Consider the following 115,343-nt stretch of genomic DNA (forward strand, 5'->3'; position numbering starts at 1 on the left):
CAAACATTTCATTTAGAGCTTTTAACTTATCTATAGTAAAGCTTGATCTTGCAACAATTTTTTGCAAACTTACTATGGAAGTGATTTTTTCTTCATTGATACTTTGCAAAAATTCATTGTTTTGATTACTTGGAGTCCAAGAAGTTTCTAATAAATATTCTAGTCCTTTTTGAACATTTTGTTTAATATGATTTATATATGAAAATTCTTCACCATTTAAAAGACCAAAATTATATCCATATTCTCCAAGTCTTAAAATAGCATTTTCTTCTCTTAGCAAAAGCCTATATTCAGCTCTTGAAGTAAACATTCTATATGGTTCTTTTGTGCCCTTAATAACTAAATCATCAATCAATACTCCTATATAAGCTTCATCACGTCTTAATATAAAAGGATCTTTTTCTTCAATAGCTAAAACTGCATTAATCCCTGCCATAAATCCTTGCGCCGCTGCTTCTTCATAACCTGTTGTGCCATTAATTTGGCCAGCACAATATAAATTTTTAATCTTTTTAGTTTCTAAAGTATGTTTTAACTCAGTTGGATCAATATAATCATATTCTATAGCATAGCCAAAGCGCGTAATTTTAGCATTTTCAAAACCTTTAATACTTCTTAGCATAGCAATTTGCACTTCATAAGGCAAAGAAGTAGAAAATCCATTAATATAATATTCTGTCGCATCTTTAGTTTGAGGCTCTATAAACAAATGATGACTTTCTTTATCTTCGAAACGATTAATTTTATCTTCAATAGAAGGACAATATCTTGGTCCTATGCCTTCGATTTGACCTGTAAAAAGTGGAGCTCGATAAAAATTATTTTTAATAATCTCATGCGTTTTTAGATTAGTTCTTGCTATATAACATGGAAGTTGATTAGGGGTGAAATTTTTTGTTTTAAAACTAAAAGCCTTAGGATTTGCATCACCATGTTGAATTTCTAACACATTAAAATCAATACTTTTAGCATCAACTCTTGGACAAGTTCCTGTTTTTAATCTTCCTATTTTTAAGCCACTTTGTTTTAAATATTCTCCTAAATTTATTGAAGCTAATTCCCCTACTCTACCTGCTTGAAGCTTTTTTTCTCCTATGTGGATGAGTCCATTTAAAAAAGTTCCTGTTGTAAGGATAATTTTTTTTGCAAAATATGTATTATCTAAATTAGTTTTTACACCTTTAACAGCATCATTTTCTATAATCAAAGATACAACTTGTTCTTGTGAAATTTCTAAATTTTGCAATTTTAAAAGTTTATTTCTAGCACAAATTCTATAAGCATCCATATCAATTTGTGCTCTACTTCCACGAACTGCCACTCCTTTACTTTCATTTAAAATTCTAAATTGAATTCCAGCTTCATCGGTGATTTGTCCCATTAAACCACCCATAGCATCTAGTTCTTTTACCAAGTGCCCTTTAGCTAAACCTCCTATGGCAGGATTACAACTTGCTGCACCAATTTGCTCTATTAAAGTCGTTAAAAGTAAGGTTTTTTTACCCATTCTAGCAGCAGCTGAACTAGCTTCTATACCAGCATGGCCACCGCCTATTACAATCACATCAAACATATTTTGCCTTTATTTTCTAAAAAGGCAAGGATTATATAATATTTTACTTAAAACTAAATTTATAACTTTTGGATAAAATTAATCAAAAAATCAAGGTTTATCAATGTTTAATGGGCTTATTAGAGAATTAGCTTTTGTCAAATCTTATCAAAATAATACACTTACACTAAATGCTAAATACAAACCAAATTTAGGCGATAGCATCGCTGTAAATGGTGCATGTTTAAGCGTAACTCAAATTTATCATGATGGATTTAGCGTAGAGCTTTCTTATGAAAGCAGGACTCATATAGCTATAGAAAATTTTAAAGATTATGTTCATATAGAACCTGCTTTAAAATTTGGAGACAGACTTGATGGACACTTAATGCAAGGACATATTGATGCAATTGGAGAAATTATAAAAATACAAAATAACCAAAATGGGGTTGATTTTTATATTAAAGCTCCTAAAGATATAATGATGTTAATTGCAAATAAAGGCAGTATAGGTATAGATGGGGTTAGCTTAACAGTGAATGAAGTTTTTGATGATTCTTTTCGTTTAACCATCATCCCTATAACTTTTAAAGAAACTTTATTTAAAAACTATACCATAAAAAGAAGAGTAAATATAGAAACAGACCTTTTAGCTCGTTATATTTATAGACAAATTCATCATAAAGAAACACTCACATGGCAACAAATCGATCAAATTTCATCACTTTATTAGAAAATGATTATGTAAAAGCATTTGTTGCTTTTGATAAAGACTATAATATTTTTAGAGAAAATGTTATCCACCATAGTGTATTTGAATTTGATACTAATATACAAACTTGCGTTTTTTTAAATCAAATTCATTCTAATATAGTTAGTGTTTATAATGATGATTTTAATATAAATTGCGATGGCGTGGTTAGTGCTTTAAAAAAGACAGCTTTGTGTATTTTAAGCGCTGATTGCTTGCCTTTGCTTTTATATGATGAAAATAAAAAAATCATTAGTGCTTTACACTCAGGAAGAAAAGGTTGCTTTGAAAATATTTTAAAACAAGCGGTATTAAAAATGCAAACAAAATTTCAAAGCAATCCTAAGGATATCACTTTAATCATTTCTGCAGGAATTTGTGGATTAAACTATGAGATAAATGGAGAAATTTTAGACTTTGCTCAAAAGAATTTTTCTAATTTTTTAGATAAAAACAAACTTGATTTAAAAAAAATGGTTAAATTTCAAGCAAATGATTTGGGTATAGAAAAAATTATAGATATTGATATTTGCACTTTTGATGATGAGAGATTTTTTTCTTATAGAAAAAACCAAACCTCAAAACGCATAGCAAGTGTGATTTATTTAAAGGGATAATATGTATGAAATAAAAAATTTACAAGCTTTAAAAATTTTACAAAAAGCGAGAGAATTTTCAGATAATGATCTTAGCAATGAGCTCTTAACCACACAAATGTTAAATTATAATATCAACCCGCTCAATAAACAAGATAGCCAAGAAATTACAAATTTTATCAACACTCTCATAATGGCAAAAGAAAAAGCTAAAATGAGCAATAAATAATCAATTTTTCCAAGTTAATATAAAGCAAGTTCCTTCTTTAAGTTTGCTTTGAACTTCTATATTTATACGGTGTTCATCACATATTTTTTTAACCAAAGAAAGTCCTATGCCAAAACCACCTTGATCATTATTAAACCTCATATAACGATCAAAGATTTTACTCAAATTTGCTTCAGAAATTCCACAACCACTATCTTTAATCATTAGTTTTTCTTTGTATAAATTAATCTCTATGTGTCCATTTTTTATATTATATTTTATAGCATTACCTAAAAGATTATCAAACATTTTAAAAAACTGCTCTTTGTTGATTAAAATTTTACCCTCATCTTGCAAATCAAGCTTTAAGGTAATATTTTTTTGCTCTAAAAATATTTTAAAATATTCTATCCTTTCAATAATTAAAGGTTTTAAAAAAATCCATTCTTTATTAGAAGAATAAGCCTGATAGAAATTTAAAAAAGTAAGATCTGAATAAATATGGCTTAAAGTCAAAGCTGCGATTTTGATACGCTTTAGCGGTTTTAAATGAGTAAAATCTTGTTTTTTTTCTAAACTTTCTATACTCATTAAAATAGCACTAATTGGAGTATTAATCTCATGAGTAGTATCTTTGATAAAATTATTTAAAAAATTTATCTTCATTTCCAAAGGTTTTAGAGCAAATTTTAAAATAAAATATCCCACAATACCCACACAAATTAAAGAAAAAATCATCACAAAAGCAACTTTAAATCTGATAAAAGCAAGCTCTTGTGAAACATCATCTCCTTGTACTAAAACCCTCAAGCGATTGACATCGCCTAAAACATCTAAAGTATCTATTTTTTGAAAATTTCCTAATAAAGCATTATTTAATCTTGCATCAGCAATGTAAATTAATTTATTATCATAAATATTGACATTATCCAGTTTAAAAAGCAAAGTTTGTGCAGGAAAATCTAAATTTGAAAAATACACTTTTGTTCTATCAAAAATAGCAAATTTGATATTAGAAAGTTGAGCAATAGTTGGAGCACTAACGCTTATAGGATCAAAACGAAATTTTTCCATTTGTATTGTGATAAAACGATAATCTTGTCTTAGTTTAAATTCATATTCTCTTGTTAAATCATCTTTTAATTTTGCATACCAAATTCCAAATAAAACAGCTAAAACACTACCTATACTAATAAGATATAAAGAAAGTATCTGCCATGCAACTTTTTTAGGTTCTTGCATAGCAATATCCTCTACCTCTTTGATTGATAATGCTATCTTTACCTAAAATTTTTCTTAAATTTTTAACATAAGCTCTTAAGCTAAGTTCGCTTGGCTCTTGATCATAATCCCAAATTTCTTCAAAAATATAAGCAGTATCAATAAATTTTCCTTTATTTTTTACCAACAAAGATAAAAGTTTTAATTCTTTTAAGGGTAAAGATAATGGCTTATCATTTTGATATAAGGTTTGAGAAACTAGAGCAAATTTTAAACCATTCCCTAAATCTTCATAATCTTCATTTTTATGAGAAAAAGATCTTTTTAAAATAGCATTAATTCTTATTTTTAATTCTTCAAGTTCAAAAGGCTTTTTTATATAATCATCACAACCACTTTCAAAACCCTTTTGTAAATCAATAGTAGTATTTAAAGAAGTCATAAAAATTGCAGGAGTGTATTTCTTTGCTTCTCTTAAATTTTTAAGCACACTAAAACCATCTCCCAAAGGAACTTTCACATCTAAAACCCAAAGATCGTAATTTTTCTCATAAGCTTTATTTAGGGCATCTTCTGCATTATCAACCAAATCAACAATAAACCCCTCTTCTTCCAAAAATTCACTAACAATTTCACCTAAATTAATATCATCTTCTAATAATAAAATTTTCGTTGCCATTTTTAACCTTTTTTAATATTGGCATTTTTAAAAATTATATTTTTTTTATATGAATTTAAAATGAATTTATAAAAATTAAAGCCTATTATTTATAGAATAATTTAAGTTGTATTTAATGATTTAGGATGATTATGCTACCAGAATGGGATCAAAAATATAGCGTAAATAATGAAAATTTAGACGCTCAACATCAAAAACTTTTTAAACTAGCAGCAAAAGTTGAAGAGATGTCAGATAGAGCTATTTATCAAATCGAACTTAAAAAAATCATTGCTGATTTTTTTCATTATATAAAATTTCATTTTGATGAAGAAGAAAATTATATGCAACAAATTAATTATCCATATATCGAACAACACAAACTAATGCATAAAAAAATCACAAATACCATGGTAAAACTCATCAAAGAAGTAAAAACCACCAATGACTTAAAAGAAAAATTAAATACCATAGTAAGTTCGTGGTTAATTGAACATATTATTCAGCATGATATTATGATAGAACATTGGTATAAAAGTACTCAAAATAACAATGAAAATTCCAACAATCTTAAAGAAGAAAACAAAACCAATTTTTTCTTATATCGCTGTGCTTGCGAAGGAAAAAAACATAAAGTTTCTTATGATATTCATTTAAAAATTCAATACACTAAAGCAAATTTTAAATGCAAAGAATGTGCAAACAATCTTACATTTTACAAAGATGAGGAGATACTTGCATGAAGATTTATGATATAATCATATTTAAATTAAGATATAATTTATAACAAACAAGGAGTTAATGATGCTACCTAAATGGTGTGATAAATACAGCATACATAACAAAGCAATAGATGAACAGCACAAAAAACTCTTTGAACTTGCTGCAAATGCTGAAATGATTTCAGATAAACCTATACACAAAGGTCAAGTCAAATTTCTACTAGCAGATTTTTTCAACTATATGAAAGAACACTTTTCCGATGAAGAAAAATACATGGCAAAGATAGGATATCCTGATCTTGCAAATCATCAAAAAATTCACAAAAGCATTATACAATCAATGATTGAACTCATTCAAAATATAAAAAGCACAAATGATTTAAAAGAAAAATTAAATATTATTGCATCAAAATGGCTACTTGAACATATTCTAAAAGAAGATATGAAAATAGAACAATGGCATCAAGAGCACTTAAAAAAATCACACTCTAAACACGACACAAACACTCAAAAAACCTATGAATATATTTGCCTATGTAAAGATAAAATTCATAAAGTATCTTATGAAATTCATCAAAAAATTCAAACTACAAATGCAAATTATAAATGCAAAACTTGTCAAGAATACATAAAATTAAAATAAAGGTTGTAACATGAATAAACGCTATACTTTTTCATTATCTCAAGATTTATTTGATCGCTTAGACAAAACAGCTAAAATCTCAAAAAAGAAAAAAGCTCAAATTTTAAGAGATGCTTTGGAAAATTACTTAGATGAAATGGAAGATTTTGCTCCTGCTATAGAAGCTTTAGAAGATTTAAAAGATGGTGATAGTAAAAAACTTGATAGTATTATCAAAAAATTAAAATGTTAAAAATTAACTTTTAAGCATAATATTATTTTAAAATATTTTTTATCCATAAAGTTAGTGTTTATTTTTTTTAGATATAATCAAAGCTTATTTTATAAAAAGTAAGGTATATTTCATGTTGCGATTAGCTTTATTTATCTTTGCACTAACTAGTTCCTTGATGGCTTTTAATGTAAAATCTTTATTAACATATACGTTTAATGATAATGTTAGTTATGATATACAAAAGGCTAAAAAAATATACTTTGAAAACAAATGCAATACTTGCCATGGTGACAATGGAGAAAAAAACGAATTTGGCAAAAGAGCTATAAAAGATTTAACTCCTGCGCAAATTAAAGGCTTGTTAAAAGATTATGCAAATGGTTATTATCAAAATTCAAATGCAGATAGCATTCAAATGGGAATTTATGCAAGAAAATTAAGCGATGATGACATAAATCATATTATTGCTTATTTAAAAGGTCAAAACTTTTCTATAGAATTAAATCAAGAAGATTTATTAGAAGAAGAACCAAAACCCAAAACCAAACACGGAACATTTTTAAAATAATTTAAGGAGTATTCATGAAAAAGAAACTTATACTAGCTAGTCTATTTTGTGCAAGTGCAATTTATGCAGCAGAAGTAAAAATAGGTGTTATTTTACCACTAACTGGTCCTTTAGCTGCTTATGGACATGATGTGTATGAGGGTGTTAAACTTGCAAATACTCTTAGTCCAAATTTAAAAAATGGTGATAGTGTAAAAATCATAGCTATTGACACAAAAGGCGATAAAATCGAAAGTGCTAATGCCGCAACTAGACTTATATCGCAAGATAAAGTTTTAGGCTTAATTGGAGAAGCAGTTACTCCAAATACTATGCAAGTATTATCCATAGCTGAAGAAAGAAAAATTCCAGTTATCGCGCCTGTAGCTTCAGGTGATAAACTTTTAGACAAAAAAACTTATGCAAGCAGGGTTTGTTTTATGGATAGTTTTCAAGGTGATAAATTTGCAAATTATGCTTATCAAACTCTAAATTTAAAAAGCGTTGTCGTTATTGTTGACCAAAGCAATGTTTATTCTTTAGGTCTTGCAAGAGCCTTTGAAAAAGAATTTAAACAAAATGGTGGCAAAGTACTTAAAAAACTTACTATTTCTTCAGGAGATAAAGACTTTAAAGCTATAGTTTCTCAATTAAAAAATATAAATCCTGATTTTGTTTATATGCCAATTTATCATCCAGAAGCAGCATTGATTGCTAGACAAGCAAAAGCAGTAGGCTTTGATAAACTTTTAAGCGCAGGAGATGGGGTAAATAATAAAACATTTATAGAACTTGGCGGGGATGCTGTAAATGGAGTAATTTTTACTGATAGCTTTGATTATAATAATCCTCCAACAAAACTATCTAAAGATTTTATACAAGCTTATGAGAAAAATCGTGGGACAAAAGAACTTCCAGCATTTTCAGCTATGGGAGCTGATGCATACTATGTAATGATAAATGCAATGAATGAATGTCAAAATAATCTCACTCCAGAATGCATTAATGATAAAATTCATTCTACACTAAATTTTGAAGGTGTTGGTGGAGTTATAAGCATTGATAAAAATGGCAATGCTAGTCGTTCTGTAGTTATTAAAGAAATACAAGAACAAAAACAAGTATATAAAACTATTATTAATCCTTGAAAGGAAAAATTATGAAAAAAATTAATATCGCTATATTGTCTATTATAGCTGCAAGTATTGTACAAGCAAAAGAAATTAATATTGGCGTAGTTCTTCCTTTAACAGGAGCAACCGCTGCATATGGACAAAGTGCTTTAGATGGCATAAAAATTGCAAATTCTATGAAAAATACTCTTAGTAATGGCGATAAAATTAATCTTGTAGTAGTTGATACAAAAGGTGATAAAATCGAAAGTGCTAATGCTAGCACGAGATTAGTTTCACAAAATAAAGTTCAAGCTTTAATTGGAGAAATGATCACGGCTAATACTTTACAAGTTATAAGAATTGGTGAAGAAAAGAAAATTCCTGTTGTAGCTCCTGCTGCAACTGCGGATAAAATTTTAAACAAAAAACTTTATGCAAGCAGGGTTTGTTTTATGGATAGTTTTCAAGGCTCATCTTTAGCAAATTATATTAAAAATAAACTCCAATACAACAAAGCAGTTATAGTTACTGATCAAACAACAGATTATTCTTTGGGTTTAACTAGAGCTTTTGAAAAAGAATTTAACAAACAAGGTGGAAAAATTTTAGATAAATTTAGAATTACAGCTGGAGATAAAGATTTTAAAGCAATCATCTCTCAAATTAAAAATTTAAATCCTGATTTTATATATCTTCCAGTTTATTACACTGAAGCATCTTTGTTTGCAAGACAAGCAAAAGCTATGGGCGTAAATATCCCTATGGGTTCAGCAGATGGAGTTGCAGATGAAACTTTTATCAATTTAGCTCAAGATGCTGCTGAAGGATATATTTTCACTGATAGTTTTGATTATAACAACCCTCCAACTGATTTATCTAAAGAATTTATACAAGCATATGAAAAAGAAAAGAAAAATAAAGAAGTTCCAAATTTTAGCGCAATGGGAGCTGATGCTTATTTTGTCATATACGAAGCGATGCAAAAATGTGTAAATAATCTTAACACAGAATGTATTAATGATAATATACATTCTACTTTGAATTTTCAAGGTGTAAGTGGGGTTATAAGTATAGATAAAAGTGGTAATGCAACAAGATCTATTGTAATTAAATCAATAGAAAATCAAAAACAAGTTTACAAAGATTCAATTCTTCCTTAAGAGGTTCAATGGATAGTTCTTTAATTTTACAGCAAATTATAAATGGTTTTAGTTTAGGTAGTATGTATGCACTCATAGCCATAGGTTATACTATGGTTTATGGTGTTTTAAGACTAATTAATTTTGCGCATGGTGATATCATGATGGTTGGAGCTTACTCAGCTCTTTTTTGCGTAACTAGCATGAATGTTCCTTTTTTAGGAGCTTTGTCTTTAGCTATGTTATTTGCAGCTGCTGTAGGTATAGCTATAGATAAAGTTGCTTATAAGCCACTTAGAAAAGCACCTAGAATTTCTTTATTAATTACTGCCATTGGTATTAGTTTTTTAATACAAAATGTTTTTAATGTCGTATTTGGCTCTACCCCAAGATATTTTCCAGTTCCAAGTTATTTAGAAACAGTAATTAATATTAACGATATAAGCATTAGTGCAAATAGTATTTTAGTACCTATTTTAACTTTTTTTATTTTGCTTATTGTTTTATATATTCTTTATAAAAGTAAATATGGTATAGCTATTAGAGCATTAGCATTTGATATTCACACGGTAAATTTAATGGGAATTGATGCAAATCGTATTATAGCTATAGTGTTTGCATTAGGATCAGCCTTAGCTGCTATAGGTGGAATTTTTTGGGCAGTAAGCTATCCTTCAGTAGAACCTAGCATGGGAACTTTAATAGGCTTAAAAGCCTTTGGAGCTGCTGTTTTAGGTGGTATTGGATCTGTTGCTGGAGCTGTTTTAGGCGGATTGATTATAGGATTTACTGAAGTTGTTGTTGTTGCTCTTTTTCCTGATCTTTCGGGTTTTAAAGATGCCTTTGCATTTATATTTTTAGTATTAATTTTATTATTTAAACCTACTGGAATTTTAGGTATAAATTTTGAAAAAAGCAGGTTTTAACTATGGTTTGTAGAAAAATTACTCATTTGACATTTTTCTTTATTGCTATTGCTATTATTTTTATATCTCCTTATTTTTTAAATGATTACAAACTAGGAATTTTAAGCAATATTGCAATTTTCATTATTTTAGCAGTGAGTTACAATCTCATCAATGGGGTTACAGGTCAATTTTCATTAGAACCAAATGGTTTTGTCGCAATAGGGGCTTATGTGGCTGCTTTAGTTTTACTAACTAGCGAAAGCAAATTAGATCAATTTTCATTAGAAGATCCAAGCAGTTTTATTTTAATGATTCATTCTCCAAGTTTTATCATAGCTTTATTAGCAGCTGGTTTTTGCGCGATGCTTTTATCTTTGATTTTGGCTTTTGCTGTATTTAGAGTTAGAGGAGATTACTTAGCTATTGTCACTTTAGGATTTGGGATTATCATCAAGCTTATGGCTATAAATTTTGCATCCATTACCAATGGATCTTTAGGTTTAAATGATATACCAAAACATACTACTTTGTATTGGAGTGGCGGGATAGCCATCTTTGCTGTTGTTATCATTTTAAATATAGTAAGTTCTAAATTTGGTAGGGCGATGAAAGCTGTTAGAGATGATGAAGATGCAGCTTTAGCTATGGGCATTAACACCTTTAAAATCAAAACTTTAGCATTTAGCACTTCAGCCTTTTTAGAAGGTGTTGGCGGGGCTTTATTAGCTTGTGCTTTAGCTTCCGTTTCTCCAGAACAATTTGACTTTTTATTTACTTTCCAACTTTTAATCATTATAGTCTTAGGAGGCTTAGGTTCTACAACAGGAGCTATTATAGGAACTATTTTGGTTATTGGTGGTAGTGAATATTTAAGATTTTTAGATGAAAGTATGAATATTTTTGGTTATGAAACACCTGCTATGCCAGGTCTTAGAATGGTCATTTTTTCTATAATATTAATTTTAGTCATGCTTTTTGCAAGAAAAGGCATTATGGGCGATAAAGAACTTACTCATTTTCTATTTAAGTTTTCTAAAAGGAATAAAAAATGATTTTAGAACTTAAAAATATTCATAAAAATTTTGGTGGAGTTACAGCTATAGTAGATACTTCATTTTCCATTAAAGAAGGTGAAATTTTTGGTCTTATAGGTCCAAATGGTGCTGGAAAAACTACACTTTTTAACATCATCACTGGCAATTATAAACCAAGTAGTGGTGAAGTTTTTTTTCTAGATAAAAAAATCGATCATTTAAAACCTCATAAAATCGTACATTTGGGTATAGCAAGAACCTTTCAAAATATAAGACTTTTTTCAAGTATGAGTGTTTTAGAAAATGTTTTAATTGGATTTGATCAAAGTATCAAATATGGAATTTTTGAAGCATTTTTACATTTAGGAAGATTTAAAAATCAAGAAAAAATAGCGAAAGAATCCGCTTATGAAATACTAGAACAACTAAATATAGCTGATTTGGCAGATGAAAATGCTACTAGTTTAAGCTATGGACAACAAAGAAAAGTTGAAATCGCAAGAGCTTTAGCAACCAATCCAAAATTATTACTACTTGATGAGCCTGCTGCGGGTATGAATTCAACAGAAAGTGATGATCTTGCGCAGTTAATTTTTGACATTAGAGATCATAAAAAAATAAGTGTTTTATTGATAGAACATGATATGAAATTTGTAAATAAACTTTGTGATAAAGTTATGGTGCTTGATTATGGCAAGACCATATTTGAAGGAAAACCAACAGATGCTGTGTTAAATCCTGAAGTTATTAATGCTTATTTAGGAGATTTTAATGCTAGTTGTTAAAGATCTGCATGTTTATTATGGCTTAATTGAAGCTGTTAAGGGTATTGATTTTACTATTAATACTGGAAGCATCGTAAGTTTAATAGGCTCTAATGGTGCTGGAAAAACTTCAACTTTAAATGCAATGTTAAATTGTGTTAAAAAAACAGGTGAAGTAAATTTTTTAGGTTATGATACTCAAAGACATTTACCTCATACTTTGGTTCAAAAAGGTATAGCTTTGGTTCCCGAAGGTAGAAGAGTGTTTATAAATTTAACCATTGAAGAAAATTTAAAAATAGGCGCATTTAATAATGCTGAAAATTATGAACATTTAAAAAATCAAATGTATAAACTTTTTCCAAGATTAAAAGATAAAAAAAATGCTCTTGCAGGAACCTTAAGTGGTGGCGAAGCCCAAATGCTTGCTATCTCAAGGGCTCTTATGAGCGAACCAAAACTTTTAATGCTTGATGAACCTTCTTTGGGACTTGCTCCAAAAATAGTTGGAGAGGTATTTGACATCATAGTCAAGCTTAAAGAAGAAGGTATTACAATTTTACTTGTAGAACAAAATGCATTTTCTGCACTTAAAATTAGCGATTATGCTTATGTTTTAGAAAACGGCAAAATCGCTATGCATGCACCTGCTAAAGATCTTATTGGAAATGATGAAATACGAAAAAAATATCTAGGAGCTTAAATTTGAAAAATCAACTTCTAACTTTTGGCAATATTAAAATCTCAATATTTTTATTTTTACTTTTTGCCTTATTTTGCGCTTTAGCTACTTTTATAGAAAGCGCATATGGCACACCAACAGCTTGGGCTATGATTTATGGGACATCTTGGTTTGGTTTTATACAACTTCTATTAGGGCTTAATCTTTTAGCAGCCATTTTTAAATACAAGATGTTAAATAAGAAAAAAATACCTCTTTTTATTTTTCACATCTCTTTTTTATTGATATTATTTGGTTCTGCACTTACTAGATATGCAGGTTTTGAAGGAAATTTACACATTAGAGAAAATGAAAAAAACAATATCATAGAAACATCAAAAAGTTATGTTTATATCGCCACTTTAATGGATGATAAAGTTTATAGTGCTTCAAAATCTGAATACATTTCTATTTTACCATTTGTGAATAATTTTTCTTTTGATCTAATCTTGCCTCAAGATAAAGCTACCGTTACTTATAAAAATTTAATCTTAGATGCTAAAGAAGTTTATAAGGAAGACGCTAATGCTTCTGCTCTTTTATCTTTAATGATTTCTCAAAACAATCAAGCAAAAGAATTTACATTTCAAGTAGGAGAAATTCAAACCATTGATGGAGTAAATATAGCCTTTTTAAATGATGAAGTTAGCAAACCTTATATAAAAATAGATAAAAATTTAAATCTTAGTTCTAGCATGGATTTAAAATTTATGTCTATGAGTGATGGCAAAGAAAGCATTTTAAAAGCTTTTAAAACCGCAGATGCTAAAGATAAAAGATTGTATTCTTTTAATAATGCAAATTTGGTTGTTAAATTTGCTTCTTTAAATGGCATCAAAACTTTAGAAGGAATTAATGCTGCACAAGATGAGAGTTTTTTAACTTGGTTTAAAACAAGCTGGATTGAATTAGGAAGAAATGCTTTAATATCTTTATTTGGTGAAGCAAAAAATTGGAATAATCCTATTTTAAATAATTTTAAAGATTTTGCTCAAAGCACAAAATATATGCCAACCCAACTTTCTGATAATGCTATAAATGCCTTAAATTTAAGCATCACTTATAAAGGTGAAACCAAGGAAGTATTTTTAATCGAATACAATTCTCCTTTGCGTATAGATATAGCAAATCAGGCATTCTTTTTAAGATGGGGACCTAAAGGATATGAAATGCCATTTGAAATGTATTTAAAAGATTTTGAATTAGCACGCTATCCTGGTTCAATGTCTCCGATGTCTTATGCAAGCTATGTTGAAGTAAATAATAAAGATGAAAAATTTGATTATAAAATTTTTATGAATAATGTACTTGATTATGAAGGTTTTAGATTTTATCAAAGCTCTTATGATCAAGATGAACAAGGCACAATATTATCGGTTAATAAAGATCCTGGTAAGATTCCTACTTATATAGGATATTTTTTATTGACTTTAGGTATGTTTTTAAATATTTTAAATCCTCACTCAAGATTTAGAACTCTTGCTAAAATGATCAATCAAGATTCATTGAAAAAAACAGCTATGGTTTTATTTTTTACCTGTTTTTTACTAAATACGCAAAATATCTATGCAATAGAACCAATTAAAGTAGATGAGCAACATGCTAAAGAATTATCTACCTTAGTTGTTCAAAAACCCGATGGGAGGATGGTTCCATTTAACACTTTAGCGACAGAAGTATTAGAAAAAATTTACAAAAGTACTAATTATCAAAACCAAAGCCCTGAAGCAACTATCATTTCTATGATATTTGATGGATCTGCTTGGTATGATAAAAAAATAATTTTTATGCCAAGAAATAAAATCATTAACGAACAAATTTGTGAAATTTTAGGGATAGAACCTACTGATTATGCTAGTTTTAAAGATTTTTTCACAACTGAAAACTATAAACTACAAAAATATGTAGAAAATGCAAATAGAAAAAATCCAAATAGAAGAAGTATATTAGATAAAGAAATTATCAAGCTTGATGAAAGAGTAAATATCGTTAATCTAATTTTTTCTGGTGAAATTTTCAAATTTATACCTTTGCAAAATAGTACCAATAACCAATGGATTTCTTTTTACCAAGCTTATGTGGGATTAAAAGATGAAGAAGGTTTAGTGGTAAAAAAATTATTAGAAGATTATTTTAACGCAGTAGAATTTTCTATAAAAAATAATAATTGGCAAAATGCAAATGTTGCATTAAATGAAATTAAAAATTACCAAGATAAATATGGGCACGAAGTTATGCCGAGTTTGAAAAAACTTAATACAGAAATTTTCTTTAATAAAAGTGAAATTTTTGTAAATTTAGCTCCATTGTATTTATTCGCAGGATTTTTACTTTTAGTCATTGTTTTTGTAAAAATGCTTATGCCAAAAGTTCGTATAGATTTTGCTTTTAAATTTGTATATGTTGTTAATATTATTGCATTTTTTATACATACACTAGGACTAGCATTACGCTGGTATATAGCAGGTAGAGCTCCTTGGAGTAATGCTTATGAAAGTATGGTTTATATTGCTTGGGCTTTATCACTATCTGGAATTTTCTTTTCAAGAAAAAGCCCTATTGCACTTTCTTTAACTTCTATTTTAGCAGGTGTAACCTTAGGTGTGGCTCATCTTAGTCAAATGGATCCACAAATTACCAATTTAGTTCCAGTTTTACAATCATATTGGCTAACTATACATGTTTCTGTAATTACTGCTAGTTATGGATTTTTAGGCTTATGTGCATTGCTTGGAATTTTTGTTTTAATTTTATTTTGCATGCTCAAAGCAAATGGAAAACATAATGAAAACATATTAAGAAATATAACAGAAGCTACAAGAATCAACGAAATGGCTATGATTTTAGGACTATGCTTATTAACTGTTGGAAATTTCTTAGGAGCAATATGGGCTAATGAAAGCTGGGGAAGATATTGGAGCTGGGATTCTAAAGAAACTTGGGCTTTAATTAGTATATTAACTTATGCAGCAATTTTACACATTCGTTTAGTTCCAAAATGGTCTAATCAATATACTTTTGCAATCTGCTCTATGTTTGCTTATTGGGTTATTATTATGACTTATTTTGGTGTTAATTATTTCTTAACAGGAATGCATTCTTATGCAGCAGGAGATGCAGTTAAAATTCCAAATTATGTATATTGGGGCTTTATTTTTATGATTATTTTAAGCATAGTAAGCTATTTTAAAAAATCTTATGCTAAAAAACTATAAGGGTAAATATGAGTATTTTTGTAATAGTTTTGATTTTAATTTTGCTAATTATTGTGATATTTGGCGTAGTAGCACTAATATATTTTAACCATAAAGATAAAAATTCAAAACAGCAAGATACAAAATCTAGTATTAAAGTTAGCGGTATAGAAGATTTTATTACAAAAGCAAATTCAGCTAAAAATTCTCAAACCATACAAGAACTGATTTTGCAATTTTTAAATTCACAAAAACTCACGAGCAATCCTAAGGACTCTAGTACAAAAAGAAAACTTGATTTTGTAAGTGCGATCTCAGCTAATGCCAATGCAACTCCAAAAAATATCTCTTTTTTAAACAATGAATTGAAAAAGAGATATAGCTCTTTAAAAAAAGAAATAGATGCTTATGAGCAAATTGGTCTTGCTAAAAGAAAAATGAGAGAATCTTAATGAAAAACATTAGAAATTTCTCAATCATAGCTCATATTGATCATGGAAAAAGCACACTAGCTGATAGAATTATTAGCGAATGCGGTGCAATTAGCGATAGATTAATGAGTAATCAAGTTATGGATACTATGGATATAGAAAAAGAACGCGGTATTACCATTAAAGCTCAATCGGTGCGTCTAAACTATACTTATAATAATGAAGAGTATATACTAAATTTAATTGATACTCCTGGCCATGTAGATTTTTCCTATGAAGTTAGTAGGTCTTTAGCAAGCTGCGAAGGAGCCTTACTTGTAGTAGATGCCTCACAAGGAGTTGAAGCACAAACCATAGCAAATGTTTATATAGCATTAGAAAATAATCTTGAAATAATCCCTGTTATAAATAAAATCGATTTACCATCAGCTGATGTTGAAAAAGTAAAGCACGAAATTGAACATATCATCGGGATAGATTGCAAAGATGCAATTTGCGTAAGTGCTAAAACCGGGGTTGGTATTAAAGAACTTATAGAAACTGTCATTACAAAAATACCAGCACCAAAAACCGATGATGAAGCTCCTGCTAAAGCTTTGATTTATGATTCTTGGTTTGATAATTATTTAGGAGCTTTAGCTTTGGTTAGAGTTTATGAAGGCAATATTTCCAAAAACGACGAAGTGTTAATAATGAGCACAGATAAAAGACATATTGTGCAAGATTTATTTTACCCACATCCTTTAAATCCAATAAAAACCAAATCACTGCAATCAGGTGAAGTTGGTGTAATCGTTCTTGGACTTAAAAATGTCGCAGATGTTCAAGTTGGAGATACTATAACCTTAACTAAAAATAAAGCAAAAGAGGCTATAGGAGGTTTCGAAAAAGCTAAAGCTTTTGTTTTTGCAGGATTATATCCTATAGAAACTGATAAATTTGAAGATCTAAGAGATGCGCTTGATAAATTAAAACTAAATGATAGCTCTATAACTTACGAACCTGAAACTTCTTTAGCTTTAGGGTTTGGTTTTAGGGTTGGTTTTTTAGGACTTTTACATATGGAGGTTATCAAAGAAAGATTAGAGCGTGAATTTAATCTTGATTTGATTGCAACAGCTCCTACTGTTACTTATGAAATTTATCAAACCGATGGAGAAATCTTAAAAATTCAAAATCCAAGCGAATTACCTCCTGTAAATAAAATCGATCATATTAAAGAACCTTATGTCAAAGCTACCATTATAACCCCTAGTGAATTTTTAGGAAATTTAATTACTCTTTTAAATCGCAAACGGGGTATGCAAGTAAAAATGGATTATATCACTCCTGAGCGTGTTTTGCTTGAATATGATATACCTTTAAATGAAATAGTTATGGATTTTTATGACAAATTAAAATCTTTGACCAAAGGCTATGCAAGTTTTGATTATGAGCCTATAGAATTTAGAATAGGTGATTTGGTAAAACTTGATATCAAAGTAGCTGGGGAAAATGTAGATGCGCTAAGTATAATAGTGCCAAATGAAAAAGCTTTAAGCAAAGGAAGAGAATTGGTAAAAGCTATGAAAGAAATAGTCCCTAGACAACTTTTTGAAGTAGCTATACAAGCAAGTATAGGTAATAAAATCATAGCTAGAGAAAATGTAAAATCCATGGGGAAAAATGTAACAGCAAAATGCTATGGTGGTGATATCACAAGGAAAAGAAAACTTCTTGAAAAACAAAAAGAAGGTAAAAAGAGAATGAAAGCCATTGGCAAGGTTCATCTACCTCAAGAAGCATTTTTAAGTGTTTTAAAAATTGACTAATCCCTAGAATACTAGGGATTATGCATTGATATCTAAAGAATTTCCACCCAATTGGTTAATCTTTTGAGTTACTTTTTCAATAGCTTTATCAATAGTTTGATAGCTGATATCAGGAAGCTTGCCACCCCACATTTTTTCTGCTTGCTCAAATCCTGTTTTTAATCCTTCTAAGCCTTTTTGGAGTTTTTCTACATCATCTCCGGCTCCATTGATAACAAAATCAGCCAATCTTTGAGAAGTTTTTGCTACACCAAAAAATCCATCCTCACTAACAAGTTCTTTAGCCTCATCACTAGTTAAGCTAAAAATATCCTTGCCTTCATACCCTATTGCTTTAAAATCTATACCAGAAAGAACAGAAGATAAAGGATTATTTGAATTTGCTAAACCTGCTATGTTAGCTTGTGAAAAACTATTTGCTGAACTCATACTTAAAGTTTGTTGCATAAAACTCATGGTATAAAGCTCAGTAATGCCTTTTCCACCTAAACTTGCAAGCTTATCAAGTTTTTCTTTGTCAATATCCTTTGTACTATTTGCACTTTTGGTATTAGTATCTTCAAGTTTTGTATTCGAATCAGCCTTCCTATTGCTAACTTGTGACTCTGCAGCCACTCTAGAATACGAATTTATTTGCATCCTTGCTCCTTTTGTTTGTTGTGGGTTTATGAAAATCGGTAAAAATCATTTAAAATTTATATTAAGTTGTATATAAATAATTTTACAATATAATACTTACATTATTTTAACAAATAGGATTTTTAAAATTTAGGTGATATATGTTTTTTGCAACTTTTTTTGTAACAACTTTGATGCTATATTTTAAAGATACTATAGAGGATATTGAAAGTCTTTATTAGCTTTATTTGTTTTTAAAAAATTAAATAAACATTAATAAGGATTTTCATGTCGATACATAATTTTTACACTTCATCAAACCCCACTAAGTTATTTTTTAAATGTGCATTGCCTAATATGGCTAGTGCAGCTTTTATATACCTTTATATAATTATTGATGGAATTTTTGTTGGTAGATATCTTGGAGTAGATGCTTTAGCAGCTATGAATTTAGTGATGCCTTTTATTATGATTAGTTTTGCATTAGCAGATATGATAGCCATAGGATCTTCTGTGCAAATTTCTATCAATCTAGGAAAAGGAAAAATAGAACAAGCAAGAAGAATTTTTTCTTTTTGTCTTTTATTGATTTTTATCATTTCATGTTTTATGGGAATTTTAGGCTTTTTTCTTGCAAATTCTTTAAGCAAACTCATGGGAGCAAGCGAACATATACAAATTTTATCCACTCAATATATGCAAATTTTTGCACTTTTTGCACCAGCTACTATGCTTTCTTTTGCACTTGATAATTACTTAAGAATTTGCGGAAAAACTTTTTATAGTATGATGGTAAATATCATCATAGCTTTAAGTAATATTATTTTAGATTGGCTTTTTATTGTAGTTTTTGGATGGGGACTTTTTTCAGCTGCATTAGCAACATGCATAGGTATGTTTTTGGGCACTATACTAGGTTTTATCCCATTTGTATTTAAAAATCTTATTTTAAAATTTAAAAAACCTCTGATAAATTTTAATATACTAAAAAGCATTCTTTATAATGGTTCTTCTGAATTTTTCTCAAATATTTCAAGTTCTATTTATACCATACTTGCTAATGCTATCTTGTTAAAAATAGCAGGTAACAATGCTTTAGCAGCATTTTCTATTATACTTTATTTAAGCACCTTTGTTTTTATACTTGTTATAGCAATGTGTGATGCGATGCAACCAGCTATAAGCTATAATTATGGGCACAAAAACCTAAAAAGAATTCAAGATATTTTCAAAAGAATGTTTTTTGCTTCTTTTTTCATCGGAATTTTTACATTTTTATGCGTTTATTTTTACAATGATTTTATCGTTGAAATTTTTAACAAAGACAATAATCAAGAATTTTTTCTCATAGCACAAAATGCACTTTTGATTTTTTCTTTTTCTTTTTTATTGAGTTGGTTTGGTAAATTTTGTGCTTCGTTTTTTACAGCACTAGATAAACCTTTACTTTCTTTGAGTATTTCAATCATACAAAGTCTAATTTTACCTTTTATATTTATTTATGCATTGTCTTATTTTTTTGGTTTAAATGGTATATGGGCAGCTTCTATAGTGAGTGAAATTTGTGTGGTTTTTATAGCTTATTTTATATTACGCAAAAGCTTTAAAAATCTAAACTTTTAGCCAAATTAATGCAAGAATTTAAATCTTGCTCTTGGCAAATATATAAATTTTTAAAATGTTTTAACTTTTTAGCTGTTTTCTCACCTATAACTACAATCTTATCTTCTGTTTTTAACTCATAAAAATTTAAGAAATTATCCACACTAGAAGGAGCACTGAAAACAAAAACAGCAGGATGATTTAAAGATATATTTTGAGAGTTTAGAGAAATATTTTCATACACTATTTTTTGAGTAAGATTTATATTAGAATTTAACAAAATTTCATCTAAACTAGAGCTAATTTTTTTTGCTCTTAGATATAGACATTTTTTATTTTTAAACTCATTTAAAAATTCATAAGCTAAATTTTCTCCATAAGCTTTACTTGGATATTTTACATTTTTAAAACCAAGTTCTTTGGCTAATTTTGCACTTTTAAATCCCACAGCATATAAATTAATATCCCAATTTATATTAGAATCGCTTTGCATTAAAGCTTTAAGAGCATTTTTGGAACTAATAATCAAACAATCAAATTCATACAAATTAACACAAAAATCACAAAATTTAATCTCGCTTAAAACAATATTTTCCACACCTATAAATTCTTGCGTTCCTATAAAATAAACCATATTTATAAACTCTCAAAAGCTTGTTTTAAATTAAATACACTTTTACTTGGATCTTTAGCATCCATAATAGCTCTAATTACAGCCACTCCATCTATAGCAATACCTTTAAGTAAAGAAATATTTGCATGATCAATACCACCAATTGCCACTACTGACAAAGGACTTAAATTTACAATCTCTTTTAAACCATCAATTCCAAGCACCATACATTCTTTCTTACTAGGAGTTGGAAAAACCGCACCAACTCCTATATAATCAGCTTTTTGTAAATTTACCAGCTCACTTTTATGATTAATTGTTAATCCTATTAATTTTTCATCTCCTAAAATTTGTCTAGCTATTTTTAAAGGTAAATCTTTTTGGCCAATATGAACTCCACTAGCATCCACTGCTAAAGCAATATCAATCCTATCATTAATTAAAAATGGAACTTTAAATTCATCACATAATCTTTTTACTTTTAATGCTAAATTATAAAATTCTAAAGTATTGAGTTCTTTTTCTCTAAGTTGGACTATATTCACTCCTGCTTTAAGTGCTTCTTTTACGATATTTAAAAATTTATCTTCGCTTTTTTGCTCTTTGCTTGCGACTAAATAAATTTTATATGAGTTCATATTTAGCCTTGTTTTTAATATCTTCATCATTAATATTGCTTAGTTCATCAAGCAAATTCATCCTAAAGCTCCCTGTGCCTTTGGAATTTATTTGTGCTAACTCACAAGCTATATTAAAACTAAGCATAGCATACAAGCTTGCTTGAAATTTATCTTCTATCACTCCAGCAAATACTCCACACACAGAAGCGCACATACAACCTGCTCCAGTAATTTTAGTAGCCATGATAGAACCATTATAAATTTTTGCAATTTTATCTTTTGAAATAATAAAATCAATCTCACCAGTTACTACTAAAATTCTATCAGTATTTTGAGTGTATTCTTGAGCTTTTTGTAAAAAATCATCATTGATTATAAAAGTATTATCTGTTCCTTTTGCTTTACCGTCTAAACCAATAATGCTTGCAATCTCTGAAGCATTTGCTTTAATAATGCTAATTTTATTTGATAATAATTTGCTATTAATCTCATTTCTTGCACAAGTAACACCCATTGCAACAGGATCAAGAATAATAGCTTTATTTAATTTTTCATAATAAGCTACACTTTCATACATTGCCTTAGCTACTCTTTCATTAATCGTGCCTGTATTTAAAACTAAACAATTAGAAATTTTAGAAAATTCTTTTTGTTCTTTGTCAAAATCAGCCATTATAGGACTAGCACCTAAAGCTATAGTAGCATTTGCACAATCATTTACTGTTACATAATTTGTTATATGATGGATTAAAGGTTTTATTTTTCTTATTTTTGCAATATACATTATTATTCCTTATCAAATTTAAAAAAATGATTTGTAGGGCCACAACCCTTGCCAAGTGCTAAAGAATTTAAAATAGCACCATAAACATATTCTTTAGCTAAAGCTATGGCTTGATATTTGTTTTTTCCAAGTGCTAAGTTACTTGCTATAGCAGAACTAAGCGTACATCCTGTGCCGTGAGTATTTTTAGTATCAATCTTTTCACCTTTAAAGATACTAAATTCTTTCCCATCATAAAAAACATCATTAGTATTTTCTTTACTATGACCACCTTTTATCAAAACACTTTTAGCACCATAATCAAAAAGTTTTAAAGCTGCTTTTTTCATATCTTCTTCATTATAAATTTTAAAATCACATAAAAATTCAGCCTCAGGGATATTTGGAGTGAGTACATCTGCTAATGAAAGAATTTCATCTTTAAAGAATTGACAATTTTCCAAAGGCATTAAAGCATAGCCGTTTTTAGCAAACATCACAGGATCAATTACTATATTTTCACATTTAAAATGAAGTAAATTTTCTTTTACACAACTTATAATCTCTTTAGAACCAAGCATACCAATTTTTACAGCTTTAGGGGTAATATCTTCATAAATTGCTAGCATTTGTTCATCTATAATTTTTTTAGGTATATCAAAACAAGAAATAACCCTAGTAGTATTTTCAGCTACCACGCTTAACACTACACTCATTCCAAACAAACCATGAGCACTAAAAGTTTTCAAATCAGCTTGCAATCCAGCTCCACCACTACAATCACTGCCTGCTATAGTAAGAATTGGAATTTTTGTTTTAGTTTGTGCTTGTATCATTTTTTATCCTTACATTTAAAATAAGGAATTTTTTGCAAGAAATTCAAAGTTTGCATTATCAAACTTCTCAAGGGTCGAAGCCAAACTTCCTCTCAGCAAAAAGCTCCCCAATAATTAAAAATTATACCTTAGTAATTTTAAATTATCCAAAACTATTGTTATAATTTTAAAAATATATATTTTAGGAAATTTAATGATTAAAATTGTTTTTGTATGTCTGGGAAACATTTGTCGATCACCTATGGCTGAATTTATTATGAAAGATATACTTCAAAAAGCAAATTTAAGACATCTTTTTAGCATATCTAGCGCAGGAACTTCAGGCTATCATGATGGAGAAGATATGCATCATAAAACCAAAGCCTTATTGAAAAGTAAAAATATCAAAGCTTGTGATTTTTGTAGTCAAAAATTAACACAAAAAATATGCGATGAAAATGATTATATCTTTGTAATGGATGATTCTAATTTTAAAGAAGTTGTTAAAAATTTTCCACAACACAAACATAAAATTCAAAAAATTACAAACTACACACCCAATTTAACATATACTGAAGTCCCTGATCCTTGGTATAGTGGAAATTTTGATGAAACTTATTTAATCCTTTCGCAAGCATGTGAAAATATATTCAATCTACTCAAAAAAGATTTTTAAATTTAAAAAGTATTTATTATTTTTTTTGATATAATTTTTACTTTTAAAAATTACTGAAAGGTTATTTAGATGAAAAGTATCAAGCTAAAAATTTCATTGATCTCTAATATAATAGCCATTGTGTGTCTTGTTATATTGGGTATTATCACTTTTATTTTCACCAAAGATGCTTTAAACCATGAGGTGGTTAAGGCTGAAATAAATTATGTAAAAACCGCTGAAAAATCTATGAAAGATTTTAAAAGCTATAATGTCCGTTCTTTGGAAAAATTAGCTCAAGCTGTTACAAGGTATTCTTACGAAGAATTAAATACTCAAGAAAAACTCATGCAAAATACTGGCAAAATTTTAAAGTCTTTTAGAGATGCAGGAAATTTCTTAGCAGTTTATATAGCACAAACTAATGGAGAACTAATCGTAAGCGATCCAGATAGTGATAGCAAAGGTTTAGAATATGGAATTTATGGCAAAGCAGATAATTACGATGCTACAACTAGAGAATTTTACATAGAAGCATTAAAAGCAAATGGTTTGTATATTACTGCTGCATATATTGATGCTACTACAGGATTGCCTTGCTTTACTTATGCTATGCCAATATATAAAAATAATAAATTAATTGGTATTTTAGCAATTGATGTTTTAGTAGATGATTTACAAAAAGAATTTAGCGAATTACCGGGCAATACTTTTGTTTTTGATAGAGAATATAATGTATTTGCTTCAACTGATAAAAAATTACTTGGAGAAAAAAATCCAGATATTACAACCATAGGCAAATCACATCAACAAATAGGAGATTATAATCTTTTTACTTATACTAATCAAAACAAAGAGGAAAAATTTGCTATTTGTGCTAAGATTGATGAATATACAATTTGTGCTAGTGAAGATTCTGAGCTTATAGAACTTCCTGCATTAAAAATTGCTTATATCCAAACAATTATAGTAGTTTTTACAAGTATTGCAAGCATCATCTTACTTTACTTTATCATATCTTATTACCTCTCCCCACTCCAAAAAATCCAATCAGGTCTTAACTCATTCTTTGACTTTATCAATCATAAAACCAAAGATTCTAATCTAATAGATGTTAAAACCAATGACGAATTTGGAGCTATAGCTAAAGCTATCAACGAAAACATCACTAAAACTAAAAATGCTTTAGAACAAGATGCTAAAGCAGTAGAACAATCAGTTGAAACAGCTAAAGAAATAGAACATGGTAATTTAACAGCAAGAATAACAGCTATTCCTGCTAATCCTCAATTAATAGAATTAAAAAACGTATTAAATAATATGCTTAGTGTATTAGAAGAAAAGGTTGGTTCTAATATGAATGAAATCAACCGTGTATTTGATAGCTATAAAGCATTAGACTTTACTACAGAAGTTGCTAATGCTAAAGGTGAAGTAGAAATTACTACTAATGTATTAGGTCAAGAAATAGTAAATATGCTAAGACAATCTTCTGAATTTGCTAATTTACTTGCTACTGAAAGTGGTAAATTACAAAGTGCTGTTAGAGAATTAACAGATTCTTCATCAAGCCAAGCTTCTTCTTTAGAAGAAACAGCTGCTGCTTTAGAAGAAATAACATCTTCTATGCAAAATGTTTCTTCTAAAACTAGTGAAGTAATTGCTCAAAGTGAAGAGATTAAAAATGTTACTTCTATTATTGGAGATATTGCTGATCAAATTAATCTACTTGCATTAAATGCTGCAATAGAAGCTGCAAGAGCTGGAGAACATGGTCGTGGATTTGCTGTTGTTGCTGATGAAGTTAGAAACCTAGCTGAAAGAACTCAAAAGTCTTTAGGTGAAATAGAAGCTAATACTAATATCTTAGTTCAATCTATTAATGAAATGGGTGAGAGTATTAAAGAACAAACTACAGGTATTACTCAAATAAATGATGCTGTAGCACAAATTGATCATGTAACACAAGAAAATCTTAAAATAGCTAAAGATAGTGCTGCAATATCTGAAAATGTAAATCAAATAGCTAATGATATATTAGAAGATGCTAAGAAGAAGAAGTTTTAGAATTTGAATTAAAACATTTTATAAGGAGAAATGAATGTTAAAAAATTTAAAATTAGGCAGTAAAATTTTGTTGATATTATCTAGTGCTATAGTCATTGGTATATCTATATTAGCTAGTTTGATAATTTTCCAAAGCTCAAAAACATTAAACATTGAAGCTAGTAAAATTTTAGTTAGTAGTGCCAATAGATATGCAAATGGCATACAAGGAATAACGCAAAATGTATATTCTGCATTATATACTTTTCAAGGGACTATAAAATCTATAACTAGTAATGATAAACCACTAGATATCAATGTTGCTAAAGCCTTTTTAGAAAGTACGTTAGATTCAAATTCTTGGACATCTTATGCTTATATGCATTTGTTAAATGGAACAAAATATTTTGGTGAAAAATCTGATTATTTTACTAATGATAAACAATTTTTATTATTATTAAAAGATGCTGCTCCAACTTCTCAAGGTGGGGTAACAGTATTAAAAGCTGATTCTAGTATTTTAAATTTTAGAGCTACAAAAGAAGCATTAAAAAGTAAAGATGCATATAGTGGTAGACCAAGAGATATTACGATAAATGGAGAAACACACTCTTTATTTAATATTACATTACCTCTTTTTGACTCTAATGGAAATATTATAGGTATTGTGGGAGCTTTAGTTCGTATTGATTTATTAAGAAAAGAACTAAATGATCCAAGTAAAAGTTTATTTGAGGGCGATCAAAGATTATTAATAGCTGATAATGGCTTGATAGCTTCAAGCCCTAAAAAAGAATACGTAGGAAAGATTATCACCCAAGTTAATCCTCATCCTAGTGCTAAGATTGTTTTAGATATGCAAAACAAAAAAGAAAATGGTTCGTTTATTTTTATACCTGCTTCATCTAATTTAGAAAACATAGCAAATATCATTAATTTTAACTTATGGGAAGGATCTAAGCAACATTGGTCTATAGTTACATTAGCACCAAAAACTTCTGTAGAAGCACCGCTTTATTCTTTAATATATATAATAATCATTGTATCTATTATAGTTTTATTAGCTATTATGTCTATTATTTATATTTTCATCAAAAAAGGTGTTGTTGAAAGAATTACAAAATTACAATCTACTTTGTTTAATTTCTTCAAATTTATCAATTTTGAGATTAAAGATGTTCGCATAGATAATTCTATTGTATCAAACGATGAACTAGGTGTTATGGCTAAAGCCATTAATGAAAACATCACTAAAACTAAAAATGCTTTAGAACAAGATGCTAAAGCAGTAGAACAATCAGTTGAAACAGCTAAAGAAATAGAACATGGTAATTTAACAGCAAGAATAACAGCTATTCCTGCTAATCCTCAATTAATAGAATTAAAAAACGTATTAAATAATATGCTTAGTGTATTAGAAGAAAAGGTTGGTTCTAATATGAATGAAATCAACCGTGTATTTGATAGCTATAAAGCATTAGACTTTACTACAGAAGTTGCTAATGCTAAAGGTGAAGTAGAAATTACTACTAATGTATTAGGTCAAGAAATAGTAAATATGCTAAGACAATCTTCTGAATTTGCTAATTTACTTGCTACTGAAAGTGGTAAATTACAAAGTGCTGTTAGAGAATTAACAGATTCTTCATCAAGCCAAGCTTCTTCTTTAGAAGAAACAGCTGCTGCTTTAGAAGAAATAACATCTTCTATGCAAAATGTTTCTTCTAAAACTAGTGAAGTAATTGCTCAAAGTGAAGAGATTAAAAATGTTACTTCTATTATTGGAGATATTGCTGATCAAATTAATCTATTAGCATTAAATGCTGCAATAGAAGCTGCAAGAGCTGGAGAACATGGTCGTGGATTTGCTGTTGTTGCTGATGAAGTTAGAAACCTAGCTGAAAGAACTCAAAAGTCTTTAGGTGAAATAGAAGCTAATACTAATATCTTAGTTCAATCTATTAATGAAATGGGTGAGAGTATTAAAGAACAAACTACAGGTATTACTCAAATAAATGATGCTGTAGCACAAATTGATCATGTAACACAAGAAAATCTTAAAATAGCTAAAGATAGTGCTGCAATATCTGAAAATGTAAATCAAATAGCTAATGATATATTAGAAGATGCTAAGAAGAAGAAGTTTTAGAATTTGAATTAAAACATTTTATAAGGAGAAATGAATGTTAAAAAATTTAAAATTAGGCAGTAAAATTTTGTTGATATTATCTAGTGCTATAGTCATTGGTATATCTATATTAGCTAGTTTGATAATTTTCCAAAGCTCAAAAACATTAAACATTGAAGCTAGTAAAATTTTAGTTAGTAGTGCCAATAGATATGCAAATGGCATACAAGGAATAACGCAAAATGTATATTCTGCATTATATACTTTTCAAGGGACTATAAAATCTATAACTAGTAATGATAAACCACTAGATATCAATGTTGCTAAAGCCTTTTTAGAAAGTACGTTAGATTCAAATTCTTGGACATCTTATGCTTATATGCATTTGTTAAATGGAACAAAATATTTTGGTGAAAAATCTGATTATTTTACTAATGATAAACAATTTTTATTATTATTAAAAGATGCTGCTCCAACTTCTCAAGGTGGGGTAACAGTATTAAAAGCTGATTCTAGTATTTTAAATTTTAGAGCTACAAAAGAAGCATTAAAAAGTAAAGATGCATATAGTGGTAGACCAAGAGATATTACGATAAATGGAGAAACACACTCTTTATTTAATATTACATTACCTCTTTTTGACTCTAATGGAAATATTATAGGTATTGTGGGAGCTTTAGTTCGTATTGATTTATTAAGAAAAGAACTAAATGATCCAAGTAAAAGTTTATTTGAGGGCGATCAAAGATTATTAATAGCTGATAATGGCTTGATAGCTTCAAGCCCTAAAAAAGAATACGTAGGAAAGATTATCACCCAAGTTAATCCTCATCCTAGTGCTAAGATTGTTTTAGATATGCAAAACAAAAAAGAAAATGGTTCGTTTATTTTTATACCTGCTTCATCTAATTTAGAAAACATAGCAAATATCATTAATTTTAACTTATGGGAAGGATCTAAGCAACATTGGTCTATAGTTACATTAGCACCAAAAACTTCTGTAGAAGCACCGCTTTATTCTTTAATATATATAATAATCATTGTATCTATTATAGTTTTATTAGCTATTATGTCTATTATTTATATTTTCATCAAAAAAGGTGTTGTTGAAAGAATTACAAAATTACAATCTACTTTGTTTAATTTCTTCAAATTTATCAATTTTGAGATTAAAGATGTTCGCATAGATAATTCTATTGTATCAAACGATGAACTAGGTGTTATGGCTAAAGCCATTAATGAAAACATCACTAAAACTAAAAATGCTTTAGAACAAGATGCTAAAGCAGTAGAACAATCAGTTGAAACAGCTAAAGAAATAGAACATGGTAATTTAACAGCAAGAATAACAGCTATTCCTGCTAATCCTCAATTAATAGAATTAAAAAACGTATTAAATAATATGCTTAGTGTATTAGAAGAAAAGGTTGGTTCTAATATGAATGAAATCAACCGTGTATTTGATAGCTATAAAGCATTAGACTTTACTACAGAAGTTGCTAATGCTAAAGGTGAAGTAGAAATTACTACTAATGTATTAGGTCAAGAAATAGTAAATATGCTAAGACAATCTTCTGAATTTGCTAATTTACTTGCTACTGAAAGTGGTAAATTACAAAGTGCTGTTAGAGAATTAACAGATTCTTCATCAAGCCAAGCTTCTTCTTTAGAAGAAACAGCTGCTGCTTTAGAAGAAATAACATCTTCTATGCAAAATGTTTCTTCTAAAACTAGTGAAGTAATTGCTCAAAGTGAAGAGATTAAAAATGTTACTTCTATTATTGGAGATATTGCTGATCAAATTAATCTACTTGCATTAAATGCTGCAATAGAAGCTGCAAGAGCTGGAGAACATGGTCGTGGATTTGCTGTTGTTGCTGATGAAGTTAGAAACCTAGCTGAAAGAACTCAAAAGTCTTTAGGTGAAATAGAAGCTAATACTAATATCTTAGTTCAATCTATTAATGAAATGGGTGAGAGTATTAAAGAACAAACTACAGGTATTACTCAAATTAATGATGCTGTAGCTCAAATTGATCATGTAACACAAGAAAATCTTAAAATAGCTAAAGATAGTGCTGCAATATCTGAAAATGTAAATCAAATAGCTAATGATATATTAGAAGATGCTAAGAAGAAGAAGTTTTAATAAAATAAAGCTTTAAATACTACAAAATAATAAAACAATAATTTAAGTCTATATAGATAATATATAGACTTAAAAGATATAAGCTTAAGAGGTTTTTTAAACTAAAACTTGTAAAACTTATAAAATCTATAATTAAAATTTATAGTATTATAGGTTTGTTATATGCGATGTTGAATTTGGTATAAGTAAAATAAACGATTAAAACATCAAAATTGATAGCTTATTAACTCTATAAATAAATAATTATTCAAGATGGGTTTGGTTAAATTTAACTAATTACATTAAACTATATATGTTTTTAAACATACACCATCTATTTTTAATTTGTAGTATTGGTTTAGGTTTTTAATCTCATCTACTAAAAATAAAATTTTCATATCAAACATATAAAATTCAGCTAATTTTGAAGCTATTTTAGCAAGATTTTTATCTTCAATCAAAGCATATTTTGCCTCTAGGGCATTTGAAAGTATTAACTCATCTTCATTTTGTACAAAAATTGCAAATTCAATATTTTCTTTTTTTGCCTTTTTGATATTTTCTTCATCAAATTTAAAACAATTGATACCATCTTTTACAAAATCACCATCTTGATAATGAAAAAATTTTTGCATATTAATTAATTCATGTCCAAATATAAGCATGTCACCCTTTCATTTGCAATATACAATAATTTCTAAAATTATCATTAAAAATTTTATAATTTTTAATTTGCCCTAACTCCTCATAGACTTGACTACCCTTGTAAAGCAAAAAAGTAGTATTTTCATCATAAAAACCTTGACAAAGCTCTATTAAAGGAGCAATATCCATTAATGCTCTAGAGCAAATAAGATCAACTTTAAATTTAGGGTAATTTTGCAATTTTTCTTTGATGATGTTTAAATTTAACAAACCAAGTTCAGTTTTAACCACTCTTAAAAATGAAGCTTTTTTTGCATTTGGTTCAAATAAAAAAAACTCACTCTCGTTTAATATACACGCTAAAAATACAGCTGGAAAACCTGCTCCACTGCCAACATCGATGATTTTTTTTGCAAAGTGTAAATCATAAAAATCTAAAATTTTAACACTATCTATAATGTTTTCATCGATATTTGCAAAATGAGTCAAGTTATGGATGCGATTAAATTTTTGCAAAATTTGTTTATATTGTTTGATTTTGCAAAAAAAATCATCATAAGATTTTTCTTTTAAAAAATTTAACCTTTGCTTATACTCATTCAATTTAAATGCCCCATTTGAGTGTGTTTGATTTGTAAATATTCTTTATTAAAACGATTTGCATCAATGAGTATTGGCACTCTTATATTAAGCTTGTCTTTTAAAGAATCAATTTTTTGAGGATTATTGGTTAATAAATTTACCTTAGTAATTTTATAATGATCTAGTATAAAATCGACTATTTCATAACTACGCTCGTCTGCTTTAAAGCCTAATTGATGATTTGCTTTTATAGTATCAAAACCCTTATCTTGCAAAGCATAAGCATTGATTTTATTAAATAATCCTATACCTCTGCCTTCTTGCCTTAAATAAATAACCATTCCTCCATGCTCTTGTATATACTTTAAAGAAAATTCAAGTTGCTCTCCACAATCACATTTTAAACTTTTTAGCACATCTCCTGTAAGACATTCTGAATGAATTCTAATATTTACTTCTTTATCAAAACTACCTTTAAAAATACAAATATGCTCTTTATCATTTTCTTTAAAACTTTGAATAAAAAATTCACCAAAATGCGTAGGAAGTTTGGCTATATCAGAAATTTGTATAGTCATTATCACTTACCTTTTTTTATAAAAAATATGTTAAAATCAAAAGAATTTTAACAAACAAAAAGGAAATTTATGTTTAAACGCTTTAGAAGATTAAGATCAAATGAAAATATTAGAGCTTTAGTCAGAGAAAATACCTTAAATATAAATGATTTAATCTATCCACTTTTTGTTGTTGATGGAAAAAATATCAAAAAAGAAATTTCTTCCATGCCTGATGTTTTTCAAATGAGCTTAGATGAAATTTTAAAAGAATGCGAAGAATTGGTTTTGCTAGGTATAAAAGCAATTATTTTATTTGGTGTTTTAGAAGATGATAAAAAAGATAGCTGTGGAAGTGATGCTTTAAGCGATGATGGGTTAATTGCAAGAAGCCTAAGAGAAATCAAAGCAAAATTTCCAAATTTAATCATCATTACCGATCTTTGCTTTTGTGAATATACAGACCATGGACATTGTGGGATTATAAATCCAAAAACTAAAAGCGTAGATAATGACTTAACTTTAGAAATTTCAGCCAAACAAGCTTTGATCCATGCTAAAAATGGTGCAGATATGATTGCACCAAGCGGTATGATGGATGGCATTGTTTATACTTTAAGAAAAACTTTGGATGAAAATGGTTATGAAAATTTACCAATTATGGCTTATTCTACTAAATTTGCTTCTGCTTATTATGGACCATTTAGAGAGGTGGCAAAATCTACTCCAAGCTATGGAGATAGAAAAACTTATCAAATGGATTTTGCTAATGCTAAAGAAGCATTATGTGAAAGCTTAGAAGATGAAAAACAAGGCGCAGATATTTTGATGGTAAAACCTGCACTTGCGTATTTAGATGTAGTAAAAGAACTTTCACAAAATTCAAAACTTCCAATTTGTGTGTATAATGTAAGCGGAGAATATGCATTATTAAAAGCTGGACAAAAAGCTGGAGTGATTGATTATGAAAAAATGATTTTTGAAACTATGCTTGCTTTTAAAAGAGCTGGTGCAAAACTTATCATCACTTATCATGCAAAAGAAATTGCAAAAATTTTGAGTCAAAAATAAAGGAAAAAATTGAATAATTTAGTTAAAAAAAATTCTCAAGAAATTATCGATGATTTATCAAAACAACTTGGTATAGAAAAATGCAAACAAACTATATTTCATCTTCAAAATATCAACGATAAAGAAAAAAAACTAACATTGCAAGATAATTACGAACAAAATTTAGAACCTTGGTTTATAATCGATGATAATGATGAAGTTAAAACCGTATTTTCAGTTCAAACTTTGATTGATTTTTTTCAAAAAGCCAAAGAAATTCAAAAACTCAATTTTGAATTAAGATTAGAAAAAGCTATTTATCAAAAAATTCCTATAGATTTTCACGATGTATGGGTTGTGGCTATGGATGAAATACGCAAACAAGTTGAAAATGGCATAAAAGAAGCAAATATAGATTTAGATCAACTCATCAAAGACATACATCTTAAACACCCAAATTTATTTTTAAACATGAAAGAAATGATACAAAAGGCAAAAACTCATGAAAGATTATAAAAATTTTGTAAAATACTCTAAAGCCGGACCAAGATATACTTCATATCCGACTGCTGTAGAATTTAATACTAATTTTAATTATGATGAATATTTACAAATTTTAAAAGATCAACAAGCGCCTTTGTCTTTGTATTTTCATCTACCTTTTTGTAGAAGTGCTTGTTATTTTTGCGGCTGTAATGTAATTTATACAGCCAAAGAAGAAAGCAAAGAAAGATATTTAGAGTATCTTTTTAAAGAGCTTGATTTGCTAGCTACCATTTTAAATACTAATAGAATAGTCGAACAAATGCATTTTGGTGGTGGAACTCCAACATTTTTTTCAGCCACGCAACTTGAAAAATTAATTTTAAAAATTAAAAGCATATTTTCCAATTTTAGCAAAACTAGCGAGATAAGTTGTGAGATAGATCCAAGATTTTTAAATGAAGAACAAGCCGATGTTTTAATTAGCAATGGTTTTAATCGTATTAGTTTTGGAGTGCAAGATTTTAACGAAAAAGTTCAAAAAGAAATTCATAGAATTCAACCCTTTGAGCTTACTAAAAATGCTGTAGATATGGTAAGAAAAAAAGGGGTTAATTCTGTTAATATGGATTTAATTTATGGTTTGCCTTATCAAGATTTAGAAAGCTTTAAGCAAACTTTGCAAAAAGCTCTTATAATTAATCCTGATAGACTTGCTATTTTTAATTACGCTCATGTACCTTGGCTTAAAAAAAATATGAGAAAATTTGACGAAGCTACTTTACCAACCCCTGATGTAAAACTTCAAATTTTAGAATTTTGTGAAAACTTTTTAACCCAAAATGGTTATAAGATGATAGGTATGGATCATTTTGCAAAGCCTCAAGATGAGCTTTTTAAAGCTTTAGAAAATCAAACTTTACATAGAAATTTCCAAGGCTATACTACAAAAGGTGGAACTGATTTAATTGGTATTGGTTTAACTAGCATTGGTGAAGGAAAAAAACACTATATGCAAAATTTTAAAGATATGAAAGATTATGAGAAAGCTATTGATGAGGGACGATTGCCTTGTGAAAGAGGTGTTATGCTTGATGAGGATGATGTCTTAAGAAAAGCAGTAATCATGGAGTTTATGAGTAATTTTACGCTAAATATAGAAAAAATTGAACAAAATTTTAAAATTAATTTTTTTGAATACTTCAAAGAAGATTTAGAGCAACTTAAAGATTTAAAGCAATTTGTAAATATAGATTCTAAATATATCAAAGTTAATGAGACAGGAATTTTATTAATTAGAAATATTGCAATGTGTTTTGATAAATATCTAAAAAAAATAAGCGAAGATAAGAAAGTATTTTCGAAAACGGTTTAAAATGCTAAATATTGATGAAATTTCAAATGCTTGTGTAAAATGCGGCAAATGCATACCAACTTGCACTATACACCAAATAAATCCCGATGAGAGTACATCTCCAAGAGGATTTTTAGATCTAATTAATGCTTATAATAATAAAGAATTAAATTTAGATGAAAATCTTAAAAAAACTTTAGAATCATGCTTTTTATGCACTAATTGTGTCGAAGTTTGCCCAAGTCATCTAAAAGTAGATAGCGCTATAGAAAAAGCTCGTTATGATATAGCTCAAAAATTTGGTATAGCTTGGTATAAAAAAATACTTTTTTTTCTTTTAAGAAATAGAAAAATCTTAGATTTACTTGCCAAATTTGGATATGTCTTTCAAAGTTGTGCTTTTAAGATAAATCATTTAAATGTAGGAATGAAGGCTAAATTTAATCTTCCTCTTATTAAAAAAGATAGATTATTGCCATCTTTAAACAAAAAAAGCTTTTTAAATTCACATAGTGATTTTATAGACAATCAAGGAAAACAAAATATAGGAGTTTTTATAGGATGTTTGGCTAATTATTCTTATACCAATACAGGCTTGGCTTTACTACAAATATGCAAACATCTAAAAATTAATGTGGATTTATTAAAAGAGCAAAAGTGCTGTGGGGCACCGCATTATTTTACAGGAGATTTTAAAAGTGTTGAAAAACTAGCCAAAAAAAATATCTTGTATTTTGAAGAAAAATTAAAAACGCTAGATTATATCATCGTTCCAGAAGCTACTTGCTCAGCGATGTTAAATGTTGATTATGAACATTTTTTTCATATGATTGATGATCAAGAATGGGCAAAAAGAGCTAAAATAGTATCATCAAAAATTTTACTTGCAACAAAATATTTTTACAAACATACCAATTTAGAAGAAATATTAAAAAATCAAAAAAATACTAATATAAACATCACTTATCATGATCCATGTCATGCTAGAAAAATGCAAGGTGTTTTTAAAGAACCAAGAGCCTTGCTTAAAAATAATTATATTTTTAAAGAACTACCTAATTCAAATGAATGCTGTGGTTTTGGCGGTATAAGTATGCAAATGGAAAATTATGACAAAGCTTTACAAGTTGGCATACAAAAGGCTAAAAATATAAAAAAAGTTGATGTTAAAATCATAAGTGCTGAGTGTTCAGCTTGTAGAATGCAAATTTCAAATTCTTTAGAACATGAAAAAATTGATACTAAATTTTTACATCCTTTAGAGCTAATAGCTCAAGCTTTGAAAAACTAATCTTTAGTTTTAATATCTTCTATATTAAACCTATTTTTTCTATTAATATTCTATTTTTTTCTATATCTTCGCTATTTTTTTTACATTCATTTTTAAGTATTTCTATATTTTGATATAAAATTTTGAGTTTTTTCTCATAACGATTAATCAGTAAAAAGACTATAAATAAAAGTAAAATTAAAACAAACCAACTTAAAAATTCCATCTTGTCTCCTTTTTAAATTATGTTAATATATTTTAACTTAAACTACAATTCTTTGTAAAAAAGGTGAAAGTTTGACTAAAATTTCATAATTGATGGTATTAAAAAATTTCGCCATATCGTTTGCATTTTCAATTACACAAACTTCATCGCCACAATCTTCACAAGAAAAATTATCCATAGACATTTTTCCAAGAATTTTTTTTCCATTTGGCAAAAAGAAGTCTTTTTTTCCATCATATCGAAACAAACCATCTCCATAGCCTAAATCATATGTAGCAATGTCCATTTCTTCTTTTGCAACAAACATTCCACCATAACCAACACTTTGAAATTTTTTAAGTTTTCTTTGACTAATTTTATTTGCCCATAAACTCAAAACTTTTTTTAAATTTTGATTAAAATAAGCATAGCCAAATTGCACAAGTCCTACTCTACAATACTCATCTTCAGCTAATTTTGCACTTCTAAATAAGGCTTCAGAATTATGAGAATGAAAAATGATATCTTTAGATTTTTCTTGTAAGATATTTTTTATCTTTTCTTTGACAATTTGAAAATTTTGTTTTTGCACATAATAACTTGCATCCAGCTCATCACTTCCAGCAAAATGCATCATAACACCTTGCAAACATAAGTTATTTTGTTCTATTTGAGATAAAACTTCTTCTAACTCGTGCATTAAAATACCATTTCGATGCATATTTGTATCAACAACTAGATGAATTTTTGTATTTGGTTTAAATTTAGTGATATCTTTTTTATCATTTAAAGCATAAATAAATTTTTCATTTTCATTCAAATTTGGAAGATGAGATAAAATCAAAATATTATCAAAAAAATCTTGCAACTCTAACGCTTCGTTTTCATTTTTTACCGCTATAAAATTAATGCCTTTAGCTCTTGCAATAGGAGCTAAAATTTTAGCTCCATGTCCATAAGCATTATCCTTAAAAACGCATATTACTTTACCATAAGATCCTGCCTTTGTGGCAATCAAATCAAGATTAAATTCATAAGCTTTACGATCTAATTTTATATAAGCCATTACTGCTCAGCTAAAATTTGCATTTTATCATCTTGCAATCTTACATAAATGACTTTGTTTCCTTTAAATTTATAATTTTTGGCGTTATAATCTTCATAAAAACCTATTCTAAAAATTTTCTCATTTTTTGCATTTGGATAAGGGCTGATACTTAAATCTGAGAATTTAATTACTTTTTTTTCATTTCTTGAAAAAATTCTCTCTTTTGTCTTTGCAAATTGTTCATATTTATGCTTATTATTGTGTTTAAAAACTTTTTGATCATAAAATGATAGATATTTTTTTATATCATTATTTTGCCAACTTTCTTTCCATGCAAATAAATTTGCAAGCAAAGTAGAAACTTCATCAATATTAGTTGTTATTTTATCCTTTTCTTCAGTCATAGCATAAGTTTTTCTATCTGCTACAAGCTTATTAAAATCTTCTAATAACTCATTATGGATTGCAATACAACCTCTAGTTTTATATGTATCAATACGAGTACCATCTAAAGGATAACCATGTATCCATATCCCACTACCTGTTTTGCCTAAAGTCTTATCTAAAACATTAGGATAAGTCGTAGCAAAAGCAAAAGGACCATAATATGGATCTCCAGGGTAAAATTTCTTCCCTAATTCATAAAAACCTATAGGAGTTTTTAAATCTCCTTCTATTTCTTTATCTCCTGCTAGGCCTGTTAAAACATCTTTTTGTATAAATTTTCTTTCTAACTTTCCATCATCGTAATAAAATACTCTAATGATTTTATCACCTTTGTTGGTCAAAACTATAGCTACATTATCATCATAATAACCCAAACTAACATTTTTATCTTTTAATTCTTTAGCCCAAAATTCTTTTGATGCTAACTCTTGCTCTAAAACCTTTTCTACAGCTTCTAAGCCTTCATTAAGATAAATTTTTGCAAGATTACTTGCATTTGCAAAAATAATAAAAAACACCAACGAAAATAAAACTCTAAGTAACAATTTCAACCTTTCTTTGATTATAAATTTAAAGGTGTAATTATAGTATTTTTACAATAAATATATTTTTAAATTTATTCAGTGTATAATGTTTTAAATACCAAAAATAAAGGAAAATAGTATGAAAAAAATTTTAGCACTTTGTATATTTAGTTCGTTTTTATTTGCAAATGATATTGTAATCAATAATCCTTATGTAAAACAAACTCCTCCAAATGCCAAAGCAACTGCGTTTTTTTTAGAAATTCAAAACAAATCTAACAAAGATATAAAACTCATAAAAGCTGATAACTCGCTAAGTGATACTACTGAAATTCACGATCATATCATGGAAAATGGCAAAAAAATGATGGTGCAAATTCCTCAAATAATCATCAAAGCAAATTCTAGTGCTATTTTGAAACCAGGTGGTATGCATATCATGGCTTTAAATCTTAAACAAAATGTCACAGAAAATACAAAAGCTAGTCTCACTCTTTATTTTGATGATAATACAACCATAAAATTGCAAGATATAAGTCCTAAAAAATAATGAAAAATTTATTTATATTTGCTCTAGCTATTATTTTGGCAATAGCTGGAGCTTATTTTTATAATAATCTAACAAACAATCCTTACAAAAAAAGAGAACTAATCACCACACTCACGCCATTACAATGTGATTTAAACACTCAAGAATGCCAATATAACCTTAATGGAAGAAAAGTTTTAGTATCTTTAAGTCCAAAACCGATTACTTCTATGAGTGAGCTTGATTTAAACATCAGCAATCTTGGTGATTTTGACAAACTCAACGCTAGAGTCTATGGACTTAATATGTATATGGGAGATATAGTACCAAATTTTAAAAAAATAAATAATTCTTATCATGCAAAATTGGTCTTAAGTTCATGCACTCTTGATACAATGCGTTTTAGAATTGAACTTTTTGATGATGAGAAACCACTCAATTTTTATTTTGATTTTGATGTAAAAAGGTAAAAAATGAAAAAAATGAAATTTTTCTTACTTATTTTTATCACAATCGGAGTTTTTTTTATCTCAAATCAATATTTTCAAAATAACAAATATAATTTTAATCTAAATTCTGAAAAGGGCTTACTAAGTCTTAAAGATTTTGCTGGCAAAAAGCTAATTGTATATTTTGGTTATACTTATTGTCCTGATGTATGTCCAACAGAGCTAGCTTTAATTGGAGATGTTTTAACTAAAATGGATGCAAAAAATGCACATGTTTTGTTTATCTCATTAGATCCAAATAGAGACAATAACATCACTCAAACTAGTCAATGGGTAAAATATTTTTACCCAAATTCTACTGCTTTAGTTGCAAAAAACGAAAATGAACTTCAAAATATCACAAAAAATTATGGGGTTGTTTATGAAAAAATACCTCTTCCAAATTCTGCTATGCAATATTCCATTGCTCATAGTGGTGAATTTTATCTTTTAGATGAAAATGGAAAATTTGTAAAAAAAATTAGTGATATTAGTTATGAAAATTTTTATAATGAGATTAAAAAATTTTTAAATGAGAAATGATTATTCATTTCTCAAAGTTTCTAAAATATTTACTTGGGTTGCTTTTTTAGCTGGATAATAAGATGACAAAGCAACGATAAAAATCGCACCAAAAATCGTTGATAGAAAATCAACCAAAGATAATTCTAGTGGTAATTTACTCATACCATATACATCACTGGGTAAAGAAATAATATCAAAATTTCCAAGCATATATAAAGCAATGGTTGCTAAAATCATTCCTGCTATAATTCCACTTCCTCCGATTAAAAATCCTAAAGAAAAAAAGGTTTTTTTGATTTCATTTTTGCTTACCCCTAAAGAAAGCAATAATGCTATCTCAGAGCGTCTATTCATAACTATCATCAACAAAGAACTAACTATATTTAAACTTGCAACTAAAATAATGAGCATCAAAACTATAAAAAGCGCTCTTTTTTCCAAAGCCAAAGCAGCAAAAAAATTGCCATTTTGCTCCCACCAACCTACGCTTAGATACTTAGCTCCTAAAAATTCTTCTATAGCTTTAATGTCTTCAAAAGGTTTTTTTGAAAATACATGCAATCCATCATATACACCTTTTGGATAAGATAAAATTTTTGCTAAAGAATTAATATCTACATACATATAAGCTTTATCATAAGCAAGCAAACCAGAAGAAAAAGAAGCTTTAACATCAAAACGCTTTACTTGTGGAATTAAAGACAAACCACTCGCATTTAAATGAGAAAAAATTAATGTTATTTTATCATCAAATGTAAGATCAAATTCAGTTTTTAAACCATTGCCAATTAATATATCAAAATTTTGAAGAGTTTTATTTTGCAATGCTTGATTTATCACATCATTGATTTTTTTCTCATCATCAAAATTAACTCCAAAAAGCACTCCACCTTCTAACTTAAAATCATTTCTAGCAATCACTTGAGTGCTGATATAAGGACTAAATAACAAATTTGGAAATTTATTTTTCAAATCTTGCAATAACTTCTCATCAACACTGGCTCCAAAACGAGGTAAAATCGATATTGGATAATTCATAGTAAAAAGTTTTCTTTCAAACTCTTTATCAAAACCATTCATAATAGCCATAGCAACCAAAAGAACACACAAACCTATACTTACACCCAAAAAAGCCAAAATTTTTGATAGCATTATAAATGGCTGATCTTTGTCAAAACGCAAATATTTAAATAATAAATACCTAGGAATACTTTTATTCATTTTACAACTTTGTTTTTATTTATTTTATCCTTAAAGTGATAAAATTTAACTTTGTATTATTTTAGATAATATATAAAAAAACTATTGTTATTAAATTCGACTATAAATCTTAAGGGTAAAATTCTCACATAAGTTTCACTATGGGTTATAGCTAAATTGGTTTGAGTAAAATCTTTTACATCAATTTTAAAATTTAAAAAACAATCAATCAAATCACTTTTTCTTGAATTTAAAAAATTAAATTTATCCATCTTACTCATTTTATCTTCGTCAATATTGCCAAAATTATCACGAGGTAATAATGCAAAATCTTTATCATTATAAGGAATTTCACATGCGTATTCTAATTGTTTTTTCTTGCTTTTAGTCATAGCAATGGAAATAGTTTCATTTTGATGAAAAAGGATTAAATTTTTATTAGAAAGTTCTGCCCAAAATATAAACTCATCTTGGGCAAATACTTTAAAAGATAAGAAGATTAATAAGCAAATAATTCTTTCCACTTGTCTGCGTCGATTTTTAATTCCACATTTACTCTATAAAGTCCATCTTTAAAATCTTGATCAACCACACTAGCGTTTTTAATCAAACCATTTACTTGAGCTGTAATGGTTGAACTTTTAAGCATAGCATCTTTTACTGTGTCTTTACCATTGATTCTTACACCATATAGCTTACTAGCTAATTGTCTATAAGCATCTGTAATCGCTGCTCTTTTAGCTAATGCTAAAGCTTGACCAACTGAAACAGTATTAAGCGGAGCTATACCCTCTCCTACTGCAGTAAAAGTTAAATCATTATCCGTACTTGTATCATTTGCAAGCATTTTTTCTTCTCTAATGATACTACGAACATCCTCTTTGTCAACCTTTTGCACTACAACATCATTAGAAGTAGTACCAGCTTGAGCTTGATTAGCACTTAAAGCCCTTTGATCTAGCGCACACGCACTAAAACCTAAAGCCACACAAAACATAAAAACAATTTTTTTCATTTTAAACACCTTCAATTTATATTGATTTTATCAAAATAGCAAAAAGCATTCCAAGAATTTTACTATTCTAAATTTAAATCTACATTAGTATCATTTTCTAAGCCATCCTCTTCTTCTTTAGGACACTTAGCAATGCTTACAACCTCATCATTTTCAACATTTACCACTATAACTCCACTAGTATTTCTTCCTGCTTTTCTAATACTTTGCATATCAACTCGTATCATTTTTCCACTACTGGTTAAAGCCATTAAATCCATACTTTCATCAACAATAACAACGCTAATTAACTCCTTGGTTTTTGGTGTAAGCTTCATACAAATAACGCCTTTTCCACCTCTACTTTGGAGTCTATATTCTCCAGCATTAGTGCGTTTTCCTATACCTTTTGCGCTAACGCTTAAAATTTCTTGTTCATCATTTTCTATGACAACCGCACCTACTAATTCGTCATTTTTTTCTTTAAATTTAATAGCCGTTACACCTCTACTAACACGACCTATCTCTCTTACCTTAGCTAGTGGGAATTTAATACACATACCTTTTTTAGTAACAGCAAAAAGCATTTTGCCTTTTGTGTTTTCTTCTACATTTTCATCATCTAAAATCTCATTTTCATCAGCTTGAGAATTTAGCATTTCATTTTCATCTCTTGAAACAATTATAGCAGTTACTAATTCATCATTTTCATCTAAATTTATAGCTCTTACACCTACGCTTCTAATATTTTGATATTCACTTAAATTTGTGCGTTTTACGATACCATTTTTTGTAAAAAAGCATAAAGATTTATTTTCATCAAAATCAGTTGTAGGAATGATTGCCATAATTTTTTCATCAGCTTGTAAATTGATAAGATTCACCACAGCTTTACCTTTGGCCGTTCTACTTCCTTCTGGAATTTTATATACTTTGAGCCAATAAAGCTGTCCGCGATCTGTTACAAACATCAAAGTATCATGAGTATTTGCTGTAAAGAAATTTTCTATAAAATCATCATCGTATGTAGTTACTGCTACCTTACCCTTGCCACCGCGTTTTTGCTTTTCATATTGCTTACTTGGAACGCGTTTTATGTATCCGCGATGAGTTATAGTTACTACCATATTTTCATTAGGTATTAGATCTTCAATATCTATATCATCATAATCATCTTCTATTTGAGTGATTCTTGGAACATCAAATTTAGCTTTGATTTCTTTTAGCTCATCTTTAATTAAATTTTCAAGTAAAGTTTCGCTTTTTAAAATTTGATCAAGTCTTTGAATTTCAGCTAATAATTCTTTTAATTCATTATCTATTTTTTCTCTTTCAAGTCCTGTTAAACGACCTAACTTCATATCTAATATAGCATTTGATTGAAGCTCACTAAGGCCAAATTTTTCCATCAATAAATTTTTTGCAGTAGGATTATCAGGCGAATTTTTAATCAAAGCTATAACTTCATCTATGTTATCTAAGGCTATTTTTAAACCTTCTAAAATATGAGCTCTAGCTCTAGCTTTTTGAAGCTCATATATAGTTCTTCTTATGATAACTGTTTTTCTATGACTCAAGAATAAATTTAAAAGTTCAATTAAGGAAAATATTTTTGGTTCTTTATTGTGTATAGCAAGCATTATCACACCAAAAGTGCTTTCCATGGTAGTTGATTTAAATAAATTATTTAAAACAATCTCGCTCATAGCATCGCGTTTTAATTCTATAACTACCCTTATGCCTTCTCTATCACTCTCATCTCTTATTTCTGAAATTCCTTCTATTTGTTTTTCTTTTACCAAATCAGCAATTTGTTCTATAAGTCTTGCTTTATTGGTTTGATAAGGAAGTTCATCTATAACTATTATATCTTTATTTACTCTTTTTTCAATATGTGTTTTCGCTCTTACCTTAACCCTACCCCTACCAGTACGATAAGCTTCTATTATGCCTTTTTTACCATATATAATCCCGCCAGTTGGAAAATCAGGACCTTTTATAAATTGCATAATTTCTTCTAGTGAGCATTCTTTATTATCAATCAAATATAAAAGACCATCTATAAGTTCATTTAAACTATGTGGTGGAATATTTGTAGCCATACCCACAGCTATACCGCTTGAGCCATTAAGTAATAAATTTGGAACTCTAGCAGGTAAAACATCTGGCTCACTCATAGAATCATCATAGTTTGGAACAAAATCAACCGTATCCTTATCAATATCACGCAACAACTCTTCAGCCAAAATAGTCATTCTAGCTTCAGTATAACGCATAGCAGCAGCGCCATCCCCATCTATAGAGCCAAAGTTTCCTTGCCCATCAACACTTGGATAACGCATAGAAAAATCTTGAGCCATTCTTACCAAAGCATCATATACAGCAACATCTCCATGTGGATGATACTTACCTATAACATCCCCTACTATACGAGCTGATTTTTTATATGCACTACGACTTCCAACACCTAAATCATTCATAGCATATAAAATTCTTCTATGAACAGGCTTCAGACCATCTCTAGCATCAGGTAGAGCACGCCCAATAATAACACTCATAGAATAATCTAAATAGCTACTTTTTATCGAGCTTTCTATGTCTATATCTTCAATATCTAAATCTTTAGTAAAAATATTTTCCATAAAAATCCTTAAAACTGAAGTTTATATTGTATCAAATTTTGCATTAGCTAAAACTAAAGCAAAAAGCACTTCTATATTATTTTTTTCTAAAATTTCTTTTGCTTCAAGCAAACTTAACCCAGTGGTAACAATATCATCAACTAAAATTACGGGGTATTTTGGAATTTTTTTAAGTTCGTATGATCTTTTATTTGTTTTTCTAAAATGCAAACTTTTACCGCTGTATTTTACTTGTGATTTTGCTTGCAAAGTGCAAAACATTGGTTTTATAAATTTTGTTTTTAAGTATTTTGCTAAAATAGCAGTATGAGAATAATCACCATAGGTTTTATCATCTAAAGCAATAACATTAATAAAATATGGTGGATTGAAAAAATTTCTAAATTTAGCAAAGCTTAATCTCGCTAATGCATGAAAAATAAAATATCCATAAAATCGATGCTTAGTATGCAATAAATGCTTTATATCATCATAATGATAAAAATAATAAACTTTCAATCCCCCTTCAAGTTTTCTTACACCCAAAGAATAATCTTGCAACTCTTCTTTACAATGAGTGCAAAAACTTACTAGGGAAAATTTATAACAATTATAACATCTCACAAAGAACTAATAATATCAGCAGCTTTATTTGCTACTTGTTTTATAAGAAGTTGAGTATAAAAAGGTAAATCATTGATTTTACTAAAACCTTTTACTTCTTGTTTTGTTTTAATATTGATTTTTTTATTAGTATTGATATCTTTAATCTCCAATTGACTAGCTATAATAGAAAAAAGAGACTTAGAATCAAATTTTGAATAAAAATCAACAAAACTTAAATCAACCCTTAAAATATATGGAGAATCTTGAGCACTATCTACTACCACAATACCTCTGTTTTTTAATTCTTCTTTTAAGAATATATAAAAATAATAATTAAAATTTTCATTGATATAGTAATTGTTTCCATTAGAAGTTGAAAATTTTAAATTTTCATCCAAATCATACACTCTATGTATATAAACTTTTTTCAAAGCAACACTTTTATCTATGGTTCTTTTATTAACACAATACTTAAGTCCCACATCGCTAATATAAGTTAAACCTTGAATTTTAGCCTCATAAGCTTTAGAATCTGAAGGATTGTAACATTGTGCTTGAATTTTAATTGTTTCATTAACTCTTGTTATGTTTTGAGTTTTAGAATTAACAGCACAAGCGCTAAAAAATAAAACAAATGCTAGAAAAAACACATTTTTTATCATTTTTTTTCCTTAAAATTAACATCTTTGATTTTTAATATTTAGCAAAAATTATACCAAAAAATAAAACACTTATTAGACTACTTTTTTACACATATAAATTTTCAAACCTGCAAAAAATATAAAATTTAAAACAAAATTCATCTATAATATGTTACAAAACTACAATTTTTATAAAAGGAGCTTTTTTCATAATGAAATTAAATACAAAAACGCTAATTGTTATAGCAGATTTAGTGCTTTTTATAGCTTTACTTTATTTTTCACCTTTTGGAGAAACAAAAGTAAATCAAGGTTTATCATTGCTTGTATTTATCGCTATACTTTGGCTTAGCGAAGCTTTACATGTTACAATTACAGCTATTTTAGTCCCTGTATTGGCTGCTATTTTAGGTTTATTACCTACGCCAAAAGCTTTAAGTGGATTTGCAGATTCAAATATCTTTTTATTTTTTGGCGGGTTTGCGTTAGCTGCTGCAATGCATCATCAAAAATTAGACAAAATGATCGCACATAAAATCCTTTCTTTAGCAAAAGGACATTTGGGATTATCAAGTTTATATATTTTCATCACTACTGCTTTTTTATCTATGTGGATGAGTAATACCGCAACAGCAGCCATGATGCTACCTTTGGCCATTGGAATGCTAGCTACTTTGGATCCAGAAAAAGATAGAAATACTTATGTTTTTGTTCTTTTAGGTATTGCATTTAGTGCAAGTATAGGTGGTATAGGAACTATAATTGGAACACCGCCAAATGCTATCGCTGCTACCCAACTTAACATCACTTTTGCACAATGGCTACAATATGGCATTCCTATTGTTTTAGTTTTCTTACCAGCTATGATTTTCATATTATATTTTGTATTTAAACCTAAATTTAATGCCCAAATTGATCTTCATACAGATTATGTAGAGCTTACTAGACCAAGAGTTACTACTTTAATTATATTTTTAGCAGTGGCATTAGCTTGGATTTTTAGCGGAAAAATCTCTCCTTTTATAGAGGCAACTTTTGGTTATAAAATAGCAAATCTTGATGCAATTATTGCTTTACTTGCTGCTATTTTGGTATGTGTTTTTAAAGTAATTGATTGGAAAAGTATCCAAAAAAATACCGACTGGGGTGTGTTGCTACTTTTTGGTGGCGGGATCACTCTAAGTGTTGTTTTAAGAGACTCAGGTGCTAGTAAAGTAATGGCTGATACAATCATTTCATTTATCGAAAATGGACATTTATTTATCATAGGATTAGTTGTAGCATTTTTTATAGTATTTTTGACCGAATTTACTTCTAATACCGCTTCAGCTGCTCTTTTGGTGCCATTATTTATTTCCATTGCAGAAACTTTAGGGGTGCCAGCTTTAGGACTTGCCTTAATCATAGCCATAGGAGCTTCTTGTGCATTTATGTTACCAGTTGCAACACCACCAAATGCCATAGTTTTTGGAACAGGACATATAAAACAACAAGAAATGGTTAAAGTTGGAATTATACTCAATGTATTTTGTTCAATTAGTATAGCTATTATTGCTTACTTCTTTTGGCTTTAATTTTTTAGTCCTTTTGGGCTAAAAAATTAATGTAACATTTTCCTACATTTTTGCAAGTAATCGTTTAAATTTATATTTTTATATAAAGCTTCTCTCATACAAATTCCAGCTAAATTTAAATCTTTTAAAAAACTTATAGTTTGTATATTAATTCCACCTATGGCATAAATTGGAATTTTAGATTGAAGTAAAATTTCTTGTAAATTTAAAATGCCTTTTGGGGTTAAATCTTGCTTGCATGAGCTAGGAAAAATATGACCATAAAAAGCATGATTAACATTATATTGATAGCTTTGTTTTAACTCTTGTTTAGAATGTATAGAAACTCCTATGTATTGAATTTTCTTACAAGTATATTTTTCATTTTTTAGAATTTGAAAAGGAGAATGAAAATATTGATGATTTAAACGCAAACACACATCATGATAAAAATGCAAAAAACAAATTTTATTATTTTTACTAAAAATTCTAAGAACTTCTTTAGCAAGCTCATAATATTCTGTTGCGTTTAAATGTTTTTCTCTAAGAACTAATGCATCAATAGAACTTTTACTTAATTTTTCAATAAAATTTAAAAAATCACCTTGTGTATTTTGACTATCACTAATTGCAATGATTTTTTTATCCCACATATATACTATCGCTCATTATAGCTTGTAAATTTTGATCTTTAAGCATTTTTAAAATTTCTTCTACACTTCTTAAATCAGAAATTTCAAACTGATCATCACCTTTTTTCAGACCTTGATGCTCGCCAACTCCCACACTAACTCCTGCACTCATTTTATTTGCGACTATTTTAATCACTGCATTTCTAAATTTAGCTTTTTCTCGCGTTGAAATAGTAATGCTTGCAAAAGGTAAAAATATTCTATACGCACACATTACCTGTAAAAGTCTTGTCTCATCTACATCATTAGGATTAATTTTTTTATTATTTATTATAGGACGAAGCCTTGGAACTGATAAAGAAATTTCAGCGTGTGGATATTTTTTTTGCAAAAAATAAGCATGTAAAGCAGTAGCATAAGCATCTTTTCTAAAATCATCAATACCAAGTAAAGTTCCAAAAGCAACCCCTCTCATACCAGCTTTTAAAGCTCTTTCTTGAGCATTAAATCTATACTCAAAAATACTTTTTTCGCCTTCTAAATGAATTTTAGAATATTTTTTTAGATTATAAGTTTCTTGATAAATACTCACATACTCGCAAGCATTTTCATGCAACAAAGCATATTCTTGCTCATTCATAGGATAAACCTCAACCCCAACTACTTGAAAATATTCTTTTGCTATCTTGCAAGCTTTAGCTATATACTCAACACTAGCATACTCTCTACCTTCACCTGTTAAAAGCAAAATTTCTTCTAAGCCACTTTTTTTGATTTCTTGCATTTCTTTGTGAATTTCATCTTCATTTAGCTTTGCTCTTTTAATCTTATTACCTTTTTGAAATCCACAATAAGTACATTTGCTATTACAATAATTTGAAAGATACAAAGGCGTAAAAAGATTAATAGAATTTCCAAAATGTTTTCGTGTAAGCTTTTGGGCTTTTTGTGCTATTTCTTCTATAAAATTTTCTGCAGCATTTGAAAGCAAAGCTTTAAAATCATCTAAAGTGCAATACTCATTATCCAAAGCTTTTTTAACTTCTTTAGCACCAAATTGACTTTGTTCATAAATGCTAGTTTCATTTAAAAGAGTTTGTAAAGTTTCACTTTGTATATCTTTTAAATGTATAAATTGCTTCAGTTTCAATCCCTTAAAAATCCAGTCAAAGGCGAACTAGCTTTTGCATCACTTATGCTAGCAATACCAGCTAAATAAGCGCTTCTTCCAGCTTCTATAGCCAAAGAAAATGCCTTTGCCATCTTAGCTATATCATTAGCTTCAGCTATAGCAGTATTTGCCATTATAGCACTCACTCCCATTTGCATAGCTTCACAAGCTTGAGATGGAGTTCCAATACCAGCATCTACTATTATAGGCAATGAAATTTCATTTAATAAAATCTGTATAAATTCTTTTGTTAATAAACCTTTATTGCTTCCTATAGGAGCACCAAGTGGCATTATAGCAGCAGCACCGGCTTGCTCTAGAGCTCTTGCAGCATATAAATCAGGATACATATAAACCAAAGGTGTAAAATTTTCCTTCACTAAAAGCTCTACAGCCTTTATACTTTCATAATTATCAGGCAATAAATATTTACTATCACTAATAATTTCAAGCTTTATCATATCACCACATCCAAGCTCTCTTGAAAGCTTTGCTATACGAAGTGCTTCATTAGCATTTCTAGCACCTGAAGTATTTGGCAAAAGCGTAATATTTTTTGGTATAAAATCAAGTATATTTTCACTTTTTGACATAGCTCTTCTTAAAGCAAGGGTTATGATTTCTACTTTTGCTTCATTTATAGCCGAACTTATAAGCTCTAGAGAAAATTTTCCAGATCCTAAAATAAAACGGGAATTAAACTCATACTTTCCTATTTTTAATTTATCCATTATTTTTACTCGCTAAAAGCTCTAAAACTAAATTTGCTTGATGAGCCGCACATATATTTACACGAGGCGCCATAAGTCCATTTCCTACTTTTGCTTCATTTTTTAAATCACCACAAACATAAAAATTATTTGCTATTTTTTTAGTTTGTATTTCATTACTATTTCCATATCCAGCCAAACCAGAACCACATATAAGAGGCTTTTGTGGATAAAATTTATGAAAATTTTGAGCTAAAATGGCTTTATATTTAGCACTATCAAAAGCTTCACAAACTATATCATCATCTACAAACAAATCTTTTATATTTTCTTTTTCTATTTTTAAAATTTGTGAAAAAACTTTTATAAAAGGATTTATTTTTAAAATTTGCTCTTTTAAAGCATCACTTTTAAATTTGCCTAAATCATCTATCATATAAGCTTGACGATTAAGATTGCTAGGTTCTACCACATCAAAATCTATCAAATGAAGTCTTCCTACACCACTACGAGCTAACATTATAGCTATATGAGAACCAAGACCACCAAGGCCACAAATAGCCACACTAGCTTTTTTTAAACTATCGTGTAATTTTGGAGTATGTCTTGCCCTCATCATAGCATCTAATGCTTCATAAGGAGGCATTTTATTTTTTTCTATGCAAAAAAGTTCATCATTTTCATTTAAATTTAATCTTTCTTTAGTGGCAAAACCATTAACTATCCAAACATCATTTTCATTTTTACTCACACTTTTAAAAAAATCTAAAGTATTATCAAAATTTGTATTTATTTTTTTGCCATTAAATTTTATATTCATCAACCACCACCAACAAAAGTTACAATTTCTGCTTTATCATTTTCTTTTAAAATTAAATTTTCAAATTTATCTCTTGAAATAATTTCTCCATTTAATTCTAAAGCAATAAATTCTATTTTATAACCTTTTTCATTTAAAAAATCCATAAATTTAAGCTCTTTAAGCTCAAATTCTTCTCCATTAATGACCATTTAAAGCCTTTTATTTCTAATCAAAATTCTCTATCAAATCTTTAAAAACTAAATATAATTTTTCGCACTCTTCTATGCTAACTCTTTCATCTATGGCATGGATTGTATCATTGCAAACTCCAAATTCCACTACATCTATACCAAATTCAGCAAAATATCTTGCATCACTAGTGCCACCTTTGGTGTTAAGCTCAGGGACTACTTGAGTGATTTTTTGCACGCTTTGATTTAAAATTTGCACTATTTTAGAATTTATATTTGTTAAAAAAGGCTTTGAACTTTGAGTTAAGCTAAGCTCATAATCAAGTCCTTCGCAAGTTTTTTCAACATATTTTTGAACATCTTCAAGAGTGGTTTGAGGTGAATTTCTAACATTAAACATCAATTTTAAATCATTTGGAGTCACATTGCTAACCTCCATACCACCTCTTATATCAGTTATAACTATCTTTGATGGTGAAAAAGCATCATCTCCTGGATCAAGATTAAAACCTGCTAAAAATTTCAAAACAGGGGCAAAATTATGTATAGGATTTATACATTTTTGCGGATAAGCTACATGCCCTTGCTTTCCTTTTATAAGCAATTTTCCATTTATAGAGCCACGACGACCTATTTTTATACTATCTCCAAATTTTTTATCACAAGTTGGCTCAGCAACGACGGCAAAATCTGGCAACATATCTTTTTCTTGCATAAATTTAAGCACTTCAAGCGTGCCATACTTTGCCTCGCCTTCTTCGTCGCTTGTTAAAATGAGTGAAATTCTTCCTTGAAATTTTTCTACTTCTTTTATGGCACATATAAAAGCAGCTAAGCCACTTTTCATATCTTGAGCACCTCTTGCATAGATAAAGCCATCTTTTTCTAAAGGATCAAATGGATCGCTGCTCCATCCATTGCCTGATGGAACTACATCTATATGCCCACCAAAAGCTAAATGCACACCATCTTCGCTAAATTTTTTAGTCAATAATAAATTTTTAACACCTTCTTTTTCTATGAAAAATGCTTCAAAATCACTAAGCTCAACTGCAATATAATTTAAAGCTCCATCATCATTTGGAGTGATGGATTTAAATTTGCATAATTCTTTAAAAAAATCTACTACTTGCATGTTTTATCCTATAAAAGCTTTATACAACAAAGAAAGAGCAAAATACTCTAAAATAACTGCTGAACCAAGATTGATATAAAAAATATGTTTATTTTTCACAAAAGACTTAAATTTATATACAAAAAATGACAAAGCAAAGATCCAAAATACGATAAACCCTACTAAACCAAAAAGCAAGGCAAAAGAATTTTTACTTTGCACACTAAGTCCAGCCACACTCACCCAAAATCCTATCACATAAGGATTTGTTAAATTTAAAAAAAATCCTTTTGCAAAACCCTTTGCAGGATGAATGCTATGAATTTGGCTTAAATTGACTTTTTTAGTTTTTTTAAGCATTAAAAATACCATATAACTTAAAAAGAAAAAACCAAAAACAGCTAGTATTTTATAAAAAATTTCATTATTTGCAAAACTTAAAACACCAAAATTGATTAAAATTAAAAAAAGTATATCAGCACTTAATGCTCCAAGCCCTATACAAAAAGCACTTTTAAAAGAAGATAAAGCAGTATTTAAAATCAAAATATTTACAGGCCCAAAAGGAACTGATACTGCCATACCTAAAATAATACCATTTAAAACAATCTCTAACATTTTTTCTTAGCCTAAAAATTTTTTAAAAGACTAACAAAAAGTATTTAAATTTAAGTTTTAAATTAAAAACTTAAATTTATAATCTTATCTTTGGTAACAAAAAATATTTTATAACCTCACCACCTTAGCACCAAAACCACCTTGATTAATAGGAGCATCATTAAAGCTTTTTACGCTTTTGTGGGCTTTTAAAAATTCTTTTACTGCAAAAGCAAGTTTTCCTGTGCCTATACCATGATAGATTATCACCTCATCAAAACCAGCTATTAAAGCATCAGAAATAAATTTATCAAGTCTATCTAGCGCCTCATCACTTCTAAGACCATGTAAATCCAAAGTCATACTCAAAGCACTTGGTCTAGTGATATTAATACTTGATTTTGGTTTTTGCATAGGTGTATGGTTGGTTTTTTTAAGCAGCTTTAGTGGCACACGCAAATTTAAACCATCGCTTTGAATGATCGCATCATTTTTAGAAATAGCTGTAATTTTACCTTTGATTTTTTCATATTTTACAAAGTCTCCAACCCTAAGCTCATCATTTTGCTCCATACTTGGCAAAATAATGCTTTTTTTAAGCTCATTGGCTTTATTTAAACTTCTTTGTTTTTCTTTGATATCTTTAAGATTAATGGTTTTTTTAGCTTCTTCTATGGCTTTGTGGTATTTAAATTCCAAATTAGAAATGATTTTTTTAAATTCTTGCTCATTTTTTTCTTTTTGATCTTTTAAAGAAGTTAAAATTTCATCTACCTTTACTTCTTTTTTCTCAAGCTCTTCGTTTTTTTTACGCAAACTAAGCTCAAGATTGATATTTTTACTCACCATTTCTTCTAAATTTTCTTTATCTTCTCCATAAAGTTTTTTTGCATTTTGCACTAAATTTGCACTTATGCCATATCTTAAAGCTGTTTCAAACGCATAAGATTTTCCTATGGTGCCTTTTAAAAATTCATATTTTGGACGAGAAAGCTCTTCATCATACAAAGCTGCTATAAGCTCAACTTGCTCATTTTTTGCCAAAAGCATCGCAAGGCGTTTATGATGAGTAGTGATGATGATTTTATTATCTTGCTCTAAAAATTTTATAATCAATTCATTATACAAACACGCTGCTTCTTCAAAATCTGTCCCAAGTTCTATTTCATCTATGCCTAGTAAGAGATGTTTTTTGCCTAAAAGTTTAGAAAAATGCAACATTCTTCCTGCAAAGGTAGAAATATCATTTTTTACATTTTGCGGGTCTTCTAAAATCGCATCAAATTCTTTAAAATTTCCTATTTGACTTTTTTGAGAATTAATTTTCATAGGAAGAAGATACTTAGCAAGTAAAGCTGCGCTTAAAATTCCTTTTAAAAGCATAGACTTTCCACCTGCATTTACCCCTGTGATAATTAAAACTTTTTTATTAAATTCCAAATTCACACTTTTTGCATTTTTTAAAGCAGGATGAGCAAAATCATATAAATTTAAATTTGTAGAATTATCCGCTAAAATAAACTCATAATCATTTTTTTTAGCCATTAAAACTCTAGCACTATAATGATCAAACAAATCAAAAGCATTGTTTATAAATTTTAAAAACAATAAATTTTTATGAAAAATTAAACTAATTTTTTTAGCATACTCATAATAAATTTCTTCTTTGGCATTTTCAATCTCATCAATTTGACTTTGAATTTTTTCCACACTCAAAGGCACTACATAAAAGCCTCCACCGCTACTTCTACCTATAATCTTAGCTTTTAATGTATGGTTAAATCCTCCACGCACAAGCAAAGCTTCCATACCATTTATCAAATGAATTTGCGTATCTATAAGATAAGGAGTTAAATTTTTAATATAAGTGAGTTTTTTAAACTCAGCTGTTAAACTTTCTTTTTTGAGCTTTAAAGAAAGATTTAAATTTATAAGTCTTTCATCTATGCTTTCTTTTATTTGACCTTTTTCATCAAAATATTCAAAAAGCTCTGTGATAACTTGTGGAATTTCTATCTTTAAAAGCCATTCTTTTAAACTTTCTTCAAATTTTAAACCCTTTAAATACCTAAAGTACATACAAATTTTAATCAATTCAAAGCTTTGATCTAAGTGTAAAATTCCTTGTTTGCTAAGATGAGTTAAGGCTGTATTTAGATTGCTTATACTAGGTGGTGAGGTAAAATCTATCTTGCAAAGCTCATCAATCCTTTTAAAATGCAATTTGCTATCACCTTGCAAAAAAACATCTTTATCTCTTGCGAAAAAATTTTTAAATTCAGCTATATAAGAATCTAAATCTAATTTTTTAAAAAGCTCTTGTGTCATTGTAGATTGCAATCTTTAATATCAAAAACCAAAGCTTTAAAATCTTTATTTTTACCATTAGAAACAAAGCTTTGCGTGCCATGTTCAAAATTAAAAAATTCTTTGCTTACATTCATATCTTGACATTTTAAAATTTGACCTTGTAAAAAAGCATTTAGCATTTCTTTTTTAACAATCCCACTCCTTGTAGCACTAAGCTCAAATTTAACAGCAAAAACTATAGCTAAAATCAATACTATAGCTAAAAGATAATTACTAATTTTTCCAATTTTTTTCCTCAAAAATGCAAAAAAAAGTAAAATCATAAAAAAAGCTAATATATATAAAAAAATTTTAAACATATTTACCTCTAAGTTTTACGCTAATATCTCCTGCACCAAAGCCAATTACCAAGCCACTATCTAATAAAATTTCATCAAGATAAATGGCATTTTGCTCTCTTTTGATATCTTTTATAAAATGTGCATTTGGAAAATATTTTTGCATATTTATGTCTATTTTAGCTTCACCTGCTGCATATACAGGTAAGATATATAATTCATCAACGCAAGATAACACTTGACTAAAATACTCCACATTCGCACTCAAACGAGTATAACGATGTGGTTCAAAAATAGCTATAAGCTTTTTATATCCAGCTAAATTTGCATATTCTTTAGCTGCTTTTAGCGTGGTTTTGATTTCTGTTGGATGATGACCATAATCATCTATTAAAGCCATCTTTTCATTAGCAAATAAAATATCAAATCTTTTTTTAATGCCTTGATAATTTTGCAAATTTGTTCGAATTTGATCCGTGCTTAAAAATTCACTTGCAGCTAAAATAGCCAAAGAAGCATCAAGCGCTACATGCTCTCCCATACCACAAACACCAAATTCTCCAAAATCTTTTAACTCAAAATGAATTTTAGGTTTAAAATTTTCTACACTCATACGGATATTTTTAATGTCTTTGCTTGGATATAATTTTTTACAATTAGACAAATTCAATTTTGCTAAAAATTCATCTTCAGCATTGATAACTTGAATTTTAGATAAATTTAAAAAATCCTCATAAGCTTTGTGCAATCTAGCAAGATCATTTCCATAATGATCTAAATGTTCTGCTTCGACATTGGTTACGATAGCCAAATAAGGATTTGAATTTAAAAAAGAGCTATCGCTCTCATCAGCTTCAAAAATGATATTTTGGCTTTCTTTATAAAGCATATTGGTACCACTTTCTTTTAAAACTGCACCGATGATCACTGAAGCTTCTATTAAACTTGCTAAAATACTTGAAGTAGTGCTTTTACCATGAGCTCCTGCCACTGCAAAAACTCTTTTATCTTTTAAAATCATAGGCAAAGCTTCTTTTCTTGAAAGAGTAGAAATGTTTTGTTCTTTTGCGCTTAATAATTCTTCGTTATCTTCTTTAATAGCTGCTGAATACACCACTAAATCCACATTTTTAACATTATCTTTATGATGTGGAATTTTTATGCTGATCCCTTCTTTTTCTAATTCTTTTGTGGTTTTGCTTTCTTTTATATCAGAACCGCTAATTTCAAAGCCTTGCTCTTTTAAAAATCTAGCCAATGCTGAAATACCTATACCACCTATACCTATGAAATGAATTTTTTGCATTCTTGCCTCAAGTATTCAATATAAGGTAAGAATTTTATCATTTATTTACTAAAATTAAAATATAAAAAGCTTTCAAAGGTAAATCTAATCATTATTTTTAGTTTTTAAATTAATAAGTCTATAATTTAATTGTTTTTGAAAAAATTCTTTATAGAGTTTTGAAAAATTTCTATGATACTCATCTGCCTTAAAAGCTTTGTTTGTGTCTTTCAAACTAGTATTATTTTCAAAATAATAGCCATTAACTCCATCATACACTCCATTTTTATCTATCCATACAAGCTCATTAAAGCCAAATTCTAATCTCTCATCTTTGATAGGTGCTAACATATTTCTTCCACCTAAGCTTAAATATTTTGTATTATTAAGAGTAAGGTTATAAAGCGTCGGGAGTATATCTTTATGAGAACCTATGCGATTTTGATCATAATAGATATCATTTTTTAAATCATCAGGAATATACAAATAAAAAGGAACACTATAAGCAAAAGCTTTTTGAAAATTCATATCCATATTAATATCTCTAAATCTATGATCACCTGTAGCAGCAATAACAATATTTTCTTTAAATTTACTTTCTTTTATGTGATCTAAAAAAATTCCAAATTCATCATTTGCATATACATAAGCATTTAAAGCATCTATAGGATTATCAATAATAAATTGATTTAAGAATTTTTCATCTAAAGTCGTTTCGCTAAATAATTCTTTTTTGCTTTTATGTATATAAGGTCTATGAGTGGAAATACTAAGAGATATAACAAAAGTAGGACTTTTAGCGTTTTCAAAAATAGAATATATTTTTTTATACATAAATTCATCAGCTATGCCGTATTTATGCTTTGTTTTTTTAGCTTGTGGGAAATCTTGCATTAGTGTATTTTCATCTATAATTTCATCTACTCCCTGATTTATAAAATAATTTCCAAGATTATACCAAGAAGAATTTCCACTATAAACAAAGATTATTTTATATCCTGCATTTTTGTAAATTTGTAAAGGAGTATAAGATAAAATTTCTTTTTGATATTTACCATTAGAAATAGTATATGGGCTTAAAAATACCAAACGATTAAAACTTTCTATAGTATTATTTGCTCCTGATAAAAATCTTTTAAATACATAATCTTGCTTAAAATGTTTTTCTAAATTTCCTAAAAAATTATGTTTTTCATTACTAAAATCAAGCAAATTTAAACCAAAACTTTCCATAATATTTAAATAAATATGATTTTTTGCATGATATTTGTTTGTTAAAGTGGTATCAAACATAGGAAAAAGTGTTTCTTCTAAATGTTTTAATTGATTTATATCTACATTTTCAAATTCTTGTTGATTTTTATACTCTTTATAAGCCCAAGAAAAAGCCATTAAAGGATTGGTAGAAATTTCATTAAAAGCCTTTATAATACTAAATTCATAACTTGAAGCTCTTAATGCATTATAAGTAAAATGTCCTCTTAATGCCACAATATAAGCATAAACTAATAAAACATTTAACAAAATAAAAAATATCGTATTTATCCGTATATCTTTTAAATTTAGATTAAGAATCTTAGTATTAAGCCAAAAACAAAACCCGCTAAAAAATATAACTATAAACAAAACTTTGATAATAGGATAATCAGACAAAATTATAGACAATATGGCTCTAGTGTTATCATCTTTTAACCCAAAAATAAAAATATCAATCTTACTTGCATAAAGTTGGAAGTAATAATAATGTATAAAAGCAGAAATTAAAACAATAAAAGCTACAAAAGCTATATAAAAACTAGAAAGGTAAAAATAAAATTTAGCGATTACCCCCCCCCGTGATGCTATATTTATTTTTGAAAACAAAACCTATATAAGAAAGAAAACCACATAAAAACAAAGGTAAAAAAACTGCACTAAAAGTTCTCATATCATGACCTAAGCCATAAATATACACCATAAAAGAATTTTCACTTTCATTAGTCAAATTTTTCACCATAAAAAATCTAACAAAAGCAAAAATTCCCATAAAAATAAAACTAAAAGAAAGAATTTGTAATAAAATTTTTCTCATGTATTTTTCCTTAAAAAATAATTTGTAGTAATAAAGAAAAAATTATAAATATTTTAATTTTCAAAATTTTTATTTATCTTATCAAAAGCCCATAAAGCTCTAGCTTCGTTTGCTTTGGCTACTTGTACTACTAGCATTTCTTCTTTATCACCTAATTGCTCTTGTAGCTGTCCAAAAGCATCGATAAAAAAGCTGTCGCCATAAAATTTCCACTCATTTTCTTGTTTTAAATTTCCTATGCGATTTACTCTTAAAATATTAGTAGAATTTAAAAAAGCTCTAGTTTTTAATAATTCCAGCCATCTTTGATTGCTCTCAAAAGTGCTAGCTGTAGGAATGATAACTAAATCAATCTTTTTTTTCATAATCATTTGCCAAAACACATCAAAATGTGCTTCAAAGCCAAAAAGTAAAGCACATTTTAATTTTTCATGCATAAAAATAAAAAGTTTTAATTTCTCGCTCTTTTTGTTGTTAAAAAATTTATCCTCATTCCAATGTGCATAAGGCATTAAAATTTGTTGTTCGTATGATTTTATACTTTGTGGGCTTACTTTCAAGCAAAGCTTTTTTAAGCCATTATTTTCAACGCTTATAAAGGGTGCTATGATAGTTAAGTCATATTTTTTAGAAAGCTTAATTAAGCTTTCTTTTTTACTCTCGCTTTGTTCTTTAATCATACTTTTTGGCATATTTTGTAGTTCTATAAAAAAACTATTTAAAACATACTCACCTAAAACAACCAAATTTGCACCGCTTTCCTTGGCTGCTTTTAAATAATAATCTAATCTTGATTCACTTAAGGCTAAAGTAGGAAATTGTAAAGCAACTACACTACTCATCAATTTGCTCTATTTCTAATTTAGCTTTTTCTAAAAGCTCTCTTGCTGCTTGGATATTCTTTAAACCATCTTTGTAAATTTCCACACAAGTTTGAAGCTTTAAATCTTTATCGTTAAGTTTTTCTAAAGATTCTTCAGCTTGTTTGATATAATCTTCAAATTCCATCAATTACTCACTTTGTAATTTGGTGCTTCAGCGGTAATTGTAACATCATGCACATGACTTTCCTTTAAACCTGCTGCGGTAATTTCTACAAATTCAGCCTTTTCTTGGAAATCTTTAATACTTGGAGCACCTACATAACCCATAGAAGATCTAAGACCGCCTAAAAGTTGATGGATAACATTTTTCATACTTCCTACATAAGGAACCCTTCCTTCAATACCTTCTGGCACTAGTTTATCTTGTGCTGTGCCTTCTTGAAAATATCTATCTGAACTTCCTTTTTGCATAGCACCTAAACTTCCCATACCACGATAAGATTTATATTGTCTTCCTTGATAAGTAAAAAGTTCCCCTGGACTCTCATCAGTTCCTGCTAAAAGCGAACCTATCATCACACTACTTGCACCTGCTGCGATAGCTTTTGCTATATCACCTGAGTATTTTATGCCCCCATCAGCGATTACTGGCACTCCATATTTATTAGCCTCTATAGCGCACTCATCAATAGCTGAAATTTGAGGTACACCTACACCTGATACAATGCGTGTAGTGCAAATACTACCTGGCCCTATACCGATTTTTATCGCATCAGCACCTGCTTCACACAAGTCTTTTACAGCTTTTGCACTAGCAACATTTCCTACAATCACATCTACTTTAAATTCAGCCTTAATAGCCTTTAAAGTATCAATAATGCCTTTAGAATGTCCATGAGCACTATCCATTACAATCACATCTACTTCAGCTTCTACTAAAGCTCTCACACGATCAATTTGCCCTACACCAACTGCTGCTGCTACTCTTAATCTTCCATAAGAATCTTTATTTGAATTAGGATATTCTTTGCGTTTTTTAAGATCTTTTATGGTGATTAAACCCTCTAAATGATTATTTTCATCAACAATTGGAAGTTTTTCGACTTTATTGGTTGAAAAAATTCTTTCAGCATCATCTAAAGTAGAGCCTTTTTTAGCAGTGATTAAAGGCATTTTTGTCATTACATTTTCAACTAAATTATCAAAATTGGTTTCAAATCTTAAATCACGATTGGTTAAAATTCCTATTAAAATTTTATTTTCATCTACCACAGGAACTCCAGAAATTCTATATTCTGCCATAAGTTCTAATACTTCTTTTACACTTGCTTTAGCATCGATGTAAATAGGATCTATAATCACCCCGCTTTCGCTTTTTTTAACTCTTTTTACTTCCCTAACTTGAGAAGCTATATCCATATTTTTATGAATAACTCCTATGCCACCAAGTCTAGCCATCATGATAGCAGCTCTATGCTCGGTTACTGTATCCATTGCTGCTGAAATCAAAGGCATATTTAAAGTAATATTTTTAGTTAATTTGGTTTTAATATCTACTTCTTTTGGTAATACCTCTGAGTATTGAGGGACTAATAAAACATCTTCAAAAGTTAAAGCGCGTTTAAGAATTCTCATGATTATCCTTTATTTTTGACTAACATTTCTAAATTTAAAGCACCATCTAGCAAGGTTTGTTCATCATAAGCCTTACATACAAATTGAGCTGAGATATTTAAACCATCTTTATTAGTAGCAATTGGCACGCTAATACCACCAAGGCCAGCCAAATTCACCGAAATTGTAAATACATCTTCTAAATACATTTGAACTGGACTCTTACAAGCTCCAAAGTCAAAAGCCACGCTAGGAGTTACAGGCATAAAAATCAAATCACAATCACTTAAAATCTCTTCATATTTTTGCTTAATAAATCTCCTAGCTTTTTGAGCTTTCACATAACAAGCATCATAATAACCACTACTTAAAACAAAAGTTCCAAGTAGTATTCTTCTTTTTACTTCCTCTCCAAAACCTTCACTTCTGCTCTTAACATATAAATCATTTAAATTTTCACAATCTTGACTTCTGCGTCCATAACGAACTCCATCATAACGACTTAAATTTGCACTTGCTTCAGCTGCTGCAATGATATAATAAGTAGCAACATCAAATTTAGAATCCATCAAATCTTTATAAACTATCTCATGATTATTTGCTTTTAACATATCAATAGTTTTTAACAAAGCTTCTTTCACATCATCATTAGTTTGCTCTATGTAATTTTTAATAACAGTAATTTTTAATTTTCTATTAGCATTTAATTTTGGCGTAGTTGGTTCAAAAGCTATATTAGCACTAGTGCTATCTTTTTCATCATATCCAGCTATAACATCATATAAAATAGCCGCATCTTCTACATTTTGCGTTAAAACTCCTATTTGATCAAGGCTCGAAGAATATGCTGCCAAGCCGTATCTACTCACTCTTCCATAGCTTGGCTTAAATCCTACACATCCACAAAAAGCAGCAGGTTGTCTTACAGAGCCTCCTGTATCTGAACCCAAGCTTGCTAAGGCTATACCTGCAGCCACAGCTGCTGCACTTCCACCACTACTTCCACCAGGAACTTTTGTGTGATCGAGTGGATTTAATGTTTTACCATAAAATGAAGATGCACTAGTGCTACCCATGGCAAATTCGTCCATATTGCATCTTCCAAAAGGAGAAAAATTATGTTTTCTTAGACTAGTAATTACACTAGCATCATAAGGAGCAACATAACCTTGTAAAATTTTAGAAGCACAAGTTAATTCCCAATCTTTCACGCTAATATTATCTTTAATTGCTATAGGTACCCCTGAGCCTGAATTTGTCAAATCTTTACCCAAAAATTGCTCTACATAAGCACCTAAATGTTTTTGCTCTAATGCTTTTTGATTTAATTCTTTTTTTAAATTTTCTAACTCTTCTTGTGAAAATTTTAAAGCCTCTTTTAAAGTTACCATTATTTATCCTTAAATTTTTTAACTACATAAAATAAAACCAATATAGCAAGTAAAAAACATACTACAGTAATAACTACCACGCTAAAAGGCAAAGCTTGTTCAAACATTTTTTTCTTTTTCAACCCCACTACATCTTGGACACAAACATTCTACTTCTTTTGCTAAAAATTTCCAACATCTTGGACATTTATGCAATGAAGATTTAACTATCCTAAAGCTGACATTATCTACTTTAAATTCAGCTAAAGCTTCTTTATCATCAAGATTTTCAACCAAACTCACCATAAACCAATCTGAAATTTCTTCTAAATCTTCACTTAAAAGCTCATTTGCACTAGTTTGTAAATTTAACTCTAGTGTTGATTTTATAAGTTTTTCTTTTTTTAATCCATCAATAATTTCAAAAAATTTCTCTCTTGATTTGATAAATAATTCATCTTCAATTTTAAATTCATATTCAAAACCATTTTTTAATATTAAGTCAAAAACATCTTTAGCATTTTCTTTTATAGCTATATTTGCATGCTCTAAAGCTTCATCTATAGTGTAAGTTAAACTTGGAGCTAAAAGTGTAAAAAGTTTTCTAGCTATTAGCACCATTGCACTTTGCGCGCTTACTCTTTTAGCATCATCTTTAGCATTACAATACAATCTATCTTTGCAAATATCAAGATAAATTCCACTTAAATCCGCACTTAAAAAATTTAAAAGCACACTAAAACCTTTTGCAAATTCATATTTTTCAAAAGCATTTTCACAAATTTCAAAAGCATTTTTAGCACGCATTAAAATCCACTTATCTAAAAGAGTGAAATTTTTAGTTTCTACAAATTCTATGTCATTGGTATTTGCAAGTAAAAATCTTATGGTGTTTCTTATTTTTCTATATTGCTCGCTTACTTGTTTTAAAATATTATCTGAAATTTTAAGATCGCTTGAATAATCACTCAGCATAATCCAAAGTCTTAAAATCTCTACTCCATAATTTTTAGCAACATTTTGAGGCAAGATGACATTGCCTTTAGATTTACTCATTTTTTGACCTTTTTCATCTACGGTAAAACCATGAGTAAGTATATTTTTATATGGAGTTTTATGATTGATTGCAGTGGAGATTAAAAGAGAGCTTTGAAACCATCCACGATGCTGATCGCTTCCTTCAAGATACATAGAAGCTTGATATTCTCCTGCGTCGTATCTGTTGGAATTTAACACTGCTTCCCAAGTACTTCCACTATCAAACCAAACATCTAAAATATCATAAACTTTTTCTAAATCATCAGGATTATATTTGCAAGAATTTGGTAGTAAATCTTTAATTTCTAAATCCCACCAAGCATCAGCCCCTTTTTCTTCAAAAATGCTCACTAAATGATCTAAAATTTCTGTATCAAAAATCACTTCTTGAGATTTTTTATCTCTAAAAAATGCTATAGGAACCCCCCAATCTCTTTGTCTTGAGATACACCAATCAGGGCGATTTTCTATCATGGAACTAAGTCTTTTCACACCACTTTCTGGATAAAATTTAACACTACTTAACTGCTCTAATGCTAATTCTCGTAAAGATTTTGAGTCAAGTTTTTTCTCGTCCATTAAAATAAACCATTGCTTGGTTGCTCTATAAATAACAGGTTTATGAGTTCTCCAACAAAATGGATAAGAATGAGTAAATTTTGAACTTTCAAGCAAAGAATCCCCTAAAAGTTCTAAAATACGCTCATTAGCTTTAAAAATATGAAGTCCTATAAATTCATTTAACAAATGCTCTGGTAAAAGTTTTTTAAGCCTTAAAGTTTCATCATAACACCCACCATCATCCACAGGCATAATTACTTCAATGTCATATTTTAAACACACATAATAATCATCTTCCCCATGCCCTGGAGCAGTATGCACAAGCCCTGTTCCACCATCCATTAATACATGATCACCTAAAATCAAAGTAGATTTTCTTTGATTGAGTGGATTGATAGCACTTAAATTTTCAAATTCAGCTCCTAAAAGCTCTTTTTGAATTTTTCCTTCACTAAAGCCTTTATTTACCATAGTTTCAAGTAAATCCTTAGCAAAAATAAAACCTTCTTGAGTGATGACATATTTTTCATTTGGATTTAAAGATATAGCTTGATTTGCAGGTAAAGTCCATGGAGTAGTAGTCCAAATAACTGCTTTTGCATTTTTAACGCCAAGTTTTTGGCAAGAAAGCTCATCTAAAGCAAAAGCTACAAATATAGAATAATCTTCTTTATCTTCATACTCTACTTCAGCTTCAGCCAAAGCACTCTTAGCAGCCCAACTCCAAAACACAGGCTTACTTCTTTCAAGCAAAAGCCCTTTTTTAGCAATCTCGCATAAAGCTTTATAAATATCTGCTTCAAAAGCATTTTTCATAGTTAAATATGGATTATCCCAATCTGCAATCACCCCTAAAGATTTAAATTCATCTTTTTGGATATTTACAAATTCTTTAGCATGTTCTCTACAAAATTCGCGAATTTCTTTTTTGCTTAAATTTTGTTTTTTATCTTTTAATTTCATTTCAACTTGTTGCTCAATCGGCAAGCCATGACAATCCCAGCCTGGAGTAAAACGCACTTTTTTACCTTGAAAATAATGCATTTTAATGATGATATCTTTTAAGATTTTATTTAAAGCATGACCGATATGTAAGTGTCCATTTGCATAAGGAGGACCATCATGTAGGGTAAAACTCTCACTAGCATTTTGTCTTTTTTGTTTCATTTTTTCATAGGCATAATTATTTTCAAACCATTTGTTAAAACGCTTAGGTTCAAGCTCTGCTAAATTTGCGCGCATAGCAAAAGTCGTATTAGGCAATAAAAGCGTATCTTTATAATCCATACATTCACCTTAAAATAATAAAAATGGTAAATTCTACTTAAAATACTTTTAATTTGCACTTATTTTTTTGTTATAATCATAATAAAAAAGGAATTTTATGAAACATTTAATCATTGTAATTGGTAATGAATTAATTATTAATGAAAATTACATGCGTTATATTTATGAAGAATACAAAAAGCAATTTTTAGAACTTCATGAAATCAAATTTATCAACAAACCCGACAAAGAACTTCCTTTTTTACTACAAAATCTTGCTCAAGAATACAGCTACATCAGTATATTTTGTATCAATGAGCACTATGCTACCATAGCAAAAATTTTGGCCACTCTTAGCGATGATACACTTATTTTAGAAAATGACACCCTAGTTCCATCTAAATCAAACAATGTAAAAAATAGCTTTTTAATCACTATAGATGATTGCTCTATCAATTTACTTAATGCAAATATCGCTTCAAAATTGCCTCAAATTTTAAACAAACCTGAGTTAAATTATGCCCACTTTTGTCTTTTAGATATCGATGAAATGAGTGCAAATCTTTTACTTGATACTTTGACAAAATCTTTTGAAATTCAAACTAATTCTAGTGCTTTGCTTGAAAATTTAATATGTATTCGCGCAAGTGCTAGTCAATATGGAAAATTAGAAGGCTTTTTAAAAGGGGTTTTTAAACTTTTTAATACAAAAGTATTTTTAGGAAATGATCCTATCAAATTTATCACAAAAAAACTTTTAGAAAAAAATCTAAAAATTTCTTTTGCTGAAAGTTGCACAGCAGGATTATGTGCTTCAAAACTAGCCCAATTTGATGGAATTTCAAGCATTTTTGAAGGCTCTTTGATAACTTATTCTAATCGTTTAAAAAATTCATGGCTTGGGGTAAGCAATGATACCTTAGAAAGTATAAGTGAGTATTCTGATAGATGTGTGTATTTTATGCTAAAAGGTGTATTTAAAACAGCAAATCCTGATTTTGCCTTAGCAATTAGTGGAGTAGCTGGGGAAAATAATGATAAAAACACCAAAGCTGGCACCATTTACATAGGAGCCATGTATAAAGATGGGACATTTTTGCAAGAATGCATCCATATACAAGGCAATAGAAACTACACAAGAGAGCAAGCTTGTTTAGCTGCTTTTTGTTTGATGTTAAAATTAAAACCTGAAATTTTCTTTGGATTTTAAAATTAAAAATACAATCCAGTGCTCAAATATAGTTTCATCCTATGCTCATCATCATATTTGTATTTATGCAAAGCTCTTGCTACATCTAATTTGATGTAGTATTTACTTGCTTTGTTATATAGTATTTGCAATCCTACTGCATCTAAAAAATGCTCATCTGCTAATCTATTTCCTGAGTCTTTTTCATACCAAGCATAACCTACATCATAAAAAGGGGTAAAATATAAATTAGTGTTTGGTATATTTATTCTTATACCAAAATTAGCTATTATGGTATTATCTCCACTGCCCTCTCCATCGCCATAAGCTCTTACCCCATAAGCTCCACCTAAAAACGAGCTTTCAGAAGGATCAAGCTCAAAATTTCCTAAAACTTTTTGATAATTGATATTGATAGTATGAGTAATATATTCATTAATACTATAATAATTATTCACACTAGCATTTAATTTTCTAAACCAACCAAATCCATTAGAATCGCTTTTAGATGTATCTCCAAATATAGTGGTTCCATCATCATTAACTTTGCCCACACTTACCTTAGCACTATAACTAAAAGTATTGTTTTCAAAAGATCTAAGCAAACCTTCCAAACCCATACTTCCTACATTAGAACTTTTATCAAAAGTTAAAATATCTGCGGTTACATCGCTAAGTATTTTATGATAAAAACTAGAGGTAAAATACAAAGATGAATAAGTATCAATCCACACAGGATAAGAAAAATCCACTCCAATATTTCTTGAAGTTCCGCTAAAACCTAAACCTTCATAATCTCCACCCAAAGAATAGCTTCCTTGAGATATACTTGGAGTAATTTTTAAATTCCCTAAAAAGAAAGTATAATTAGCTCCATAATTGATTTGACTTTCATTGCTTGATTGTAAATAAAAATTATAATAATCTCCCATATTAAATATAGAGTTAAACCCCATACTAATACCAGCTCTATACTCTCCTGTATTTTTGTTACCATAGTTATCCGCATATAATAATACATTAGCCTTGGTAATTGGCTCTACTTCTATAACCACATCAGTTTCACCTAAATTTACACCTGCTTGCAAGCCTGCTAGAGTTTGCAATCCATACATTTCATTGACTTTATACACACTATCTTCTATGAGTCTAGTAGAAATGATTTTATTTTTAATTCTTTGATTTAGCTTACTTTCTATAAAATGATCTTTGATGGTAGTTTTATTTTTAATAATATAACTACCTAACACTCCTAAAGATATATTAATTTGAACATTTTCTCCATCAAATTCTTGTTGAGGGATATAAGCTACCGCCGCAGGATAACCATTTACTTGAAAATAATACGCAATAAGATTACAAATATCTTGCAACTCTTGTAAATTTAATGCTGTAGTATCAAACTCTCTTATCAAATTTTGTAAATCTTCTTCTTTCATACCTAATTTTTTAAAACTAACATTTTCATTAGTGATAACAAATTTATATTTAATACCAATTTTACTTTCTTTATCTTCTGTTTTTATTTTGTTTTGTTGTTCGATTTTTTCTTTTAATTCTTCTTTTTTGTTTTCAAATTCTTTTTTGTTTTCTTGCATTTTTTCGTATTCTTGTTTAGTTTTTAAATTTTCTTGTATAGCTTTATTTTGAGGGATATTTCTATCAGGAGATAATTCTATAATTTTTTCTATATTATTACTAGTCTCAACAAAGCTTTCATTGGCATATATTAAAGAGCTAAAAGCTATAGTGCTAAGCAAAATTTTTTTCATACATTATAACCTTATATTTGATAAATATTTTTGGATTAATATAATCTTCATAAACTACTAGAAAAATCTAGTAGTTTAAAGATTAAATGCTACTTGCAACACAAGGATTCATAGTTTTATAATCATCATTTACTATGCAGATTTTAACACCACTTTTTAATGATTTTTCTTTCACCTCTGAAGTTGTTTCTTCAGATTCAACTTTTTGCTCATTGCCAGATGAACTATTTAGCGAATAACTACTACTATCTACACTTACATTTACATTTCCACCAGTGCTGATATTTCCATTGTTATTGTTGTTATTTCCTGCATTTATGTTGCCACCAATATTGCTATTGTTATTGTTTCCTATATTTATATTGCCGCCAGCATTTCCATTTCCATTTCCATTTCCATTTCCATTTCCATTTCCATTTCCATTTCCATTTCCATTTCCATTTCCATTTCCGCCATTGTTTCCATTGTTTTGGCTATTATCTGCTCCTACTACATCTAATTTAGGATTATACAAAGCTTGAACATTGTTTAATTTACCTTTTACGGTAAAAGCTTCTTTTGATTGCTCGCTAGCTTGTTTTTGCCAAGATTCTAGTTTTGCTTGTTTTTCATTTATAGCAGCAAATAATTCTTTACTTTGATTATCTAATGCATCTATTTGAGTTTTTAAAGCATTTAATATTAAATCATTTTCATTTTTTAAATTTTCATTTATTTCTTTAACACGATCATTGTATTGTTTTGCAAGATTTTCAAGTTCTTTTTGAGTAGCTTGTAATTGTGCAAAAAGATCTTCAGATTCATTAACTAGATTTTTCAAATCAGTATTGATAAATGCTTTGAGTACATGTTCATCGCTTTTGATTTTTTGAAATTTATCATAAACTAACGAATATTTTGAATCAAAACCTTCTAACAACTCTTTCATACCTTCTTGGCCATACAAAGCTTCTAAAAAAGACATGCTTTGAATTACACTATCTGTTACACCAGATATTTTAAAATTTTTATCTGCTATATCTACAAAGTATCTTCCATTTAAAATGTCATTTAATATAGCATTTAAATCTTCCTTGCTAATTACATCATCTTTTTCTAATTTCACGCTATTAGAGCCAAGATTAGATGAAGTAAAATCAGGGATAGTCACAGATGAAAAAATATAATTTCCTTTATCATCTCTAGATACTTTCAAACCATCTTGTGTAAGCCATTGATTGAAATATTCATCAGTGGTGTCGGTATATCTATGGTAATCTCTCTCATTAGGATGATAATATTTAGATACCTCTGGAGAAGCAAAAATACGTACTGCACCAGTATTACCTCCCCATACACCAATATCTAAATACTTACGTGCAGATGGAAGACCTTCAATTTGAAAACCGTGAAGCCAAGTATCTGGAAGATACATATATATTACTAAATTTGTTTGAACCATAATCTGAACTAGAATAAGAATTATTTGCAAAAACTGATGCAAAAGTCTTTGAATAATTACTGTTATTAGATAACTGTATACTACCTATTTTATACAAAATAATATTATTAAACCTATTCCCTCCTTTACTTACAGTACCAGCAAACCCACCAGATGTGGCCGGTAATTCTCTACCTTGTGCTATTATATGTCCTATATTATTTATAGCAATATTGTTATAAGTGCTTTTTGAAGTTCGACCAACAAAACCACCAGCTTCACCTCCATTATATGAATATATTTGTCCAATATTATTCAAGGTGATATTATTAAAATTAGACCCAATAGATGTCGCAGCAAAACCACCGCTATCACCACTACTTGAAGCATCTACTCTTTGAATATTATCTATAATAATATTGTCAAATTTAGAGCCACCAGCATAACCAACAAGACCACCAGAACCAGCGCCAACTCTCTTTATAGTTTCTATAGCAATATTATTAAATGTAGAATTACTAGCATAACCAACAAGACCTCCTCCGTAACTATCATAATATCTAGAAGATACATCTCCTACATTATTTATAGCAATATTATTAATTGTAGCTCCATTAGCATAACCAACAAGACCACCTATATGAGCATTATACTGTCCATCTATGCTTTTGATATTATTTACAGTAATATTTTCAATTTTGCTCAGATAAGCCTCACCTACAAGACCACCAACTTTACCAGTTGTTGTATTATCCCGATTAAATAATGCAGATATGTTTTTATTGTTAAAATCTAGATTGATATTTTTTAATATTGCTTTACTGCCAGTAGTTACAAATATACCTGCATTTCTGCTGGATTTAGTACTTGCAATAATTTGCATATTTTTAAGCGTATATCCTTGCCCATCGAATACCTTCTGAAAGTCAACAATCATCGCATGGTTTGCAGTTACTCCGTTTAAACTAGCTTTATCTACAAGATTGCGTCCACCAAAATCTATATTATCTACTAGTCTAAATTCTTCAACTTTTTTAGTGTCACCTATATTGTAATTCCATCCTCTAACAAAATGCAACCATTCTGTAAAATTTTCACTCTCACTTCCCATATTACCTATGGTGATAATTGCTTTTAAATTTTTAAGATCAGCTGTGTTTTGAGTTCCTTTATATTCTACGCCGTTTAATTTCACTGGATTTTTTGCAATTGTATATCCACTCTCAGCAAAATCAATCATTTTATTTTGCGTATAGACATTTTTGGCTGTTATATCAGCAGAAGGTGCTTTAAATTCTGCATTTAGACCTAAGTATATATCATTACCCACTAGATGTGTTTTAGAATCACTTGTGCTACCTATTTGTCCTTGCACATCTATTTTATTGCCTATGAGTAAAATATTGTTTGCATTAAGATTACCCATATTTACTACTTCACCTTGTTTGTTTGGTTTAAATACAGGTGAGAAAGTCAAACCATCGCTAAAATTTTTTATATTAGCAAATGAACTTAACTCTTTAGTGTCCATAGAAGAAGTGGATGCTACAAAGCGATTTGCGTTTATAACCCCTGTTTTAGTGATGATCACTCCATTTGGATTGATTAAAAACACATTGTTGCCACTAGCATTTAACAAACCTGCTATGGTAGATTTATTAGTTCCTTGGGCTATGTTTAGGTAGTTTTTATTGCTACCATTAAAATTAACCGTTTCACCATGGTTTATATTAAAACCACCGCCCCATTGTATAACAGAGCTAACCTTGTTTCCATGAATATTCATGGTATTACCATTTACACTAATGCTTCCGCTAGTTCCATGGGTAAATTTACCCCCACTAGGCAAAGCCATTAATGGAGAAAAAAGCAATGAAGCTGTTATACTTGAGAGTAAAACATGCTTTGCAATTTTTCTTGTTTTTTGCATAAAGTCTCCTTTAATATTTATTTAAATCATAAAGATTTACAAAATCTATTGCATTAAATCCACTACTATGCTTTTAGCATCTTTACTAACACTTAAAGTGTATTTAGCTTTTTGTGGTTTTTTGATATTTTCATTTAAACTATAGTGATTTTTAGCTATAGTTTTTAATAGATTTTGTAAATCTTTTTGATTTAAAAGTCTATTGTTTTCATTTACAAATCCTTTTTCGCTATGCATTAAAACAAATTGATTTTTATTTAATTTCTTATCGATATAAACATTAATAGAACTATATTTGCTAATATCAATAGCTTTTTTAGTTTTTAAATAAGTATTGACATCATCTTTTAAGATAAAACTATAATGATCAAAATAATTAACCAAATTTGCACGAATATTTGTATTTAAGACTAAATGGTTATCAGTATTTACTTTGTGTTTTAAACTTTTATATGTAAAAGTATTGTCAGTTTTTGTTTGTAAAATACCCCCTGCTAATACATCTATGCTAGTATTATCAAAAGTATTTATAGCACCGCTTAAATATAGTGTATTATCATGACTTACATCTTTTTCGTTTAACACACCTGAAGCACTTATAAAAATAGCATTAGAATTTTTATATTGATCTATATTTAAATTTGATATATGGGTAAAATTATCATGAGAATTTTTAGAAATTCCTGCACTAATTACTATTTGCCCTTCTTTTTGATCAGAAGCTGTGCTTAAAGATGTATCATTAATAATGATTTTATTATTAGCACTTTCTTCATTAGCAGTGATCGTATATATATTTTCATAAGCAGCACTAGAAAATCCTTGAATATTTAAAATATTGCTATTTGCTTTTATATTAGCTTTTAAAATGATTTTAGAGCCCTGATCTATACTAGAAGTATTAGATAAAAATTTCACTGCTTGATAAGAAATGGTATTTTTAGCTAGCTCATCTGCTTCTATGGTAGTGGTTAAATTTTTATTTGATTTTACATTGTTTAAATTTATAGTATTACCACTAGCACTATTTGCATAATAATTTTTACCATCTAAAGGAAATTTAGCAACACCATATAAATATAAAGGTATAGCTATATTTGAATCGCTAATGCTAATGCTATTATTATTAGCTTTAGAGCTTAAAGTTTTAGCAGCTATGATTTGAATTTTATCTTGATGATTTTGTGCAACACTTTTTTGAGTCAAATCTCCTTTAATATTAATAGCATTTCTATTTGCACCTTTAGTAGCTATACCACCATAAAAATTAAATTCATTTTTACCTATAAAATTAAAACTAATCTCAAGTGGTTTTTGAAGATGGACATTAATAGTATTATCATTAGCTATACCATTATTTGTAAAACCTGCATAAAAATCAAACAAAGCTTTTACTTTTACATTGGTATTTAGGATAAATGAATTTTGTAAATCTTTAATATCTATAGTGTTTTTATAAGCATTTCCTTTAATGATTTTACCACCATAAATTTCTCCAGCTAACACTGCATTATAAGCCAATGGAGCATTTTTGGTATCTACTGTTAAATCTAGTTTTAAATCATTAATCAATACACTATTATTGCTTACTTCATAACTTTGATTATTATTAACATCTACAAAAGCTCCACCTAGATGAGTAGCAGACAAAGTAGAATAAGCTCCGCTTGGACCATGCACTAAAAAAGAAGCTCCATCGATGATAACTTTGTTATTTTTAGCATTTGCATTATAAGTCATAGCACCTAATATATGAGTCATTCTTTCATCAAATATATTATCTCCGAATATACTTTGTTTATAAGGAGTGGTATGAAAATCTATTTTTGCACCTTTGTTTAAGATTACGGTATTGTTATTTGTATTTGCATCTATCCCAAAAGCACCTAAGATATAAGGAGCTCCATTTAAAGGTAAAGTATAAGTATTTTCAACACCCATATTGACATAAGCATCTTTTAAAAAGTTTAAAGTATTATTGCTAGCTTCACCTTTTCTAGCTATAGCTGGGGTGATTAAAAAATTATATCTATTATCTAAACTACTAGCTTTAGGATTGGCTAATTTTTTATCTGTTGGTTTTAAAAAATACACCGAAGATAATTCTCCTGCTTTTAATATTAAAGTATTATTGTTAGCTTTGGCATTAAAAACATATGCAGAAGTTAAAAAAGGTATATAGCCGATTTGATTTAAAATAGCATTTTCAGAATTTGAACTATGAAAACCATTTATTACAAAAATATCTTCTTTGATACTTGGAGTAAGTATGTCTTGTTTAAAATTTAAATCATTCATATTTGAATAAATTTTGTTTTTAGGATTGTCATAAACTAAAGTAATGTTTGATAAATTTTGATTTGTGGCTATTTGTCCGTAAAAATTTTTACCATTTAAAAATTTGTAAGTATTGAGATTATAATCATAAACATCGCTATTGTTAAATTTATATTCTTTGATTATATAAGCATTGGAAGTTTTATCATATTGAGCTTGAACGGCTGCTTCTAAACCGCATAAAGAAAAAATCAATAAGGAATAAATTTTAAAAAGATTAAATTTTAAAAAGCGAGGTTTTAAATGAAAATTATCGTTCCCCCCCCCCGGAAGAGAATATTTAACCATGTTAATTCCTTGTAATTATATGTTTAATGTTTGTTGTTAGTAATTTTAATTACTAAAATTTTCGAAAATTTACTTAAAAAAATATTAAATATTACTTAAATTATTAATGATAATGAAACATTAAAATAACACTGCGAGTTTTAAGCAAAAATTATTCCCAAAGCTTTGATAAAAGATGTTTTTAAAATTATAAATTTTGCAAAGATTTGATTTTATTTTCCAAAATATTTTTTGGAGTAAGTCCTATAAATTTTTCATTTAAATTACCATTTTCATCATAAAAAACAATCACAGGCACTCCAAAAATTCCACCACTTGCTTTAGATAAAAAATCACTTGCTTTAAGTTCATATAAAAGCAGTAATTGCAAATTTTTATCTTTAGCAATTTTTTGAGCTTCTTGTAAAGTTTTTGTTCCGTTTAAAACAGCTATAAAATGAAAATTTCTTTCTTTATAAAGTTCATTGAGTATAGGAATTTCAATCTCACAAACTCCACAATCTTGCGTAAAGAAAAACAAAGCATAAGGAGCATTGAAATCTTTAATATTTAAAGTCTTTTTAAAGCCATCATACTCAAAAGCGTAATTTACATTTGAATTTAAAGTTTTAAAATCATTATTACAAGCACTTAATAAAATCAAAGCCAAGAAGAAATAGAAGCTTTTAAATACGACCATGGTTTTTCTCCTATAATCTTATCTTGCACAATGTTATCTTTAATAATAAAAGTAGTAGGAACAGCAAAAATGCTAAATCTTTGCCATGAAATATCTAAATCATCTTCTAAAAAAATAATATTTTGATAATTAAATTTTGTTACAAATTTTTTAAATTCTTCACCTTTATCTATAGAATCTACGGCTAAAATGGTAATTTTTTGAGGATATTCACTAGCTAATTTTTCCAACAATGGCAAATCTTTCAAACAAGAAGCACATCCTTGCTCTACAAAAGTTAAAACAACTAAATTATCAAAATCAGCAATTTTTACTTTTTTACCCTCTATGGTTTTAGCTGAAATTTCTGGAGTTTTTAATCCTACCTTACCTCCATTTTTGTTGCTATTTTCCAAACATGCACTTAAAAAAAATGTGCAAAATAATGCTAAAAATATAGCTTTAATTTTCATTTTTCATCACTCCATGACTTAAAATAATAGTCCTATCAGCAAATTTAGCTACATCTATATTATGAGTGATTAAAATTATAGTTTTACCATCTTGCTTTAATTTGCAAAATAGTTCTATAATGTTTTTTTCATTTGCCTCATCTAAATTTCCCGTAGGCTCATCTGCTAATAAAATTTCAGGATCATTTACTAAAGCCCTAGCTATACAAAGCCTTTGTTGCTCTCCTCCGCTTAATTGACTTGGTAAATGAGAAAGTCTATGTGAAAGTCCGACCTTTTCTAAAGCTATTATAGCATCATTTTTTTCCACACAAGAATGATAATATTGAGCCAACATTACATTTTCTAAGGCATTTAAATAAGGTATAAGATGAAATTGTTGGAAGATTAATCCTATTTTTTCTCTTCTTATGATGCTTTTTTCTTCTTCGTTTAAATTTTGTATTATTTGATCATCCAAAAGATATTCTCCACTACTTTGCGTATCCATCAAAGAAAGTATATTTAAAAGTGTTGATTTACCAGATCCTGATGGCCCCATTATAGCAAGCCATTCTCCTTGTTTTACTTCTAAATTTATGTTTTGCAAAGCCTTAACTTCGTTAAAATTACGATTTAAATTTGAAATTTTTATAATATTTTTCATTATTCGCCTTTTAAATTTTCACATACATTGATTTTTAATGCTTTTTTTAGTGGTAAAAAACTTGCAAAAAATGCAAAAATCAAAGAAACTACCACAGCAAAAAGCACAGAAATAAACCTAAAATCTATACTTGCATTAAAAATTAAATATCCAAAAATATTTGCTAAAAAATACCCACTAAAAGCACCAAGAAAACTAGCGCCCAAACTCAAAATCAAAACTTCTACTCCAAAAAGTTTTAAAATTTGATTTTGTTTTGCTCCTAATGCTAGATGTAAAGCTATTTCTTTTTTTCTTGAAAAAATTACAGCACTAAGAGTAGTATTTACGCTCAAAGAGCTAATGAGCAAAATCACTATACTAATTAAAGCCATCAAAGCTTTCATTTTATCTAAAATTAAACCTTCACTTATAGAAACAGATGAAATAGGCTTAGCTTCAATGTTTTCTGCGCTAAGTTCTTTTGCCTTTTGGCTTAAATGTTCATAATCTCCAAAAACTATAGCTTGAGCATAATTAATCACTTCTTTAAAAGCTAATTCTTGAGCTTTTTTTAAAGATATGATCAAAACCCCATCTTGCTCATCATTGCTTCTTAAAATCGCTTTAATTTTTACCTTAACAACTTTAGAAATTTCAGGGTTATAAATTTGTAATTCTTGTCCTATCTTAAGTTCTAATTGCTTTGCTAAATCAACACCAACAAAAGCACTATCTTCACTAAAATCACTCAAAGAAAAACTTCCTTTTAAAACTTCTATAAAAGGCTTAGTTAGTTTTAAATTTGAAAAATCCGTTCCCAAAACTACTGCACTTGAGCTTTCAAGATTATAAAAACCATATAAAAATGGAGTAAGAGCTTTTGCTTTTAAATTTTCTTTTATTTGCATGAATTCTTGCATACTTAAAAATTCATCATTTTTAGGAGTGATGATAAAATTAGCCCCATAAGCTTTTAATTCTTTGGATAATTTAGTATCTATATCAAAATAAATATTAAAAAACGAAGAACTAACCATAGCTCCAATAAAAATAGCTATAAATATAACACTCACTCGTTTATAAGAAAAAATGAGTGATTTAAAAACTTCTTGTATGAAAAAATTATTTGCCATATAAAACCTCTGAAGTTGAAAGTTTTGAAATTTCTTTGATTGAAAACAAACACCCTAAAAGCACTATAAGCACTGCAAAAAATACACAAAGTGGTAAAATCACCCAAGAAATCACAATAGTATGCGAAAAAATACTCAAAGCTATAAATTCTGAAACAATCACGCCAAAAATAAAACCAAAAATAGCTCCTATAAAAGCTATCACTATACCTTCTAATACAAAAATCATATAAATTTGCAAAGTACTTGCACCAAGTGCTTTTAAAAGCCCTATTTCGCCTTTTCTTCTAAAAATATCTGCACTCATTAAAGATGAAATCGCTATAGAAGCCACAATCAAACATATAATGCTAACTACTGCCATTAAAGATTGAATTTTATTTACAATTAAACTTTCAGCATCTGATATAGCACTAATTACCTTTGTGCTAGCACCTTTAAAATCCTCTGCTATTTGATAAGCAATAGAACTAACATAAGCTGTGCAATACCACTGATCATACTCAAGCTGATCAAGACTATCTACATCGCGTCTTGCTTTTTGAGCTAAGTCATTTTCAGGTATAGTCAAAGCTGATACTTCAGCTTTTGCAAACAAACCTGCTTTATCTAAAATTTTTTGAGATAAAAGCAAAGAAGTGATGATTTTATTAGAAAATTCATCCACTAAATCTATAATGCCAACTATTTTAACTTTAAAAGTTTTATCATTTTTTACCAGTTTAATCTCATCGTTTAAATTTAAATGATATTTTTGAGCTAAATCTTTACCTATGATAATTTCATCTAAACTATCATCTTTTGGGTATCTTCCATCTATTTTTGCGAATTTGTATAATTCTTCTATTCCTGCATAAAAATCATCATCATCTTCAATTTTAATAGCCTTGTTAAAATATGTCCCTAATAATGCAACATCATTAAAAGAATTTTCTTTGGTTTTTAAAGTAATTTGAGAATTTAAAAATGGTGAAAATGCGTTGATGTTATTGCGCCAAAATATCTCTTTAATCGTATGAAGTTTATTTTCTTCTAAAAAATTTTGATTTTTCAAAGACTCATAAATTTTATTTCCAACCTCTACGCTTAAACTTGCTCCTTTTGGTAAAACTAAAATATTAGAACCATAGCTTCTTAATTCCTTGGCAAGTTCATTGCCTATACCTAAAGTGATATTAAGCATGGTAGAAATTAACAAAGTAGCTAAAAAAATAGTAAAAATCGCTAGAAATTTTTGAATTTTATTTTGAAAAATAGAATTTTTGACAATCTTAACTTGCATAATCATTTCCTAAAAAATTATGGATTCTATATTTAGAGCTTTTATTAGTATCTGTATATTTTTGCGGATCGTTTTTAAACTCTTCATAATTTTTTTCATTAGCAAAAAAATAAGTTCTTCCTTTATATACATAGCTTTTGTGTGCTTTTAGATTGATAAGTTCGGTATGATCGATTGGATCATATACTTTTTTTTCTACTACTTGAGTGAAAAAATTTACTCCATTTAAAATTTCAGAAAAAGGGATGATAACCTTACCATTTTCAAATTTATACTGCATAGGGATGGGATTACACCCTCCAGCTTTTCCAACACTTGGTAAAAAAATTCGCACATTGCAAGAAATGCAAATTAATTCTCCATCTTTTTTGATATAGCCCATATCTCCACAAATACTACAAGCATCAAATACCGCTACAGGAGAGTCTTTGTCTTCTCGCTTGTTAATAAGAAAAAATCTCACAACTTTTCCCTCATCGCTAATATAAGCAAATCGATGGAGTTTATTATCTCTTAAAATTTCTACATTAAATACAAATTCATCATTTTCATTTGGCTCTACATAAGTTGGCTCATCTATACTTATAGGCTTTGAAGCGTGCAAATCATAAAACAATAAAATTCCAAAACTTAAAATACCTGCACAAAATACACTTGCGCAAAAATTAGTGATTTGAAAATTTTTTGCTTGAATTTTGCGAAATTTAATATCAAAATCTTTAGCTTTTAAAAAGTTATCATTTTTCTTTTTAAAAGCTAAAATCATACTCACTAAAACAAAACCTAACAAAATATAAGGATAAAAATGCACATAATACACACTCTTTGCTACATAAGTTAGATACAAACTTTGCGTTTCTATAACACCTGTTCTCATTAGATAAAGTAAAATTTTTGCCAAAGATTCATTAAAATAAAAAATACAAATTACTATCAAAAATACATTTAAAATTTTAAAATTAAATTCCCTCGCCCAACATATAAAAAGATAAAAACCAACACATAAAATCAAAGCAAGTAAAATCAAAGAAAAAGAATTAATCGCTAAAGAGTCTATCAAACTAGAGCTAAATAAAGGAAAATCTACAGAATTTGAAAAATATTTCACACCAAATGTAAAAGATAAAAGCAAAATTAAAACGCTTTGTATTGCATTTTTACAAAAAATATTTTTTATAAAATATAAAAAAAGTATTGCTAAGCTTGCAAATGCTAATAAAATTGCATTAAAAAAATTCAGTATATCATAGGCTAAATTTTTTGCACTAATAAAAAATGCAAAATATGCAAATACAAATCCTACAAAACTAAGCTTAAAAACAAAAAATTTGTTTAATTTATAAAAGGCCAATGCACTCAAAAATGCATAAGGAAAAACTGCTGTAAAAAAATGTATAAAATAAATTGACATTGTTAAACTCTTAGATAAAATTTATGTAAAAAATCTTTAATTTCATACATAAATCCTAGCTAAAGCTAGGATAATCATTTTGGTGCGCCAGTATATTTAAAATTATACTTTACAGAAAATGGCTCAAACCATTTGCCTACGCCTGTTTCTTTATCTACATGTCTTCCAAAACCTTGTTTTTCTGGATTATCTATCAAAAAAACTAATTCATAATTTCCTATGCCTGTATCCATCTTAAGATTTGCTCCATAGTGAGGGCCATCATCTGCTACCATAGGCATCAAAGTTCCTGTTTTTACTTTTCCATTATCAAGATTAGTAAGCTTATAAGCTACGGTTAAATATGGGATCCAAAAGCCTTCTGGAAAGCCATTTTTATTGCCCTTTAAAGCATGTATATCAGCTTCAAGATGAATATCAGCCAAACTAGCTGCAAGATCAATTCCTCTTGGTTCCATTTCAATAGGTTGTAAATAAACTGCTGCTATTTCCATACCATTTAACTCATAAGGATCACCAATTGGCACTTCTGCAGCAAAAATAGAACTAGCAAAAACACTCACTGCCGCACTTAAACTTAATAAAGTTTTTTTCATATTTTTTCCTTTTTATTTGAAATTTGTTTTGTTATAAAAATACCCATAATGAGTAAGATTAAAACCATAAATTGAGGTATGATGCTTTCATAATAAGGATAAATTCCAAGCCACAAAATTCCATCAAAATCAAAAGGAATTAAACTTGGAGTGATGACTTTAGCCTCTATAAGCTCGCCTATACCTTTGCCCATAAAGACAAAAACCATATAAAAAATAACATATGAAGTGATATAAAAAAATTGTTTTAGTGGAATTTTTAAAGCACCATTTTTTAATAAATAATACAAAATACTTAAAATAACCAATCCACCAACTAAACCTGCTAAAATAAAGCTATAATCTAAATTAGTTTTTGCATCAAATAATAAAGCCTGATAAAAAAGTATAGTTTCAGCCCCTTCTCTAAAAACAGCTAAAAACACACTAAACCATAAAGCTTTAGCTGAATTGTTAGAAATAGCTTCTACTGCTTGAGTTTTAACAAAATTAACCCATTTTTTATTTTGAGCATTAGATAAAAGCCAAAAACCTACATAAAAAAGCAATACCACCGCAATAAGCATAGTAATACCTTCTAAAAGTTCTCTACTTTGCCCAGCTTGTTCTTTAAAAAACCAAGAAATCAAAAAAGCACTAACAAAACTTAAAAATATCCCACTCCAAAAAGCTGAATACACTATACTCAAACGCTTTTGATTGCCACTTTGAATTAAATATGACATTATAGCTACAATGATAATTAAAGCTTCCAAGCCTTCTCTTAAAATAATCCCTAAAGCCCATATAAATAATGATATTGGAGAAGATTCTTGAATTTTATCTAGTGATTGTTCTATCAATTTTTCCAGTTCATCAAAATTTTGTTTTAATTCTTCTTTGGAAACACTTGCTTTAATCAAAGCTACACCTTTTGAAAAATAACTTTCAATTTTTAATTTTAAAGCACTATCAACTGCTCCAATTTTACTTTCCATACCACTTGCTTCAAATATATCTAAGTAAATATTTTGCAAAGAATCGATGCTGTTTAAGCTAAAACCTTCATAATTTTGCAAAAGCTCATTTAAAGCAATCTTAATGTCATTATAAACTTTAGAATAATCTTTTAAATTTAATTCTTGATCATCAAAACCTTTAATTTCCAGTAAAGATAATTCTTCTTTTGGCAAAGCTAAAAATGCTTCATATAGCAAATCTAAAATGCTCGCAATTTCATCTCTCATCTTTTTTTCATCTAAAGTATTGTTATTAATTTGTCTAATGATAGATCTTAATTTAGTTTGGATTTTTTTATCCATACCGGCTTTAGTGTATCTTGCAACCAAAATTTCTACTTTTGAATTTCTATAATTTTCAAACAAAGCAGCTTGAATAAAATCTTTTGCTTTTTGATAGTCTTTATTGAGAAAAGCTAAAACAGCTTGATCTAATTTAGAGCTCATCTCATCAATTAAAAATTGCAATCTTGCATCCAAGCTAGAAGCTTCTTGGAGATTGGATAAATTTTGATCTAAATTTTGATTTGTAGATATATTTTGATCTTTAATTTCTTCACCAAGTAAAGTTAAAAACATCTTAGCAGCTTCTTGCTGTCTTTTTTTCTCCGCTTCTAAAGAAGCATTTTGAGCTAATGTCTTATCATAATTTACATCGCTAACTTCGGCTTTTAATTGCAAACCATTTTCTAAAATTGGCACAATTTCATCTAAATCAAATTTTAAACTAGCAATCAACGCTTCAATTTTAGAAATTTCTTCTTTATCTTTATACATTTTTCGAAGACTATTAAATTTTCGCTCCATAGCAATGACTTTTCTTCCTACATTGCGTCCTATGGATCCTTCCATGTTTTCAAAATGTTGAAAATACGCATCTTCTACTTTTTTCTTTGCTTGTAAAAATTGATTTTCTTTATATAATAATATACTTTGTTCTAAAGCCTGTTTGATAGCCTCATTTTCTTCTTTGTAATCAATCTCCCTTGCAAAAGCAAAAGAGAAAAATAAAATCACAAAACAAAGGATTTTCTTCAACACTTATATCTCCAAAAATGATATTCATTTTTAAAATTGTGGGTTGAAGTATAATACTTAAATTCTTAAATTAAGATAAACATTATCATTATTTATTTCATAAATCAAATTTAATAAAAGATTAGCTTGATAGATTAATTTTATCAAGCTTTATAATCAAGCAGTTTCTTTTATAATTTTTTCTATGTATTTTTCTCGTAGTTTTTGAGTATAAAAACCAACTTGCCCATCTTTAATGACTTTACTATCTGCCTTAATTACACCTAAAATTAAAAAAGTAGCAGCAGAAATAAACACTTCGTCTGCTTCATAGACTTCTTTCATGCTAAAAGCTCTTTGATCTACTCTAAGGCCTAATTCTTTTGCAAATTTTAAAATATTTTTGCGTCTTATACCTGGTAAAATTTCATTAGAAAAAGGCTTGGTGATTAAAGTATTATTTTTTATGATAAAAGCTGAACTACTTGAAGCTTCAGTTACTAAAGCATTTTCTACCATAAAAGCTTCAAAAGCTTTAGCTTTTATGGCTTCTTGTTTTGCAAGACACTGAGCAAGTAAAGAAATGGATTTTATATCTCTTCTTTTCCATCTTAAATCCGCTGTTGAAATCACATTAACACCACTTTTAGCAAATTCATGCTCAATCACATTACACTCAAAAGCAAAAGCCATAATAGTAGGTTTTAATCCTTCTAAAAGAGCAAAATTTCTACTTGCTACCCCTCTAGTAACTTGCATATAAATTCCGCCCTCTTTTAAAGAATTTTTTTCAATTAATTTTTTAAAAAATTCTTCCATTTCTTCTTTAGAAAAAGGTAATTTTAGATTAATTTGAGCCAAACTTCTCTCAAAACGCTCCCAAAATTCTTCTTTATCAGCTATTTTAGACTTGATTATAGGAACAACTTCATAAATTCCATCTCCAAAGATAAATCCTCTATCAAACACGCTTATTCTAGCCTCATCTGATTTTACAAATTCACCATTTAAAAAAACTATTTCTTTTTCTTCCATTAAAAAACCTCCGTTATTGAAATAAATCAACTATATCTTGTGGTAATTCAAGCTGTTTTGAAAAATAAAAATACTTAGCTAAAACCAAAATACCTATATATTTTTCCCTTTTTTCATCAAAAAACTGCTCTAAATATTCATGAGCATTTTGTATGATTTCTTTGGCTTTTTTAGGATTATTTATATAAAAATCTATTAATTCTTCTACATTTTCATAATCATCATCTATTAATGCAAAATGTTCATTAGGGATTAATTTTCCTTCCATAAACCATGTCTCATAACGCATTTTTGGAGCTAAAACTAAAGAATTTGTTTTCATAGCCCATTTTAAATTACTTGCAACATCATTGCCCTCTAAAGAAAGTAAAAATTTAAACCGAGTTTGATAAGAACGATTAATTTTAAAATTCCAATTTTTCATCCACTGATAAAGTTCTGGCTTTTTCTTTCCTATATGAGCTATATCGCAATACTTATGCATAAAATATTTTTCAAAAAATTTAATACGCCAAGGCTGATAAACACCACCTCTAAAAAATAGTTTATTTTCCTTTTCTTCAAAAGTATATTTATCGTTTATAAAATCAAAATGTCTATTTTTGTCAAGTTTTAAAATGATATTATTGGGACTTTTTTCTATAGGTCTTGACTTTGTAATACTTGGAAAATTTAATGAATATGAAATATCTCCAAAAGCTTTACTCCATAAAAAATCACTACTAAAAAATTTAGCTATTTCATATGCATCATACGCGTATGAAGTTTTGCTCAAAGGAAATTGGTGGATTTTTTCGCCATTTTTGTTTATATCAAAAAAAGTATTGTGTAAATTATAATAATTAACACGCTTAAAAATATACTCGATATCTTTTGAGCTTAAAATTTGTTTTAATATACCATCTAATTGTTTTTGATAAATTTTTCTAGGTATTATTCGTTTTGACAAACCTTTAACATTCATCATAAATCTACAATCAGCCATAAAACTCCTTAAAAATAAGATAATTTTATCACAATAAACACTTGTAAGAGTTAAAATATTAATTTTCTTTAAAAGCAAAAATGCTAAAATCATAAAAAATTAAATTTAGGTAAATAAAATGAAAATTAAAGAATTAATTTTAAATTCCATTTTTAAAATTTCAAATCAACCTATCAATCTAAAAGATCTTTTAGAAGCCAATGCTTTATTAAATGAAGGTATGTTAGTAGATCCTGCTAAATTAAATTACAAATTTAAAATCTTAAATTCTTACCTAATATATGCCATTTTATGTGCCTTAATTTTGATACCTTTATTGTTAATTACTCATTATTTTTTAACTATTATTGATTTTCATATTAGTATATTAAGTTCTGTTTTAGTTACAGCTTGTATTTTTATAGGATATGATATATTTAAAATTTATACAAGAAAAATTATTAGTAAAAAATTAGTTAAAAAGGCTTGGGCTTTGCATTTTCCATATTTTGCATATGAAAAATACTCTAAAATTGCTGAAAATATTTATAATCAAGCCATCAAAGAAGAAATTCCCAAAAACCAACTAGAACAATATGTATTAGAAAAAATCATCCAAACAAATAATTAATCTAAATAATCTAAAACTTGATTTTGAAAATAAATTGCCTCCAGTTGTCTTTGCAACTCTTTGTTTTCTTCATCTAAAACCCACTCTTGTGAGCGTAAATCAGCTATATCTCTACTAATATAATAAATTTGATTTCTTATATAAATTTGTGGAAAAAACACAAGTAAAGCAAAAATCAAAATAACACCCGCATAAGATAAATGTCTTAAACTTAAATTTTTATTTTCTTCTGTTTTTATGCTGTCTAAAAGTTCATATTTATCTTCTATATTGTATTCTAATTGCTCTTGTGCTTTTTGTTCTTGTAATCTTACTTCTTCTTGAATTTGTTTTAATTTTTCTAGTTTTTCTTTTTCAAGCTGCTCTTGTTTTTGTAATTTTTCTTTTTCAAGTTTTTTCTTTTCTTTTATTTCTTGTTTGAGTTTTGCTTTTTGTTTTTGATTTTCTTTTATGTTTTGAATTTTTAAAGAAACATAAGCATTGCTTTTTGTAACTATTTTAGAAATTTGTTCAAATTGAAAAGATTTATTTTCAAGTTTTTCGTTAGGATTGACACTTTTTTCTTTTGCTATTGGTTTTTTTGAATTTATATTTTTATTTGCTTTTTGCTTGTTTTTTTTGAAAAAATTTAACTTGATTGAAAAAGGTTTTTTTTCTTCTAATTTTACATTGATCAAATCTTCTTTTAAATAAATTGATGATTGTTTTTTTGGTTTTTTTTCATATTCTTCGTCAAAATCTGTAAATTTAGGTCTTTTTTTACGATTAATCCTACTTTTTAATATACGATCACTTTCATTTAATTCATAATGATCCTCGTATGCTCTACCCTCTTTTATGGCTCTTGAGTATTTGAGCATTTTTTCTCGTATATTTTGTTTTTCTTTTAAAAAATCATCATTAGTCATAATTTACCTAAAATGAAAAATTCGCATCTTTGCACAACTTGATCTGCTATTGTATCTAACTTCTTCTTTGGAAGCACTTATAGCTTTTTTACTAAGAATCTTTCCAAGACTATGGTTTTTTCCACACTCACATCTAAAAGCTTTTTCATCACAAATACAATCTTTTTCCCATCTTTTAAAAGTATTTTTAACCAATCTATCTTCTAAGGAATGAAAGCAAATTATCGCAACTTTGCAATCTTTTAGCTTAGCCTTTTCAATACTATCAAGCAATCTTTTAAGTTCACCTAACTCATCATTAACTTCTATACGCAAAGCTTGAAACACAAGCAAAGCTAAACTTACATTGCGACCATGAAATTTAGCATCACCTATAATTTTGGCTAATTCTTTTGCACTTGTGATTTCTTTGCGATTTCTTGCTTGTATGATTTTTGAAGCTAATTTTTTTGATATAGAGCCTAAATCTCCATTTTCTCTAAAAATTTGCTCTAATTTTTCTTCAGAGTATGAATTTACAAGCTCTTTAGCGCTCAAACTTACATTTTGATCCATTCTCATATCTAAAAAATCTGAATTCAAAGAAAAACCTCTATCATTTTTATCAAGCTGCAAAGAAGATACTCCAATATCTGCCAAAATTCCTCTTAAATTTTGTGTAGAAATTTTATCTAGTATATCTTTAAAACCAAGATGATAAAAAGAAATTCTATTTGAAAAGTCATTTAAAAAATTTTTTGAAAAATTTAAAGCTTCTATGTCTTTATCACAAGCTATTAAATTTAAATTTGGATGAGCTTTTAAAATAGCACTACTATGCCCTCCATATCCTAGCGTGCAATCTAAAAAATCTCCTTGATCTAAATCTTTAAAAGCATCTAAAACTTCTTGTAATAAAACTGGTATATGCGGACTTTTCAAATCAAACCTTTTTATTTTTTAGTATAATATCTCAAGTAAGTTTAAAAAAAGGCCTTTTAGTGAATAAAGAAAATATTATTTCTCAAATTCAAATGCTTTCTTCGTCTATGTTTAAAAAAAATTTTTTTGGGATCTCTCATGGATCAATTTCAGCAAAACTTTCGCAAAGTTCCTTTATCATCAACAAAAACGATGCTTTTTTAAATCAAATTAATGAAAAAAATCTTAGTGTTTTAAAATTTAGTAAAGATTATAGCTGGAATGAAGCAAGCAGCGATTGTGAAATACACAAAAGCATTTATGAAAATATCCCTGAAGCTAAATTTATATGCTTTGCTTGTCCATCTTATACCCTTTCTATGAGTTTAAATCATGATTTTATTACCCCTCAAGATTATTTTGGTGAAATTTTTTTAGAAGAAATTCGCATTTATAATCCCAAAAATTACGAAGATTGGGAAGATAGATCTCAAACAGAAATTTATCGCTATATGTTAGAACAAAAACAAAATTTTGTAGTGGTTAAAGGATATGGAATTTTTGCCTATGGTAGAACAAGCTATGAGCTTGGAAAAATCATAGATTTAATTGAAAATTCTTGTAAAATCATTTATTTGGCTGAAACTAATTTATCATGATTTTAAAAAATTAATTTTTTATTAATCACAATTTATCTATAATTTGTGATTTAATTTATAATTATTTGATTGGGGAAAAAATGCTCACTTGGATGCAGCATCATAAAAAATATTTAGTTGTAACAATTTGGATTAGTGTTATTGCCTTTGTAGGTGCGGGTTTTGTTGGTTGGGGAAGTTACGATTTTAACACAGATCGTTCTAATGCTGTTGCTAAAGTTGGCGATGAAAAAATTAGTTATGATGAATTTAATCTTAAATATTCTCAATTATTTGCATACTATTCTCAGTTTAATGATGGAAACTACACTCAAGAACAAGCTTTAAAAGATGGTTTAGATACTCAAGCAATTAACGAGCTAATACAAGAAAAATTACTTCTATCTTATGCAAAGACTTTAGGGCTAAGCGTAAGTGAAGAAGAAATTGCCTATGATCTTGCTCATCAAAAGGTTTTTCACAACGAATCAGGTGTATTTGATAAAAATCTTTACTACAATATTCTTTCAAGAAACAATTACACTCCAAAAACTTATGAAAAAATGATTCATGATGAGCTTTTACTTAAAAAAATAAATGTTATTTTTAATATCCCTTTAAAAGAAGATGAAGTAGATATGTTTGCAGCAAGTTTTTTAATGCAAGATAAGTTAAAAATCCAAGCAATTTATGTCAATGAAAAAGATATTGTTATAGATGAAAAAGAGCTTTATCAAACTTGGGAAAAAAATAAACAATTATATAAAAGCGAACCAAGCTATGAATTAACAACTTATTTTTTAAAACCAGATTTAACACAAATTGATGAAAAAGAGCTGGCAAAATTTTATGAAGAAAATAAAAATGATTACAAAGATTTTAATGGAAAAATACTAAGCCTAGAACAAAGTAAAGAAAAAGTTCTAAAAGATCTTAATCTTGCAAAATTAAAACTTAAAGCAAATGAAAGCTATGTGGCACTAAGAAAGGGTGAGTTAAATTTTGATACAAATATTACTATTAAAAATACAGATATTTACTATCCTTTAGAAACTATACAAAAAAGTAAAGAAAAAGATTTTATCAAGCCATTTAAATTTAAAGATGGTTATATGATTGCTCAAATTTTAAAGATCAATCCTATACAAACTCAAACTTTTGAACAAGCAAAAAATGAAGTTAAAAAACTATATATCAAAGAAAAAACAAAACAAATATTAGAAGAAAAAGCTAAAAACGCATTAGAAAACTTCCATGGTATCGACATAGGAACTTACAGCAGAGATTCTAGTAAAAATAATAAAGTTAGTGATAGCATTATGAACAATACCGAATTTAGCGAATTTTTAGCACAAGTTTTTGATACCAATAAACAAAAATCTTATGTTTTGTTTGATAATAAAGCTATAGTTTATGAAATTACTGAGCAAAAACTACAAAATAAAGAAAAAGAACAAATTTATAAATTTATTATAGAACAAAGTGCAAGACAAACAAAACAAGCACTTTTAAAAGAAGAATTGTTAAAAAAATTAATCGAACTTTATCCAATCAAAAGATACTATAAAGGAAATGCAAATTGAACATCTTAGGAATTGATTTAGGCTCTGTACAAACTTGTGCAATCTTAGCTCAAAAAAGCGAAGAAGGATTAAAAATTATAGGTTTTGGTAAATCAAAATCTAGCGGTATAAAAAAAGGAGCAATTACTAATATAGAATTAGCTTCAAAGTCTATAGAAGAAGCAGTAGCAGATGCACAAATGATGTCAGGAGTGCATTATGATAAAGTAATTGTTTCCATATCTGGAGCATACGCAAAAAGCGTAGATAGCATAGGCGTTGTAAATATTCCAAATCAAGAAATAGGAATTAAAGAAATCCACAGAGCTGTTAGCACAGCTAAACATACAGCTAACATACCAAGTGGATATGAGATCATCCATGTATTGCCTTATAATTTTAAAGTTAATGATCTTGAGCATGTAGAAGATCCTTTGGGAATGAGTGGAAATCGCTTAGAAGTTTCTACGCATATTGTTATTTCTCAAGAAGTTCATATAAAAAATTTAAAAAAAGCAGTTGAGCTTGCAGATCTTAGAGTAGATAATATTGTTTTATCAGGCTATGCTTCATCAATTGCTTGTTTTGATGATAGCGAAAAAGAATTAGGCGCTGTCTTAATCGATATGGGTGGAGCAGTATGCGATATGGTCATACATGCAGGAAATTCTGTAAGATATAATGAGTGTTTGCAAATTGGCTCAGTTAATATTACTAATGATTTATCCATAGCTTTACACACTCCTCCAAAAGAAGCTGAAAAATTAAAACTAAATTACGCTTCTTTAGCACAAAATGAAAATTCTTTAATACAAATTCCATACATGGGAGATGAAAAAAGAAAAAATGAGGTTTCTATCGAAGTTATTTCCAATGTAATTTACGCAAGGATAGAAGAAACTATTATAATTTTAGCAAAAATGCTAAGTGATAATGCAAGTGCAAATCAAGCAGGAGCTGGTATAGTCTTAACCGGAGGTATGACAAAATTTGCAGGACTTGATAAACTTGCTTCAGCTTATTTTGATAATAAAGCTGTTAGAATAGCGAGTGCAAAAAAAGACACTATGGATGGCTTTAAAGAAATATTTGATGATCCAGAAAATAGTTGTGCAATAGGACTTTGTTTATATGGTGGTGGTTATTTCACCCCTTATGAGTTAGATTCTAATGAAAAGTTAAGATATAAAGGCGAGCCTGAAATCATCAATAAACAAATTAAACAAAATTTTGTCATAGAAGAAGATGAAGAAAAAGAAGAAAAATTAGAAGAGATTTTTCAAGATCGACAAATTTTTGATGAAGAAAAAGAAGAAACAAAAAAAGTTGAAGTGAAAAAAGAGAAAAAACCTAGTTCTTTTTCTAAAATTTGGAATAAAATTATAAACCAGTTCTAATTAGGAGAATACAAATGAGTGAATTTTTGGTAGAAGAAATGCAACACGCAAAAGGTGCAAAGATAAAAGTTATTGGCTGCGGTGGAGGCGGCGGAAATATGATTGATCATATGGTTAATATGGGCCTACATGATCTTGATCTTATTTCAGCAAATACTGATGCGCAAGCAATAGCTAAATCTCAAGCTAAAACAAAAATTCAACTTGGAGAAAAAAAGACCAAAGGTCTTGGGGCTGGTATGCAACCTGAAATAGGCGCAGAAAGTGCTAGAGAAAGTTTTGAAGAAATAAAAGCTGCATTAAGCCAAAGTGATATTGTGTTTATATCAGCCGGGCTTGGTGGCGGAACAGGGACAGGTGCAGCTCCTGTAGTAGCTCAAGCAGCCAAAGAAGCTGGAGCTTTAACAGTTTCAGTAGTTACTATGCCTTTTGCTTTTGAAGGAAAACAAAGAAAAAAACTTGCTGAAGCAGGTTTAGCGGAATTAAAAAAAGAAAGTGATTCTATCATTGTAATTCAAAATGAAAAATTACTTAGCATACTCCCTAAAAAAGCTGGTATCAAAGAAGCATTTAAACTAGTTGATGATATTCTCACAAGAGCTGTAAGAGGAATGGTTTCTATACTTTTAGAAGATGGCGATATCAATGTAGACTTTGCCGATGTTAGAACAGTTATGAGCCACAGGGGTTTAGCATTAATGGGCGTAGGTCAAGGAGAAGGTGAAAATGCTATCATGGAAGCATTAGAAAGTGCCATAGAATCACCATTACTTGATGGTATGACTATGAAAGGTGCTAAAGGTGTAATCATACATTATAAAGTAGGCCCTGAATGCTCACTTCTTGAAATTTCACAAGCTACACAAAGCATTAGCGATGAATCAGATGAAAATGCTAAAGTAATTTTTGGTGTTACTGCTGATGAGAGCATGGGAGATCGCGTAGAAGTAACCATCATAGCTACAGGTTTTGAAGATAAAAATGAAGTTCAAGCCAAAGAGCAAGAAGAAAGCAAAAAAAATTCATATATAAATTTACGCAAAGCTAGCGGTGGTTTTGATGAGGAAGTTATTTCCCAACTTGATGTACCAGCATTTTTGCGTCGCCAAATGGATTAATTTAATCCATTTATGAATCATACTTTATTATGTGATTTTTATGAATTAACTATGGCTTATGCTTATTTTAAACAAAATAAGCATAAACAAATAGTCTATTTTGAAGTTTTTTTTAGACAAGCTCCTGATAATGCAAAATATGCTATTTTTGCTGGTTTAGAACAAATTATCCAACATATACAAAATTTTTCTTTTACAAAAGAAGATATTGAATTTTTACAAAATACCAATTCTTTTAGTGAAGATTTTTTAAATTACCTAGCTAATTTAAAATTTAGTGGTGATATTTATAGCATACAAGAAGGTGAGTGTATATTTGCTAACGAGCCTATATTTTATGTTAAAGCGCCTATTATAGAGGCTTTATTATTAGAAACTTTTATACTTTTAACACTAAATCATCAATGCTTAATCACAACAAAAGCAAATAGAATTTTTCAAATTGCACAAGAAAAAATACTTTTAGAATTTGGCTCTCGCAGAGCTCATGGAGTAAATGCTGCTATAAATGGAGCAAGAGCTGCTTTTATAGGCGGATTTAACGCCACTTCTTGCACCCTAGCTGCAAAAAAATTCAATATCCCTTTAAGTGGTACTATGTCTCATGCGTGGGTACAAATGCATGATAATGAACTTGATGCTTTTAGATCTTATTGCAAAATTTATAAAGACAATATCACACTTTTGGTAGATACCTATGATTGTATCAATGGTATAAATAATGCTATTTTAATTTTTAAAGAATTACAAGCTAAAAAAACTTTAAAAAATTATGCTATACGCATTGATTCTGGAGATTTATTAAAACTTTCTAAATTAGCAAGAAAAATGCTTGATCAAAATAATTTAAAAAATTGTAAGATATTTGCAAGTAATGCTTTAGATGAAAACAAAATCGCACAACTTCTAAAAAACAAAGCTCCAATCGATGGTTTTGGCGTTGGAGAAAGACTTATCACTTCTGCAAGTTGTCCTGTTTTTGGAGCTGTTTATAAATTAGTAGCTGTAGAAAAAAATCAACACATCATCCCTAAAATAAAAATTAGCGAACATTCAAGCAAAACCACCCTACCTTCATTTAAAAAATTGATACGATATTATAAAAATGAAAAAATGGAATTTGATAAATTATATAATTACGATGAAAAAATAACTCAATATAAAAATTTACAAGCTAAAAATATACTAGAAATGATTTTTAAAAATGGACAATTAATATATAAAATTCCTAATTTATCTTCTATACAAAATTTTTATAAAAAAAATATTCAAAGTTTGAAATCTTCGCATAAAAGATTACAAAATCCAAGCACTTACAAAGTAAAAATTTCAAAAAAACTACAAGAGTTAAAAAAGAATTTAACTTTAAATTAATCTTTAGATCTTATTTTAACTTCATCTTCTACTTCAAGCAAAAATCTATCCACAAGCTCACCTTCTTTAAGCTTTGCTACCACTTCTCCATGTCTTATAACCAAACCTTGATTTTTGCCAAAAGCTATAGCCACATCAGCTCCTTTTGCTTCGCCTAATGCATTTACCACACAACCCATAACACTTATATTTAATGGCTCTTTTATATGCTTTGTTTTTTCTTCTACTATTTTTATAGCTTTTATTAAATCACTTTGTATTCTTCCGCAAGTTGGACAAGATATGATATTTACTCCACTTTTTTGAACTCCACTATCTTGTAAAATAGCTCTTGCTACACGAATTTCTTCTTCAAGTTCTCCTGTCATAGAAACTCTCATAGTATCGCCTATACCTTTTAAAAGTAAATTTCCTAGCGCTATAGAACTTTTTATAGTGCTATGAAATTTAGTTCCAGCTTCAGTTACCCCTAAATGAAAAGGATAATCACAAAGCGGGCGAAGTCTTTCATAAGCTTCTATAGTCTTTTGAGTATCTGAAGTTTTCATGGAAATTTTTATGTCAAAAAAGTTAAAATCTTCTAATAATTTTATATTATATTTTGCACTTTCTAGCATGGCTTCTATATTGTAGCCATATTTGTCAGAAAATTGCTTTTCTATAGAACCATGGTTTATACCTATGCGTATTGGAATTTGTCTTTGCTTACAAGCATTAACTACTTCTTTTATATTTTCTTTAGATCCTATATTGCCTGGATTTATTCTAATACCATCTATAAATTCAGCACAATACAAAGCTAACTTATGATTAAAATGAATATCCACTATCAAAGGCAATGGGCTTTTGGCTTTTATCTCTTTTAAAGCTCTTGCATCGGCTATATCTAAACATGCTAAACGAACTATATTAGCCCCAGCAAAATAAAGTCTATTTAACTGCTCTAAAGAACCTTCAATATCTCTTGTTTTTGTAAAAAGCATAGATTGCACAGAAATTGGTGCATCACCACCTATTAAAACATCACCTACTTTAATTTGTCTTGTTTTGTATCTTTTCATAACTTACTCTAATAATATTTTTATATAATTTTATAATATTTTTTAAAATCAAAAAATATTTTTTAACTAAAATCAATTGGATCTATATCACAAATTATATTTTTAAAATTTAGTGCAAAATGTTCTATTTTAACTAAATTAAAATAATCTTTACTTCGCACTAATACATAAAATCTCCACTTTTTATGAAGCATTTCAATAGCACAAGCACCGCTTCCTACTATTTCAACCTCATTCATTTGGCAAAATTCAAGCATTTTTTCACAAATTTGCATCGCATTGGTTTGATTTTCATCTTCAATTATTAATCTTAAAAGCCTTTTAAATGGCGGATAAAGCCCCTTCCTTGCGTTTAATTCATCTTCTAAAAAACTATCATAATCTTGTATATATTTTTCAAAAAAGACTTTATTTTTAGTTTGCAAAAGAACTTTTCCACACCCTTTTCTGCCAGCTCTTCCTGCTACTTGCATAGCTAAAGCTAAGGTTTCTTCCAAAGCTTTGAAATTTGGCCTAAATAAATACTCATCCAAACCCAAAATCACACTTAAATTTACATTATGATAATCATGTCCTTTAGCAAGCATAGAAGTGCCTACTAAAATATCTATTTTTTGCTGATTAAATTCTTTTAAAATAGTATTTAGCTTTTTTACACTACTAATTTCATCACTATCAAATTGCCTAATTACAGCATCAAATTCACTTAATTGCTCTTGCAAATTCTCACAAAGCTGTGCTGTTCCCATTTTTCTAGCTTCTAACATATTGCCTTTACAAGTTGGACAATACTTATCAATCTCTTTTGTAAAATTACAATAATGACATTTTAAAGCATTTTTATTTTTATGTAAACTTAACGCAATAGAACAAAATGGGCATTTTATGGCATTAGCACAATCTTTACATAAAATTTGCCTAAAATTTGCCCTTGTAGGTAAAAACACAACTGCTTGTTTTTTTTCTTTCAAAGTGTTTCTTAGCTCTAAAAGCAATTTAGAAGATACACTAAGCTCACTCTCATCATATAAAAACTCTTTTTTACTTTCAAAAAATGTCCCTTTTAGTCTATAAACTGGATGTTTATAAAAACTAGAAACACTAGGGGTAGCAGAACCTAAAAGTATTTTAATATCATTTTTCTTTGCTAAAAATAGCGCTAAATCTCTTGCATTAATTCTTGGATTATTGCTAGCTTTATAAGAATTATCATGTTCTTCATCAACTACAATAAGCCCTAAATTCTCAAATGGTAAAAACAAAGCAGATCTAGCTCCTGCTACCAAAAGAGCTTTAGAATTTGCTAAATTTTTTAAACACTCTTGTTTTTTGTTTTTAGAAATTTTAGAATGCCACAAAAAAAAATAATCTTCAAAATATACTTTTAATCTTTTTTCCATTTGTGGAGTTAGAGCAATTTCTGGCATTAAAAGCAAGACTTGTTTGCCTTTTTCTAAATACTCTTTTATCAAAGATATATAAATTTCTGTTTTTCCACAACCTGTATCACCAAATAATAATGAACTTTGATGATCTTTTATAAATTCCAAGGCTTGTTTTTGCTTGGCATTTAAATTAGGACAATTTTCTATGTGTATTTTTTTAGTTTGAGCATAAAAAGTAGTACTTTCAAACATCCCTAAGACAAAAGCGATTTTACTCGCATAATAATAAGCTATAAATTTAGCAAGTTCATATTGTAGGTTAGTAATTTTATTAGGTGTTAATCCTTTAATCTTTTGGGTTTTAAAATTTGGTTTTGTGCATTCTTTTAAGATTATGGCTTTGAGATTTTTTTTTCTAGCAAGATCAACTATAACCTCGCTTAAAGGCTCAATTTTTTCATCACTTTCATAGATTAAAGTATCAAGATAATACCCCTTTATAGCAAGTTCATAATATCTCAAAGCCCATAATCCTTACAATTTGAACTAACACACTCTAAAAATGCCTTTTGATTGTCATAAGAAAAATCCACATATTTTTTCGCATCAATAAAATATCTATATTTGGTATTTGCGATTTTCATCCAAGTTTTTTTACTAGAAACAATGGCTTGCTCTAAAACACTATAAGAGCAACAATTTCCACTAAGGCATGCTTGAATTTGCTCATTAGAGCAAGAAAAAAGTTTTTGATTTTCTACATTAGGTAAAGCCTCATCTAAAACTTTTGGAAAATTCACATTTTTATTAAATACAAATTGATTTTTTAATACAGCCAAAGATGAATTTATCATTTGAATTTCACTTTTTAAACGAATAATTTTCGCATCCATTTTATTAAATGAAAAATGAGGATAAGCTAGTGCTGATAAAATAGCTATAATAATCATGCAAAAAATAAGCTCTATTAAAGTAAAAGCTTTTTTATATTGCATTTTCTTTGATTTCTTTGTCTATAGTGGTGATAATTTTATTTAATTCTTTTTTTACAATATAGTTTTCATAACTAAGTTTTACAAAAGCATTTATGAAATTTGCTAGCTCTATTTTCCCAGTTCCTCCTGAAATCAGAGCTATTTCATCTTCAAGATGATTAGCAAATTCATTACTGCAAGTTACAACAAAATCTTTAGCATAGACATTGATTGTAACTTTTCTTTGGTTATTATTTGCCAAGAACAGCCTCTATTTTTTTGAAGATATCTTCACTTTGAGCATTGCGTGATTTTAATTCTTCTTCTAAGCGAGCAATTTGATTACTTTTTGCTTCATTTTGCGCTTTTACACTAACTAATTCATTTCTTAAATTTTCATTTGCTTCGCATACTTCATTGTATTTTTCAATCAACTCATTTACTTTGTCTGTCATAGTGTTGATAATTTTTTCATCATACATAATTTTGCCTTTTTGATTTTAATTATAAGAGTATTTTAAATGTTTAATTGTAACAAAAAAAAATTTAATTTTGCATAGCTTTTTCTTTTAAAATTCAAATTTTTACAAAAAATTTTGTGTAAAATTTATGAAAATATTCTTAGGAAATTATATGTTTGAACTTACAAGTGATTTTAAGCCAAGTCCTGATCAACAACAAGCCATAGATGGCATAGTAAAAAGTATCAAAAATGGAAATAGATACCAAACCTTACTAGGTGTTACAGGAAGTGGAAAAACTTTTAGCATGGCAAATATAATTAAAAATTTAAATATGCCTACTTTAATAATGAGTCATAATAAAAGCTTATGCGCTCAACTTTTTAGTGAATTTAAAGGATTTTTTTCAAAAAATCATGTGGAATATTTTATAAGCTATTATGATTATTATCAACCAGAAGCTTACATACCAAGAACTGATGTTTTTATAGAAAAAGATAGCTCTACCAATGAAGACTTAGAAAGATTAAGACTTAGCGCTAGTGCTTCATTATTAAGCTATGATGATGTAATTTGCATAGCTAGTGTTTCAGCAAATTATGGCTTGGGCAATCCTAGTGAGTATGTAGGTATGGTTTTGATTTTAGAATTAAATATGCAAATTTCACAAAAAGAACTTTTAAAAAAACTTGTAGATATGGGCTATAAACGCAATGATAACTTCTTTGATAGGGCTGATTTTAGAGTAAATGGAGATATAGTTGATATATACCCAGCTTATTATGAAGATGAGGCAATTAGACTTGAATTTTTTGGCGATGAACTTGAAGCTATGTATCATTACAATATATTAGAAAATAAAAAAGGTAGGGATTTAAAAAAATTTATACTCTATCCTACAAGTCAATTTAGTGTCACTCAAGCTAGGTTAAAAGAAGCTATTAAAGGTATTAAAGCTGAACTTAATGAACGCTTAGCATATTTTGAAAATGAAAATAAATTAGTAGAATATCAAAGACTAAAGCAAAGAGTTGAATTTGATATTGAAATGCTAGAAAGCACTGGAATGTGCAAAGGTGTAGAAAATTACGCACTACATTTAACAGGGCTTAAAAGCGGTGATACTCCTTATACGCTTTTTGATTATTTTGCTATTAAAAATCAAGATTTTTTGGTGATTGTAGATGAAAGCCATGTATCTTTGCCACAATTTCGCGGTATGTTTGCAGGAGATAGAAGTAGAAAGCAAGTTTTGGTTGATTATGGTTTTCGTTTGCCTAGTGCTTTAGATAATCGTCCTTTGATGTTTGATGAATTTATTAATAAAAATTGTAAATTTTTATTTGTTTCAGCAACTCCAGCTCCCCTTGAACTTGAACTTAGCAAAGAAAATATTTTTTATCAAATCATGCGTCCAACAGGACTTTTAGACCCAAAAATAGAAATCAAAGATAGCTCTAATCAAGTAGAAATTTTATACGATGAGGCTAAAAAAGTTATAGAGCGTGGTGAAAGAGTTTTAATCACAGTTTTAACAAAAAAAATGGCTGAAGAACTTAGTAAATATTATCTAGAACTTGGTTTAAAAGTAAAATACATGCACTCAGAAATTGACGCAATTGAGCGTAATGAAATCATCATAGGATTAAGAAATGGTGCTTTTGATATTTTAATTGGAATTAATCTTTTAAGAGAAGGACTTGATTTACCTGAAGTTTCTTTAATAGCCATTATGGATGCAGATAAAGAGGGATTTTTAAGAAGCACTACCGCACTCATTCAAACTATGGGAAGAGCTGCTAGAAATGTAAATGGCAAAGTATTACTTTTTGCTCAAAAAATCACAAAATCTATGCAAGAAGCCATAAACATAACCAATGAAAGAAGAGCTCTACAAGAAGCTTATAATAAAAAGCATAAAATCATACCAACTTCAGTAAAAAGAAATATAGAAGAAAGTTTAAAACAAGATTTTGATCAAGGTGAAATTTATCGCAAAGGTAAAGAATTAGAAAAAATGCCTGCTAAAGAACGCGCAAAAATAATCAAAGAACTAAGAAAACAAATGCTAGAAGCTGCTAAAAATTTAGAATTTGAAAAAGCAGCTATGATTAGAGATGAAATTAATAAATTAAAAACTTTATAATTTTCCTTAAAGAAAAACTTTAAGGAAAATTGTTATTTATTTGCTCTTTCTATATATTCTCCACGCACAGTATCAACGCGTATAACCTCTCCTTCTAAAACATGAAAAGGAATTTGAACCACTGCTCCTGTTTCTAAAGTAGCTGGTTTTTTATTTGATCCTTGAGTGTCACCTTTAAAATTTGGAGCTGTTTCGATGATTTTTAATTCCATCACTTGTGGAACCTCAACACCAATTGCTTTTCCATTATGAAATAAAACATCCACCATAGTTCCATCAAGCATCCATTTTTTAGCTTCACCCACATCTTCTTCGCTAATAGCTACTTGCTCATAAGTTTGAGTATCCATAAATTGACAATTCTCACCATCATCATATAAATATTGCATTTGTTTTTCTTCTAAATTTGGAGATTCGCATTTATCTCCTGCATGGAAAGTTTTTTCTAAAACCTTACCATCAATAAAAGATTTAATTTTAATACGAACAAAAGCAGGTCCTTTACCTGGCTTTACATGTTGATATTCTACGATTTTAAAAGGAATACCATCGATTTCAATCTTTAAACCTTTTTTTAAATCTCCCATTCCATAAGAAGCCATATATTTTCCTTAATCTTAAAATTAGTTTTTAATTGTAACAATCAAGACTTATAAAAAGCCTTAAATTTCTGCATATTCTGCAAAAATACAAGCATCTATCATTCTTAATTCTTCAAGTAATACTTTTGATATTTTCTCATCTAACAAAATCACAGCCAAAGCCTTACCAAAACCATCTCTACCAAGTCTAAAATCTGCGATATTAACATTGTTTCTTGCTAAAATACCACTAACATTTGCAATAACCCCTGGTATGTCTTTGTTATTTAAAATAATCATTTTTCCTTTAGGTTTAAAATCAATATCAAAACCATTAAGCTCAACAATTCTTTGTTCATTCTCACTAAAAATAGTCCCTGATATAGAAAGACTAGTTTTTTCACTAATAATTTTTATAGTAATTTTATTGTTATAACCACTGCTTGGCAAAGTATTACACGAAAGTTCTATATCTTTATCTTTAGCAACAAATTTAGCATTAATGTAATTGATTTTTTCACCCAAAACCTTTCTTAACACACTAACTACAGCAAAAGTAAGCAAGGATTCATTATATTTGCTGATTTCTCCTTCACTTTCTAATTTGATAGATTTGATAGGAGTTTTATCAAGCTGAGCTGCTAAAAATCCCATTTTTGAAATCAATTCTATATAAGGAGCTACAAATTTTGGCAAGTCTTCTGTTTTAATAGGCAAATTCAAAGCATTAGGATAGGCAATTTCCCTAGCAGCACTCAATGCTTGCTCACACGCTTGTATGGAAATATTTTCTTGACTTTCTAAAGTATTTGCACCCAAATGCGAAGTGACTGAAACATTTTCAAATTCTAAAAATGGATGATTAGTAGCTGGTTCTTTTTCAAAAACATCAATACCAAGCCAAGCTATTTTACCATTTTTTAACCCTTCACATAAAGCTTGTTCATTATAAAGACCACCTCTTGCACAATTGATTAATCTTACACCATCTTTCATTTTAGAAATTTCATCAAAGGAAATCATATTGGCTGTTTCTTTTGTTTTTGGAGTATGTATGCTTATAAAATCACTCTGGATTAAAATTTCATCTAAAGTTTCAACACATGTTATGCCTAAATCTGTCATTTTTGATGATGATATATAAGGATCATAAGCAATTACTTTCATACCAAAAGCTTTTGCTCTTGAAGCTACTCTTGAGCCTATATTGCCAAATCCTATAATCCCTAAAGTTTTATTCATAAGTTCAATGCCATACCATTTTTCTCTTTCCCATTTTTTTTCAATTTTTAAAAAATTATGGGCATTGACAAAAGATCTAGCTGAGCAAAGTAAATGATTCATGGTAAGTTCTACAGCTGCTATAGTATTTGCAGTTGGAACATTCATCACTATAATGCCTCTTTTAGAGCACTCATTAATATCTACATTATCAACCCCAACGCCAGCTCTAATCAAAGCTTTTAAATTTTTGCAAGAATTTAAAAAATTTAAATCTACATCAGTAGAGCTTCTAGTAATTGCAACATCAACATCACTAAGCTCTTTTAAAAGTTCGGTTTTTGATAAATGTGCAGCTTGGATCAAATCTACATCATCAGCATTTTTTAAAAGCTCAATTCCTTTATCTAAAATCGCATCACAAATTATAATTTTTTTCTTCACAACCAAACCTCCCTTAAATTTGCATTGATATCATAAATTTTTAACTGCTCTATTAAAGTTTTTAATACTTTTTCATTATCTGTATCAAGATAAATTGTTACTTCATTCTTGCTTTGAGTTAAGGTGTATTTTATAAAAAAAGCTTGCAAGGTTTGTTTTAAACAAAACATAGAATACACATCGTTTTTATTTACATCAAGCAAATAAAATTTCTGCTTAGGTTTTACCACAGAATCATCCATATTAAAACTCATATAAAATTCATTTGCCGCTGGATAATAATCATTCATTTTAAGTGCTGATAATTTATTTTGCCAAGTTTGTGGAAGTTCTTTTTTTAACTCATCAAAAGAATATTTTGCATTTTGTGAGATACGCAAATCTCCTATATCTACATATCTCACCATAAAAATAAAAGCTATTAATAAAACTAAGCTTAAAAAGCCTAAAATACCATATAGGGTATATTTTTTCATTTTTTATTATGAAAGTTGGTCTTTGATGATATCACCCAAAGTAACTTTATCATTATCATTGATTTCATTTAATGCTTCTCGCTCTTTCATTCTAGCAAGACTTTTTACACTTAAACGAATTCTATTTTTCTTTTCATCGATAAAGACTATCAAAGCTTCTATACTATCGCCAACTTTTAAACTAGAAAGATCTATATTTCCTAAATCTTCTTTATGAATCAATGCATCTACGCCTTCTTGCAATTCCACAAACAAACCAAAATCTTTAATATCTCTAATCTTACCACTAATAATCTCATTAACATGATGATTTTGAGCATAAATTTGAACAGGACTTTTTTGTAATTCTTTTACACTTAAAGATATTTTTTGAGCATCTTTATCGAGCTTGATGATTTTTACTTCTATTTCATCACCAACTTTATATAAATCTTTGCATTTATCATTTCTATCCCAAGATGCATCTTCATTATGCAACAAACCTTCCATATTTGAAATTTTAACAAAAGCACCAAAATTTGTTACTGAAGTAATGACTCCTTTTACAATATCACCTACTTTATGTTTTTTCAAAAATTCATCAAAAGGCTTGGTAAGTAAATTTTTTAAAGATACTCTAAGTCTTCTTTCCTTAGCATTGATTTCAATAACTTCTACATCAAGTTCTTGGCCTTCGCTAATATAATCTTTTGGATTTTTAGCATTTTTATCCCAAGAAATTTCACTAATATGTAAAAATCCTTCTATATCATTACCCAAATCTACAAAAGCTCCATATGGCTCTATATTAGAAACAGTTACTTTAATAGTATCACCAAGCTCTAATCCATCTTTGATTTCTTCCCAAGGATCTGGCATAGCTAATTTTATAGATAAAGAAAGATGTTTTTTTTCTTTGTCATACTTGATGACTTTTACAGGAACTTTATCTCCTTCATTATATAAAGAGCTAGGATTTACAGGACCTTTATATGAAATTTCACTATAATGAACCAAGCCATCAACACCGCCTACATCTACAAACATTCCATAAGTTGTGATTTTTTTAACTACACCTTCGATAATCTCTTCTTGATTAATCACATTAGATATAATTTCTTTGCGTTTTCTTCTTTCTTCATCAACAATTTTTTTTCTCGAAATAACAATGCTTTGAGCTTCTTTGTCTATTTTGATAATCTTAACTTTAAAAGTTTTATTAATAATATTATTAGCATCTTTGAAATTACTTTGCGATCGTGGAAGAAAAAATTCAACCCCATTTTCATCAACAGCTACAAAACCACCCCTATTTTTACCGATGATTTTTACATCAAAAACACTATCGTCTTCTTTATAATTTTCTATAAATTCTTTAACTTTTTGTTTTCTTAAAGCTTTTTTATGAGAAAGTAAAGATCTGCCACCGCGAGAGCCTATTATAGCAACTTCTAGAGTATCTCCTTCTTTGAAGATTAATCCACCTTTGTCATCTTGAATTTCTTCTAATATTAAAATTCCTTCAGATTTTTGGCCTATATTAACAAATACTTCACCATCTTTAATTTCAACGATAACACCTTGTGTAGTTGCTTCCTCATCAGTTCTAAAAGATTCTTCAAGCATTTGCTCAAAATCTTCTTCTATGACTATATCCTCTAGTCTATTTTGAACTTTTTTGTTCGCCTCGCTCATCGTGGTCCTTTATTTTAAATTTTGATTTTAGATTATAATATTGTTTTCTTTAAACTTGGTTAATTCTAAGCATATTCCTTGATTTTTTCAAGCACTAAATTAATAACCCAATCAGGAGTTGAAGCACCTGCACTAATTCCACATTTTTCCTTACCCTTAAACCATTCTTTTTGAATCTCTTTTTCATTTTCTATAAGATAACTATCTTGGCAGTAATTTTTAGCGATTAAAAACAATTGCTTGGTATTAGCTGAATTTTTTCCTCCAACTATCACCATAACATCACTTTTTTTAGCAAGCTCATTGATGGCTTCTTGATTTTTAAAAGTAGCATCACAAATTGTGTTAAAAACCCTAACTTCTTTAACTTTAAGCATTAAAAAATTTACAATTTCCATAAATTTTTCAACTTTTTTTGTAGTTTGTGATACCACAGCTATCTTAGAAGGCAATTTAATATCTAATAATTCTTTTTCGTCTAATATCACATAGGCTTTTGTGCTAACATAGCTTCTAACACCTTTAACCTCAGGATGATTTTCATCTCCAAAGATTACCACTTCATAACCTTCATTGCTCATTTGTTCGCAAATTTTTTGAGGTTTTGTCACAAAAGGACAAGTCGCATCAAAAATTTCTATATCCTTTTTTCTCAAATCATCTAAATCTTGCTTGGTAATACCATGGGTTCTAATGATGGCTTTTTTTTCATCTTTTAGCTCATCAATATTTTCTAAAGTTTTAACATTGTAATTCTTCCAAAGACGCGTGATTTCTTCATTATTATGAATCAATGGACCAATAGTAGCTGCATCTTTAATTTGCTCTGCTTTTTTAATAGCTCTTTTTACGCCAAAACAAAAACCATAACTTTTAGCTAATTCAATCTCCAATCTTAGCTCCTATTTGCTTTAAAATATCAATAAAATTTGGAAAAGAAGTTTTTATACACTCACTATCATCTATTTCCATTCCACATCTTAAACCTAAAATTAAAAAACTCATCGCTATACGATGATCTCCAAAACTTTCAATCTTAGCACTATTTGCTATCCCTCCATCAACCTCAAAACCATCTTCAAATTCTCTTGCTGTTATATTGCATTTTTGCAAATTTTCCACCACAGCTTTAATTCTATCGCTTTCTTTTACTCGCAATTCTTTAGCATTTTTAATCACGCTTGTTCCTTTTGCACACGCAAAGGCTATAGCTAAAGCTGGCACTTCATCAATCAACCAAGCAATATTTTCACTCACGCTAATTGCTTGCAAAGTAGAGCTTTCTACACAAATTTCTCCTATACTTTCATAATCATTATTAGTTTGAATATAAGAAATTTTAGCTCCCATTTTTTCTAAAATTTTAAAAGCTTCTATGCGTGTTTTATTTAATAAAACATTTTTTAAAACCACTTTAGAATTTGGTAAAATACAAGCTGCAACTGCAAAATAAAATGCCGAAGATGGATCATTTGGGACACAAATATCAAAAGCTTTAAGTTTTTCTTTTACAGGTGAAATTTTAAATTTAGTAGCAAGATTATTGAGTTTTTCTATTTTTGCGCCCATTTTGGTAAGTATTATCTCACTATGATTTCTTGAAAGCTCTATTTCTTCAAAAAAACTTTCGCTTTTGGCATTTAAAGCTGCTAAAATCATAGCTGTTTTTACTTGAGCTGAAGCGATATTGCTTTTATAATTAAACCCTTCTAATTTAGCACCTTCTATACAAATAGGGGCTAAATTTGCATCATTTCTACCATAAATTTTAGCATTGATGCTTTGTAAAGGCTGGCTAATTCTTTTCATAGGTCTAGCGTTTAAATAACAATCTCCACTCAAAACAAAAAATCCATCTTCAATAGAACTTAAAAAGCCAATTAACAATCTCATCAAAGTTCCTGAGTTACCACAATCAAGTATTTGATTTGGAGAGTGGATTTTATTTGGTGCTGTAATATAAATACATCCTGATTCTTCCTTAACCTCAGCTCCTAATAAAGCAATGACTTTTAGAGTATGTAGTGTATCTTGAGCTTTTAAGTAATTTTTTATCTTGCAAGTGTCTTTAGTTAATAAAGAAAAAATAGCAAGACGATGAGAAATAGACTTATCAGAAGCTATATTCTCAAGTGTTGCATTAAAAGAATTTAAAGCATAAATTTTCATCGAAGCTTTAGTCCAAATTCTTCATTTAAAGTTTTTAAAATTTTATCTGTTTGCTCTATAACAACGCTATCTTCTAAAGTCTTTTCAAAATCTCTAAAAATAAAATTAATAGTCAAACTATAAAATTCTCCTAAAGATTCATCAGTATATAAATCTACAACTCTAAAGCTTTCTAAGATATCAATATCTAGCTTGATAATTGAATTTTTAATTTTTTCATACTCAAATCCCTTAGGAATCATAATACTCAAATCTCTACTCATAGAAGGAAATTTAGAATAATGCTTTGCGGTTTTAAATTCTTGTTTTAATCCGCTTATATCAAGCTCACAAATATAAGTTTTTGTCAAATCTTTTTGATTTTCAATAGCCAAATGAACTCTACCTACAAAACCTATACGCTTACCATTTTTATAAACATTTGCTTGTTCATATGGACTTAAAAAAGTGTGATTAGATTTTTGCATGCTAAATTCGCCTATAATGCTTTTAAGTTCGGCTAAAAAAGTATAAAAATCAACCAAAGTTGGTTTTGCCTTGTTAGAAATTTTTGGCTCTTCTTTAAAACCGCTAAAAATCATTGCAAATTTAGTATGTTCATTTGAAAATTCATCAAAAACACTACCACACTCAACAAGTTTTACTTTTTTCTTGGAATTTCTTAAATTTAATTTTGCTGCATTTAAAAGATGATTGATCAAAGTGCTTCTTAAAGTGTCAAGTTCTTTGGTGATTGGATTAATCAATTTATTTTTAATACATTTAAAACCTAAAGCATTTAACTCTTCTTCATTATCTAAAACATAATGAATACTTTCAAAATACCCATTACAACTAGCTTTAAATCTTAAATTTTTAAGCTCTTGATAGTCAAAATATACTTGATTTAAACGATTTTTTTCTTTAAATTCTAAAGCTTTTGAAGGTATATTATCAATACCTATAATCCTTAAAATTTCCTCGCTTATATCAGCAATATTGTTGATATCGCTACGATGTAAAGGAATTTTTACATTAATTTGCTCATCATTTACTACAATAATATCAAACCCTAGTTTTTTTAAAATTTTCACCAAAACATTTTTATCTATAGGCATACCAATGATTTTATCTATATCTGCGGTAAAAATTCCTATGATTTTGTCTTCTATTTGACTAAATACTTGCTGAGTTCCTGAAAATACTGCTAAATTATCTATTTTTAAACATTCTTTTAGCAAATAATCCATTCCCAAAGAAAGTTTAGGCTCACTCCCTCTTAAACTGCGATAACTAATATCATTTTTCTTTTTATGCACCGCCATAGCATTAGCTATAATTTGTGGATGAGTATAACTTGCTTCAATTACAATAACTTTACTATCTTCATTTATTTTAAAATCATCTTTTTGTTCAATTCCTGCTAGAGCAATCAAATTGTTTTTATAATACACTCCATATTCACCATGCTCTAAAGAATTTATCTCTAAAATAATTTTTTCATCAATTTGACATTCTTGACAAAGTTTATGAAAATCATAAGCAAAAAATACTACACCGGTTGCATGCATGGTATAAGATAAAAGATTTTCTATGTTATTATTTTTATACTCTTGGATTAGCGCTAAACGAATTTGTACGACTATATTTAATTTAAAATTATCTTTAACTTCTAAGGCTTTATATGCGAAAAATCCGTTTAATTCTGTATGATTTTTAACACTTAAAATTCTTCCTATGCCAACACTATTTTCACTTTCTTTTACGCTAGGAAGTTCTTTTAAATTTAAATCCAAAGCTGCACTTAAATCTCTTGCAACTCCGTATAAACTTAAACAATCTCCACGATTTGGTGTTAAATCTATCTCAATAAGCTCATCATTAAATAAATCATATTCATTAAGAGCTTTTCCAAGAATCAACTCTCCCATACTTTCATCTAAAACCATAATGCCTTCGTTACTTTTACCAAAACCAAGCTCACTAGAAGAACAAATCATACCCATAGAATCCACACCTCTAAGTTTTACTGGTTTTATTTTTAAATCATTAGGTAAAATTGCACCTACTAATGCAACAGCTACAATTTGATCTTTATCTACATTTTTAGCACCACATACAATTTGTAAAATTTCACTACCTACATCTACTTTACAAATATTTAATTTGTCTGAATTTTCATGCTTAATTTTTTCTAATACTTTTCCAATTACAACCTTATCAGGAGCTTTAACACTTTTAAAATTATCAACTTCTAAACCTATGGAATTTAAAGTTTGAACAATAGTATTTGTAGAAATATCACTTAAATCAATCCACTCATTTAACCAATTTTTACTAATAATCATCTAAACTGCTCCAATAATCTTAAATCACCTTCAAACATAGAACGCAAATCAGGAATTTTATGCAAAAGCATTGCAAATCTTTCTACACCCAATCCAAAAGCATAACCGCTAACATTTTTATAACCTACAAAATTATAAACATTAGGATCAACAACTCCACATCCTAAAACTTCAAGCCATCCTGTTTGCTTACAAACCCTACAACCACAACCTTTACAAAAAACACATGAAATATCAACTTCAGCTGAAGGCTCTGTAAAAGGAAAAAAGCTTGGTCTAAAACGCACTTTTACATCTCCAAACATATATTTTAAAAAATTTTCAAGCATATCTTTTAAATTTGCAAAATTGACCTTATCTCCTTCTTCAACCACAAGGCCTTCAACTTGATGAAACATAGGAGTATGGGTAATATCAAAATCTCTTCTAAAAACTGCTCCAGGAGCTATCATCCTAATGGGAGGTTTTTGAGAAAGCATAGTTCTAATTTGCACTGGAGAAGTTTGAGATCTAAGCAAGGTTTTATCTTCAAAATAAAAAGTATCTTGCATATCTCTTGCAGGGTGATTTTGTGGTAAATTTAAAGCTTCAAAATTATGAAAATCATCTTCTATAAGCGGACCTTTTTCAATGCTGAAATTTAAAGAATTAAAATATTCTATAATTTTATCCATTGTAGTAGCTATAGGGTGCAATGCACCTAAATTAGAAGTTTCATCAAAAAAGCTAAAATCTTGCACATTTTGTTTCATTTTTTCATTTAAAGCTTTTTCTTCTAATTCTTTTAATTTTACCTGATAAGCTTGATTAAATTCATCTCTTGCTTTGTTTAAAGTATTAGCAAATTCTTTTTTTTCTTCACCTTGTAAATCTTTTAATTTAGCAAATTCTAAAGTCAAAACGCCTTTTTTCCCTAAAAAATTTACTTTTATATTTTCAAGCTCTGCTAAAGTATTTGCAGAATTAACTTGCGATATCATATTTTGCAATTTTTACTCCAAATATTTTTTTAAAAACATTCTAATGTAAAATTATTTAAAATTAGCAAAAACAAATCAAAAAAAAGGATTAGCTATGAGAGAAAAAACGGTATTTGAGTTAATAGTAGAAGGAAAAATTCCCGCAAATAAAGTCTTAGAAAGTGAAAAATTTTTAGCTTTTCATGATATCAATCCAAAAGCCCCTATACATATTTTAATCATTCCTAAAGAACATTTTGAAAATTTTCAAGAACTAAGTCCTGAACTTATGAGCGAAATGACTAAATTTATCCAAGAATTAGCAGTGTTATTAGGGCTTGATAAAAGCGGATATAGACTAATAACAAATTGTGGTAAAAACAGCGGCCAAGAAGTATTTCATTTGCATTTTCATATGTTGGGTGGATTTGAACTTCCTAAAGATAAAGAAAGACAAATCAACCCTCAATCTTTATTCTAAAAGAGCTAAACTCTTTTAGATAGCAGGTCCTGCTAATTTAAATTCACTTCCTTCAGGAACATCTTCATAGCGTTTGAAATTTTCTATAAACATTTTTGCAAGTTTAAGTTTTGTTTGAGCATAAGCTTGTTTATCTTCCCAAGTATTAATAGGATTTAGCAATTTATCTTCAACGCCTTCTAAAGCTTTTGGCACAGCAAGATTAAATAAATCATAATTTTCAAATTCGCAATTTAAAATACTACCATCTAAAATCGCATTAATACAAGCTCTAGTAGCTTTAATACTCATTCTTTTTCCAACACCATAAGCACCACCGCTCCAGCCAGTATTGACTAAATAAACATTAACATTATGTTTTGTAATTTTTTCACCTAAAAGTTTTGCATACACAGTTGGGTGAAGTGGTAAAAATACTTCTCCAAAACAAGCTGAAAAAGTTGCAATAGGCTCAGTAACCCCTCTTTCAGTTCCTGCAACTTTTGCTGTATAACCACTTAAAAAATAATACATTGCTTGTTCTTTACTAAGCTTACTAACAGGAGGCAAAACTCCAAAAGCATCAGCTGATAAAAATATAATATTACTAGGATGAGTTGCACTTAAACTTTTTTCATGATTTATAATATGTTCAATTGGATAAGATACTCTAGTATTTTCTGTTTTTGAACCATCATTAAAATCTACGCTTAAGTCTTCTTTTAAAACTACATTTTCTAAAAGTGCATTTTGTTTTATAGCACCATAAATTTCTGGCTCATTATTTGGATCAAGATTGATACATTTTGCATAACAACCTCCTTCAAAATTAAACACTCCCTCATCATCCCATCCATGTTCATCATCTCCGATTAATTTTCTTTTTGGATCAGTTGAAAGAGTTGTTTTTCCTGTACCACTAAGCCCAAAAAATAAAGCTACATCACCTTTTTCTCCGACATTAGCACTACAATGCATAGGAAGTTTATTTTCCAAAGGTAGCCAATAATTCATCATAGAAAAAATACCTTTTTTCATCTCTCCACCATACCAAGTGCCACCAATAACTGCTATATTTTTTTCTATATTAAAAATGACAAAAACTTCTGAATTTAACCCATCTGTTTTATAGTCTTCATTCACACATTTACAAGCATTATATACTACAAAATCTGGCATAAAATCGCTTAATTCTTTTTCATTTGGACGGATAAACATGTTTTTTACAAAATGTGCTTGCCAAGCAATTTGTGTCACAAAACGCACAGCTTTACGGCTTTTTAAAGAAGCACCACAATACACATCTTGTATATAAATGTCACTATTGCTAAGCTGTTTTTTAGCTTTAGCCAAAAGCTTTTCAAACAATTCTTCGCTAATAGCTTGATTGATATTGCCCCATGCTATATATTTTTGCGAAGGATCTTGCTTTACAAAATACTTATCTTTAGGACTTCTTCCTGTAAAAATTCCAGTATCTACACTAAAAGTTCCATTTTTTGTGCAAATTCCTTCTTTATTTTGTATTTCATGTTTTAAAAGCTCATCATAATTAAGATTATAAAAAACTTGTCCAATGTTTTCTAAACCTAAATTTTCTAAACCTTTCATTATTTCTCCTTATTTATAGCTTATTAAAATTTGACCTTCACTTACACTATCACCTGCATTTACAAAAATTTCAGATAATTCTCCATCTTTTGGAGCATTAATTTCAATTTCCATCTTCATCGCTTCAAGTATTACAACCACCTGTCCTTCTTTTACCACATCACCTGCTTTAACTAAAATTTTAAATACATTAGCATTCATACTAGCTGTAATTGCATTAGCATTATCAGATGGAATATTTTTAGGTTTAACTTCTACTTTACTATTTTTAACATTAATAGCACTTTTTACATTAACATCTTTATCAAAACCAGCACTAACTTCTACATGGTATTTATTACCATTGACCGATACGGTAAATTGGTTTTCATTGCTTAAATTTAAAGGTTTAGTTTTTTCATTTTTTCTTACATTGACCTTAGCTTCACCTTTTAAAAACGCCAAACCTTTTTCTTTACAAGCTGCAACTATAAAAATATTTTCTTCACTTGTTGTTATATTTTCTTTTTCTAATAAAGATTTTACATACGCTAAACTTTTTGTTTCATCCTCATCAGCAATATCTACTGCATTTTTAGTTGTAGGTTGTAATTTAAGTTGCTCACTAGCAAGTTTAATCACTTCTTCATCAGGGGTAATTGGAGTTTTACCAAAATACCCCAAAACCATCTTGCCATAGCCCTCGGCAATTTTTTTCCATGGTCCAAACATAACATTATTAAAAGCTTGTTGAAAATAAAATTGCGAAACAGGAGTTACAGAAGTACCATAACCACCTTTTTCAACTACTTCTTGCATAGCTTTAATCACAGCTGGAAATTTATCTAAGATATTATTATCTCTCATCATTTGAGTATTAGCAGTTAATGCTCCACCTGGCATAGGAGAAAAAGGAATCACAGGATTAACAGCAGTTGCCTCAGGTGGTAAAAAATAATCTTTCAAGCATTCTTTCAATACTTCTTCATATCTTAAGATTTTTTCACTATCTAATCCTAAGTCAAAATCTTTACCTTTTAACGCATGTATCATAGTTAAAATATCAGGCTGACTTGTACCACCACTAACAGGAGCTGCAGCTAAATCTATACCATCAACACCTGCTTCTAAAGCAGCCAAATAACAAGCTATACTAACCCCTGCAGTTTCATGAGTATGCAATCTTATATGCGTATTTTGAGGTAAATTTTTTCTTGCCATTTTAATGACTTCATAAATTTTATTTGGATTAGAAGTTCCGCTAGCATCTTTAAAGCAAATACTATCAAATGGAATTTGTGCTTGTAAAATTTCTTTTAAAATTTTTTCATAAAAAGGCACATCATGGGCACCTTTACATTTTGGAGGCAAATCCATCAAAGTAATGGTAATTTCATGTTTTAAACCATGTTTTACTATACATTCTCCGCTAAATTTCAAATTATTTACATCATTTAATGCATCAAAATTTCTTATCGTAGTCGTGCCGTGTTTTGCAAACATTTTTGCATGCAAATTTATAATTTCTCTACTACCAGTATCTAAAGTAACTGTATTTACACCTCTAGCTAAGGTTTGTAAATTTGCATCTTTACCTACAATGGCTCTAAATTTATCCATCATATCAAATGCATTTTCATTAAGATAAAAAAACAAACTCTGAAATCTTGCTCCACCACCAAATTCAAAATGGGTAATTCCAGCTTCTTTAGCCACCTCTAAAGCAGGAAAAAAATCTTCCATTAAAACCCTAGCACCATAAACAGACTGAAACCCGTCTCTAAAAGTAGTGTCCATTACATCAATCAATTTTTTAGCCATCATTTTTCCTTAAATATTAATAATTATAACTCCAATTTTCTTAAACATAAACTTTATAAAATTTGATTTAACATAATGATAACGATTGCTAATGGAGCAATAAATTTCAACAAAAAATACCAAATTTCAAACACTATCTTGCTCATAAATTTAGAAAATACTTTATAAATACTTTCTTTATCTACAAAAAATCCAACAAATATCGCGCTAGCTAATGCACCAAGTGGCAACATAAAATTAGAAGTTAATTTATCCAAAATATCAAAAAAACTCAATCCAAAAAAGCTAAAATGCTCTCCATAAGCACCACTAAAAGATAAAATACAACCCAACCCCAAAATAAACACAACAATACCAATAAACACCAAAGCTTTAAATCTAGAAATTTGATATTCATTAACAAGATAAAAAGTAAAAGGTTCTATCATAGAAACTGCTGAAGTAATACCTGCAAAAAATAAAGCTAAGAAAAAATAAAAAGCTAAAAAGTTGCCAAAATAACCACCTAAATTTGAAAATAAAGTAGTAAGTGAAATAAATACAAGCCCAGCTCCTTCAGCAGGATTTGCATTAAATTTAAATATAAAAGTAAATACTATAAGCCCCATCATAAGACCTATACAAATATTTAAAATCACTACAACAATAGAACTTGTAATTAAATTAGTATCATCTTTTAAAGAAGCTGCGTAGGTTGTAATGCAACCTATACCCAAACATAAAGTAAAAAATGCAAGTCCTAAAGCTGTAAGTATGGAATTTAAACTGATTTTAGAAAAATCAGGATAAAAAAGATAAGCAAAAGCTTGTTTAAAACCATCTTGAAAAAAGCAATATCCAAGTAACAAAACAAGCATGATAAACAAACTTGGCATAATCCAAATATTTAATTTTTCTATACCGCTTTTAACACCTTTTGATACCACAAATAAAGTAAGAAAAAAAGCAATCAAAAAATACATACTACTTTCTAAAATACTATTTTGTATCAAAGTTCCAAATAAAGCTCCTGCCTCATCGGTATTGCTTGGTAAATGATAGATTGAAGTGACCATATATTTTAAAACCCAACCCATAATCACCAAATAAAATGACAAAACAAAAACACCACCTAGCATAAAAAATCCAGCAAATTTCCATTTTTGAGGGTATTTTAAAGCTAGACTTTTATAAGCATTCGCAGGATCTTTTTGACTAAGTTTTCCCATAGCAATTTCAGCTAAAAATATGCAAAATCCTATGCTTATGGTTAAAAGTAAATATAACAACACAAAAGCAAATCCGCCATTTTGTCCTACCAAGGTTGGGAATTTCCAAGCATTTCCAAGCCCTATAGCACCACCTGCTACTGCTAGTACAAATCCTATTTTAGAAAATTTATCATTCACTTTTAATCCTTAGAAAAAAATTTGTCTTGCCATAATCACAATTACTGCCAAAGGTGAAATAAATCTTAAAAAGATATACCAAATTTCAAAAAATATTCCTTTCATATAAGGATTAAACAAATTTTGTAAAGTTTCTTTTTTAAGCACAAAACCTACAAAAAATGCCGTGATTAAAGCAGAAATTGGCATCAAAAGATTTTGTATAAAAAAGTCTAAGATATCAAAAAAACTTTTTCCAAAAAAGGTTAAACTTTCAGAACTTGGAGCATAAAAAGAAAGTATAGATAAACTTCCTAGAAAATACACTATAAAGCCAACATACATTAAAGCTTTTTTTCTTGAAATTTGATAACGATTGATAAGATAAAAAGTAAAAGGCTCTATCATGGAAATTGCTGAAGTAATACCTGCAAAAAATAAAGCTATGAAAAATGCTACTGCTAGGATATTACCCAAAAGTCCTAATTTTGCAAATAAAGTTGTTAAAGATATAAAAATCAATCCTGGACCCTGCTGAGTAGGATCAGCACCAAATTCAAAAATAAAAGTAAATACAATAAGTCCCATTATAATGCCGATGATAGTGTTGATGATAATAATATTAAAAGCACTGCTTATAAAATTTGTTTTATCAGGCAAACTCGCAGCATAGGTTAAAATCACACATACTCCTAAAGACATACTAAAAAAAGCAAGTCCTAAAGCATCTAGTATAGAAGAAACGCTTAATTTTGAAAAATCTGGTGAAAATAAAAATTCACTTGCTTTAGAAAATCCATCCATACTAAAAGAATATCCAAGCATTAAAATAAGCAATATAAATAAACTTGGCATCATCCAAACATTAAGTTTTTCTATACCACTTTTAACACCTTTTGATACTACATAAAAAATTACTATAAACACAAAAGTAAAACATATAAATTGAGACAAAACATCTTTAGAAAGTAAATTTCCAAAGATAGCTCCTGCTTCATCGGTATTGCTTGGAAGTGTGAAAAATCCTAAATAAGCATATTTTACAATCCACCCTATAACAACACTATAAAAAGAAACTAAAATAATAGCCCCTAACATAAAAAAACCAGCCCAAGACCATGCTTTTTTATTTTTT

General features: G+C 28.6%; 108 protein-coding genes and 1 pseudogene (2 of these 109 only partly in view). 39 read left to right on the forward strand and 70 right to left on the reverse strand.

Annotated features, from left to right (window positions below; genetic code table 11):
- Positions 1-1,573: the 5' portion of a tRNA uridine-5-carboxymethylaminomethyl(34) synthesis enzyme MnmG gene (mnmG, locus tag CVOLT_RS05430; RefSeq protein WP_039665802.1), read on the reverse strand. It extends 278 nt beyond the left edge of the window; the window shows 1,573 of its 1,851 coding nt (coding positions 1-1,573); it begins with the start codon at positions 1,571-1,573; the stop codon falls past the left edge of the window.
- 103 nt (positions 1,574-1,676) lie between these two features.
- Here mnmG and ribE point away from each other — a divergent pair, with 103 nt between their 5' ends.
- From ribE to CVOLT_RS05445, 3 genes are read left to right on the forward strand one after another with little or no spacing between them, the layout of a single operon-like run.
- Complete coding sequence (ribE, locus tag CVOLT_RS05435; RefSeq protein WP_039665803.1) at positions 1,677-2,285, forward strand: riboflavin synthase; 609 nt, start codon at positions 1,677-1,679, stop codon at positions 2,283-2,285.
- Positions 2,249-2,920, forward strand: a complete 672-nt coding sequence (gene pgeF, locus CVOLT_RS05440) for a peptidoglycan editing factor PgeF (RefSeq protein WP_039665804.1) — start codon at positions 2,249-2,251, stop codon at positions 2,918-2,920. Before ribE ends, pgeF begins: the two co-directional genes overlap by 37 nt.
- Before the next feature lies 1 nt (position 2,921).
- On the forward strand, positions 2,922-3,128 hold the full coding sequence (locus CVOLT_RS05445; protein ID WP_039665805.1) for a hypothetical protein: 207 nt from the start codon (positions 2,922-2,924) through the stop codon (positions 3,126-3,128).
- Here the strand turns inward: CVOLT_RS05445 and CVOLT_RS05450 are convergent, their stop codons facing one another.
- Together CVOLT_RS05450 and dccR are read right to left on the reverse strand one after the other, a co-directional pair.
- Positions 3,129-4,349 (reverse strand): sensor histidine kinase, encoded by a 1,221-nt coding sequence (locus tag CVOLT_RS05450; protein ID WP_039665806.1) that lies wholly within the window; start codon positions 4,347-4,349, stop codon positions 3,129-3,131.
- A complete protein-coding gene (dccR, locus tag CVOLT_RS05455) occupies positions 4,336-5,007 on the reverse strand; it encodes a two-component system response regulator DccR (protein ID WP_039665807.1) in 672 nt (223 codons plus the stop codon). Before dccR ends, CVOLT_RS05450 begins: the two co-directional genes overlap by 14 nt.
- A gap of 131 nt (positions 5,008-5,138) precedes the next feature.
- Here dccR and CVOLT_RS05460 point away from each other — a divergent pair, with 131 nt between their 5' ends.
- The 13 genes from CVOLT_RS05460 (at position 5,139) to lepA (ending at position 18,229) form a co-directional block, all read left to right on the forward strand.
- On the forward strand, positions 5,139-5,729 hold the full coding sequence (locus CVOLT_RS05460) for a bacteriohemerythrin (RefSeq protein ID WP_039665808.1): 591 nt from the start codon (positions 5,139-5,141) through the stop codon (positions 5,727-5,729).
- A 61-nt stretch (positions 5,730-5,790) separates the two neighbouring features.
- Complete coding sequence (locus tag CVOLT_RS05465; protein WP_039665809.1) at positions 5,791-6,351, forward strand: bacteriohemerythrin; 561 nt, start codon at positions 5,791-5,793, stop codon at positions 6,349-6,351.
- A gap of 10 nt (positions 6,352-6,361) precedes the next feature.
- The gene (locus CVOLT_RS05470) at positions 6,362-6,583 is read left to right on the forward strand and encodes a ribbon-helix-helix domain protein (RefSeq protein ID WP_039665810.1); all 222 of its coding nucleotides are present in this window, start codon (positions 6,362-6,364) and stop codon (positions 6,581-6,583) included.
- A 112-nt stretch (positions 6,584-6,695) separates the two neighbouring features.
- A complete protein-coding gene (locus tag CVOLT_RS05475) occupies positions 6,696-7,133 on the forward strand; it encodes a c-type cytochrome (protein ID WP_039665811.1) in 438 nt (145 codons plus the stop codon).
- Between the two features lie 14 nt (positions 7,134-7,147).
- Positions 7,148-8,260, forward strand: coding sequence for an ABC transporter substrate-binding protein (locus tag CVOLT_RS05480; RefSeq protein WP_039665812.1), 1,113 nt, complete (start codon positions 7,148-7,150; stop codon positions 8,258-8,260).
- A gap of 11 nt (positions 8,261-8,271) precedes the next feature.
- On the forward strand, positions 8,272-9,387 hold the full coding sequence (locus CVOLT_RS05485) for an ABC transporter substrate-binding protein (protein WP_039665813.1): 1,116 nt from the start codon (positions 8,272-8,274) through the stop codon (positions 9,385-9,387).
- Positions 9,388-9,395: 8 nt separating this feature from the next.
- Positions 9,396-10,292, forward strand: coding sequence for a branched-chain amino acid ABC transporter permease (locus tag CVOLT_RS05490; RefSeq protein WP_039665814.1), 897 nt, complete (start codon positions 9,396-9,398; stop codon positions 10,290-10,292).
- A gap of 2 nt (positions 10,293-10,294) precedes the next feature.
- On the forward strand, positions 10,295-11,326 hold the full coding sequence (locus CVOLT_RS05495) for a branched-chain amino acid ABC transporter permease (RefSeq protein WP_039665815.1): 1,032 nt from the start codon (positions 10,295-10,297) through the stop codon (positions 11,324-11,326).
- Complete coding sequence (locus CVOLT_RS05500) at positions 11,323-12,093, forward strand: high-affinity branched-chain amino acid transporter, ATP-binding protein (protein ID WP_039665816.1); 771 nt, start codon at positions 11,323-11,325, stop codon at positions 12,091-12,093. Before CVOLT_RS05495 ends, CVOLT_RS05500 begins: the two co-directional genes overlap by 4 nt.
- On the forward strand, positions 12,080-12,775 hold the full coding sequence (locus CVOLT_RS05505) for a high-affinity branched-chain amino acid transporter, ATP-binding protein (RefSeq protein ID WP_039665817.1): 696 nt from the start codon (positions 12,080-12,082) through the stop codon (positions 12,773-12,775). Before CVOLT_RS05500 ends, CVOLT_RS05505 begins: the two co-directional genes overlap by 14 nt.
- A 2-nt stretch (positions 12,776-12,777) precedes the next feature.
- Positions 12,778-16,008, forward strand: a complete 3,231-nt coding sequence (gene ccsB, locus CVOLT_RS05510) for a c-type cytochrome biogenesis protein CcsB (protein WP_039665818.1) — start codon at positions 12,778-12,780, stop codon at positions 16,006-16,008.
- A gap of 8 nt (positions 16,009-16,016) precedes the next feature.
- Positions 16,017-16,439: a hypothetical protein gene (locus tag CVOLT_RS05515; RefSeq protein ID WP_039665819.1), complete on the forward strand. Its 423-nt coding sequence runs from the start codon at positions 16,017-16,019 to the stop codon at positions 16,437-16,439.
- A complete protein-coding gene (lepA, locus tag CVOLT_RS05520) occupies positions 16,433-18,229 on the forward strand; it encodes a translation elongation factor 4 (protein WP_132038002.1) in 1,797 nt (598 codons plus the stop codon). Before CVOLT_RS05515 ends, lepA begins: the two co-directional genes overlap by 7 nt.
- 18 nt (positions 18,230-18,247) lie before the next feature.
- Here the strand turns inward: lepA and CVOLT_RS05525 are convergent, their stop codons facing one another.
- Positions 18,248-18,868 carry a hypothetical protein gene (locus CVOLT_RS05525; protein WP_039665821.1) on the reverse strand — a complete coding sequence of 207 codons (621 nt, stop codon included), beginning with the start codon at positions 18,866-18,868 and terminating at the stop codon, positions 18,248-18,250.
- 267 nt (positions 18,869-19,135) lie between these two features.
- Between CVOLT_RS05525 and CVOLT_RS05530 the strand changes: the two genes are divergently transcribed.
- Complete coding sequence (locus CVOLT_RS05530) at positions 19,136-20,470, forward strand: MATE family efflux transporter (protein ID WP_132038000.1); 1,335 nt, start codon at positions 19,136-19,138, stop codon at positions 20,468-20,470.
- Here the strand turns inward: CVOLT_RS05530 and CVOLT_RS05535 are convergent.
- The 4 genes from CVOLT_RS05535 to thiD are packed head-to-tail and all read right to left on the reverse strand — an operon-like array spanning position 20,451 to position 23,281.
- Complete coding sequence (locus CVOLT_RS05535; RefSeq protein WP_039665822.1) at positions 20,451-21,083, reverse strand: uroporphyrinogen-III synthase; 633 nt, start codon at positions 21,081-21,083, stop codon at positions 20,451-20,453. The genes CVOLT_RS05530 and CVOLT_RS05535 overlap by 20 nt on opposite strands.
- A gap of 2 nt (positions 21,084-21,085) precedes the next feature.
- Positions 21,086-21,700, reverse strand: a complete 615-nt coding sequence (thiE, locus tag CVOLT_RS05540; RefSeq protein ID WP_039665823.1) for a thiamine phosphate synthase — start codon at positions 21,698-21,700, stop codon at positions 21,086-21,088.
- The gene (gene thiM, locus CVOLT_RS05545) at positions 21,687-22,466 is read right to left on the reverse strand and encodes a hydroxyethylthiazole kinase (RefSeq protein ID WP_039665824.1); all 780 of its coding nucleotides are present in this window, start codon (positions 22,464-22,466) and stop codon (positions 21,687-21,689) included. Before thiM ends, thiE begins: the two co-directional genes overlap by 14 nt.
- 2 nt (positions 22,467-22,468) lie before the next feature.
- Positions 22,469-23,281: a bifunctional hydroxymethylpyrimidine kinase/phosphomethylpyrimidine kinase gene (thiD, locus tag CVOLT_RS05550; protein WP_132037998.1), complete on the reverse strand. Its 813-nt coding sequence runs from the start codon at positions 23,279-23,281 to the stop codon at positions 22,469-22,471.
- Positions 23,282-23,474: 193 nt separating this feature from the next.
- Between thiD and CVOLT_RS05555 the strand changes: the two genes are divergently transcribed.
- From CVOLT_RS05555 to CVOLT_RS08240, 5 genes and pseudogenes are all read left to right on the forward strand, one after another.
- The gene (locus CVOLT_RS05555; protein WP_039665825.1) at positions 23,475-23,936 is read left to right on the forward strand and encodes a low molecular weight protein-tyrosine-phosphatase; all 462 of its coding nucleotides are present in this window, start codon (positions 23,475-23,477) and stop codon (positions 23,934-23,936) included.
- Positions 23,937-24,263: 327 nt separating this feature from the next.
- A pseudogene (locus tag CVOLT_RS08320) lies at positions 24,264-24,539 on the forward strand (PDC sensor domain-containing protein); the annotation flags it as partial.
- The gene (locus CVOLT_RS08230) at positions 24,528-25,982 is read left to right on the forward strand and encodes a methyl-accepting chemotaxis protein (protein ID WP_496109368.1); all 1,455 of its coding nucleotides are present in this window, start codon (positions 24,528-24,530) and stop codon (positions 25,980-25,982) included. The pseudogene CVOLT_RS08320 and the gene CVOLT_RS08230, both read left to right, overlap by 12 nt.
- A gap of 1,687 nt (positions 25,983-27,669) precedes the next feature.
- Positions 27,670-28,110, forward strand: coding sequence for a methyl-accepting chemotaxis protein (locus CVOLT_RS08235; protein WP_417903403.1), 441 nt, complete (start codon positions 27,670-27,672; stop codon positions 28,108-28,110).
- Between the two features lie 1,687 nt (positions 28,111-29,797).
- On the forward strand, positions 29,798-30,238 hold the full coding sequence (locus tag CVOLT_RS08240; protein ID WP_417903403.1) for a methyl-accepting chemotaxis protein: 441 nt from the start codon (positions 29,798-29,800) through the stop codon (positions 30,236-30,238).
- A 281-nt stretch (positions 30,239-30,519) separates the two neighbouring features.
- On the opposite strand, the gene CVOLT_RS05575 is transcribed toward CVOLT_RS08240, so the two are convergent.
- Genes CVOLT_RS05575 through ribA form a run of 3 tightly spaced genes read right to left on the reverse strand, consistent with a single transcriptional unit; the run spans position 30,520 to position 32,022 of the window.
- On the reverse strand, positions 30,520-30,882 hold the full coding sequence (locus CVOLT_RS05575) for a hypothetical protein (protein WP_039665828.1): 363 nt from the start codon (positions 30,880-30,882) through the stop codon (positions 30,520-30,522).
- Between the two features lies 1 nt (position 30,883).
- Positions 30,884-31,465, reverse strand: coding sequence for a 16S rRNA (guanine(527)-N(7))-methyltransferase RsmG (rsmG, locus tag CVOLT_RS05580; RefSeq protein WP_039665829.1), 582 nt, complete (start codon positions 31,463-31,465; stop codon positions 30,884-30,886).
- Positions 31,462-32,022 (reverse strand): GTP cyclohydrolase II, encoded by a 561-nt coding sequence (ribA, locus tag CVOLT_RS05585; RefSeq protein ID WP_039665830.1) that lies wholly within the window; start codon positions 32,020-32,022, stop codon positions 31,462-31,464. The genes rsmG and ribA overlap by 4 nt, the downstream gene beginning before the upstream one ends.
- A gap of 69 nt (positions 32,023-32,091) precedes the next feature.
- Between ribA and hemB the strand changes: the two genes are divergently transcribed.
- From hemB to CVOLT_RS05605, 4 genes are read left to right on the forward strand one after another with little or no spacing between them, the layout of a single operon-like run.
- Positions 32,092-33,072 (forward strand): porphobilinogen synthase, encoded by a 981-nt coding sequence (hemB, locus tag CVOLT_RS05590; protein WP_039665831.1) that lies wholly within the window; start codon positions 32,092-32,094, stop codon positions 33,070-33,072.
- 9 nt (positions 33,073-33,081) lie between these two features.
- The gene (locus tag CVOLT_RS05595) at positions 33,082-33,567 is read left to right on the forward strand and encodes a DUF2603 domain-containing protein (protein ID WP_039665832.1); all 486 of its coding nucleotides are present in this window, start codon (positions 33,082-33,084) and stop codon (positions 33,565-33,567) included.
- Entirely contained in the window at positions 33,554-34,909 is a 1,356-nt protein-coding gene (hemN, locus tag CVOLT_RS05600) for an oxygen-independent coproporphyrinogen III oxidase (protein WP_039665833.1), read from the forward strand. Before CVOLT_RS05595 ends, hemN begins: the two co-directional genes overlap by 14 nt.
- Before the next feature lies 1 nt (position 34,910).
- Positions 34,911-36,179: an anaerobic glycerol-3-phosphate dehydrogenase gene (locus CVOLT_RS05605; protein WP_039665834.1), complete on the forward strand. Its 1,269-nt coding sequence runs from the start codon at positions 34,911-34,913 to the stop codon at positions 36,177-36,179.
- Positions 36,180-36,198: 19 nt separating this feature from the next.
- On the opposite strand, the gene CVOLT_RS05610 is transcribed toward CVOLT_RS05605, so the two are convergent.
- From CVOLT_RS05610 to CVOLT_RS05620, 3 genes are read right to left on the reverse strand one after another with little or no spacing between them, the layout of a single operon-like run.
- Complete coding sequence (locus CVOLT_RS05610; RefSeq protein ID WP_039665835.1) at positions 36,199-36,384, reverse strand: hypothetical protein; 186 nt, start codon at positions 36,382-36,384, stop codon at positions 36,199-36,201.
- 37 nt (positions 36,385-36,421) lie between these two features.
- Entirely contained in the window at positions 36,422-37,429 is a 1,008-nt protein-coding gene (locus tag CVOLT_RS05615) for an alanine racemase (RefSeq protein WP_039665836.1), read from the reverse strand.
- Positions 37,429-38,403 (reverse strand): L,D-transpeptidase family protein, encoded by a 975-nt coding sequence (locus CVOLT_RS05620; RefSeq protein WP_052243179.1) that lies wholly within the window; start codon positions 38,401-38,403, stop codon positions 37,429-37,431. Before CVOLT_RS05620 ends, CVOLT_RS05615 begins: the two co-directional genes overlap by 1 nt.
- Positions 38,404-38,521: 118 nt before the next feature.
- Between CVOLT_RS05620 and CVOLT_RS05625 the strand changes: the two genes are divergently transcribed.
- The 3 genes from CVOLT_RS05625 to CVOLT_RS05635 are packed head-to-tail and all read left to right on the forward strand — an operon-like array spanning position 38,522 to position 39,942.
- Positions 38,522-38,932 carry a copper chaperone PCu(A)C gene (locus CVOLT_RS05625; RefSeq protein ID WP_039665837.1) on the forward strand — a complete coding sequence of 137 codons (411 nt, stop codon included), beginning with the start codon at positions 38,522-38,524 and terminating at the stop codon, positions 38,930-38,932.
- Positions 38,932-39,381 (forward strand): hypothetical protein, encoded by a 450-nt coding sequence (locus tag CVOLT_RS05630; RefSeq protein ID WP_052243180.1) that lies wholly within the window; start codon positions 38,932-38,934, stop codon positions 39,379-39,381. Before CVOLT_RS05625 ends, CVOLT_RS05630 begins: the two co-directional genes overlap by 1 nt.
- Positions 39,382-39,384: 3 nt before the next feature.
- Complete coding sequence (locus CVOLT_RS05635) at positions 39,385-39,942, forward strand: cytochrome oxidase biogenesis protein, Sco1/SenC/PrrC family (protein WP_039665839.1); 558 nt, start codon at positions 39,385-39,387, stop codon at positions 39,940-39,942.
- Here CVOLT_RS05635 and CVOLT_RS05640 read toward each other — a convergent pair whose 3' ends face one another.
- The 6 genes from CVOLT_RS05640 to mapA form a co-directional block, all read right to left on the reverse strand.
- Positions 39,943-41,145: an ABC transporter permease gene (locus CVOLT_RS05640; protein WP_039665840.1), complete on the reverse strand. Its 1,203-nt coding sequence runs from the start codon at positions 41,143-41,145 to the stop codon at positions 39,943-39,945. It abuts the gene before it with no gap.
- 56 nt (positions 41,146-41,201) lie between these two features.
- Positions 41,202-41,648 carry a hypothetical protein gene (locus tag CVOLT_RS05645; protein ID WP_039665841.1) on the reverse strand — a complete coding sequence of 149 codons (447 nt, stop codon included), beginning with the start codon at positions 41,646-41,648 and terminating at the stop codon, positions 41,202-41,204.
- Positions 41,624-42,139 (reverse strand): LPP20 family lipoprotein, encoded by a 516-nt coding sequence (locus CVOLT_RS05650; protein ID WP_039665842.1) that lies wholly within the window; start codon positions 42,137-42,139, stop codon positions 41,624-41,626. Before CVOLT_RS05650 ends, CVOLT_RS05645 begins: the two co-directional genes overlap by 25 nt.
- Before the next feature lie 62 nt (positions 42,140-42,201).
- Positions 42,202-44,760: a DNA gyrase subunit A gene (gene gyrA / locus CVOLT_RS05655; RefSeq protein ID WP_039665843.1), complete on the reverse strand. Its 2,559-nt coding sequence runs from the start codon at positions 44,758-44,760 to the stop codon at positions 42,202-42,204.
- Positions 44,761-44,781: 21 nt separating this feature from the next.
- Positions 44,782-45,363 (reverse strand): ComF family protein, encoded by a 582-nt coding sequence (locus tag CVOLT_RS05660; protein WP_039665844.1) that lies wholly within the window; start codon positions 45,361-45,363, stop codon positions 44,782-44,784.
- A complete protein-coding gene (gene mapA / locus CVOLT_RS05665; protein WP_039665845.1) occupies positions 45,360-46,007 on the reverse strand; it encodes an outer membrane lipoprotein MapA in 648 nt (215 codons plus the stop codon). The genes CVOLT_RS05660 and mapA overlap by 4 nt, the downstream gene beginning before the upstream one ends.
- Positions 46,008-46,198: 191 nt before the next feature.
- Here mapA and CVOLT_RS05670 point away from each other — a divergent pair, with 191 nt between their 5' ends.
- Positions 46,199-47,560, forward strand: coding sequence for a DASS family sodium-coupled anion symporter (locus tag CVOLT_RS05670; RefSeq protein WP_039665846.1), 1,362 nt, complete (start codon positions 46,199-46,201; stop codon positions 47,558-47,560).
- Between the two features lie 26 nt (positions 47,561-47,586).
- Here CVOLT_RS05670 and CVOLT_RS05675 read toward each other — a convergent pair whose 3' ends face one another.
- The 17 genes from CVOLT_RS05675 to ileS form a co-directional block, all read right to left on the reverse strand.
- Entirely contained in the window at positions 47,587-48,192 is a 606-nt protein-coding gene (locus CVOLT_RS05675; RefSeq protein ID WP_039665847.1) for a thiamine phosphate synthase, read from the reverse strand.
- Positions 48,182-49,321, reverse strand: a complete 1,140-nt coding sequence (gene thiH, locus CVOLT_RS05680; RefSeq protein ID WP_235362396.1) for a 2-iminoacetate synthase ThiH — start codon at positions 49,319-49,321, stop codon at positions 48,182-48,184. The genes CVOLT_RS05675 and thiH overlap by 11 nt, the downstream gene beginning before the upstream one ends.
- Complete coding sequence (locus tag CVOLT_RS05685; RefSeq protein WP_039665848.1) at positions 49,318-50,073, reverse strand: thiazole synthase; 756 nt, start codon at positions 50,071-50,073, stop codon at positions 49,318-49,320. The genes thiH and CVOLT_RS05685 overlap by 4 nt, the downstream gene beginning before the upstream one ends.
- Positions 50,066-50,872, reverse strand: a complete 807-nt coding sequence (thiF, locus tag CVOLT_RS05690; protein WP_039665849.1) for a thiamine biosynthesis protein ThiF — start codon at positions 50,870-50,872, stop codon at positions 50,066-50,068. The genes CVOLT_RS05685 and thiF overlap by 8 nt, the downstream gene beginning before the upstream one ends.
- Positions 50,872-51,063 carry a sulfur carrier protein ThiS gene (gene thiS, locus CVOLT_RS05695; RefSeq protein WP_039665850.1) on the reverse strand — a complete coding sequence of 64 codons (192 nt, stop codon included), beginning with the start codon at positions 51,061-51,063 and terminating at the stop codon, positions 50,872-50,874. The genes thiF and thiS overlap by 1 nt, the downstream gene beginning before the upstream one ends.
- Positions 51,064-51,079: 16 nt before the next feature.
- Positions 51,080-52,180, reverse strand: coding sequence for a succinyl-diaminopimelate desuccinylase (gene dapE / locus CVOLT_RS05700; RefSeq protein WP_039665851.1), 1,101 nt, complete (start codon positions 52,178-52,180; stop codon positions 51,080-51,082).
- 3 nt (positions 52,181-52,183) lie between these two features.
- Positions 52,184-52,777, reverse strand: a complete 594-nt coding sequence (locus CVOLT_RS05705) for a LysE family transporter (protein WP_039665852.1) — start codon at positions 52,775-52,777, stop codon at positions 52,184-52,186.
- A 108-nt stretch (positions 52,778-52,885) separates the two neighbouring features.
- Positions 52,886-55,084, reverse strand: coding sequence for an endonuclease MutS2 (locus tag CVOLT_RS05710; protein ID WP_039665853.1), 2,199 nt, complete (start codon positions 55,082-55,084; stop codon positions 52,886-52,888).
- Positions 55,081-55,425 carry a hypothetical protein gene (locus CVOLT_RS05715; protein WP_039665854.1) on the reverse strand — a complete coding sequence of 115 codons (345 nt, stop codon included), beginning with the start codon at positions 55,423-55,425 and terminating at the stop codon, positions 55,081-55,083. The genes CVOLT_RS05710 and CVOLT_RS05715 overlap by 4 nt, the downstream gene beginning before the upstream one ends.
- Positions 55,418-56,710, reverse strand: a complete 1,293-nt coding sequence (gene murC, locus CVOLT_RS05720) for a UDP-N-acetylmuramate--L-alanine ligase (RefSeq protein WP_039665855.1) — start codon at positions 56,708-56,710, stop codon at positions 55,418-55,420. Before murC ends, CVOLT_RS05715 begins: the two co-directional genes overlap by 8 nt.
- Positions 56,711-56,794: 84 nt before the next feature.
- Positions 56,795-58,315, reverse strand: a complete 1,521-nt coding sequence (locus CVOLT_RS05725) for an LTA synthase family protein (RefSeq protein ID WP_483398690.1) — start codon at positions 58,313-58,315, stop codon at positions 56,795-56,797.
- 190 nt (positions 58,316-58,505) lie between these two features.
- Positions 58,506-58,760 (reverse strand): hypothetical protein, encoded by a 255-nt coding sequence (locus CVOLT_RS05730; RefSeq protein ID WP_039665856.1) that lies wholly within the window; start codon positions 58,758-58,760, stop codon positions 58,506-58,508.
- A gap of 53 nt (positions 58,761-58,813) precedes the next feature.
- Positions 58,814-59,602: a carbon-nitrogen hydrolase family protein gene (locus CVOLT_RS05735; RefSeq protein ID WP_039665857.1), complete on the reverse strand. Its 789-nt coding sequence runs from the start codon at positions 59,600-59,602 to the stop codon at positions 58,814-58,816.
- Entirely contained in the window at positions 59,595-59,768 is a 174-nt protein-coding gene (locus CVOLT_RS05740) for an exodeoxyribonuclease VII small subunit (protein ID WP_039665858.1), read from the reverse strand. The genes CVOLT_RS05735 and CVOLT_RS05740 overlap by 8 nt, the downstream gene beginning before the upstream one ends.
- Complete coding sequence (guaB, locus tag CVOLT_RS05745) at positions 59,768-61,219, reverse strand: IMP dehydrogenase (RefSeq protein ID WP_039665859.1); 1,452 nt, start codon at positions 61,217-61,219, stop codon at positions 59,768-59,770. The genes CVOLT_RS05740 and guaB overlap by 1 nt, the downstream gene beginning before the upstream one ends.
- Before the next feature lie 2 nt (positions 61,220-61,221).
- Positions 61,222-62,589, reverse strand: coding sequence for an Asp-tRNA(Asn)/Glu-tRNA(Gln) amidotransferase subunit GatA (gatA, locus tag CVOLT_RS05750; protein ID WP_039665860.1), 1,368 nt, complete (start codon positions 62,587-62,589; stop codon positions 61,222-61,224).
- Positions 62,590-62,688: 99 nt separating this feature from the next.
- Positions 62,689-65,454, reverse strand: coding sequence for an isoleucine--tRNA ligase (gene ileS / locus CVOLT_RS05755; RefSeq protein WP_039665861.1), 2,766 nt, complete (start codon positions 65,452-65,454; stop codon positions 62,689-62,691).
- 97 nt (positions 65,455-65,551) lie between these two features.
- Between ileS and CVOLT_RS05760 the strand changes: the two genes are divergently transcribed.
- Entirely contained in the window at positions 65,552-66,643 is a 1,092-nt protein-coding gene (locus tag CVOLT_RS05760; protein WP_039665862.1) for a CinA family protein, read from the forward strand.
- Between the two features lie 2 nt (positions 66,644-66,645).
- Here CVOLT_RS05760 and CVOLT_RS05765 read toward each other — a convergent pair whose 3' ends face one another.
- The 14 genes from CVOLT_RS05765 to CVOLT_RS05830 all read right to left on the reverse strand — a co-directional run bounded on the left by CVOLT_RS05765 (position 66,646) and on the right by CVOLT_RS05830 (position 84,585).
- Positions 66,646-68,394 carry a ShlB/FhaC/HecB family hemolysin secretion/activation protein gene (locus CVOLT_RS05765; RefSeq protein WP_039665863.1) on the reverse strand — a complete coding sequence of 583 codons (1,749 nt, stop codon included), beginning with the start codon at positions 68,392-68,394 and terminating at the stop codon, positions 66,646-66,648.
- 82 nt (positions 68,395-68,476) lie between these two features.
- On the reverse strand, positions 68,477-69,808 hold the full coding sequence (locus tag CVOLT_RS05770; protein WP_149104687.1) for a coiled-coil domain-containing protein: 1,332 nt from the start codon (positions 69,806-69,808) through the stop codon (positions 68,477-68,479).
- Positions 69,768-71,744: a two-partner secretion domain-containing protein gene (locus CVOLT_RS05775; protein ID WP_039665864.1), complete on the reverse strand. Its 1,977-nt coding sequence runs from the start codon at positions 71,742-71,744 to the stop codon at positions 69,768-69,770. The genes CVOLT_RS05770 and CVOLT_RS05775 overlap by 41 nt, the downstream gene beginning before the upstream one ends.
- A gap of 45 nt (positions 71,745-71,789) precedes the next feature.
- Positions 71,790-74,369, reverse strand: coding sequence for a hypothetical protein (locus CVOLT_RS07970; protein ID WP_052243182.1), 2,580 nt, complete (start codon positions 74,367-74,369; stop codon positions 71,790-71,792).
- A 187-nt stretch (positions 74,370-74,556) separates the two neighbouring features.
- Positions 74,557-75,018 carry a TlpA family protein disulfide reductase gene (locus CVOLT_RS05785; RefSeq protein WP_052243183.1) on the reverse strand — a complete coding sequence of 154 codons (462 nt, stop codon included), beginning with the start codon at positions 75,016-75,018 and terminating at the stop codon, positions 74,557-74,559.
- Positions 75,009-75,500 carry a TlpA family protein disulfide reductase gene (locus CVOLT_RS05790; protein ID WP_052243184.1) on the reverse strand — a complete coding sequence of 164 codons (492 nt, stop codon included), beginning with the start codon at positions 75,498-75,500 and terminating at the stop codon, positions 75,009-75,011. The genes CVOLT_RS05785 and CVOLT_RS05790 overlap by 10 nt, the downstream gene beginning before the upstream one ends.
- Positions 75,490-76,146, reverse strand: coding sequence for an ABC transporter ATP-binding protein (locus CVOLT_RS05795; RefSeq protein ID WP_039665866.1), 657 nt, complete (start codon positions 76,144-76,146; stop codon positions 75,490-75,492). Before CVOLT_RS05795 ends, CVOLT_RS05790 begins: the two co-directional genes overlap by 11 nt.
- Complete coding sequence (locus tag CVOLT_RS05800) at positions 76,146-77,261, reverse strand: ABC transporter permease (RefSeq protein ID WP_039665867.1); 1,116 nt, start codon at positions 77,259-77,261, stop codon at positions 76,146-76,148. The genes CVOLT_RS05795 and CVOLT_RS05800 overlap by 1 nt, the downstream gene beginning before the upstream one ends.
- The gene (locus CVOLT_RS05805) at positions 77,251-78,543 is read right to left on the reverse strand and encodes an ABC transporter permease (protein ID WP_039665868.1); all 1,293 of its coding nucleotides are present in this window, start codon (positions 78,541-78,543) and stop codon (positions 77,251-77,253) included. Before CVOLT_RS05805 ends, CVOLT_RS05800 begins: the two co-directional genes overlap by 11 nt.
- On the reverse strand, positions 78,533-79,954 hold the full coding sequence (locus CVOLT_RS05810) for a ferrirhodotorulic acid ABC transporter membrane protein (RefSeq protein ID WP_039665869.1): 1,422 nt from the start codon (positions 79,952-79,954) through the stop codon (positions 78,533-78,535). The genes CVOLT_RS05805 and CVOLT_RS05810 overlap by 11 nt, the downstream gene beginning before the upstream one ends.
- Positions 79,955-80,028: 74 nt before the next feature.
- Complete coding sequence (locus CVOLT_RS05815; protein ID WP_039665870.1) at positions 80,029-80,550, reverse strand: ferrirhodotorulic acid transporter, periplasmic binding protein; 522 nt, start codon at positions 80,548-80,550, stop codon at positions 80,029-80,031.
- On the reverse strand, positions 80,547-82,589 hold the full coding sequence (locus tag CVOLT_RS05820; RefSeq protein ID WP_132037990.1) for an FTR1 family protein: 2,043 nt from the start codon (positions 82,587-82,589) through the stop codon (positions 80,547-80,549). The genes CVOLT_RS05815 and CVOLT_RS05820 overlap by 4 nt, the downstream gene beginning before the upstream one ends.
- Before the next feature lie 153 nt (positions 82,590-82,742).
- On the reverse strand, positions 82,743-83,600 hold the full coding sequence (locus CVOLT_RS05825) for a D-amino-acid transaminase (RefSeq protein ID WP_039665871.1): 858 nt from the start codon (positions 83,598-83,600) through the stop codon (positions 82,743-82,745).
- A 13-nt stretch (positions 83,601-83,613) separates the two neighbouring features.
- Positions 83,614-84,585 (reverse strand): glycosyl transferase family 90, encoded by a 972-nt coding sequence (locus CVOLT_RS05830; RefSeq protein ID WP_039665872.1) that lies wholly within the window; start codon positions 84,583-84,585, stop codon positions 83,614-83,616.
- Between the two features lie 118 nt (positions 84,586-84,703).
- Between CVOLT_RS05830 and CVOLT_RS05835 the strand changes: the two genes are divergently transcribed.
- A complete protein-coding gene (locus CVOLT_RS05835) occupies positions 84,704-85,195 on the forward strand; it encodes a hypothetical protein (protein ID WP_039665873.1) in 492 nt (163 codons plus the stop codon).
- Here CVOLT_RS05835 and CVOLT_RS07975 read toward each other — a convergent pair.
- Together CVOLT_RS07975 and rsmH are read right to left on the reverse strand one after the other, a co-directional pair.
- Positions 85,192-86,103, reverse strand: coding sequence for a hypothetical protein (locus CVOLT_RS07975; RefSeq protein WP_039665874.1), 912 nt, complete (start codon positions 86,101-86,103; stop codon positions 85,192-85,194). The genes CVOLT_RS05835 and CVOLT_RS07975 overlap by 4 nt on opposite strands.
- A gap of 3 nt (positions 86,104-86,106) precedes the next feature.
- On the reverse strand, positions 86,107-87,024 hold the full coding sequence (gene rsmH, locus CVOLT_RS05845; protein ID WP_039665875.1) for a 16S rRNA (cytosine(1402)-N(4))-methyltransferase RsmH: 918 nt from the start codon (positions 87,022-87,024) through the stop codon (positions 86,107-86,109).
- A 59-nt stretch (positions 87,025-87,083) separates the two neighbouring features.
- On the opposite strand from rsmH, the gene CVOLT_RS05850 reads away from it, so the two are divergent.
- From CVOLT_RS05850 to CVOLT_RS05870, 5 genes are all read left to right on the forward strand, one after another.
- Entirely contained in the window at positions 87,084-87,662 is a 579-nt protein-coding gene (locus CVOLT_RS05850; protein WP_052243185.1) for a class II aldolase and adducin N-terminal domain-containing protein, read from the forward strand.
- Positions 87,663-87,742: 80 nt separating this feature from the next.
- Positions 87,743-89,224 (forward strand): peptidylprolyl isomerase, encoded by a 1,482-nt coding sequence (locus tag CVOLT_RS05855; protein WP_039665876.1) that lies wholly within the window; start codon positions 87,743-87,745, stop codon positions 89,222-89,224.
- Positions 89,221-90,600: a cell division protein FtsA gene (gene ftsA, locus CVOLT_RS05860; protein WP_039665877.1), complete on the forward strand. Its 1,380-nt coding sequence runs from the start codon at positions 89,221-89,223 to the stop codon at positions 90,598-90,600. Before CVOLT_RS05855 ends, ftsA begins: the two co-directional genes overlap by 4 nt.
- A 14-nt stretch (positions 90,601-90,614) precedes the next feature.
- Positions 90,615-91,718 carry a cell division protein FtsZ gene (ftsZ, locus tag CVOLT_RS05865; protein WP_039665878.1) on the forward strand — a complete coding sequence of 368 codons (1,104 nt, stop codon included), beginning with the start codon at positions 90,615-90,617 and terminating at the stop codon, positions 91,716-91,718.
- 12 nt (positions 91,719-91,730) lie between these two features.
- On the forward strand, positions 91,731-93,092 hold the full coding sequence (locus CVOLT_RS05870) for a nicotinate phosphoribosyltransferase (protein ID WP_039665879.1): 1,362 nt from the start codon (positions 91,731-91,733) through the stop codon (positions 93,090-93,092).
- Here the strand turns inward: CVOLT_RS05870 and ispG are convergent.
- The 5 genes from ispG to CVOLT_RS05895 form a co-directional block, all read right to left on the reverse strand.
- Positions 93,089-94,153: a flavodoxin-dependent (E)-4-hydroxy-3-methylbut-2-enyl-diphosphate synthase gene (gene ispG, locus CVOLT_RS05875; protein ID WP_039665880.1), complete on the reverse strand. Its 1,065-nt coding sequence runs from the start codon at positions 94,151-94,153 to the stop codon at positions 93,089-93,091. The genes CVOLT_RS05870 and ispG overlap by 4 nt on opposite strands.
- Before the next feature lie 62 nt (positions 94,154-94,215).
- Positions 94,216-96,060, reverse strand: coding sequence for a primosomal protein N' (locus CVOLT_RS05880; protein WP_039665881.1), 1,845 nt, complete (start codon positions 96,058-96,060; stop codon positions 94,216-94,218).
- The gene (locus CVOLT_RS05885) at positions 96,057-96,533 is read right to left on the reverse strand and encodes a type II secretion system protein (RefSeq protein ID WP_039665882.1); all 477 of its coding nucleotides are present in this window, start codon (positions 96,531-96,533) and stop codon (positions 96,057-96,059) included. Before CVOLT_RS05885 ends, CVOLT_RS05880 begins: the two co-directional genes overlap by 4 nt.
- Positions 96,523-96,774, reverse strand: coding sequence for a hypothetical protein (locus CVOLT_RS05890; RefSeq protein ID WP_039665883.1), 252 nt, complete (start codon positions 96,772-96,774; stop codon positions 96,523-96,525). The genes CVOLT_RS05885 and CVOLT_RS05890 overlap by 11 nt, the downstream gene beginning before the upstream one ends.
- On the reverse strand, positions 96,764-96,994 hold the full coding sequence (locus CVOLT_RS05895) for a hypothetical protein (RefSeq protein WP_039665884.1): 231 nt from the start codon (positions 96,992-96,994) through the stop codon (positions 96,764-96,766). The genes CVOLT_RS05890 and CVOLT_RS05895 overlap by 11 nt, the downstream gene beginning before the upstream one ends.
- Positions 96,995-97,145: 151 nt before the next feature.
- Between CVOLT_RS05895 and uvrB the strand changes: the two genes are divergently transcribed.
- The gene (uvrB, locus tag CVOLT_RS05900; protein ID WP_039665885.1) at positions 97,146-99,119 is read left to right on the forward strand and encodes an excinuclease ABC subunit UvrB; all 1,974 of its coding nucleotides are present in this window, start codon (positions 97,146-97,148) and stop codon (positions 99,117-99,119) included.
- 32 nt (positions 99,120-99,151) lie between these two features.
- Here the strand turns inward: uvrB and efp are convergent, their stop codons facing one another.
- The 8 genes from efp to pheS all read right to left on the reverse strand — a co-directional run bounded on the left by efp (position 99,152) and on the right by pheS (position 109,000).
- Positions 99,152-99,721 carry an elongation factor P gene (efp, locus tag CVOLT_RS05905; protein WP_039665886.1) on the reverse strand — a complete coding sequence of 190 codons (570 nt, stop codon included), beginning with the start codon at positions 99,719-99,721 and terminating at the stop codon, positions 99,152-99,154.
- A gap of 60 nt (positions 99,722-99,781) precedes the next feature.
- Positions 99,782-101,365 carry an alpha-ketoglutarate reductase / D-3-phosphoglycerate dehydrogenase gene (locus CVOLT_RS05910; protein ID WP_039665887.1) on the reverse strand — a complete coding sequence of 528 codons (1,584 nt, stop codon included), beginning with the start codon at positions 101,363-101,365 and terminating at the stop codon, positions 99,782-99,784.
- Complete coding sequence (locus tag CVOLT_RS05915; protein WP_039665888.1) at positions 101,362-101,841, reverse strand: hypothetical protein; 480 nt, start codon at positions 101,839-101,841, stop codon at positions 101,362-101,364. Before CVOLT_RS05915 ends, CVOLT_RS05910 begins: the two co-directional genes overlap by 4 nt.
- Positions 101,842-101,847: 6 nt before the next feature.
- Entirely contained in the window at positions 101,848-103,515 is a 1,668-nt protein-coding gene (locus CVOLT_RS05920) for a 30S ribosomal protein S1 (RefSeq protein ID WP_039665889.1), read from the reverse strand.
- A gap of 65 nt (positions 103,516-103,580) precedes the next feature.
- A complete protein-coding gene (locus CVOLT_RS05925; RefSeq protein ID WP_039665890.1) occupies positions 103,581-104,408 on the reverse strand; it encodes a 4-hydroxy-3-methylbut-2-enyl diphosphate reductase in 828 nt (275 codons plus the stop codon).
- A complete protein-coding gene (gene aroA / locus CVOLT_RS05930) occupies positions 104,398-105,684 on the reverse strand; it encodes a 3-phosphoshikimate 1-carboxyvinyltransferase (protein ID WP_039665891.1) in 1,287 nt (428 codons plus the stop codon). The genes CVOLT_RS05925 and aroA overlap by 11 nt, the downstream gene beginning before the upstream one ends.
- Positions 105,681-108,011 (reverse strand): phenylalanine--tRNA ligase subunit beta, encoded by a 2,331-nt coding sequence (pheT, locus tag CVOLT_RS05935; protein ID WP_039665892.1) that lies wholly within the window; start codon positions 108,009-108,011, stop codon positions 105,681-105,683. The genes aroA and pheT overlap by 4 nt, the downstream gene beginning before the upstream one ends.
- Positions 108,008-109,000, reverse strand: coding sequence for a phenylalanine--tRNA ligase subunit alpha (pheS, locus tag CVOLT_RS05940; RefSeq protein ID WP_039665893.1), 993 nt, complete (start codon positions 108,998-109,000; stop codon positions 108,008-108,010). The genes pheT and pheS overlap by 4 nt, the downstream gene beginning before the upstream one ends.
- A gap of 85 nt (positions 109,001-109,085) precedes the next feature.
- Between pheS and CVOLT_RS05945 the strand changes: the two genes are divergently transcribed.
- Complete coding sequence (locus CVOLT_RS05945; protein WP_039665894.1) at positions 109,086-109,451, forward strand: histidine triad nucleotide-binding protein; 366 nt, start codon at positions 109,086-109,088, stop codon at positions 109,449-109,451.
- Between the two features lie 15 nt (positions 109,452-109,466).
- Here CVOLT_RS05945 and pckA read toward each other — a convergent pair whose 3' ends face one another.
- The 4 genes in view from pckA to CVOLT_RS05965 are tightly spaced (at most 53 nt apart) and all read right to left on the reverse strand, a layout consistent with a single transcriptional unit that may run on beyond the window.
- Positions 109,467-111,041 carry a phosphoenolpyruvate carboxykinase (ATP) gene (pckA, locus tag CVOLT_RS05950; protein WP_084059215.1) on the reverse strand — a complete coding sequence of 525 codons (1,575 nt, stop codon included), beginning with the start codon at positions 111,039-111,041 and terminating at the stop codon, positions 109,467-109,469.
- 9 nt (positions 111,042-111,050) lie between these two features.
- Entirely contained in the window at positions 111,051-112,841 is a 1,791-nt protein-coding gene (locus tag CVOLT_RS05955; RefSeq protein WP_039665896.1) for a pyruvate carboxylase subunit B, read from the reverse strand.
- 53 nt (positions 112,842-112,894) lie between these two features.
- Positions 112,895-114,229, reverse strand: coding sequence for a sodium-dependent transporter (locus CVOLT_RS05960; RefSeq protein ID WP_039665897.1), 1,335 nt, complete (start codon positions 114,227-114,229; stop codon positions 112,895-112,897).
- Positions 114,230-114,238: 9 nt separating this feature from the next.
- Positions 114,239-115,343: the 3' portion of a sodium-dependent transporter gene (locus CVOLT_RS05965; RefSeq protein ID WP_039665898.1), read on the reverse strand. It continues 233 nt past the right edge of the window; only the last 1,105 of its 1,338 coding nucleotides appear in the window; its start codon lies beyond the right edge, outside the window; its stop codon occupies positions 114,239-114,241.

The sequence above is a fragment of the Campylobacter volucris genome, assembly GCF_008245045.1.
Taxonomy (GTDB): domain Bacteria; phylum Campylobacterota; class Campylobacteria; order Campylobacterales; family Campylobacteraceae; genus Campylobacter_D; species Campylobacter_D volucris.

Bases quoted from the DNA above. Each gene is read 5' to 3' on its own strand.
- CVOLT_RS05490 (WP_039665814.1), top strand. From the start codon at position 9,396: ATGGATAGTTCTTTAATTTTACAGCAAATTATAAATGGTTTTAGTTTA.
- pgeF (WP_039665804.1), top strand. From the start codon at position 2,249: ATGGCAACAAATCGATCAAATTTCATCACTTTATTAGAAAATGATTAT.
- CVOLT_RS05670 (WP_039665846.1), top strand. From the start codon at position 46,199: ATGAAATTAAATACAAAAACGCTAATTGTTATAGCAGATTTAGTGCTT.
- CVOLT_RS05505 (WP_039665817.1), top strand. From the start codon at position 12,080: ATGCTAGTTGTTAAAGATCTGCATGTTTATTATGGCTTAATTGAAGCT.
- CVOLT_RS05730 (WP_039665856.1), bottom strand. From the start codon at position 58,760: ATGAGAAAAATTTTATTACAAATTCTTTCTTTTAGTTTTATTTTTATG.
- aroA (WP_039665891.1), bottom strand. From the start codon at position 105,684: ATGAAAATTTATGCTTTAAATTCTTTTAATGCAACACTTGAGAATATA.
- ftsZ (WP_039665878.1), top strand. From the start codon at position 90,615: ATGAGTGAATTTTTGGTAGAAGAAATGCAACACGCAAAAGGTGCAAAG.
- CVOLT_RS05765 (WP_039665863.1), bottom strand. From the start codon at position 68,394: ATGAAAAAAATTTTGCTTAGCACTATAGCTTTTAGCTCTTTAATATAT.
- CVOLT_RS05605 (WP_039665834.1), top strand. From the start codon at position 34,911: ATGCTAAATATTGATGAAATTTCAAATGCTTGTGTAAAATGCGGCAAA.
- CVOLT_RS05810 (WP_039665869.1), bottom strand. From the start codon at position 79,954: ATGTCAATTTATTTTATACATTTTTTTACAGCAGTTTTTCCTTATGCA.
- CVOLT_RS05445 (WP_039665805.1), top strand. From the start codon at position 2,922: ATGTATGAAATAAAAAATTTACAAGCTTTAAAAATTTTACAAAAAGCG.
- CVOLT_RS08235 (WP_417903403.1), top strand. From the start codon at position 27,670: ATGCAAAATGTTTCTTCTAAAACTAGTGAAGTAATTGCTCAAAGTGAA.
- ispG (WP_039665880.1), bottom strand. From the start codon at position 94,153: ATGAAAAGATACAAAACAAGACAAATTAAAGTAGGTGATGTTTTAATA.
- CVOLT_RS05485 (WP_039665813.1), top strand. From the start codon at position 8,272: ATGAAAAAAATTAATATCGCTATATTGTCTATTATAGCTGCAAGTATT.
- mapA (WP_039665845.1), bottom strand. From the start codon at position 46,007: ATGATAAAAAATGTGTTTTTTCTAGCATTTGTTTTATTTTTTAGCGCT.
- pheT (WP_039665892.1), bottom strand. From the start codon at position 108,011: ATGATTATTAGTAAAAATTGGTTAAATGAGTGGATTGATTTAAGTGAT.
- CVOLT_RS05450 (WP_039665806.1), bottom strand. From the start codon at position 4,349: ATGCAAGAACCTAAAAAAGTTGCATGGCAGATACTTTCTTTATATCTT.
- CVOLT_RS05790 (WP_052243184.1), bottom strand. From the start codon at position 75,500: ATGAAAATTAAAGCTATATTTTTAGCATTATTTTGCACATTTTTTTTA.
- CVOLT_RS08230 (WP_496109368.1), top strand. From the start codon at position 24,528: ATGCCAATATATAAAAATAATAAATTAATTGGTATTTTAGCAATTGAT.
- thiD (WP_132037998.1), bottom strand. From the start codon at position 23,281: ATGATACAAGCACAAACTAAAACAAAAATTCCAATTCTTACTATAGCA.
- CVOLT_RS05955 (WP_039665896.1), bottom strand. From the start codon at position 112,841: ATGGCTAAAAAATTGATTGATGTAATGGACACTACTTTTAGAGACGGG.
- CVOLT_RS05535 (WP_039665822.1), bottom strand. From the start codon at position 21,083: ATGGTTTATTTTATAGGAACGCAAGAATTTATAGGTGTGGAAAATATT.
- CVOLT_RS05870 (WP_039665879.1), top strand. From the start codon at position 91,731: ATGAATCATACTTTATTATGTGATTTTTATGAATTAACTATGGCTTAT.
- CVOLT_RS05515 (WP_039665819.1), top strand. From the start codon at position 16,017: ATGAGTATTTTTGTAATAGTTTTGATTTTAATTTTGCTAATTATTGTG.
- CVOLT_RS05735 (WP_039665857.1), bottom strand. From the start codon at position 59,602: ATGAGTAGTGTAGTTGCTTTACAATTTCCTACTTTAGCCTTAAGTGAA.
- hemB (WP_039665831.1), top strand. From the start codon at position 32,092: ATGTTTAAACGCTTTAGAAGATTAAGATCAAATGAAAATATTAGAGCT.
- ribE (WP_039665803.1), top strand. From the start codon at position 1,677: ATGTTTAATGGGCTTATTAGAGAATTAGCTTTTGTCAAATCTTATCAA.
- CVOLT_RS05685 (WP_039665848.1), bottom strand. From the start codon at position 50,073: ATGGATAAATTAAAAATAGGAAAGTATGAGTTTAATTCCCGTTTTATT.
- thiM (WP_039665824.1), bottom strand. From the start codon at position 22,466: ATGTATATTGCAAAAATAAGAAAAATAAAACCTTTAATCCATCATATA.
- CVOLT_RS05610 (WP_039665835.1), bottom strand. From the start codon at position 36,384: ATGGAATTTTTAAGTTGGTTTGTTTTAATTTTACTTTTATTTATAGTC.
- thiE (WP_039665823.1), bottom strand. From the start codon at position 21,700: ATGAACTCATATAAAATTTATTTAGTCGCAAGCAAAGAGCAAAAAAGC.
- dccR (WP_039665807.1), bottom strand. From the start codon at position 5,007: ATGGCAACGAAAATTTTATTATTAGAAGATGATATTAATTTAGGTGAA.
- guaB (WP_039665859.1), bottom strand. From the start codon at position 61,219: ATGAGAATTCTTAAACGCGCTTTAACTTTTGAAGATGTTTTATTAGTC.
- CVOLT_RS05945 (WP_039665894.1), top strand. From the start codon at position 109,086: ATGAGAGAAAAAACGGTATTTGAGTTAATAGTAGAAGGAAAAATTCCC.
- CVOLT_RS05555 (WP_039665825.1), top strand. From the start codon at position 23,475: ATGATTAAAATTGTTTTTGTATGTCTGGGAAACATTTGTCGATCACCT.
- CVOLT_RS05640 (WP_039665840.1), bottom strand. From the start codon at position 41,145: ATGAATAAAAGTATTCCTAGGTATTTATTATTTAAATATTTGCGTTTT.
- CVOLT_RS05895 (WP_039665884.1), bottom strand. From the start codon at position 96,994: ATGTATGATGAAAAAATTATCAACACTATGACAGACAAAGTAAATGAG.
- CVOLT_RS05800 (WP_039665867.1), bottom strand. From the start codon at position 77,261: ATGGCAAATAATTTTTTCATACAAGAAGTTTTTAAATCACTCATTTTT.
- CVOLT_RS05770 (WP_149104687.1), bottom strand. From the start codon at position 69,808: ATGTATCTTCCAGATACTTGGCTTCACGGTTTTCAAATTGAAGGTCTT.
- thiS (WP_039665850.1), bottom strand. From the start codon at position 51,063: ATGGTCATTAATGGAGAAGAATTTGAGCTTAAAGAGCTTAAATTTATG.
- CVOLT_RS05635 (WP_039665839.1), top strand. From the start codon at position 39,385: ATGAAAAAAATGAAATTTTTCTTACTTATTTTTATCACAATCGGAGTT.
- CVOLT_RS05625 (WP_039665837.1), top strand. From the start codon at position 38,522: ATGAAAAAAATTTTAGCACTTTGTATATTTAGTTCGTTTTTATTTGCA.
- CVOLT_RS05500 (WP_039665816.1), top strand. From the start codon at position 11,323: ATGATTTTAGAACTTAAAAATATTCATAAAAATTTTGGTGGAGTTACA.
- CVOLT_RS05650 (WP_039665842.1), bottom strand. From the start codon at position 42,139: ATGAAAAAAATTGTTTTTATGTTTTGTGTGGCTTTAGGTTTTAGTGCG.
- efp (WP_039665886.1), bottom strand. From the start codon at position 99,721: ATGGCTTCTTATGGAATGGGAGATTTAAAAAAAGGTTTAAAGATTGAA.
- CVOLT_RS05915 (WP_039665888.1), bottom strand. From the start codon at position 101,841: ATGAAAAAATATACCCTATATGGTATTTTAGGCTTTTTAAGCTTAGTT.
- ileS (WP_039665861.1), bottom strand. From the start codon at position 65,454: ATGGATTATAAAGATACGCTTTTATTGCCTAATACGACTTTTGCTATG.
- murC (WP_039665855.1), bottom strand. From the start codon at position 56,710: ATGCAAAAAATTCATTTCATAGGTATAGGTGGTATAGGTATTTCAGCA.
- CVOLT_RS05575 (WP_039665828.1), bottom strand. From the start codon at position 30,882: ATGCTTATATTTGGACATGAATTAATTAATATGCAAAAATTTTTTCAT.
- pckA (WP_084059215.1), bottom strand. From the start codon at position 111,041: ATGAAAGGTTTAGAAAATTTAGGTTTAGAAAACATTGGACAAGTTTTT.
- gyrA (WP_039665843.1), bottom strand. From the start codon at position 44,760: ATGGAAAATATTTTTACTAAAGATTTAGATATTGAAGATATAGACATA.
- CVOLT_RS05710 (WP_039665853.1), bottom strand. From the start codon at position 55,084: ATGACACAAGAGCTTTTTAAAAAATTAGATTTAGATTCTTATATAGCT.
- ribA (WP_039665830.1), bottom strand. From the start codon at position 32,022: ATGACTATACAAATTTCTGATATAGCCAAACTTCCTACGCATTTTGGT.
- CVOLT_RS08240 (WP_417903403.1), top strand. From the start codon at position 29,798: ATGCAAAATGTTTCTTCTAAAACTAGTGAAGTAATTGCTCAAAGTGAA.
- CVOLT_RS05835 (WP_039665873.1), top strand. From the start codon at position 84,704: ATGAAAATTAAAGAATTAATTTTAAATTCCATTTTTAAAATTTCAAAT.
- CVOLT_RS05630 (WP_052243180.1), top strand. From the start codon at position 38,932: ATGAAAAATTTATTTATATTTGCTCTAGCTATTATTTTGGCAATAGCT.
- CVOLT_RS05775 (WP_039665864.1), bottom strand. From the start codon at position 71,744: ATGCAAAAAACAAGAAAAATTGCAAAGCATGTTTTACTCTCAAGTATA.
- CVOLT_RS05705 (WP_039665852.1), bottom strand. From the start codon at position 52,777: ATGTTAGAGATTGTTTTAAATGGTATTATTTTAGGTATGGCAGTATCA.
- CVOLT_RS05675 (WP_039665847.1), bottom strand. From the start codon at position 48,192: ATGTGGGATAAAAAAATCATTGCAATTAGTGATAGTCAAAATACACAA.
- CVOLT_RS05885 (WP_039665882.1), bottom strand. From the start codon at position 96,533: ATGCAATATAAAAAAGCTTTTACTTTAATAGAGCTTATTTTTTGCATG.
- CVOLT_RS05470 (WP_039665810.1), top strand. From the start codon at position 6,362: ATGAATAAACGCTATACTTTTTCATTATCTCAAGATTTATTTGATCGC.
- CVOLT_RS05530 (WP_132038000.1), top strand. From the start codon at position 19,136: ATGTCGATACATAATTTTTACACTTCATCAAACCCCACTAAGTTATTT.
- CVOLT_RS07975 (WP_039665874.1), bottom strand. From the start codon at position 86,103: ATGACTAATGATGATTTTTTAAAAGAAAAACAAAATATACGAGAAAAA.
- CVOLT_RS05920 (WP_039665889.1), bottom strand. From the start codon at position 103,515: ATGAGCGAGGCGAACAAAAAAGTTCAAAATAGACTAGAGGATATAGTC.
- CVOLT_RS05855 (WP_039665876.1), top strand. From the start codon at position 87,743: ATGCTCACTTGGATGCAGCATCATAAAAAATATTTAGTTGTAACAATT.
- CVOLT_RS05615 (WP_039665836.1), bottom strand. From the start codon at position 37,429: ATGGCTTATATAAAATTAGATCGTAAAGCTTATGAATTTAATCTTGAT.
- CVOLT_RS05480 (WP_039665812.1), top strand. From the start codon at position 7,148: ATGAAAAAGAAACTTATACTAGCTAGTCTATTTTGTGCAAGTGCAATT.
- CVOLT_RS05815 (WP_039665870.1), bottom strand. From the start codon at position 80,550: ATGAAAAAAACTTTATTAAGTTTAAGTGCGGCAGTGAGTGTTTTTGCT.
- CVOLT_RS05825 (WP_039665871.1), bottom strand. From the start codon at position 83,600: ATGGAAGAAAAAGAAATAGTTTTTTTAAATGGTGAATTTGTAAAATCA.
- CVOLT_RS07970 (WP_052243182.1), bottom strand. From the start codon at position 74,369: ATGGTTAAATATTCTCTTCCGGGGGGGGGGAACGATAATTTTCATTTA.
- CVOLT_RS05715 (WP_039665854.1), bottom strand. From the start codon at position 55,425: ATGTTTAAAATTTTTTTATATATATTAGCTTTTTTTATGATTTTACTT.
- thiF (WP_039665849.1), bottom strand. From the start codon at position 50,872: ATGAATATAAAATTTAATGGCAAAAAAATAAATACAAATTTTGATAAT.
- CVOLT_RS05465 (WP_039665809.1), top strand. From the start codon at position 5,791: ATGCTACCTAAATGGTGTGATAAATACAGCATACATAACAAAGCAATA.
- CVOLT_RS05495 (WP_039665815.1), top strand. From the start codon at position 10,295: ATGGTTTGTAGAAAAATTACTCATTTGACATTTTTCTTTATTGCTATT.
- CVOLT_RS05460 (WP_039665808.1), top strand. From the start codon at position 5,139: ATGCTACCAGAATGGGATCAAAAATATAGCGTAAATAATGAAAATTTA.
- CVOLT_RS05475 (WP_039665811.1), top strand. From the start codon at position 6,696: ATGTTGCGATTAGCTTTATTTATCTTTGCACTAACTAGTTCCTTGATG.
- hemN (WP_039665833.1), top strand. From the start codon at position 33,554: ATGAAAGATTATAAAAATTTTGTAAAATACTCTAAAGCCGGACCAAGA.
- CVOLT_RS05805 (WP_039665868.1), bottom strand. From the start codon at position 78,543: ATGCAAGTTAAGATTGTCAAAAATTCTATTTTTCAAAATAAAATTCAA.
- CVOLT_RS05830 (WP_039665872.1), bottom strand. From the start codon at position 84,585: ATGGCTGATTGTAGATTTATGATGAATGTTAAAGGTTTGTCAAAACGA.
- dapE (WP_039665851.1), bottom strand. From the start codon at position 52,180: ATGCAAGTAGTAGATTTTTTTAAAGAATTATGCAAATTTAAATCCATC.
- CVOLT_RS05795 (WP_039665866.1), bottom strand. From the start codon at position 76,146: ATGAAAAATATTATAAAAATTTCAAATTTAAATCGTAATTTTAACGAA.
- CVOLT_RS05740 (WP_039665858.1), bottom strand. From the start codon at position 59,768: ATGGAATTTGAAGATTATATCAAACAAGCTGAAGAATCTTTAGAAAAA.
- CVOLT_RS05760 (WP_039665862.1), top strand. From the start codon at position 65,552: ATGAAACATTTAATCATTGTAATTGGTAATGAATTAATTATTAATGAA.
- gatA (WP_039665860.1), bottom strand. From the start codon at position 62,589: ATGGTAACTTTAAAAGAGGCTTTAAAATTTTCACAAGAAGAGTTAGAA.
- CVOLT_RS05525 (WP_039665821.1), bottom strand. From the start codon at position 18,868: ATGCAAATAAATTCGTATTCTAGAGTGGCTGCAGAGTCACAAGTTAGC.
- uvrB (WP_039665885.1), top strand. From the start codon at position 97,146: ATGTTTGAACTTACAAGTGATTTTAAGCCAAGTCCTGATCAACAACAA.